Consider the following 103,512-nt stretch of genomic DNA (forward strand, 5'->3'; position numbering starts at 1 on the left):
CGCGCCCAAGCTATTGTAGAATAATAAGATTATCGTCGGTGGAGGAGGATACATCTTGTCGATTTATGTTGAGATAGAGCCGGAAGATTTCCTCGGTCACATGTTCAACGCCTGTTCGATCGACCAGGTGAGCGAATTTCGCCCCGAAAAGCGCGGTTTTCGCATCTATGGCCACAGCACCACGATTCGCCTCGAGCGTGTTTTCTGGACGGTGCTGGAAGACATGTCGGACCGGATGGGCGTGACCCTTCCGCAACTGATCTGCCGCATCCACGATCAATGCCTGGTGGCGAACGACAAGAACATCGCCTCCTGCCTGCGCGTCATCTGCATGAAATACATGAACATCTACGCGCTCTGATCGCCGCCAAGCCCCGGTGTCAGCAGCGGGCGCAAAAGCGCGATCGGGTGCGCGCGCAGGCTCAGCCGCATCGAAACGTAATCCTCCACCACCGCCTCCCCGAGGCTCATCTCGGGCAGTGATACCGGCGGCTCGGCAATTCCTTCCCCGTCGATATCACGGGCAAACAGCGGCAGCGGTGCCGCGTCGCTGATCGCGCGGGCCTGCCAGAGCGCTTCGCGCCGGTCGAGGCCAAGTGCTGCGAAGGCGTCGGCCTCGGCCAGCCGGGCGAGCAGCCGGGGCGGTGTGCCCGCGCGGCGCCAGACATCGTCCACCGCGAGATAGCCGTTGCCGCGCGCCGCGGTGATCCAGCGCGCCTCCTCCTCCGCCATGCCGCGGATCTGGCGAAACCCGAGCCGCAGCGCGAGCCCGCCCTTGCCATCGGGTTCCATCACGTTGTCCCACCAGGAGGCGTTGACGCAGACCGGCCGCACTTCCACCCCGTGCTCGCGCGCATCGCGCACGATCTGGGCGGGGGCATAGAAGCCCATCGGCTGGCTGTTGAGCAGCGCGCAGGCATAAATCCCCGGATGCCGCCGCTTGAGCCAGGCCGAGGCATAGACCAGCAGCGCGAAGCTCGCCGCGTGGCTCTCGGGAAAGCCGTAGGAGCCGAAGCCCTCGATCTGGGAAAAACAGCGCTGGGCGAAATCCTCGTCATAGCCGTTCGCCCGCATCCCGCGCAGGAAGCGTTCGCGAAACTCGCTGACGTGACCGAGCTTCTTGAAGGTGGCGAGTGCCCGGCGCAGCCGGTCGGCCTCGTCGGGGGAGAATCCTGCGCCGATGATGGCGATCTGCATCGCCTGTTCCTGGAACAGCGGCACCCCCAGCGTCTTGCCCAGCACCGCGCCGAGCGCGTCGGAGGGAAAGCTCACCGCCTCCTCGCCGTTGCGCCGCCTGATGAAGGGATGAACCATGTCGCCCTGGATCGGGCCGGGGCGGATGATCGCCACCTGGATCACCAGATCGTAGAACGAGCGTGGCTTCATCCGGGGCAGGAAGTTCATCTGGGCGCGGCTTTCCACCTGGAACACCCCCACGCTGTCGGCCCGGCAGAGCATGTCATACACCGCCGGGTCTTCCGGCGGCAGGCTCGCCAGCGTGTAATCGGTGTGATGATGGGTCGAGATCAGGTCGAAGGCCTTGCGGATGCAGGTGAGCATGCCGAGCGCAAGCACATCCACCTTGAGGATACCGAGCGCATCGATATCGTCCTTGTCCCACGAAATCACCGTGCGGTCTTCCATCGTGGCGTTTTCCACCGGCACCAGCTCGTCGAGCCGCCCTTCGGTGATGATGAAACCGCCCACGTGCTGCGAAAGGTGGCGCGGAAAGCCCCGGATCTCGTCCACCAGGCTCATCACCAGCGCGAGCTGCGGGTCGCGCGGATCGAGCCCGATCTCGCGCAGCCGGTCGTCGCGCAACCCGCCGCCGCCCCAGCCCCAGACCTGGCTCGACATCGCCGCGATCGTGTCTTCCGAAAGCCCCATCGCGCGCCCCACCTCGCGGATTGCCCGCTTGCCGCGGTAATGGATCACCGTGGCGCAAAGCCCGGCGCGGTGGCGGCCGTATTTTTCGTAGATGTGCTGGATCACCTCCTCGCGCCGCTCGTGCTCGAAATCGACGTCGATATCCGGCGGCTCGTCGCGCGCCTCGCTCACGAAGCGCTCGAACACCATGGTGCCGATCTCGGGCGAAACGGAGGTGACCCCCAGCGCATAGCACACCACCGAGTTTGCCGCCGACCCCCGCCCCTGGCACAGGATGCCGCGCGAGCGGGCGAAGGCGACGATATCGTTCACGGTGAGGAAATAGGGCTCGTATTTAAGCTTGGCGATCAGCGCGAGTTCATGCTCCAGCATTCCCAGAACCCGCTCCGGTGCGCCGCCCGGGTAGCGCGCACGCAGCCCGGCCCGGGCCAGCCGTTCGAGCCGCGCCGCTGGCGTCTCGCCTTCCGCGATCTCCGACGGATATTCATAACGCAGTTCGTCGAGGCTGAAGGTGCAGCGCGCCGCGATCTCGCCGGCCCGGTGCACCGCTTGCTCATGGCCGCGAAACAGCCGCAGCATTTCCGCCTCCGACCGCAACCGCTTTTCGGCGTTGGGCTGGGCGAGCAGCCCGAGCGCATCGACCCGCCGCCCGGTGCGGATCGCGCTGAGCACGTCCACCAGCTTGCGGCGGCGGGCGTGGTGCATGATCGGCCCGGCGCTGGCCACGATGGGCAGGCCAAGCGCCTTGGCCAGATCGCCCAGCCGGGCAAACCGCGCGGTGTCTTCGCCGTCGTAGCGCGGCACCATTGCCAGCGTCATCTGCCCTGCGAAGGCGCGGATCAGCCGTGCCACCTGTCCGCGCCAGCCCTCCGGCACCGGCTCGGGCACATGCAGCAGCATTTCCAGCCCCGCGCCGAACTCCAGCACGTCGCCCACCCGGATCAGCGCTTCCCCCTTCGGCGCGCGCCTGCGCCCCAGCGTGATCAACCGGGTGAGCCGTCCCCACGCCGTCCGATCACGCGGCAGAACGGTGAGCGCCACGCCTTCTTCCGTCAGGATCCGCGCGGCCGGGATCAGCCGGGGCACGCAGTAGATATCCGCCGAGAGCGGGCGCGGGCATCCTTCCGGCGTGGGCGGCCCGATCGGCCCATTCGCCGCATCGAAGGCCTGTCGCTCGGCCACCCGTCGCCCGATCTCGCGCGCCGCCACATGCGCGCGCACGATCCCCGCCACCGAGTTTTCATCGGCGATGGCGAGCGCGGGCATCCCCATCAACCCCGCCCGCTCGACGTAGTCCTCCGGGTGCGAACCCCCGGTGAGAAACGTGAAATTCGAGGTGATCGACAGTTCGGCAAACATGATGGGGGTGAGTATATTCACCTTTTGTTCTCATGTGGAGTCCCCGTCCCCGGAAGGCTGCTACAACCTGTCTTCGAACTTTGCGATCACCTCGCGGTAGATGTCGCGTTTGAACGGCACGATCTTCTCGACAAGGACGCGCGGGTCCAGCCATGTCCACCGGCTGAACTCGGGATGCGCGGTCTCGATCACGATCTGGTTGTCGGCGCCATGAAAGCGCATCAGGTACCAGCGTTGCTTCTGCCCCCGAAAGCGCCCCTTCCAGATCCGGGGCACGACCTCGGCGGGCAGATCGTAGGTCAGCCAGCCCGGATACTCCGCCTCGACGGTCACCAGGTCGCGGCCGATCCCGGTTTCCTCCTCCAGCTCGCGCAAGGCCGCTTCCAGCGGGTCTTCGCCCTCGTCGATCCCGCCCTGCGGTGCCTGCCATGCGGTTTCGCCGGTGCCCAGCTTTGCCGCGTCAAGCCGCTGGCCCGCAAAGAGCAGACCCTTCGGATTGGCCAGCATGACGCCCACGTTGGGGCGGTAGGGCAGGGTCGAAATCTCGTCAGGTGTCATCTGCGTCTCCAGTTCCGGGCCGACACTACTCCCGCCGGACAGGAAAAGAAAAGGCCACCCCGGAAGGGATGGCCTTTTGATTGTTCAGGCAAAGCCGGTCTCAGCGGTTGGAATCCATCGCCACGGTGGCGAGGCCCTTGAGCAGATCGAGCGCGTAGGAAAGCTGGAAATCCTGATCACGCAGCTCGGCGGCTGCTTCCGCGGCTTCAAGCTCCTCCTCGATCAGCTTGATCTCGTCTTCGCTCAGGCTGTCGTTGTTCAACCGCCCGCGCAGATCGGCTTCCGAGCGGGAGGGCCGGTTTTCCTCTTCTTCGGCACCTTCCTCAGCCGGTGCGCGCGGCGGCTGTTGCACCACGATGTCGGGGCTGACGCCCAGCGCCTGGATCGACCGGCCCGACGGCGTGTAGTAGCGCGCGGTCGTCAGCCGCATCGCGCCGTCACCCCTGAGCGGCATGACGGTTTGCACCGAGCCCTTGCCGAAGCTCTTGGTGCCGACGATGAGCGCGCGGTGATGGTCCTGCAACGCGCCGGCGACGATCTCCGAGGCCGAGGCCGAGCCGCCGTTGATCAGAACCACCATCGGTTTGCCTTCGGTGATGTCGCCCGGTTCGGCGTTCACCCGCTCGGTATCTTCGGGGTTGCGGCCCCGGGTCGAGACGATCTCGCCGGAGTCGAGGAAGGCGTCGGAGATCGAGATCGCCTGGTTCAGCAATCCACCCGGGTTGTTGCGCAGGTCGAGAACCACACCGGCCAGTTCGTCCATCCCGCCAAGGTCCTCGATCACCGTATCGAGGCCGTCGCGCACGTTCGAATAGGACTGATCGTTGAAGGTGGTCACCCGGATCACCGCAATATCGCCTTCGGTGCGCACCGTGGCGGCGGTGAGCTTGATCGTGTCGCGGATGATCGAGACGTCGAACGGCTCTTCCACACCTTCACGCACCACGGTGATAATGATCTCCGAACCCACCGGCCCGCGCATCATGTCCACCGCTTCGTCGAGGGTCAGGCCAAGCAACGACTCGTTGTCGACATGGGTAATGAAATCGCCCGCTTCGATTCCCGCGGCATCGGCCGGGGTTCCGTCCATCGGCGAGATGACCTTCACGAACCCCTCTTCCTGGCTGACTTCGATGCCAAGGCCGCCAAAGGAGCCCCGCGTCTGCACCTGCATGTCGGCCGCGTCATCCGGCGCGAGATAGCCCGAATGCGGGTCGAGCGAGGTCAGCATCCCGTTGATCGCCGCCTCGATCAATTCTGACGGTTCCACGTCCTCGACGTATTGCGAGCGGATGCGTTCGAACACGTCACCGAACAGGTCGAGCTGCTGGTAGACGCTCGAGCTTCGCGCGGCCTCCTGTGCGATGATGGGGCCAGCGACCTGCGTGGTCAGAAGTGCCCCGGCGAGCGTGCCGCCCAGCGCGGCCATCAGGAATTTCTTCATGTCTGCTCCGGATCTTTCAGTTTTCGGGGCCCGCGAACCAGGTGCCCGGGTCCTGCGGTGTTCCGTCTCTTCTTATCTCTATATAAAGCGACTCCGTCGCTTGTGCGCCACCTCCTTGCGCCGAAGTTATCAAAAAGGCTTGATCCTCATCCCTTTGAGCGCCACCCATCAGCCCTACAGGCGCGCCTTTCGGCAAGACCTCGCCGACCGTGCCAAATAACTGGCCGAGGCCGGCAAGCACGAGGAAATAGCCCTCACCCGGTTCGAGGATCGCAACTTCGCCGTAGTCGAGCAGCGGCCCGAGATACCGAATCGTTGCGGGCCAGGGCGTGGTCACCAGCGTGAGCGGCCGGGTGGCGACCACCCAGCCGGGGCGTTTCACGCCCGCCGCGTCGGCCTCCTCGAAGCGCCGGATCACACGACCGAGCACCGGCATGTCGAGCACACCTTGTGCTTCGGAAAAGTCCGGCTGCGCGATCGAAACGCCGGTTTCTTCCACCGTCGCGCTCATCAGCCCGCTGGCAAAACTCTCCAGCGTGTCGGCGGAGTTGATCAGGTTCTCCATTGCCTCCTCGTCGGCGACGAGTCGACGCGGCAGATCGGTTCGATTGGCAACCGCTTTCGACAATTCGATACGCGCGGCCTGCACGCCCTGCAGTCCTTCCTCCAAGGTGCTCACCGCCGCTTCCTGAAGGGCGCGCAGCATCGCCACCTCCTGCAAGGCCTCTCGCAAGGCCATGGCCTCCCGGGAGAGGGCGGGGGTTACGTCCGAAAGGATCATGCCCGAGCGTGCCGTGCCGAGCGGCCCGGACGGATGCAGCAGGAGGTGCGACTCCGGCGCTGCCTCGATGGATTGCAGAACCCCGAGCAACTGCGCCAGCCGTTCGCTTTCGGCCGAGAAAACTCCGTGGATCGCGCTTTCCCGCATCGTCGCCTGCCGCAGCCCCTCGCGCAGCGCGGCGAGCCCCTTTTCGTAGGCCTGAACTGTCTGGGTGAGCGCCGCCACCCGGTCTCGGGCACCGTCCGCGGCTTCGAGCGCTTCACCGGCGGCCTGCAATTCCTCCATCGCCGCCTGTGCGCTCAGCGTCGGATCGGTCTGTGCCGCAGCCGGAAAGGGCGCAAACGCAAGCGAAAGCGCGAGGAGAAGCGCGCGGTGCCTCACCGGACGATCAGGCTCTGGCCGGTCATTTCGCTGGGTTGTTCGAGGCCCATCAGCTCAAGCAGGGTCGGGGCAAGATCGCAAAGCTTGCCACCCTCGCGCAACGCAATGCCCTCCGGCCCGCCCACCAGCACCACCGGCACCGGATTGGTGGTATGTGCGGTGTGCGGCCCGCCGGTTTCGGGATCGACCATGGTTTCGCAGTTGCCGTGGTCGGCGGTCACGATCATCGCGCCGCCCGCCGCCTCCAGCGCCGCCAGAACCTCGCCAAGCGCGGCATCCACGGTTTCCACCGCCTTGATCGCAGCTTGCAGATCGCCGCTGTGGCCCACCATGTCGGGGTTGGCGTAATTCGTCACGATCAGATCATAGCCCTTCCCGATCGCATCCACGAAATGCTCCGTGACTTCGCCTGCGCTCATCTCCGGCTGGAGATCGTAGGTTGCCACCTTCGGGCTCGGTGCCATGTAGCGGTCTTCGCCTTCCTCCGGCTCTTCCTTGCCGCCGTTCAGGAAGAAGGTGACATGCGGGTATTTCTCGGTTTCCGCCAGCCGGAATTGCCGCAAGCCATGTTGGGCCACCCATGACCCGAGCGTGTTGACGATATCGCGCGGCGGAAAAACCGTCGTCATGTAGTCGTTGTGGCGGCTGGAATATTCCACAAGTCCGAGCCGTGCGGCCAGTTTCGGCCTTGTGCCGACGTCGAACTCGGCAAAGCCCGGCTCCCCGATCGCGCGCAGAATCTCGCGCGCCCGGTCGGCCCGGAAATTCATGCAGAACACGCCGTCACCATCCTTGATCCCGGCATGGCCCGCGATCACCGTGGGCTTGATGAATTCGTCGGTCTCGCCGCGGTCATAGGCGGCCGCGATCGCGGCGTCGGCGCTCGCCGCCACCGCGCCCATCGCCTTCACCATTGCATCATAGGCCAGCGTTACCCGCTCCCAGCGGTTGTCACGGTCCATCGCGTAATAGCGGCCCGAAACACTCGCCACCCGGGCCCCCTCGGGCAGATCGGCCTCGAAGGCCGCCACCTGCTCACGCGCCGATTTCGGGGCCACGTCGCGGCCGTCGGTGATGACATGCAACGCTACCGGCACCCCCGCCGAAGCAATCTCCCGCGCCGCGGCAACGATATGGTCCTGGTGCGCGTGCACCCCGCCCGGACTGGTCAGGCCGAACAGATGTGCGGTGCCACCCGATGTTTTCATCGCGCGGATGAAATCCAGAAGCGCGGGCATCTTGCCGAACTCGCCGTCTTCGATTGCCAAGCCGATCATTCCGAGGTCCATCGCTACCACCCGGCCCGCGCCGATATTGGTGTGTCCGACTTCTGAATTGCCCATCTGCCCATCGGGAAGGCCCACCGCCCGGCCATCGGTTTTCAACGCGCCATGCGGGCAGGTTTGCCAGATCCGGTCGAAATTCGGTGTGCTCGCGAGTTTCACGGCATTGTTCTCGCGTTCCTCGCGCAGGCCGAAACCGTCGAGAATGCATAGAACGACGGGCTTGGGAGTGGTCATCTGGAGCCTCGCTTTCTGTTGCCCCCTATCTAGCCTCCGGCCCGGGTGCAGACAATGGCCTCGCCCGGCACCGCGGGAATTGCCTTGCGGCCGCGCCAATGGCGGTTAACCTGCGCGCATATCACAAACCGTATCACCATGACTCCCAAGCTGCTCACCACGCTCAGGGCCTATTCGTGGCCCCTGTTCCAGGCCGATCTTCTGGCCGGGATCACGGTCGGCCTCGTCGCCTTGCCGCTGTCGCTGGCCATTGCCATCGCCTCCGGTGCCACGCCCGCGCAGGGGCTGATCACCGCCATTGTCGGTGGCCTGCTCGTCTCGCTGCTCGGTGGCAGCCGGGTGCAGATCGGCGGCCCGACCGGGGCCTTCATCGTCGTGGTCTACGGGGTGATCGCGGAGCACGGCATGGAGGGGCTCATCCTTGCCACGCTCATGGCCGGGGCGATCCTGCTGATCGCGGGCTTCCTTCATGCCGGCAAGCTGGTTGCCCAGGTTCCGGAACCGGTGATCAACGGTTTCACCCTCGGCATCGCGGTGATCATCGCCACCAGCCAGCTTGCCGACGCGCTGGGCCTCACCGTCGAGGCGATGCCCGCCGAGTTTGTCGGCAAGGTCGAGGCGCTATGGGCCGCCCGCGCCACGCTGCACTGGCCCGCGCTCGCGCTCACCCTTGCCACCGCCGCCCTGATCGTCGCGATGCGCGCCAAGCTGCCGCCGAAGGTGCCCGGCCTGATCATCGCCGTAGCGGTGGGGTCGGCGCTCGCCGCTTTTCCCGGTAGCGGGATCGACACCGTCGGCGGTCGCTTCGGGGCTCTGCCAAGCCAGTTGCCCGCCCCGCGTCTGCCCGCGCCGAACTTCGAGATGATCCGCGAACTCCTGCCGTCCGCGCTTGTCATCGCCTTCCTCGCCGGGGTCGAGTCGCTGCTTTCTGCCGTGGTGGCCGACAGGATGTCGGGAGGACGCCATCGCCCCCGCGCCGAACTTATTGCCCAAGGTGTGGCCAATCTCGGCTCTGGCCTGTTCGGTGGCCTGCCGGTCACCGGAGCCATCGCCCGCACCGCCACCAACGTGAAGGCGGGCGGGCGCACGCCGGTGGCCGGGCTGGTCCATGCGCTCACCATCCTCGCGGTGATGCTTCTGGCCGCCCCGCTCGCGGGCTTCCTCGCGATGCCCGCCATGGCCGCGCTGCTGATCCTGACGGCCTGGAACATGTCCGAACCGGACAAGTGGCGGGGCTACGTCACCGGCCCGAAACAGGACGCCTTCCTGATCTTCCTCACCATGGCGCTGACCGTGCTGGTCGATCTCACGGTGGCCATCGGTGTCGGGGTGGCGCTTGGTTTTGCGCTGCGCCGGGCCGGTCGTGAGGGGCCCGCCACCAGGTGGACGCCGCGCAGGAAATGAACGCGGCGTGCCCTGCGCCCGCGCTCAGAGCACGATCAGGTTGAGCATCCAGAAGATCCCGCCCGAAAGCAATGCGGCGGCGGGAACCGTGATCACCCAGGCCGCGACGATGGTCATGAAATGCGACCGGCGCACGAGCTTGCGGCGGCGCAGTTCCTCGGCGGGCAGGCGGCGCATGTCGGGCAGTTTGAGGTTGTTGGTGCGGCGGCGCTGCATCGTGTGCCATTCGCGGTAGAAACCCACGCCGAAGATCCCGCCGACGGCGATATGGGTGGACGACACCGGCAGGCCAAGCCAGCTCGCCACGATCACGGTAATCGCGGCCGAAAGCGCCACGCAATAGGCCCGCATCGGGTTGAGCTTGGTAATCTGGCTGCCGACCATCCGGATCAGTTTCGGCCCGAACAGCATCAGCCCGAAGGAAATGCCGAACGCACCGATGATCATCACCCAGTTCGGGATCGCCACCTCCCCGATCACCTCCCCGACGCTTTCGGCATGCACGATGGCCGCGAGCGGACCAACCGCGTTGGCCACGTCGTTGGCGCCATGGGCAAAGCTCAGGAGCGCCGCCGACATCACCAGCGGCAGGCCGAACAGCGCCTTGAGCGACTTGTTGCGGTTTTCCATGCCTTCGCTCTGCATCCGGATCAGCGGCGCCGCGATCACGTAAGAGATCGCCCCTATGCCAACGCCGACGAGCAGCGCGGTGCCGATGTCGATCTTCACCACCCGGCTCAGCCCCTTGAGCGCGAGATAGGCGGCAAAGGTGCCCGCCATGATCGCGATCAGCACCGGCACCCAGCGCCGCGCGGCGGCGATCTTGTCATCGACGTAGATGATGTTCTTCTTGATGAAGGCGAGGAAGCCGGCAGCGATCAATCCGCCCAGCACCGGCGAGATCACCCAGCTTGCTGCGATCGCGCTCATCGAGGGCCAGTTCACCGCGCTCAATCCCGCCGCCGCGATGCCCGCGCCCATCACTCCGCCGACGACCGAATGCGTGGTCGAAACCGGCGCGCCCACCCATGTCGCGAGGTTGATCCAGAGCGCCGAAGAGATCAGCGCCGCCATCATCGCCCAGATGAACACCCGGCTGTCGTCGACCGCTTCCTGGTTGATGATCCCCTTGGAGATCGTCGACACCACGTCGCCCCCGGCCAGCAGCGCCCCCGCGCTTTCGAACAGCGCAGCGATCACGATGGCACCGCCCATGGTGAGCGCGTTGGCCCCCACCGCGGGGGCCATGTTGTTGGCCACGTCGTTGGCGCCGATGTTGAGCGCCATGTAGGCACCGAAGGCCGCCGCTGCGACGATGACGTAGTTGGTTGTTTGCTGGCCAAAGAACACCGCCGCGCTGAGCGCCGCGATGGCGATGAACGCCAGCGCGATCCCGGTGCCCACCATCGGCCGCGACACGTAGAGCGCGGCGCGTTCAAGCTGGCCGATACGGCCGAGATCCTTGTCGAGCGTCGTCCATTGCCGGGATCTCTTGTCGTCTGCCATCACCGCTCGCCCTGTTACGATTCTGTCATGAAATCGTTACGTTCGGAGCGAGCTACCCCAGCGATCAGATCGACGCAACCGTTTCTGCCGCTGCCGGGCAGCGGGTCAGGGTTTCAGGACTACGCAGAAAACTCAGAACGACCGCAGCAGCGCGCTCAGGCCCTCTTCCTCGACCATGTCGGCCGCCACCTCGGGCGTCACCCACTTGCGCTTGCGCTGGCCGGCTTCAGGAAAGTCGTCGGCCATCTTGGCGACCTTGATCGCGTAGACGGTCGCCGAGCAGGGTTCGCTGAAGCCGTCATCGTGGTGCTTGGTGTAGTCGAACTCTCCCACCGGGGCGCGCCGCACGCTGGCGGATTTCACACCCGCCTCTTCCCAGGCCTCGATCCGGGCCGCCTCGGCAGCGGATTTGCCGTCCATTGGCCAGCCCTTGGGCAACATCCAGCGCCCGGTCCCCCGGGTGGTGATGAGCAACACCTCTTTTTGCCCCTTGGTCTTGCGATAGCACAGCGCCGCAACCTGAAACCGGTTGGGACGGTACAACATCGGACGAACAACCTCGTCCCAGGCTCTGGTGATAATCGACGACATGAAACCCGCTCTATAATTTTTTTAATTATGATCAACATAGGTCAAGAAAAGGTAAACTTCAATTCAACTCGCCTGAATCCCGTGGATTGCCCCTTGTTTCATGCGCCGCGCGGGCGCGCGCGCAGGGTCGGGTTGGCCACGGTCGGATCCTCCGGCCACGGGTGTTTGGGGTAACGCCCGCGCATGTCCTTGCGCACGTCGCCGTAGCTCGTCGACCAGAACGCAGGCAGATCGGCGGTGGTCTGCACCGGCCGGCCGGCGGGCGACAACAAGATCACCCGCAGCGGAGTCGTGCCAACCACGGGATGGCGGGTGACGCCGAACATCTCCTGAAGCCGCACCGCGATCTCCGGTGCGTCGCCGGCGTAGTCGATCGCCACCTTGCGCCCGAGCGGGGTGATGAAATGCGCGGGCGCGGCGGCATCGAGCCGCTGCATCTGGCCCCAGTCAAGCCGGCCGCGCAGCGCGTCGAGAATGTCGAACCGCTTCCAGTCCTCCGCCGAACGCACCCCCGCGAGGTGCGGCAGCAACCAGTCTTCGAGGCTGTCCATCAACGCCGCCTCGGTCATCCCGGGCAGGTCGGGGTCGGTGGCGCGCACCAGTTCCACCCGCGCCATGAAGCGGCGCGCCGCCTCGGAGGGGGCAAGCCCGATCTGGCGCACCCCGTCGAGCATGGCGCGCGCCACCGCTTGCGGGTCGGCGCCTTTCCAGTTGCGCTCGGTCAGCACGAGCGCGCCAAAGCGTTCTTCCTCGCGCGCCAGCACCCGCCCTTCGCGCCGCGACCACGCGCAAACCTGCACCCAACCGATCATGTCACCTTGCACTGCGCGCAGCTCTGCCTCGCTGATCGCCGTGGCCATGCGCACGCGCGCCTCGCGCGGGTGGCCATCGGTGTCGGACACCACGATCAGCCGCTGGCCCGCGAGCGGATCGGCCTCGTCGATCACTGCGCCCTTGCCACCCGAGAGCACGAAACGCGGGGCATCGCCCTTGCGCCGCAGGCCCACCCGGTCGGGATAGGCGAGGGCGGCCGTCTGCGCGGCGCTCAGCCCGGGGCCGTCCTCGACGAGCCGGGCCAGCCGCTTCGCCTCGGTTCGGATGCGCGCGAGCGTCGCGCGGTTCGGCTCGATGCCGTGCTCGGCGCGAAACCGGCCCGGATCTGCCACCGCCGCCAGCCGCAGTGCGAGTTCCACCGCCGCGCCGCGCGGCAGCGGGTCGCGCTCCTCGATCAGCGCGGCGAGCGGGGCGGCCGCGCGCCCTGCCGTCACCAGCATGTGCCCCAGCCTCGGGTGCAACGGCAGCCGGGCGAGCCGCTTGCCATGGTCGGTGATCCGCCCGCCCGCGTCGAGCGCACCCAGCGCTTCGAGCAGGCCGCGCGCTTCGGCAAGCACCCCGGGGTTGGGCGGCGTGAGAAAGGCCAGCCCTTCGCCGTCGCCCGCGCCCCAAAGCGCCAGTTCCAGCGCCAGCGGTGCAAGGTCGGCCACCTCAATCTCGGCGGGCGGATAGGCCGCCAGCGCCCCTTCCTCGCCCTTCGTCCACATCCGGTAGCAGGTGCCTTCGGCCACGCGCCCGGCACGGCCCCGTCGCTGCGCCGCCTCAGCCTTCGAAACCCGCTCCGTCACCAGCCGGCTCATCCCCGACCCGGGATCGACCCGCGCCCGCCGCGCCCGGCCGCCATCGACGACCACGCGGATATCCTCGATCGTCAGCGATGTTTCCGCGATCGCCGTGGCCAGCACCACCTTGCGGCCCTCCGGCTCGGGCCGGATCGCCGCGCGCTGCGCCGCCATGTCGAGCGCGCCGAACAGCGGACGTATGCGGCAATCCGGCGGCAGCCGGCCGGACAGCGCCGCCTCCACCCGCCGAATTTCACCCTCACCGGGCAGGAACACCAGCACGCCGCCGTTCGTTTCAGCCACCGCACGCAGCACCAGGTCGGCCACCGGCGCCTCGAACCGCGCCGTCGCGGGCAGCGGCGCGTCGAGCCAGCGGGTTTCCACCGGAAAGGCCCGGCCCTCGCTCACCACGACCGGGGCACCGCCCAGCAATTCCGCCACCGGCTCGGCGTCGAGCGTGGCCGACATCACCACCAGCACGAGATCGTCGCGCAGCGCCTCGCGCGCCTCCCAGGCCAGCGCCAGCCCGAGATCGGCGTTGAGGGAGCGTTCGTGGAACTCGTCGAAGATCACCGCGCCGATCCCCTGCAAGGCCGGGTCGGATTGCAGCATCCGCGTGAGGATGCCCTCGGTGACAACCTCGACACGCGTGCTCTTCGAGACCTTCGCCTCGCCCCGGATGCGGTATCCCACCGTCTGCCCGACCGGCTCGCCCAGGGTTTCCGCCATCCGCTCAGCCGCAGCCCGCGCCGCGAGCCGACGCGGCTCCAGCATCACGATCCGCCCCTCGACCCGGTCGAGCAATGCCAGCGGCACCCGGGTTGTCTTGCCCGCGCCGGGGGGTGCCACCAGCACCGCGCGGCCCGCCTCGGCGAGCGCGGCGCGCAGATCGGGCAGAACATGATCTATCGGAAGCGGTGTCATGGCCGCTTTATCGCGCTAACGGCGCAGCAGCGCCACCTTGCCGTGAATCGTGTCGATATCGGCGCGCATCGCCACCAGTTTCTCGCCCGTCCGCTCGAAGTGGATCGAGAACGGAAAGGTCACCGCCTCGGCCATCTCGGCATCGGTATAGCCCGAAAGCCGGGTCAACTTCCCGGTGCAGGTGAGGGAATTCTCGGGGCTGCCCGCGGCCGGGCGGATGCGCACCCGCATCGCCCGCTTGCCGTCGAAGGTCTGGCCCTCGAAGGCGCAACCGGTCCCGGCATCTCGGTCGATCAACGCGGCAATCAGCCCGGTGAGCGGGTCGATCCGGCTGTCGCTCGGCGCAAAACGCACCTGGACCGCCGAGGCGCGATAGCCGGTATCGACGTCTTCGACATAGCCGCGCGGCCTCAGCTCGGGCATCGTGCCGATGCCATGCGCGCTCATGGTAAACCGCACCCGGGCGAGCAGGCCGACAAGCCCTGTCGTCCGAAACTCGCCTTTTGCCGCATAGGCCGTTCCATCGGCATTCTTGGCGAGGATCATCTGACCGACCGGCACACCGAACAGCCGCACCCCGAAGTCGGCTCGGGTGTTTTCGCTCATGGCGGGTGCCGCGAGCAGCAACCCCAGAGCCATCACCAGACCGAGGGATTTGCGCATCTCGCATTCTCCAGCCGAATCAGGGTTCAAAGCTGGCTACATGCTACCACGCCGCTCCGTATCGTCCCACCCGGGCGGCTGGACAAGACAGCGCAGGGAAGGCAAGACGGGAGCCGCAGCGGAGGGCACTGGCATGGATATCGACGATCTCGCCAAACGGGTCATCGCCGGGGAGCGCCGGGCACTGGCGCGCGCGATCACGCTGGTCGAAAGTGGCCGGGCCGATCATCGTGCCGAGGCTGCCCGGCTGATCGAAACGGCGAAGCGCACGGGCCGCGAAGCGCTGCGGATCGGGCTTTCGGGCACGCCGGGGGTGGGCAAATCCACCTTCATCGAAGCCTTCGGGATGTTCCTGATCGGGCAGGGGCTGAAGGTGGCGGTGCTTGCCGTCGATCCTTCCTCGGCGCGCTCCGGCGGTTCGATCCTCGGCGACAAGACCCGGATGGAACGCCTTGCCCGCGAGAAAGACGCCTTCATCCGTCCCTCGCCCGCGCAAAGCCAGCTTGGCGGCGTGGCACGGCGCTCGCGCGAGGCGGTGGCGCTCTGCGAGGCGGCGGGCTTCGACGTGGTGCTGATCGAAACCGTGGGCGTCGGCCAGTCCGAAACCATGGTGGCCGGAATGGCCGATCTGTTTCTCCTGCTGATCGCGCCCGCCGGCGGCGACGAGTTGCAGGGCGTCAAGCGCGGGATCATGGAGATCGCCGATATCATCCTCGTCAACAAGGCCGACGGCGCTCTCAAGGACACCGCCACGCGCACCTGCGCCGATTATGCCGGGGCGCTGAGGCTCCTGCGCAAGCGCCCCCAAGACCCGGACGGCTACCCGAAAGCCATGCTGGTTTCGGCCCTCACCCAGGCTGGGCTGCCGGAAGCCTGGGAGGCAATGCAGGCGCTGGCCGACTGGCGCCGGAGCACCGGGCACTGGGACCGAAACCGCGCCGAGCAGGCGCGCCACTGGTTCGAGGAGGAGTTGCGCGCGGGCCTTCTTGCCCGACTGGAAAAGGATCCCTCGCTCCGCGACATGATCGCCCGCCTCGGCGAAGCGGTGGCGCTGGGCGAAACCTCGCCCACGGCCGCCGCCGGTTCGGTGCTCGCCTCGCTCGACACCTGATCGCACGACCCGGCGGCGATGGGCTCCCGTGCCCCGGGTTTTTCCATCTGGACAAATCGCGTGACACCCGCTGCCCGCGGGCTTATCACAGCCGGGCAACACGGTGGCGGCAAGGGCGAACACGGTCGGAACACCGGCTGGAAGCCCTGCCGGTTTCCTGCGCGTTGCCCGCTCATCCATTTTCACCCCGCTGCCTGGGTTCCAGCCATGTTCCGACTGTTTCGCTTTTTTGAAAACCTCGTCGATCCTTTCGCGCCGCACGACCCGGCAACGCCGCCGGCCACGGTCTGGGCCTACCTGCGCAGCCAATACGGCAATTTCCGCCGCTGGATGGTCTGGATGGCGATCACCGGCGTGATCGTCGCGCTGATCGAAACCGGGCTGATCTTCTATACCGGCCGGGTGATCGACCTGATGGACGGTGCCGAACCGGTCGACTTCTGGGCCAGCCACGGCTTCGAACTGGCCCTCGCGGCGTTCTTCGTCATCGCGCTGCGCCCCTTCGCCATCGTGCTCAACCACTTCTTCCTAGAGCAGACCCTTGCGAGCAACATGCAGGACCAGGTCCGCTGGCGCGCGCACCGGCACATGCTCGGCCAGTCATCGGGCTTCTTCCAGAACGATTTCGCCGGGCGGCTTTCGAACCGGGTGATGCAGCTTGGCCCGGCGGTGGAAGACAGCACCTACATGGCCTTCGAGGGCATCTGGTATGCGCTGACCTACGTGATCGCCGCCACCATCCTGCTCGGTCAGGTCACCCCGTGGCTGGCGCTGCCGTTGCTGATCTGGCTCGCGCTCTACATCGCCTATACCCGCTGGGTCGCGATCCGGGTGGCGGAAGCCTCGGAAAAATGGTCGGACGCGCGCTCGCTGGTTACCGGCCGGGTGGTCGATGCCTATGCCAATATCGAGAGCGTGAAACTGTTCAGTCAGGGCGCGCGTGAGGAGGATTACGTCCGCTCCGCGATGCGCCGCCACCGTTTGCGGTTCCAGCGCTTCCTGCGGCTGATGACCGAGCTGAGCTTCGGCCAGAACGTGCTGAACGGGCTGCTCATCGTCGGCGTGCTCGCGCCCGCGCTCTGGCTCTGGACGCTGGGCCGGGTGAGCGTGGGCGAAGTCGCCGCCGCCTCGGCGCTCACGATCCGGCTCAACGGCATGTCGGGCTGGATCATGTGGGTGACGATCCGGCTGTTCGAGCATGCCGGGGTGATCCGCGAAGGCCTGCGCTCGCTCTCGGTGCCGCACGAGATCACCGACAAGCCGGGCGCGCCCGGACTTCAAATCGGGCGTGGCGAGATCACCTTCGACGACGTGAGCCACCACTACGGCAAGGGCGTAGGCGGGCTCGACCACGTCACGCTCACCATCCCGCCGGGCCAGAAGGTCGGGCTCGTGGGCCGCTCCGGCGCGGGCAAGTCGTCACTGGTGAACCTGCTTCTGCGCTTTCGCGATGCCGAGGCGGGGCGCATCCTGATCGACGGCCAGAACGTCGCCGAGGTGACGCAGGACAGCTTGCGCGCCGCCATCGGCATGGTCAGCCAGGACAGCTCGCTCCTGCACCGCTCGGTGCGCGCCAACATCCTCTACGGCCGCCCCGATGCGAGCGAGGAAGACATGATCGCCGCCGCCCGCCGCGCCGAGGCGCATGACTTCATCCTCGGGCTGGAAGACCCGCGCGGCCGGCGCGGTTACGAGGCCCACGTCGGCGAGCGCGGGGTGAAGCTCTCGGGCGGCCAGCGCCAGCGCGTCGCCATCGCCCGGGTGATGCTGAAGGACGCCCCGATCCTCGTCCTCGACGAAGCCACCAGCGCGCTCGACAGCGAGGTGGAAGCGGCGATCCAGAACACGCTCTACGGCATGATGGAGGGCAAGACCGTGATCGCCATCGCCCACCGCCTCTCCACCATCGCCCGGATGGACCGGATCGTGGTGCTCGACGAAGGCCGCGTGGTGGAAGACGGCCACCACGACACGCTGATCGCGCAAGGCGGACTCTACGCCGGCCTCTGGGCGCGCCAGTCGGGTGGGTTCCTGGGGGAGGTGTGAGGGTGGGGGTAGGGCTTTTCGGTCGTTCGCCGGATCAGCACCAACAGGGGAGTGGCCCGTACCGGACATTCGTGCGTAGTGTGGGTAATGTCGGAACTCAGACCAAAGTTACCGAACCCTAGCCAAATCAGCTTGAAACTGTCACAGTGAAGTACGTCTCTCTTGACAGGAACAAAGAAAGAACAATAAGGGGTGCAATGTTTGAACAGGTAAAAGCGGAACTATGAGGGCGGTAAGTTATGTGGCCTGCATCATCGGGGGTGCGGTTCTCTGCTATCTGCTCTTGTCGCTTGGTGTCGTTGACGTAGTCGACGGAGTGCCCGGCACAATGCAAGAACCGGCAATCGCACTGCCCACATATCTTGGATTTATTTCTGCGATGATGACAGCGGTAACCGCTGTGTTGGCTGCGGTCGCAATCGGGATCGGCGTTGTTGCCTTCTTCACTTTTGGCGGGATCAAGAACGAAGCGCGGAAGATCGCCAGTGAGAGGGTGAACGAACTGGTCAACGAGAAACTGTCGGACGAAGCGATTAAGGCACGCATTGACGAGATCGCTTTTGGACAAGGGCCGCGTGGTGAACTGGATGAAGACTTTGATCCAGACGACAAGGGCAACCGCTAGGAGGGAGAATCCATGACTTCACGTGAGTACAAGCGAATTGAAGGACCCACCAAGGAAATCCTTGACCGGTATCTTACAGAATATCCGGTAAAGCTGGGGCTACTTGCAAAAGACCTAGGCGTTTCCATCAAGGTTTCCAGCATGGGCACCGGCATTTCTGGTCAGATCATGAACGAAGACGGTCACTACACCATTCGTGTGAACCGGCATGAGGCGCGAGAGCGCCAAAGGTTCACAATCGCGCATGAGCTTTCCCATTTCTTCCTGCACAAGGCTGTCATTGACAGCTCGCCGGATGGGATCAAGGACAACGTCCTGTATCGCTCTGGGGAGCCTGAGCGTATTGAGTATGAGGCCAATCGTCTGGCGGCGGACATCGTTATGCCGATGCCGCTTGTCGAACAAGTACTGCGCGACGAGTTCAACGGCGTAGTCACAGAGGCCACGATAGAAAGCCTTGCAGCGCGGTTCCAAGTATCCAAAGCTGCCATGGAAATTCGACTATCGACTTTCGCAGAAGCATGAGTGAGTGAACCATGGTCCTAGAGAACAAGAGCTACGTTCCAACTTTGGCAATCCGCGCCAGCGAAATGAACGGGCTTGAGTTCTTGCCAGGTGCGACGAAGGACAGGATGACGCCCTGTATCCTGCTCGCCCCTTGGGCCAACTCCCTCACCTTGGACCGGGCGATTGACCGTGTTGAGCGGGCATTCCCTAATCGCAACTACTTCCTAGATATTGACCGCGACTACCAGTTCACGAACCTTGAGAGCGGACCGCAGCAGGAACTTGCGCGGTTGATGGAGCCGGACAATGCCTACGCGAACTGGGTCGAATTCGTGGGGCGGCATGAAAGTGTATGGCCCTGTATTCAGTCTAGGGGGCAGAGTGAAGCTGACCTAAGACGACAAATCGAGGCCATTCAGGTCCTGGGCCGTCCGTACTGCATGAGAATCGTGCGCGACAGATTCCCAAGCAACATCCAAGAAATCGTTGCCGCCTTCGCCGCTGGGGGCGCGGCGGACTTTGCCATCATCCTAGAGGGCGGTTGGACCCGCGATCCGTTGACGCTATCGGTGTGGTTTGAGGGTGTGATTGCCGAAAGCCTGCAAGACATAGATGCTGCCGTGCCAGTGGTGCTTTCCTGCACTTCCATTCCTAAGATGTTCTCTTCGTTCAGCGGTATCACGCAGGTTCCATTCAGCAACCGCCAGCTAATCGACCAAATCTCGCGCAGGTCCAACCGTGCGCGCGTAATCTATGGTGACTGGGGGAGCACACGCCCGCGCGAAGAGGGTGGTTTTGCAAGCCGCCCATTGGACCGCATCGATTACCCAACGGACGGCGCTTGGTACATCGTCCGGAACAAGGACGAAGAGTGGGACTTTGAAGCGGCCGCTCAAGAACTGATTGAGAATAGTGACGTCTGGGTCGGTGACCTTAATGTCTGGGGTGAAGAGATGATCTACCAGACCACCATCAACGAAGAAATCGGCATTGATACGCCGCAGAAAAACGTGGCGGCGCGGGTGAACATCCACCTTCACCGGCAGGCATTCCATGGGGCCGGTGACATTGGTGGAATGAACCTTGACGAAGATTGGGAAGACTAGGTTCAGGACCTATTGATTTTGGCTTGGGGGCAAAGTTCAATGGTCTTGTACGAAAGATGTCATGTCTGCTTTTTGGCGCATTGTGGTCATACTTCAGTTGTGCAGTGAACGACCGCTTCCCTCCTTAATGTCGAATGTTTCGCCCCAACCCCGAGGTCAGAACCCTCCCCCCTCAACAAATCCGAGGCAGTTGCTCGCCCACCAGCATGTCGACGATGCGTGACCCGCCGAACAGCGTGCGCATGGTGACTTGCCCCGCCGGGCCCTCGGTGGCGCGGCCGATGACGGTGGCGTCAGCCCCGGTGTCGACCGCGCGCATCGCCGCCAGCGTCGCTTGCGCCTCCGCCTCGGGCACGAAGACCACCAGCCTTCCCTCGTTGGCGAGGTAGAGCGGATCGAGCCCGAGCAGCTCGCAGGTGCCTTTCACCTCGGCGCGCAGCGGCAGCGCGGTTTCCTCGATCTCGATCCCCACGCCCGCGGCTTCGGCCATCTCGTTGAGCGCCGAGGCCAGCCCGCCCCGGGTGCAGTCGCGCGCGGCGCGGGCGTTGGGCGCGGCGGCGAGGATCGCGTCCATCAGGTGGCCAAGCCCCGCGCAATCGCTCTGCAGATCGGACGAGAGCGCCAGGTCGCCGCGCGCGGCAAGGATGCAGGCCCCGTGATCGCCCAGCACGCCGTTGACGATGGCCACATCGCCGGGCCGGATATGCACGGCGGCGATGTCGCGCCCCGGCGGGATCACCCCGACCCCGGAGGTGGTGACGAAAACCCGGTCAGCCGCACCGCGCCCCACCACCTTGGTGTCGCCGGTCACGATCCGCACCCCGGCCCGCTCGGCCTCGCGCTTCATGCTCGCCACGATCCGGCGCAGGAGCGCGATCTCGCAGCCCTCCTCGATGATGAAGGCCGCCGACAGCCAGAGCGGCGTGGCGCCGCCCACGGCCAGATCGTTCACCGTACCGTTTACCGCCAGTGTGCCGATATCGCCGCCGGGAAATTCCACCGGGCTGACCACGAAACTGTCGGTGGTGAAGGCAAGCCGCGCCCCGGGCTCAGCCAGCGCGCCCGCTTCGAGCCGGGCCTGGTCTTCCATGCCGTCAGGCTCGAAGGCGCCGGTGAACACTTCCTCGATGAGGTCGCGCATCGCGCTGCCGCCGCCGCCGTGGGCCAGCGTCACCCTGTCACCGCGTAATGCCATTTCATCTTTCTCCAAATATCCCGGGGGGAGGCCGCTTGCGGCCGGGGGGCAGAGCCCCCCAACCTATAATGGTCCGATCCGCCAGCGGATCGGACGGGGGGTAGCGCCCCCTATTCCGCCGCCTCCGGGCTGCGTCGCCCACCGTATTGCCAATAGGCCGCGCAGGCCCCCTCGGAGGACACCATGAGCGCGCCGAGCGGGGTTTCGGGCGTGCATTGGGTGCCGAACATCCCACACCCCGTGGGCTTGATCCGCCCGGTCATCACCGCAGCACAGCGGGTGCCCTCGGGCTCGGCCACCTCGCGGGCGCGCCGCGCGCCGTAGCCGATGCCGAACTTCGCCTCCGCGTCCCAGCCCGCGTAACCCGGGCGGATGCGCAGCCCGCTGGCGTCGATCTCGCCAAGCCCGCGCCACGCGAAGGACGGGCGCGGCTCGTAGACATCGGCCATCGCCGCAAGGCTCACCGGGTTGCCATGTTCGGGCACCACCCGGCCATACTGGTTTTCCACCTCGGCCCGGCGATCGCGGATTTGTTCCAGCACCATCAGCACAGATTGCAGCAGATCGAGCGGCTCGAACCCCGCCACCACGATGGGCTTGCCGTAGTCGCGGGCGATGAAGTCATAGGGATGCGTGCCGATCACCATGCTCACATGGCCGGGGCCAACGAAACCGTCGAGCAGCATGTGCGGGTCGTCGAGCAGCACCTTGATCGGCTGCGGCACGGTGATGTGATTGCAGAACACGGTGAAATTGCCGATCTCCTCGCGCGCCGCCTGCTGGATGGTGAGCGCGGTGGAGGGTGTCGTGGTCTCGAACCCCAGCCCGAAGAACACCACCTCGCGGTCGGGGTGTCGGCGGGCCAGTTCCAGCGCGTCGAGCGGGGAGTAGACGGTGCGGATATCGGCCCCTTCGGCCTTGGCCTGCAACAGAGATTTCTTCGTACCCGGCACCCGCATCGCATCGCCGAAACTGGTAAAGATAACCCCCGGACGCTCGGCGATCTCCACCGCCTCGTCGACCCGTGCCATCGGCAGCACGCAGACCGGGCAGCCGGGACCGTGGATGAACTCGATGCCCTCGTGCACCAGCCGGTCGAGCCCGTAGCGGAAGATCGCATGGGTATGCCCGCCGCAGATCTCCATGATCCGCACCGGCTGTTCCCGGGTTGCGCCGATCGCCTCGGCGACCTCGCCAATCCGGGCAATCAGCGCCTTGGCCGCGCCGGGATCGCGGAATTCCTCTACATATCTCATGACAGCGCCCGCGCCCCCTCGGCAATCTGTTCAAGCGTTTCCTGCGCCTCGCCCAGATGTCTGAGCGCCTCCAGCGTGGCCGCCGCCTCGGCCTCGTCGATCAGCGCCATGGCGAAGCCCACATGGATCAGCGCCCATCGCCCGACCAGCGCGGCCGGGTCGCCCTCGGCGACACAGGCGATGTTGACCTCGCGTTTCACGCCGGAAACATCGGCCATCGCCGCCATCCGGCCCGCGTCGGTGATCTCCACGATCCGACCGGGAATTCCGAGACACATGACACCCTCCTGTCGCGCTTGCCGGTTTGTTCTAGCACGCAAGCGCGGCCGGCGGAATTGCTCTGTGTCAAACCGTGCAGCTCAGGTGGCGGACGCGATCCAGCCCATCCCGTCGGCGGTGCGGCCCGCCGGGTTGTATTCGCCGGAGACCCAGCCTTCATACCCCTCGGCATCGAGCCGGGCGAAGAAGGCGGGGTAATCGACCTCGCCCGCCTTGGGTTCTTGCCGCCCCGGCACCCCGCCCACCTGGATGTGGTGGGCGCGGTGGCCATGGGCCTCCCACACCGCCATGCCGTCGCCGGTGATCATCGCCGCGTGATACATGTCGAACTGGAGTCCGAGATTGGGGGCATCCACCTCGTCGAGGATCTCCGCCGCCATGTCGAAATCGTTCAGGAAGTAGCCCGGCATGTCGGTCGGGTTGATCGGCTCGATGGTAAGGCTCATCGCCGGTGCCTGCGCGGCCGCCCAGGCGAGGTTGTCGGTAAAGGTGCGGCGCGCGACGACCCCCTGCGCCTTGCCCGCCATGAGGTGCAGATGCTGCGCGCCCAGCGCCTCGGCAAAGCGCATCGCCCGGCGAAAATCGTGGCGGAACCGTTCGCTGCCGCCCGGCACGGCGGCAAAGCCGCGCGCGCCGCCCGCCCAGTTCGGTGGCGGCGCGTTGATCAGCACCATGGCAAGGCCGTTGGCGCTGAGCCGCCGGGTGATCTCGCCCGCCGCGTCATCGTAGGGAAACAACACCTCGACACCCGAAAACCCCGCTTCCGCCGCCGCCTCGAAACGGTCGAGAAACGGCAGTTCGCGGAACAGGAAGGTGAGGTTGGCGGCAAAATTCGGCATGGCTCCTCCGTGGCGGGAGGTAAGCAGGAAGCCGGGTGCCGCGCAACCTGTGTCGGCGCGGCGCTGCGCGTTGTCTGGGCAGGGGCCGCTTCGTTTCACGCTCGATGCGAAGGACGACTTCCCGCAAGGACCGAGACGACACCGCAGAGCTGTGCCGCATGCCGTGGGGCGAAATCGCGCCACGGTCTCTTCCGCCCACGTGTCCCCGCCACGCAGGTCCCGGCCCGGCGACCGCTGTGCCCCGGGCAGGGCGGGCAATCGTTGGAGATGGGCCGGACCTGCGTTTCAAGCGACGATCCATCATTGATCTGTCCGGGCCCCACACGGCCGCCCGCAGCGGCGATCCGCGCGGGCGGGCCATATCCCCCGGCACGAGGCCTCAGGGATCAGGCGTGGCTGTCGGACGCCTCGAAGAGGATCAGTTCGACCCGCTCGTCGCCCGCGACCCAAGCGTCATGGCCTGGCGGTATCTCGAAGAAATCGCCCCTGGCGATCTGCGTCTCCTGTCCGCTGTCCACCATCCGAACGACCAGCTTGCCCGAGAGGCAATAGCCGGTGTGGTGCATCGGACAGGTCTCGGGGGAGCCGAGAAGTGGTTTTTCGTCCGCCTCCCAGGTCCAGCCGGGTTCGAACACGGCGTGCATTCCGGTCGAGCCCTGCGCTGTCTTGACGATGTCAATGCCGCCGCGGGCCTTCATGTCGAGCCGGTCGTCGGGGCTCTCGAAGCGGCGGATTTCAATGGTGGTTGTCATGCTGTGCCTGCCTTTCCAGTAGCCGGTTCGGGGACCGGCCCGCTCATACATGCGTGATTTCGGGTTTCAGGGACCGGAGGATTTCCCCGACCTCGGCGCGGGTCTCCGCGTCGTAGTTCAGGGCCTTCATCGCGTTCAGGATGTCGTCCGAAGCGGCGTTGTATTCCGCGCCGTCGATTGCCATGCCGCGATGCGCCTCGGTCATGCTCCGCCCCTTGTAGTCGGCCGGGCCGCCGCTGCCGGCTGCGAAGAAATCGCAGGTGTGCCGCTTGATCTCCTCAACCCTTTCCGGTTGGTTCGCATAGGGCTGGAAACGGTGACCGATCAGGGGGTTCTCCATGTGCGCCGCAACGGCCCCGTCGACGATCCGGCGGATGCCGGTGGCACCTCCGAGGCGCTCGTAGAGCGACACGCTGTTCAGCGCGTTCAGTTCCTTGGACAATGTCCGGGACATGTCTGCTCCTTTCTCGTGTCGGTGTTCTGGAAGGGTCTCGGACGTGTTTCAGGCAATTTCGGATTGTGCCTTCCTGACATCGGCGGCTGTCATCGGATTGCCGCCGATGGCCCATTCGCCGCTGGCGATTTCCTTCACCCGAACCCAGGTGACGCCGCGCAGCGCCTCGCCCTCGATGGCGACCATCGCTTCGGTCACGTCCCGGATCATCCGCTGTTTCTGGGTGTCGTCGAAGACACCTTCGATCAGTTCGATATCGACGAGTGGCATGGGATTCCTCCTGTGATTTCTCAGGGTTCGTCAGCGCCACGGTTCGCGTGGCGTATGTGCACGGTGGCATCCTTGGCCCTTGCCCCGCCAGTTCACGAACTGAACCCGCCCCGATACAGGATCTGAACTGGCCGGATGCGGGGTCGATGTGCCACTTTGGGCACCCAAGGAGAACAGGAGGCCCGACGATGACCAATGCGAGCTACAAGCAGTTCTGCCCCGTCGCCATGGCGGCGGAGCTCCTTTGCACCCGCTGGACCGTGATCCTTCTGCGCGAACTGGTTGCCGGATCCAGCCGCTTCAACGAGCTGCGCAGGGGCGTGCCGCGAATGTCGCCGGCATTGCTGTCGAAGCGTCTGAGCGAACTGGAAACGGCCGGCGTCGTGAGGCGCGAGAGACTGTCCGAAGCGCCCGGGATCGACGCCTACCGCCTGACCGAAGCCGGGCATGATCTTCAGCCGGTAATCGAGGCCATCGGCACGTGGGGCCAGAAGTGGGTGGAGACCGAGCCGTCGCTCGAAAACCTCGACCCGGAGCTTCTGATGTGGGACATGCGCCGCAATCTCGACACGGACCCTGTTCCGGACCGGCGCGTGGTGATCGAGTTCACCTACCCCGAGTTGCCCGAGGCTCAGCGCAGGTGGTGGCTGATCGTGGAGCCGGATCGTACCGTGGATCTCTGCCACATCGACCCCGGCTTCGACGTGGATCTCTATGCGAGGGTCGATCTGCGGACGATGACGGAAATCTGGATGGGCCTGAGGTCTGTCGCAGATGCCGTCGATCGCGAGGCGCTGCTGCTGGTGGGATCGACGTCGCTGACCCGCACCATGCAGACCTGGCTTGGCCTCAGCCCCTTTGCACGGCAGGCAAAACTGGCGAGATAGGCGCAAGTTGCACGCACCTCCGGTCATCCTGCCAAGCGAGATTCTGTACGAAGCACCAAGGACCGTCGTGCGAAAGCCGCAGCGCGGCATCGGGTCGACTGATGAAGGGCAGCTTTGGGGCCGATCGCGTCAAGGCGCATCAAGGTGCCCCCGGACTTTGCGCCACCCGCTCCCGGCGCCCCGCCACCTTCCGCCCCCCTCAAGCCCGGTGATATGGCACGCCTGCCAGGATCGTTGCAGCCCGGTAGAGCTGTTCGGTGAGCATCACCCGCACCAGCATGTGCGGCCAGACCATCTTGCCGAAACTCAGGGCGAAATCGGCCCGGGCCCTCAGTGCCGGGTCGATCCCGTCGGCACCGCCGATCACGAAGCTCACGTCGCCGCGCCCCTCGTCGCGCCATGCCGCGAGCCGGTTGGCGAAGTCGGGCGAGGTCATGTCCTGCCCGCGCTCATCCATGATGCACAGCAGCGCACCCGCAGGGATCGCCTTTTCGAGCAGTTGCGCCTCGGCGACCATCCCGCCACCCTTGCGGTCGTCGACCTCGATCACCCTTGCGGGCCCAAGCCCGAGCGCCCGTCCGCCACGCTCGAAACGCGTGAGATAATCGTCAACCAGCACCCGCTCCGGCCCCGACCGGAGACGGCCCACCGCGACGATCTGCACCCGCATCAGGCGGTGTGGGGCGATGGCGCGCCGGGCGTCATCCACATTTTTTCGAGCTGGTAGAAATCGCGCACCTCGGGCCGGAAGACGTGCACGATCACATCGCCCGCGTCGATCAGAACCCAGTCGCCCTGATCCTTGCCCTCGGTCTTGCACAGGATGCCGAGATCCTGCTTCAGCCGGTCGGTGAGGTTTTCCGAGATCGCTGCCACCTGCCGCGAAGACCGCCCCGAGCAGACCACCATGTGATCGGCCATGGAAGACTTTCCCTTGAGCGGGATCGGCACGATGTCTTCGGCCTTGTCGTCTTCGAGTGAAGCGATGATTCGATCGAGCAAGGTTTCGCTCGTTGCGGGCATCGGCGTGGCTTTCACGCGTGCCCCCGATGCGGCCACATGATTGGCCGCGTCTGCTGGATGAGACAGGACATAGTCCTCCTTCGTTGCGCGCCGCATGCACCCCGGCGCCGGGATACCTGCAAGATAGCAATTCCGTTTGCCATTCTCAACATTCCGCCTTCCCATCGCCAAGCAAGCGCACTTCGCGTTGCGGGAAAGGGATGTCGATCCCGTTTTCCCGGAAGGCATCCCAGAGCGCGAGATAGACGTTGCCGCGAATGTTGGTGAGCCCGCCGGTGGGATCCTCGATCCAGAACCGCAACAGATAATCCACCGACGAATCGCCGAAGCCGGTGATATGACAAACCGGCGGGCGGAAGCTCAGCACCCTGTCGACCGATTTCGCCGCCTCGATCGCCACCTTGCGAACCTGGTGCGGATCGTTGTGGTAGGCGGTGCCGAAGACGATATCGAGCCGCACGAAGGCGTTGGTGTGCGACCAGTTCACCACCTGCCCAGTGATCAGGTCTTCGTTCGGGATCAGGTATTCCCGCCCGTCGCGGGTCACGACCGAAACGTAACGCGCGCCCATCTGCTCGATCCAGCCGAAGGTCTCGCCAAGCGAGATCACGTCGCCCGGCTTGATCGACTTGTCGAGCAGCAGGATGAAGCCGGAGACGAGGTTCGAGACGACCTTCTGCAAGCCGAAGCCGAGGCCAACGCCGATCGCGCCCGAGAGCACCGCGAGCCCGGTCAGGTCGACCCCGACAACCTTCAGCCCGATGAAGAAGGCGGCGCTGTAGAGCACCACCTGCAGAACCTTGATGGTCAGAACCTGGATCGACGGGCTGATATCGGTCTTCTTGCGAATCCGACGCGCCGAATTGGCCGCGAGAAAACGCGCCGCTACAATCAGCGCGCCGATGATCACCACCGCCTGCACGACCATCCAGAGCGAAAGCCGTGTCTCACCGAGGCTGAGCGCGATCCCGTCCATCAGCGCCACCACGTCGTCGGTGAGCCCGAGAATCGAAACCGTCACCCAGGCCCAACCGCCGGTGCGCACGAGCGATCGCAGCGTGGCGTTGCCGATGAACCGTGTCGCCAGCGCGATCACCAGCCAGGCAAAGGCGATCTGGCCGATGACCGCGAGCAGGTAGGAGCGCGAGGGCCAGGTGAATTCGCGCATCCCCCAGATCACCGGCCAGATGATTGCCACGAACACGATCAGGCTCATCCGCCGGTGGACCAGCACACCGAAGCGCATCCGCCATGTCGGCCAACCCTCACGGGTGCGCAGCCAGGCTTCCCATTTCGGCGCGAGGACGCGCGCGGCGATGTGCGCCACCACGAAGATCGCGAGCGCGATCAGCACCTGGTAGGCATTCCAGGGCCGGATCAGCCCTTCAACGAATCGGACTCCCGTTTCCCAAAGGCCGATCGCAACCTCATCCGGCGTCGGTGCGACGATTTCGGGTTCGGTGACTTCGGTTTCTTCTTCCATCGGCGCCTGTCCTTTGGGGCAAGGTTGTCATCAACCTTTGCGCAGGTCCAGCAGCAAGGCTTGCGAGACTCGCCGCTCGCCTGTATCTGGCAAGCATGAAACGGATCTTCGACATGGACGACCGCGCGCGCCTGCCCTGGCGCTTCCATGGGGCGACGCTGAGCGTGCTGGCGCGACTTTGATCGCGGCCATGCTGCAACCACGTTCGTTTCACTTCAATTCCCACGGGAGAACACCGCATGTCCGGGAAGACACTCTACGACAAGATCTGGGATGCCCACGTCGCGCATGAAGCCGAAGACGGCACCTGCCTGCTCTACATTGATCGCCACCTCGTGCACGAGGTCACCAGCCCGCAAGCCTTCGAGGGGCTGCGCATGGCCGGCCGCAAGGTGCACGCGCCCGACAAGACGATTGCCGTGCCCGATCACAACGTGCCCACCACGCTCGACCGCGAAAAGGGCATCGAGAACGAGGAAAGCCGCATCCAGGTCGAGGCGCTCGACAGCAACGCGCGCGAGACCGGCATTCACTACTATCCGGTGAACGATGTCCGGCAGGGGATCGTGCACATCGTCGGCCCCGAACAGGGCTGGACGCTGCCGGGGATGACGGTGGTTTGCGGCGACAGCCACACCGCCACGCACGGCGCTTTCGGCGCGCTGGCGCATGGCATCGGCACATCCGAGGTCGAGCATGTGCTCGCCACGCAGACGCTGATCCAGCAGAAATCGAAGAACATGAAGGTGGAGATCACCGGCAAGCTCAATCCGGGGGTCACCGCCAAGGACATTACCCTTGCGGTGATCGGCAAGACCGGCACCGCCGGCGGCACCGGCTACGTGATCGAGTATTGCGGCGAGGCGATCCGTTCGCTCTCGATGGAAGGCCGGATGACCGTGTGCAACATGGCGATCGAGGGCGGTGCGCGCGCTGGCCTGATCGCGCCGGACGAGACCACCTTCGCCTATGTGAAGGGCCGCCCGCACGCGCCGAAGGGTGCCCAGTGGGAGGCCGCGCTGGCCTGGTGGAAGACCCTCTACTCCGACGACGATGCGCATTGGGACAAGGTCATCACCATCGCCGCCGAAGAGATCGAGCCGGTGGTTACCTGGGGCACCTCGCCCGAGGATGTGCTGCCGATCTCGGCCAAGGTGCCCGCGCCCGAGGATTTCACTGGCGGCAAGGTCGAGGCCGCGAAGCGCGCGCTCGACTACATGGGGCTGAAGCCCGGCACGCCGCTCAACGAGATCAAGGTCGATGCCGTGTTCATCGGTTCCTGCACCAATGGCCGGATCGAGGATCTGCGCGAGGTCGCCAAGATCCTGAAAGGCAAGAAGGTGGCCGAGGGCGTCCGGGTGATGATCGTGCCCGGATCCGGTCTGGTGCGCGAACAGGCCGAGCAGGAAGGGCTGGCCGAGATCTTCGAGCAGGCCGGGGCCGAATGGCGCCTCGCCGGTTGCTCGATGTGCCTGGCGATGAACCCCGATCAGCTCGCCCCCGGCGAACGCTGTGCCTCCACCTCGAATCGCAACTTCGAGGGGCGGCAGGGCTACAAGGGCCGCACCCACCTGATGAGCCCGGCAATGGCGGCGGCGGCGGCGGTGACGGGTCACCTCACCGACGTGCGCGAACTGGCTTGACCGTGAACGGGACCAGCGCAGAAGGCGGCGCGGAAATGAGGCGCAGCGGCATGGGCAGATTGATGTGCCATACGTTTTGCCGACGTTTTGCCGACGCTTCGGAAAAAGCCCTCCTGCGGTCGTCCCCACAAGATATGGTAGACTGAATATGGAAAAATTCGAAAAACTCACCGGGATCGCGGCACCTATGCCGCTGGTCAATATCGACACCGACATGATCATCCCGAAGGTGTTTCTGAAAACGATCAAGCGGTCGGGCCTCGGGGTGAACCTTTTCGACGAGATGCGCTATGACCGCGAGGGCAACGAGATCCCCGATTTCGTGCTGAACAAGCCGCAATACCGCGCCGCCGAAATTCTCGTGGCGGGCGACAATTTCGGTTGCGGCTCCTCGCGCGAGCATGCGCCCTGGGCGCTGAGGGATTTCGGCATCAAGGCGGTGATCTCCACCTCCTTCGCCGACATCTTCTTCAACAACTGCTTCAAGAACGGCATCCTGCCCATCGTTCTGCCGCAGGAACAGGTCGATCTGTTGATGGCCGACGCCGAGAAAGGTGCCAATGCGCGGATGACCGTCGATCTCGAAAACCAGTGCATCACCACCTCCGATGGCATCGAGATCCCCTTCAACGTTGACCCGTTCCGCAAGCATTGCCTGATGAACGGACTCGACGATATCGGCCTCACCTTCGAGAAGAAGGCCGCGATCGATGCCTTCGAGCAGAAGGCCGCGCAGGAGCGCCCCTGGGTCTGAATCCATATCTTGATAGGCATTTTCGCCTTTCCACCACATCAAGGGCCGCCCCCCAAGGCGGCCCTATTTTCGTTCCAAAAATGATGCACAATCGCACCAGTTCTACCCAAATGCTGCCCGGAATTTTCTGATTTAAGAAGACGTTGCTTGAAGAGGTCACCGATGTGGGCAAGAGTATGGCAATAATGAGGCAGCCTGCCACAATCGGCGGGATCAGGTTGGAACAAGGGTTGCGGCACCGTATCGCGCCCGTCCAGTTTGAGGATATGGGCAGTGTTTGATCGACTCCCCGGAGCAATTGCGCGTGCATTCCTGATGGCAATGCTGGTTGCCACGCCTGCGCTGATGCTGCCGGACGTCGGGTCCGACGCGATCCAGGTCGTCGTTCTGGTGGCGATCTTCGCCGCTGCACTCACCCTGTTCGAATACGCTTCCAGCTATCCCGGTCTGGTCGAGTTTCGCGATGCGCCGCCGTTCAACCGAATCCGGTTTGCCAGCCTTTTTGCTACGGTTTTCCTGATCTCGCTGGTGGTGCGGGGCAGCACCGACCACTCGACCGCAACCCATTTCGTCGAGGCCATCGGCACACTGATCGGAAAGTCTATCGATTTTCCTTACAGCCCGGTCCGCCTGATCGTGCTGATGTTGCCTGAGAACGCGACGGCACATGACATCATCACCCTGCGCACCGCGGCGGGCATGGCTTACCTCATCTCGCTTCTCTCGCTCGCGGTGTTTCTCATCGTGCTGCGTGCGTTCAACTGGCCGAACAGCCACGACAAATTCAATGTCTGGATCAATCTCCCGACCTTCGACCCCACCACCGGCGGCGACGTGGTGGCGCGACTGGAGCGCGATGCCCGGTTCAACGTGGCGCTGGGCTTCCTGCTGCCGTTCATCACACCGGTGCTCGTCAAGGCCGCGGCCGGTGCTCTCGGTTCGGTCTCGCTCGCCAACGAACAAACGATAATCTGGACGATCAGTGCCTGGGCCTTTCTGCCCGCCAGCCTTTTCATGCGTGGCATCGCCATGCAAAGGGTTGCCGGGATGATCGCCGATCAGCGCCAGAGGCAGGGGGCGGGCGAAGCCGAACAGGCTCTGCAACCCGTCTGATGCCGCGTCGTCTGCTGATCGCGGCGACAGCGCTTTCCTTTGCCGCTGCGAGCGTTGCGCTTGGTGATACTCTGCGGGTTGCCACTTTTGATGTCGAGTTGCAGCGGCGTGGCCCCGGCCTTTTGCTCTCCGATATTCTCTCAGGCGAAGATCAGGTTGTTGCCGTGGTCAGGGTTGTCGCGGCGGTCGCACCGGATGTGCTGCTCCTGACCGGGTTCGACCATGATCACGAAGGCCATGCGCTCGCCGCCTTTGCCGATCGCCTCGGCGCCGCTGGCCACGTGATGCCCCATGTCTTTGCGGCGCGCCCGAACGCCGGCCTGCCGTCGGGTCTTGATCTCGATGGCAACGGTCGGCTTGGCGAAGCCCGCGACGCGCAGGGCTACGGCGCTTTCACCGGGCAAGGCGGCATGGCCGTGCTGTCGCGCTACCCGATCGGTGACGTGCGCGATTTCAGCGCCTTCCCTTGGGCCGACCTGCCGGGCGCGATCCCGCCCACGGTTGATGGCCGCCCCTTTCCCTCCCCCGAGGTTCAGGCTGCGCAAAGGCTCTCGTCGGTCGCGCATTGGGATGTGCCAGTGATCACGCCGGATGGCCCGCTGCATCTCCTCGCCTTCAATGCGACAACCCCGGTCTTCGATGGCCCCGAAGACCTGAACGGGCGGCGGAACCACGACGAAATCCTGTTCTGGAAACGCCTGCTCGACGGTGCGCTGCCCTTCGATCCGCCCGCCGAGCCGGTGGTTGTGCTCGGCAATGCCAATCTCGATCCCGTCGATGGCGACGGGCGGCGCGAGGCGATCCGTGCGCTGCTTGACGATCCACGCCTGCAAGACGCGCGACCAGCGAGCAGCGGCGGCACACTTGCGGCCAATCCCGAGCACCGCGCCGACCCGGCGCTCGACACCGCGGACTGGTCAGACCCGAGGCCGGGCAATCTGAGGGTGGATTACGTGCTGCCCGATGCCCGCCTCGAAGTGTCCGGCGCAGGCGTGTTCTGGCCTGCGTCGGATGATCCGCTTGCCGAGGTGGTGGAAACGGCAAGCCGACATCGGCTGGTCTGGGTCGATCTGGAGTTCAACTGAACGCTTCACCGGGGCGCGACTGATGCGCGAGGGCCGCGCTCAGCGCATCTTCGATTTTTGTCGGCTTGAAATCCGGCAACAGCGCCGCGAGCCGCTGGCCGTCGAGTTCATGCGGGAGAGACCACAGATAGCGCATCTCGAACAACCCGCCGATGACCGGCACGAAAGGCCGCAGGAGCCGCATCAGGCCCCAGTTGAACGGTCGCGTGGTGACCTTGATCCCGAGGGCGCGCGAAATGGCGGCGGCGAGGTCTTCGCCCGAGAGCGTGTAGCCGGAAAAGGGCACGTCCTCGAACCTGTTGAGCCGGTCACGCTGCTCGCAGAGCGCCACGGCGGCGCGGGCGGCATCGGGCAGGTAGGCCCAGGAATGAGGCACGGTCGGGTCGCCGGGATAGCGGATGAAGCCCTTGTGGGCCGACTTGGCAATGTGGCTCTCGAACCAGTTGCCGCTGTTCTCGCCGTCGATGAAATCGCCGCAGCGGAGGATGATGGTTCGGGTGCCGGCGGTTCGGTAGGCATCTTCCGCCGCGATCCGGAGCCTTCCGAGCGGGTTGCGCGCGAGATGCGGCGTTTCCGCACCCCAGGGCGAGGGCGCATCGGGCCCGAAGGTGTAGACATTGCCGGGCAGGAGCACCGTGGCCCCGGCCTTCCGCGCAGCCTCGGCAACCTGCGTGTGCAGGGCGACGAGCTGCCGTTCCCAGAGGTGGTAGCCGGGCGGGTTCCACCCCATCACCACCACGTTGGCGCCCTGCATGGCGACTTCGAGATCGTCTTGGTTGCGATTGAACTGGCGGACATGCCAACCGGCCGCTTCAAACGCTTGCGTCGCGTGGCGGCCAAACCGGCCCGAGCCGCCAAGAACGAGAACTCTCTTGGTCATGGGAATCTCCTTGTTTTGCGGGGACTCTATCCATTCCTCTTAGAATGAGAATTGCCAAAAATCGGATAAGTGATATTCAGTATTGAATGACTGTTGATCTTCTCAAACTGGATTGGTCGCTGGTTCAGGCCTTTCTGGCGGTTGCCGAGACGGGGTCGCTTTCGGGTGCGGCAAAAGCCCTTGGCTCAAGCCAGCCCACCCTCGGGCGGCAGGTGCGCGCGGTGGAAACCGCCCTCGGCACCGAGCTGTTCCGCCGTCACGCCAAGGGCCTCGCGTTGACCGAGACCGGTCGCGCAATGCTCCCCGCCGCGCAGGCGATGCGCGAAGCGGCGGCGCGCATGGCTCTGATTGCGGCGGGCGACGACAAGGGTTTGGAAGGGACCGTACGGATTACCGCGTCGGTGGTCGTTTCGCATTTCCTGCTTCCGCCGATCGTCGCGCGATTGCGGCAGGAGGCACCCGGGATCCGGATCGACCTTGTCGCGTCGGATTCTTCTGAGAATCTCCTGTTTCGAGAGGCCGATATCGCGGTTCGGATGTATCATCCCGAACAGCTCGACATGGTGACGCGCCATGTCTGTGATCTGCCGCTCGGTGTCTATGCAACGAGCGCCTACCTCGACCGGGTCGGGCGGCCGGAAACGCCCGAAGCGGCTCTTGCGCTGGATTGGGTGGGCTATGACCGCAACGAGTTGATGATCCGGGGGATGCAAGGCGCGGGCTTCCCGGTTTCGCGTGACTTCTTTGCGCTGCGCACCGACGACCAGGCCGCCCATTGGCACCTCGTGCGCGCGGGCGGCGGGCTTGGAGTCTTGCAACGGGCGATCGGGGAACGCGAACCACTGGTCGAACGGGTTCTGCCCGACCTCGCGCTGCCAAGCCTGCCGGTCTGGCTGACTGCCCACGAGGCGCTGCGGCAGGTGCCTCGGGTGGCGCGGGTATGGGAGGCGTTGACCACGGCACTCGCTGCCCTTTCTTGACGCTCGCCGCGCTTCCCGCTACGCCAGCCCGGACGCAATCCAGCCCAAGGAATTCGCCATGAACACAGGCTCCATTCTCATCCTCCCCGGCGACGGGATCGGCCCTGAAGTCATGGCCGAGGTGCGCCGGATCATCGACTGGTATGGCGACAAGCGCGGCCTGTCGTTCGAGGTGAGCGAAGACCTCGTGGGCGGCGCGGCTTATGACGTGCATGGCAAGCCGCTGGCCGACGAGACGATGGAGAAGGCGCAAGGCGTCGATGCCGTTCTGCTCGGTGCCGTGGGCGGGCCGAAATACGACGATCTCGATTTTTCCGTGAAGCCCGAGCGCGGCCTGTTGCGGCTGCGCAAGGAGATGGACCTCTTCGCCAACCTCCGCCCCGCCCAGTGCTTCGACGCGCTGGCGGATTTCTCGTCGCTGAAGCGCGAGGTGGTGGCCGGGCTCGACATCATGATCGTGCGCGAGTTGACCAGCGGCGTCTACTTCGGCGAGCCGCGTGGGATCTTCGAGGAAAACGGCGAACGGGTGGGGATCAACACCCAACGCTACACCGAGAGCGAGATCGCCCGGGTCGCGCGCTCGGCCTTCGAACTGGCGCGCAAGCGGGGGAACAAGGTCTGCTCGATGGAGAAGGCCAACGTGATGGAATCCGGTATCCTCTGGCGCGAGGTCGTTCAGAAGGTGCACGACGCGGAATACCCCGATGTCGAGCTTTCCCACATGTATGCCGACGCGGGCGGGATGCAGCTCACCCGCTGGCCCAAGCAGTTCGACGTGATCGTGACCGACAACCTGTTTGGCGATCTGCTTTCTGACGTGGCGGCGATGCTGACTGGCTCGCTCGGGATGTTGCCCTCGGCCTCGCTTGGCGCGCCGATGGAAAATGGCCGCCCGAAGGCGCTTTACGAGCCGGTCCATGGTTCGGCGCCCGATATCACCGGCCAGGGCAAGGCCAACCCGATCGCCTGCATCCTCTCCTTCGCCATGGCGCTGCGCTACTCCTTCGACCAGGGTGGTGAAGCCGATCGGCTGGAGGCCGCGGTGGAGAAGGTTCTGGCCGACGGCCTGCGCACCGCCGACCTGCTCGGCGAAGACGGGGTGCAACCGGTCTCGACCTCTGAAATGGGCACCGCGATCCTCGCCGCGCTCGACGCCTCGCTTTGAGGCCAAGCGCGCGGTTGCGGGGGCAAGCCGCCTGATCATGCCTGACAGTTGGCGGCGCAATTCCTGTCAGGCAAGCCGACCCCACTCGGGGCCAGCCAGATCACCGGAGATCTGCCGGGTCGCTGAGACGGAACACGTCGATCGCCGTGCCCTGCGCGATCGCGCGGGCCTCGTCGTCACCGAGCCCGTCGAGGATCTGCCGCGTCACCGCGAGCCAGTCGCCAAACCCGCTGCCCATGTTGACGACCGGCCAGTCGCTGCCCCAGATCATGCGTTTGGGCCCGAAAACCTCCAGCACATGGTCGACGTAGGGTTTGACCGCCTCGTAGCTCGCTTCGCCCGGCGCGCAATAGGCCATGATCCCGGATAGTTTGCAGATCACGTTCGGCCGCGCGGCGAGGTCGGTCATGCGCGCGCGCCACGGGTCGAGCCCACCGCCCGCGATATCGGGAACGCCGCAATGGTCGAGCACCAGCCGGGTTTGGTCACAGGCATCGGCGAGTTCGGTGGCGAGCGGCAGTTGCCGGGCGAGGAAACACATGTCGAAGGTCATGTCCGCCGCGCCGATCCGGCGGATATTGGCGCGGAAGGTTTCAGTGGTCGACATTTCGTCATCGACCACGTGAAGGATCCGGCGAAAGCCAACCGCCCCCATGCCGCGCGCCGTCTCGATCCAGGCCTCGAACCCCTCGTCGGTTTCCGGCCGCGCTGTGGCGATCAAACCCTCGATGCCATTCGCCGGATCACTTGCCAGCCCGGCCACGTGCTCGGTTTCGGCGCGGATATCGCCCTCGTCCACGGCTGTTTCCATGAACAGCGTGCCGGCGATCCCGGCACCCTCGCTGACCGCCTTGTAATCGTCGAGACGGAAAGCCTGGCCTTCCAGCGCCGGAATACCCTTGGTCCAGCCGTAGCCCGCCACCTCGGGGTAGATCAGGTGCTGGTGGGTGTCGATCAGTCCGATCATGTCTGTCCTCCTTCAGGGTCGGCGATGGCCTCTTGGCGCTGGGTGCCAAGGCCCTCGATGCCAAGCTCGACCTCGTCGCCGGGGCGCAGGTAGCGCGGCGGTTTCATCCCCATGCCGACGCCCGGAGGCGTGCCGGTGGAGATCACGTCGCCGGGATGCAGCGACATGAACTGGCTGAGGTGGCTGACCAGTCGGGCAACGCCGAAAACCATCGTGCGGGTCGAGCCGTCCTGCATCGTCTCGCCGTTCAGCTTGAGCCACATCGCCAGATCCTGCGGGTCGGCCACCTCGTCGCGAGTGACGAGCCACGGCCCGATCTGGCCGAAGTTGTCGCAGCTCTTGCCCTTGGTCCACTGGCCGGAGCGCTCGATCTGGAAGGCGCGTTCGGAGACGTCGTTGGTGACGGCGTAGCCGGCCACGTAGTCGAGCGCCTCGTCCTCGCTCACGTATTTTGCCCGGCGGCCGATGATCACCGCCAGTTCCACCTCCCAGTCGGTCTTCTCCGAGCCGCGCGGGATGATGATCGGATCGTTCGGACCGCAGATCGCGCTTGTGGCCTTGTGAAAGATGATTGGCTCCTCGGGCACCTGCATCCCGGCCTCGGCGGCGTGGTCTGAGTAGTTGAGCCCGATGCAGATGAACTTTCCGGTGCCGCCGACGCAAGCGCCCAGCCGCGCATCCGCGGACACCTCCGGCAGGCTTGCGGGATCGACCGCGCGGATCTTCGCAAGCCCCTCGTCGGAGAGCACCGCCCCGGCGATGTCGGGCACGATGGCCGACAGGTCGCGGGCGATGCCGCCTTCATCGATCAGGCCGGGTTTTTCTTCGCCGGGGTTGCCAAAGCGGATGAGTTTCATGGGTTTTCCTCGTTCAGATGTTCGACCAGCCGCCATCGATGACGTGCGCGACCCCGGTTGTATAGGAGGAGTCATCGCTCGCAAGATAGACCACCAGCGCCGCGATTTCCTCGGCGGTGGCGATCCGCCCCATCGGCTGGCGCGAGGTGAAGGCGGCGCGGGCGGCCTCGTAATCGCCGGTGGCCCTGAGCCGCTCCTCGAGCGAGGGCGATTCCACCGTGCCGGGGCAGACCGCGTTGCAGCGGATGCCCTGCGAGATGAAATCGGCCGCCACCGCCTTGGTGAGCCCGATTACCGCCGCCTTGGTGGCACCGTAGACGAAGCGGTTGGGCGCGGCGATCACCGAGGAGGCAACCGACGACATGTTGATGATCGACCCGCCGCCTTGCGCGACCATGCCGGGCAGGAACGCGCGGATCATCCGATACATCGCCTTCACGTTGAGATCGAAGGAGAAATCCCATTCCTTCTCGTCACAATCGAGGATCGTGCCGTTTGCGACGAAGCCGGCGCAGTTGAACAGCACGTCGGGCGTGCCGATCTCCTCGGCCAGCGCGGTGATTGCATCGCCGTCGAGCACGTCGAGGCGGCGGGTTTCCACCCCCGACAATTCACCCAGCGCCGCCTCGTTGATGTCGGTTGCGATCACCCGTGCGCCTTCGGCGGCCATCGCCAGTGCCGTGGCCCGGCCAATGCCCTGTCCCGCCGCGGTGACGAGGCAGGTCTTTCCCTTCAGTCGTTCCATGTCATGTCCTTTCTCGTTCACACCGGCAGGCACGCAGGCCCGATCGGCTCGAAGCTCTTGTAGGTGAGGATGAACTCGGTGTGGCCGAGGTCTTCCGATTTTGTCCGTTCGCCCGAAGCCACGCGCGCGACGAGATCGAGGATTTCGTCGCCGACATCCTCGACACTCGCCCCCTCGTTGAGGATGCGCCCGGCGTTGATGTCCATGTCGTCGCGCATGCGCTCGTACATGTGCGGGTTGGCGGCGATCTTGATTACCGGCGCGAGCGCCGAGCCGACCACCGAGCCGCGCCCGGTGACGAACAGCGTCATGTGGGCACCCGACGCCATCATCTCGACGATTTCGGCGTTGTCGGAGATATTGGGAAATCCGTAGCGCACCTCGCCATCTGGCACCACGTCCATCAGGTAGAGCCCGCCGCGCGGGGGAATGTCGCCGGGCTTGATCAGGCCGGAGATCGGCGATTGCCCGGACTTGGCATAGGCACCAAGCGATTTTTCCTCGATCGTGGTCAGCCCGCCCTCGGCATTGCCGGCAGCGAAACTGCCGAAGCCGAGCGTGGCGTAATAGGCCGCCGCCTTGTCGACGGAGGCACGGATTTCGGCGGCGAGATCCGGCGTTGTGGCGCGCGCGGCCATGATCCCCTCGCAGCCGATCAACTCGCCGGTTTCCTCGAAGATGCAGGTCGCCCCGGCCTCGACCAGACTGTCGAAGCATCGCCCGACGGCCGGGTTGCCCGAGATGCCGCTGGTCCCGTCGGAGCCGCCGCAGACGGTGCCGACGACGAGCTCGGAGATTTCCATCGGCACCAACGGCGCGTCGGCGATCTCGCCCGCGATCCGCGCCACCGCGGCGCGCCCTGCCTCGATCGTCGCCCGCGTGCCGCCCTCGCGCTGGATCACCAGCACCTCCACCGGCCTCCCCGTGGCGCGGATCGTTTCGGCCAGTGCGTTGCGGTCGAAGCTTTCGCAGCCGAGCGAAACAAGCACGACGCCGCCGACGTTGGGATGGGTGCAGAGCCGCTCCATCATCTGCTGGGCATAGGCGTTGGGAAAGCAACCGGGAAAACCGATGAGATGCGCCGCGTCGCGGTGCGGGGCGACGATCTCGCGCGCGACGTGATGGGCGCATTCCACGAGGTAGGCCACCGCCACGACATTGCGAATGCCCTTGCGCCCGTCGGACCTGATGTATCCTTTCATCGTGGCACCTCCTCGGATGTTTCGGCCAGCGCATAGGTTGGCGTGTGGTCGCTCCTGACGTTGTGAACATGCACATGCGCACCCGGCGCGATCTCGGCCGTGGCGGTGCCGATGGGGGCGCCGTACTTGACGATCTTCTCGCCCGGCGCAATCGCGCGGCGGGCGATCTTGTGGCCCATGCCGAGCCGCGTGGGCACCGTCGCCGTGCCAGTTTCCAGCGCCACCGTCTCGCCCGCTTCGATAGCGCCGCGCAGAACCAAGACGTTGTCGCCGGGCGACAGCAGGAGCAGGCGTGGATCAGTCATCGCTCACACCTTTGCAATTGTTGCGTTGTCGATCATGTCCCAGTCGAGCCGTGCACCGAGGCCGGGGGTATCCGGCAGGTGCGCGATGCCGTCGCGAATGGGCAAGGCGCGGTCGAGACCGAAGGCGAAGGTGTCGATCGGCCAGAGCACTTCGAAATAGCTGCAATTGCGGATCGCACCGGCAAGGTGGAGGTTCACCATTTCGAGCGGGTGGAAGATCGTGGTGTGCAATTCGCAGTTCACGTGGAAGGCTTCGGCCAGCCGCGCCGTCTTGAGCGTGCCGGTGACGCCGCCGGTCCAGCTCGGGTCGGCGCGCACGGCATCGACGACGCGGCTCGCGATGCATTCGGCCACCGAGTAGGGATGCTTGGCGAGCACTTCGGTGCCCACCACCGGAATGTCGAGCGCCCGGGTCAATTCGCGCAGCGCGCTGAAGGCTTCGTCGGGCAGCGGTTCTTCGAGCCAGAGGAAACCGAGGCGTTCCAGTTCGCGCCCAAGGCGCAGGGCCTCGTCGTAGGTATAGGGCTGGACCGGGTCCGACATCAGCGCGAAATCGTCGCCCACCGCCGCGCGCACGGCGCGGTGAATCTCGATATCCTCGGCAAGCGACCGGCCCGGCGGGTGGATCTTGTAGGCTTTCATCCCGGCAGCGCGCACCGCGACGGCCTCGGCCGCATAGGCCTCGGCGTCGGCCAGCACCAGCGAGGAGGCATAGGTGGGCACCTCTGCCCGCGCCCCGCCGATGAAACGCCAAAGCGGTTCGCCCGCGGCCTCGGCGGCCAGAAGCCAGAGGCAGCAATCGACCGGGCCGAAGCTGTAGATCGGCAGATGATGCCACCAGCGATCGGCGGTGCGCCAGTCGTGCCAGATCGCTTCACGGTCGCGCGCGTCGCGGCCAAGGAGAAACGGGCGCAGTGAGGCCGCCGCCTGATGCGCCGCGCCAAGCGCCGAGCGTCCGGCAAAGCCGAACATCGAGGCGCTTTGCCCGTCTTCAGTGCGCAGCGTGTAGACAACAAATTCCAGCCCCTCGCGCGCCTGACCATCGCGCATCGCGGCACCGGGGATCGTGGCGTCGTCGTGGCGGCAGGCGCGGATGTCGAGGGCAGCGATCTTCATGGCTCAGAACTTGCCCCACTGGAGATAGGCTTCCTGCGGGTCCATCCCTTCGAGGATCGCCTTGCGCACCTTGCTTTCGGTGTTCATCGCGGTCACGGCGGCGGGGATCACCTCGTCGAGCACGGCGGCAGGAATGCGCACCATGCCGTCGCGGTCACCGTGCAGCCAGTCGCCCGGGGCGATGGCGACCTCGCCGATCATGATCTCCACATCCGTGGCCGTGGGCAGCCATAGCCCGACCACGTCGCGCGGGGTGTGGAAGTTGCCCCAGCAGGGAAAACCGAGCCGCAGGAGGAAGTTGGTATCGCGCAGGCCACCGTCGACGACGCAGCCGAGCACGCCTTTGCGGTGCAGCGTTTCGGCCGAAAGCTCGCCCATCTGGGCGACCACCGAGTTGTGCGGCTGGGCGGTCCAGATATGCCCGGCCGGTGCCTTCGACAGAAGCCCGGTCCAGGCCAGCAGCGTCTCGTGCGGATCGGCGGTTTCGTCGATCCGCCCCTCCACCGTCCAGGCCGGGCCGGTAAGCGTCATCTCCGGCTGCAGCGGGCGCAGGGCAGGGGGCAGGGTGAAGTTGCGCAAACCCCTCGCGCGCAGCACGTCATGCACCACCGAGGTGTAGCATTCTTTCAACTGGGTGATCCGGTCTGCATCAGTCATGGTGAAATACCTCCTCCATCATCGCCCACCATTCACCCTCCTTGCGGGTGTCGAGCGGCTCCTGGCAGGGCATGCAGACATCCCACCATTCCTGTGTTTTCGGGTCGGCGGCCATCTTCGCTGCATCGGCCTCGAAATCCTCGCCGGTGTATTCCCAGTAGCCGAACAGCAGGTTTTCCGGCTCCTTGAGGAAGATCGAGTAGTTGGTGATGTTGCACGTCGAGATCATGTCGAGGATCTCGGGCCAGGCGTTCGCGTGCAGCCGCTTGTATTCCTCGACCTTCTCAGGCTTCAGCCCGATGACCATGGCCATGCGTTGCATGTGTTCCTCCTTCGCCAAATTCGTGATGCGTGCCGGGCACGATCCGGGCCCGGATCCCGCTCCAGTCCCACGCGATGCCGAGGCCGGGGGCCTCGGGCGGATGCGCGCAGCCGTCGCGGATATCGAGCCGAGAGGTTGTGATCGCGTCGAGTTGCGGGATGTATTCCAGCAGCGGCGCGTTCGGCACGGCGCAGACGAGACTCACGTGCAATTCCATCAGGAAGTGCGGGCAGATCGCCACGTTGAACCCTTCGGCCATGTGCGCAACCTTGAGCCAGGGGGTGATCCCGCCGATCCGGGCGACATCGGTCTGGACGATGCTGGCCGCGCCCTGTTCGAGATAATCCTTGAACTGGGCCTGCGAATACATGCTTTCGCCCACCGCGATCGGCACACGCGAATGCCGGGCGAGCCGGGCATGGGCACCGACGTTGTCGGCGGGCATCGGTTCCTCGAACCAGTCCACCCGCGCCTCGGCCAGCATGTCGGCCCGGCGCATCGCCTCGGCGAGATCGAAGGCCTGGTTGGCATCGACCATGAGGCGGAAATTCTCGCCCACCGCCGCACGCACCTCGGCGAGCCGGGCGCGGTCTTCGGAAAGCGACGGTTTGCCGATCTTGAGCTTGGCCCCGGAAAAGCCGCGCGCCTTCATCTCGGCGGCATCCTCGGCCAGCGCCTCGGCAGGCAGGTGCAGCCAGCCGCCCTCGGTGGTGTAGAGCGGCACCGAGGGTTGCGCCCCGCCCGCCATGCGCCAAAGCGGCAGCCCGGCACGACGGCAGCGCAGATCCCAGAGCGCGGTGTCGATCGCGGCGAGCGCGAGCGAGGTGATCGCGCCCACGGCGGTGGCATGGGTGGCGAACAGAAGGTCGCGCCAGATCGCCTCGATTTCCTCGGCTTCACGGCCGATCAGGCGCGGTGCGAGCGTGCGTTCGAGCAGGCTGATGATCGCCGGCCCGCCGGTGCCGATGGTATAGGCATAGCCCACGCCCTCGGCCCCGTCGCTGTCGGTGATCCGCACGATCGGGGTTTCCTGGCTCACGAAGGACTGGATCGCGTCGACCCGCTCGACCGCCGGCGGCAGGTCGACCATCAGGATCTCGACATGTTCGATCCGGGCCATCAGTGCGCCCTCACCGACTGCAGGCTCGCCGCGTCGAAAATATGCGCCTTGTCGAGCGAAAGCCGGAAGGTCAACCGCTCGCCCGGGGCAAGATCGCGCGGATCGAACATCTTGCACTGCACTTCCTGCCCCGCGATCCGGGAGTAGATCAGCGTCTCGCTGCCGAGAAGCTCGGCGAGATCGACCTCAAGCTCGATCTCGGTGGTTTCGCGCGCCTCGTGAATGCCGTGGCCGATCGGGGTGATGTCGTCCGCCCGGATGCCGAAGACAACGTCCTGGCCCTCGCGGACAAGCTCCTTGAGCCGGCTTGGCACGGGCAGGGTGGTGCCGTCGGACAACTGCACCGCGCCGCCGACGATTTTGGCCGGGATCAGGTTCATCGGCGGCGAGCCGATGAAGCTGGCAACGAAGGTGTTGACCGGGTGGTTGAACACGTCCATCGGGGTGCCGATCTGCTCGATGTAGCCGTCCTTCATCACCACGATCCGGTCGGCGAGCGTCATCGCCTCAACCTGGTCATGGGTGACGTAAACCACCGTGGTGGCAACCTTCGTGTGCAGCTTCTTGATCTCGGCCCGCATCTGCACCCTGAGCTTGGCGTCGAGGTTCGAGAGCGGCTCGTCGAACAGGAAGGCGTCGGGGTGGCGGACGATGGCGCGGCCCATGGCAACGCGCTGGCGCTGGCCACCGGAGAGTTCCGCCGGGATCCTGTCGAGCAGATCCGATAGCCCGAGAATGTCGGCCGCTTCCGCCACCCGTTCTTCGAGCACCGCCGCCGGATGGCCTGCGATCTTGAGGCCGAAGCCGAGATTGTCGCGCACGTTCATGTGCGGATAGAGCGCGTAGTTCTGGAACACCATAGAGATGTTGCGCTTGCGCGGCGGCAAATCGTTCACCACGCGATCCCCGATCCGCACCTCACCGCCGGTGATATCCTCGAGCCCGGCGATCATCCGCAGCGTGGTTGACTTGCCGCAGCCCGAAGGCCCGACCAGAACCACGAATTCGTTGTGCGCGATCTCGAGATCTATCCCGTGGACGACCTCGAGCTTGCCGTAGGCCTTGGTGACGTTTTCGAGTGTGATGCCTGCCATGGTCAGCCCTTAACTCCGCCGAAGGTGAGCCCGGCGATCAGATGTTTTTGCACGATGAAGGTGAGGATCAACGCGGGCACGATGATGACGACCGCCATTGCGCTCATCCCGGCCCAGTCGATGGTGAACTGCGAGGTGAAATCCATCAGCCCGACCGGAAGCGTTTTTGAATCGGTCGAGCGGGTGAGTTGGCTCGCGAGCGCGAATTCGTTCCAGCTTGTCAGGAAGGCGAACACCCCTGCCGCCGCGATGCCCGAGCGCGCCAGCGGAAACTCGATCCGCCAGAATGCCTGCCAACGGGTGCAGCCATCGACCTGCGCGGCCTCCGACAATGAACCTGGGATCTGGCGGAAGAAGCCGTCGATCAGCCAGATCGTGAAGGGCACGTTGAGCGAGACATAAACGATGATGAGGCCGAGCTTGGTGTCGATGATCCCGAGCCGCGACCACAGCATGAAAACCGGCAGCGACAGCGCGATCCCCGGCACGGTCCGAAACAGCATCAACCCGAGGAACCAGGTGTTCTTGAAGCGGAAGCGGAAGCGCGCGAAGGCGTAGCCGCCGGCCATGCCGATGATCAGCGCAATCACCGTGGAGGTGCCCGCGATCACCAGCGAATTGCGGAAATACTCAAGCACCGGAATCGCCACCTGGTCCTGGCCGAAACCGAAGATCTTGGCAAAATTGTTGAGCGTGAGCTTTTCGGGGATCCAGACCGGCGGCTTGGCAAGGATCTCGCGGTTGGGCCGGAATCCCGACAGCACCACCCAGAGCCCCGGCACCGAGATCACGACCATGAGCAGGAAGGTGGCAAACCACAGCCCCGCCGCGCGAAGCTTGTTTTTCAGTGCACGGCTCATTCCGCGCCTCCCATGTAGCGGCGCGCGGCCACGAGCTTGGTGAAGAAGAAATAGGTGAAGGCGATCGACAGGATCGTCGAGATATAGGCCATCGCGTTGGCCTCCCCCATGCGGGAGTTCTCGTAGCCGGTCCGCGCGATCAGGGTCCACAACAGTTCGGTGCGCCCCGCGGGGCCGCCACCGGTCATCACCGATACGATGTCGTAGGCGCGTGCCACGTCGAGCGAGCGGATCGTCATCGCGATGAAGGCGAAGGGCATGATGAAGGGCAGCGTGATATGACGGAACACCTGCCACGAGTTGCAACCGTCGACCTTCGCCGCCTCCAGCGGATCGCGCGGCATGGCGAAAAGACCGGCGAGCAGCAGGATCGCGAAAACGGACGTGCTCATCCAGACCTCGGCGAAGATGATCGAGAACATCGCCAGCTTGCCGTCCACCAGCCAGGGAATCGCCTGGTCGGTGATGCCGAGGCTTTGCAGGGCGTTGTTCAGGATGCCGATATTGTCGTTGAAGATGAACTTGAACTGGAAGCCCACGAGGATGGGCGAGAACATCATCGGAAACATCATGATGGTGCGCAGCGTGCGCTGGCCCCAGGTGATGCGGTTGATCAGAAGCGCGATGCCGAGGCCGAGCAGAAACTCGACGTTGAGCGCGATCGCGAGAAACAGGATGGTCCGGCCAAAGGCGCTCCAGAAATCCGGATCGGAGAACAGCCGGATGTAGTTCCGCAGCCCGATGAAGGTCTCGATCGTTTCCGGGCGGGTGAGCCGGTAGGGCGTGAGTGACGTGTAGAGAGAGAACAGGAGCGGAAGGGCCACCACGAATAGCATCGTGAACAGTGCCGGCGAAAGCAGCAGGATCGGCGTGAGTTTTGCCTGCCGGGTGCGGAGATATCGAAGCAAGGGCCCTGTCCTTATTCACGGGGGAGAGGCGCGGCGATCCCGATCGGCCGCCGCGCCTCGGTCATGATCACCGGTAACCGGCGTCTTCCATGATGATGAGCGCATCGCGGGCCGCTTCGTCGAGCGCTTCCTGCGAGGTCATGTCGCCGAGCATCGCCGCCTGGATCCGCGGCCAGAGCTCGTTCGACACCTCGATCCACTCGGGGATCAGCGGCGGCGTGAAGGCATCTTCCGACATCGAGGCCGAGAAGGTGTCGAACACCTCGACCATGAAATCGCGCCCATCGGCGGCGAATTCGGCCTTGGCGTCGTCCCAGACACTTGTGCGGGTGGGAAGAAGCCCGGTGCGCGCCTCGATCATCTGGCGTTCGTGATCGGTGAGGAAGGTCACGAAGGAGGCCGCCGCTTCCTTGTTTTCGCAGGCCTCGGTGATCGAGAAGCTGTGCGTGCCCGACCAGCCGGTGCGCTTGCCCGAGGAGCCCTTCGGGGCGCGCACAAGGCCAACATCGCCCGCAACTTTCGAGTTCTCGGGATCGTTGAAGAAGGCCGACCAGCCTGCCCAGTCGAGGTTCAGCGCCACGGTGCCGCTGGCAAAGCCGAGGCCGGTATCGTCCCACAGGTAGTTGGGCACGCCGCGCGGCACGGCATTGGCGTTGTAGAGATCAACGAACCAGTTGAGCGCGCGAAGGCCGGCCTCGGAGTTGAACGCCGGCTCCCAGTCGTCGGTGAAGAGCTGGCCGCCCTCGGCCACCAGCAATTCGTAGAACCGGCCGACCACAGCCTCGTCCTTGCCGACGAATTGCGTGCCGTAGAAGTCGGGCGGATTGGCAAAGAACTTGGCCTGATCCGAAACTTGCGCCCAGGTTTCCGGCGGCGCGAGATCATAGCCGTACTCTTCCTTGAACGCGGCCTTGTTCTCCTCGTCCTCGAAGAGCGACTTGACGTAGAACATGTTCGACACGTCGGAATGGCGCGGCAGTTGCACCAGGCGACCATCGACGGTCGAGTGTTCGAGCACCAGCGGCACGAAGGCGTCGAGGGTGTCGGCGTCGATCAACTCGTTGAGATCGGCGTAGATGTTGCCGTATTGCGGGGCGAAGCTGGTGTGGTTCGAGCCGACGCACCAGTCGAGCGTGCGCGCCGCGATATCCTGCTTGATCTCGCGGTCAAGCTCGAAGTGGTTCTTGCGGCTGAGGATCTCGACGGTTGCGCCGGTCAATTCCTCCCACTCGGAGATCTCGGCATAGAGCGGCTCGTATTGCGCGCCGCCGATGAGCTTCACCCGCAGGGTTTCGCCCTCGAAGTTGCCATAATCCTGTGCCGCGGCCGGGGCCGCGAAGAGCGGCACGAGCGCGGTGGCTATTAGTGCTTTCGCTGTCAGTCTGGACATGTGGTCCTCCCTTTGATCATGCCGGATTAGGCCCCTTTGCGGGGTTTGTTATCTGTTCCGCTTTCCGCCGGCACGAGATCGGAAAGCAGATCGTTGATAATGGCCGCTCGGTCGGCACCCAGCACCGGTGCGGCGCGGGCGCTTTTCAGCACCTGGCCGTCGAGCCGGATCGGACCGCGCAGCGCATGAAGCTCGGTGGTGCCGTTGCGCCGGATCACCTGTTCGAGATCGAGGTTTCGCCAGGCATCCGAAGCGAGCACCGCGGGCCAGTCGAGCACCTCCGAGCACCAGATATCGGCGGGTTGAAGCACCGCGAGCCACTCGGCCGTCGTGCGCTGCACCGCTGCCTCTGCAATAACCGCCTTGATCGTGTCGCGCTCGCGCATCATCGCGGCGTCATCGCCGTAATAGTGCTCAAGCCCCTTGATTTCCATCAACTCGGCAAGCCGTTCGAGCGAGGGCGTCATCGCCAGCGCGAGGTGGCCATCGGCGGTGCGATAGACCCCGTAGGGCGCGCCAAGGTAGGTATGCGCCCCGTTCACCGCGCTACGTTCGGGCGGCCGGCGGCCATCGTTGAGGTGGGTGGTGAGCACCTCGAACTGGAAGTCGATCATCGCCTCGAACAGGCTGGTCTGCACATGCGCCCCGCGGCCATGGATGCCGCGCCCGACAAGGGCGGCCAGAATGCCCTGCGCCAGCGCCGCCCCGGCAAACATGTCGGCGACCGCGAGTCCCATCGGCATCGGCGGATCGTCGCGCGAGCCGGTGAGCCACAACAGCCCCGAGCGCGCCTGAGCGAGCAGATCCTGCCCCGGCAGATCGCGCCACGGGCCATCTTCGCCGAAGCCGGAAATCGAGCCGTAGACGATGCGCGGGTTGATCTCGCGCACCGCGTCGTAGCCAAACCCCTGCCGCTCGATCACGCCGGGGCGGAAATTCTGGATCATCACGTCGGCACGCGCGATAAGCCGGCGCAGAAGCGCCCGGTCGTCGTCGTCGCGCAGATCGGCGGTGAGGCTTTCCTTGTTGCGGTTGATCGCGTGAAACAGCGAATTATCACCGTCGATATCGGTATCGGAGAGGTAGAGGTAGCGGCTCAGGTCGCCCACGCCGGGCCGCTCCACCTTGATCACCCGCGCGCCGAGATCGGCGAGCCGGAGCGAGGCATAGGGGCCCGACAGGAACTGGCTGAAATCCAGCACCACGAGGCCGTCAAGCGGGCGGTTTTCGCTTGGCATCACCTTCATGCCCGGCTCTCCTCGTAGGCGGCTTGCAGCGCGTCGAGCGTGGCCGACGCGCTCGTATCGCCGCGCAGGAAGGCATGGACGATGTCGCCGCCCCGATCCTGAAACCCCATGTAGCCATCGTAGCGCGGGCGCAGCCACGCGGTGTCGAGGGTGCGGCGGGTGGCGCGAAAGAAGTCACGGGTGGCCGCGTTGCAGCCTTCGTCTTCCCAGGCCACGGCGTTGCCGGGCTGACCGCCGGCCTCGAAGAACATCCCTTTCTGGCAGTCTGCTCCCGCGATCCAGAAGGCGTAATCGGCGGCGATCTCGCGATGCACGGAGGCGGCGCTCACGGCGATGCCGGTGCCGCCCAGCACAGTGCCCGAGGGGTCATCCCCATGCACGCCGGGCGCATCGGTGAAATTCAGCGGAAAGCGGCAATAGCCGCTGCGGCTGTAGTTGGTGTAGCCGTAGCCAAAGGGCGAATAGGCCGGGGCTTCGGCGGTGCGGCCCATCCACTCGTAGATCCCGATCGGATCGAGCGTGAGGCAGCGCGGGTCCATCAGCGCCACGACATCGCCGATCAGGCCGAGCACTTCGGCCCCCGCCGCGCGGTCGATGAAATCCGCAGATTCGGCGACGGTCGCGCCGATATTGCGGGCAAGCCCCATGAAGGTCATCAACGCGTTGATCGGGATCAGCGCAAAGGCCACCTTGCCCGCGCGCGCCAGTTCCATCACGCCCGACCAGTCGTGCGGGGCCCCGGCGATGAGATCGGGCCGGAACGCTGCCACCGGCGTTGCCGCGTCGACGGCGAGCGCCCATTGCCGCCCGCCGAACTCGTAACTCGGATGAGAAAGCCCCACCGATTGCGCCGCAAGCGTGGCAAGATCACCGTCGCGCCCGATTCCGTCGAAGGCCATCAGCAGGCCGGAACCGGCCACCTCGCCGACATGCGGGTGGTCGATCACCATGAGGTCATACCGGTCGGCCATCTCCTCGATCGGCCGGTCGGCAAAGGCCTGCAACGAGCGCTTCTCCCAGCGAATCGTCACGCCCGGATGCGCCTTGGCCCAGGCCTCGGAGGTGGCGACCATCGGATCGAATCCGCGTGAATGATCCCACGTCATGCCGAGGAGTTCAGGCATTCTTCCTCGCCTCCCGCTTCGCCGTGAGGGCGGCGTCCGCCTCGGCCCGGAAGGGCCCGGGATCTCGGTAGAGCGCGGTCATCAGGTGTTCGCAATAGAGCACCTGTTCACCCTCGCCCTTGAACACCGAGTAGCTTACCCGGACCTTTCCGAAGCGGTGGTCCTTCACCTCTTTCGAGAGGTTCTCGCGGATCGTGTAGATCGTGTCTCCGATGAAGACCGGCGCGATGAAGCGCAAGCGGTCGTAGCCGTAGGAGAAGGAATTGAGGCAATTGGTGGCGGCAAGCCCGAGCCCGTAGGAAAACACCATCGCCCCGGCCACGAGCCGACGGCCGAACACCCCTTCCTCGGCGGCGAAACGTTCGTCGCTCACGTAGGGATGATGGTCCATCACCAGCGAGTTGAACAGCATCGACTCGCCTTCCGAGATCGTCCGGCGGATCGAGCGGATTTTGTCGCCCGGGGTGAAATCCTCGAAATACCAGTCTTCCGCATTCCAGACCGGGATCGCGGCGTGGCTTTCCGGCAAGCCGGGCAATGCGCGCGCATGAACGCCGATCTCGGCCATCTGATCCTCCCTGATCGCTCCCCCGCTTTCTTGCGGGTGTTGGCAGCATCCTCACCGAACTCTTTTCATATGTCAAATAGTTTTGTATATGTGAAACACGTTGACGAGCACGCTGCCACGAAATTCCAAGGAGGACGCATGGAACAGGAACAGTACTTCGAGGATTACGAGCCCGGTGCGGCGCGCCAGACTCTCGCGCGCACGATCACCGAGGCCGATATCGTCTTTCATGCCGGCCATTCCGGAGATTTCTTCCCGCACCACATGGACGAGGAATGGTGCAAGACCCAGCCTTTCGGCGCCCGCATCGCCCATGGCACGATGACCTTCGCGATCGGGATCGGCTTGACCGCGACGGTGATCAACCCGCGCGCCTTCACTTATGGCTATGAGCGGCTGCGCTTTCCCAACCCGGTCTATGCCGGCGACACGATCCGCACCACGGTGACCATTGGCGCGCTCGACGACGACCCCAAGCGGCCGGCCTTCGGCCGTGTTACCGAGATCTGCGAGACGACGAATCAGGACGGAAAGACCGTGATGTATTGCGAGCATATCCTGCTCGCCGAACGCAAGGAGGCCGCGCAATGACCCTTGATCTCACCCAGAGCTGGCCCGCACCGGCCAACCCGAAGCCGATCGTCATCGTCGGGGCCGGCGGCATCATCCGAGACGCCCACATGCCGGCCTATGCCAAGGCCGGGCTCACGGTGTCCGGGGTTACCGATGTCGACGCCGCGCGTGCGAAGGCGCTGGCGAAGGATTTCAACCTGCCCAACCACTACCCCGACCTTGCCGCCGCCGTGGCTGATCAGGGCACCGGCGTTGTTTACGATATCGCCACGCCGCCGCATGTGCTGCCCGAGATCCTGCCACATCTGCCCGATGGCGCGGCGGTCCTGATGCAAAAGCCGATGGGCGCCGATCAGGACCAGGCCGGCGCGATTCGCGCGATCTGCCGTGAAAAGCGGCTGAAGGCGGCGGTGAATTTCCAGCTTCGGTTCTCGCCGATGATGATGGCGGTGCAGGACGCGGTGCGCCGTGGGCTACTGGGCGATCTGCTGGAGATCGAGGTGCATGTGAACATCTTCACGCCGTGGACGCTGTTTCCTTTCCTGATCCCGATGGAACGCGTCGAGATCGCGGTGCACTCGATCCACTACCTCGATGCGATCCGCGCGGTGGCAGGCAACCCCGAGGGCGTGTTTGCCCGCAGCCTGCACGACCCGCGCGCGAACGATTTCAAGCAGACCCGCACCTCGGTGATCCTCGATTACGGCGACAAGCTGCGCGGGCTGATGTCGATCAATCACAATCACCAGTGCGGGCGAAAGTTCCAGTCGGCCTGGTTCCGTTTCGAAGGCACCGAGGGGGCGATGATGGTCAAGCTCGGGGTCAATTACGATTACCCCAACGGCGAACCCGATGAGCTCTGGTTCTGCCGCAATGGCGGTGATTGGGAACAGGTCGCGCTCGAAGGATCGTGGTTCATAGATGCCTTCATGGGGCCGATGCGCAACGTCCAGCGGTTCGACGCGGGCGAGGATGATCGGCTGCATTCGGGCGTCGACGATGCCTATCAGACCATGGCGCTTGTCGAGGCCTGTTTCAACGCGATCAAGCTGCCGCCGGTGCCGCTCAGGATCGACTAGGCACGACCGCGGCGTCGTAGGGCGGCACGGTCGGGCCGCCGAGCGAGTGGCTGAGCGCGTTCGCCGCGTCGATCACCTGGCGCGCGCAGGTCTGAAAGGTCACCGGATCGTCGAAACGCTCAAGATGCGGAACCGTGAGTGCCGCGATCGAGTGGCCGGTGTGATCGAACACCGGCGCGGCGATGTTGACGATGCCGCGGGCGGTGAAACTGTCGGTAACTTCGTGGCCCCGCCTGCGGATCTCGGCCAGTTCCGCCCGCAACTGGGCTTCGGTCTTGCCCTCCGGCAGCGGCACCCGGGCAAAGAGCTCGTCGAGGCGTTCCTCGTCGGTGAAAGCGAGGATCACCCGCCCCGACGACGCGCGCCAAAGCTCGATCCGCGCGCCGAGGCGGATGCTCATCACATGATGGCCGGGCGGGTCTACCTGCCCGACGATGAGAACGGCGTCGTCGCTGATGATCCCGAGATGCGCAGACTGGTTGATCTGCGCCGTGAGCTTGCGCATCAGCGGCCCCGCAAGCGCCGTCAACCGCTTGATGAGCGGGGTCTGGTGCGCCACCGCGAAGAGCTTGGTGGTGAGGGTGTAGCGGTCGGTGTCCGGGTCCTGCGCAACGTAGCCGCGCTTGATGAGCACGGCGAGCATTCGGAAGATCTCGCCAACCGAGCGATTCATCGCCCGTGCAATCTCGGATTGGCTCAGCCCGCGTTCCTCCAGGGCGAGCAACTCGATGATATCGAGTCCCTTTTCGAGCGCGGGGGCCGAGTAGCGTGCCGATTTTCCCTCGGGGTCCAGGGTGTTCATGGGTGACTTCATGTTTCTATGGCACGACACGACCGCCAGGGCAGGATTTGTTCCGAATGATTACCCACCTCCTTGTTCGTCGTTGGGACGAGCAATTCGCTTGCGTACCTCCACTCTAGTCTGCGATGTGCCATAGCCGCAAGCGTCGGCTTCCGCGGAGAACGTGGATCATCGCGGCACTCGAATCCCTCCATGGCTCCGGGGCAGCCCGGCCAAACCACCTCTTTTCCCCTGCGCGCAGCTATGATCAGATATCGCCATCAAGGGAGCTTTGTTCATGAACCTCACCGGCCCGTTCTATGCCTTGGTCGCGTTCGCGATCTTTGCCACGCATGACGTGGTGATCAAGGTTCTGGGGGCAAGCTACTCACCCTTCCAGATCATCTTTTTCTCGACCATCTTTTCCTTTCCCCTGATCACATTCATGCTGATGCGCGACCCCACCGAGGGCAATCTTCGGCCGGTGCACCCGTGGTGGACGCTGACGCGAACCGGCTCGGCTGTGATCGCCGGGTTCTCGGCCTTCTATGCCTTCTCGGTCCTGCCGCTGGCGCAGGTCTACGTGATGATCTTCGCTTCGCCGCTGCTGATCACCCTGATGGCGATCCCCATTCTCGGCGAGAGGGTGGGCGTGCATCGGCTGCTCGCCGTGCTTGTCGGGTTGATCGGTGTGTTCGTGGTGCTGCGCCCCGGCTCGGCCGAGCTTGGGCTTGCACATCTGGCGGCGCTGGGCACCGCGGTGTTCGGCGCGCTGGCCTCGGTGATCGTGCGCAAGATCGGGCGCGAGGAGCGCACGGCTGTGCTGATGCTCTACCCGATGGCGGCGAACTTCGTCGTGATGGGGGCGCTGCTCGGCTTCGTCTACGAGCCGATGCCGGTGGCCCACCTTGGAGGGATGGGGCTGATCTCGGTGCTCGCGTTCGTCGCGGGGCTCCTGTTGATCGCGGCCTACCGGGACGGTGACGCGGCGATCGTGGCGCCGATGCAGTATTCGCAGATCGTCTGGGCGACGATTTTCGGCTACGTCCTGTTTGGCGAAACGGTGGATCTGGCCACCGTGATCGGGACCGGGATCATCATTGCCAGCGGGATCTACATCGTTGTGCGGGAGCGTCGGCTCGGGGCTTTGTCGAACACGCCGGTCTTGCGCACAAGGTCGCGCGGCGCGACGGCAGCGAGTTTCCGGATTTCACCCCTGCTCAGAAGGATGCGGCAGCGCCGATAGGCCCTTGCCAAGCCCTGCAAGCTGGGCTATCCCGCGCGCCACGGTCGGAGTGTAGCTCAGCCTGGTAGAGCACTGTCTTCGGGAGGCAGGGGTCGGAGGTTCGAATCCTCTCACTCCGACCAGTTTTCAAGGATTTCCCCGCAATCCAGGTGGCACCGGATGGTCCTTTTCCGGTTAACTTGCTGTCAACCCGGTGGGCCTCAGAAGTCGATCGCGAGGCCCTTCTTTTCCCAATCTCCATAACGAACCGGCTCGGGCCCATCGCGCCCGCCGTATTCCTTTGGCAAGGCGGCAGCCTTGGCGGCTTTGCGGCGCTCCTCGGCCTCGGCCAGGGCGCGCACCGCTTCGGGTGGCAATTTGCGCTCGTCGGTCTTGCTCATCACGCTCTTCCTTGTGCTCCCGGCATGATATAGGCCCGGGCGCGAAGAATGGCAAAGGAGTGCCGATGGTGAGCGATGCGATCCGGCCGCGCAAGGTGGCGCTTGATCTGATGTGCGATGTGCTCGACGAGCACAGGCTTATGTCGGAAGTGCTTGCACGCCGCGTTGCCGAGCTTCCGGCGCCCGACCGGGCCCGGGCCCAGCGGCTCGTCACCACCGCGCTGCGCGTGCTCGACCGCGCCGATCGGATGCTCGGACCGCACCTGAAAAAGCGCCCGCCCGCCCGGGTGCTAAACCTGTTGCGGCTTGGCGTGGCGGAAATCTGCGAGGAAGGTGCCGCGCCCCACGGCGTGGTGAACGCCTGCGTGGAAATCGCCCGCGCCGGGCGCAATACCACCAGCATGGCCGGGTTGGTCAACGCGGTGCTGCGCAAGGTCGCGGACGACGCCGGAAAGTGGCCGGCGCTACCTGTGCCGCGCCTGCCGAAATGGCTGCGAAAGCCGCTGATCGACGACTACGGCAAACCTGCCGTCGAAGCGATGGAGGCGGCGCACAATGCTGGTGCACCGCTTGACCTGACCGCCAAGGCGGATGCCGAAGCACTGGCCGCGCGCCTTGGAGGTATCCTGTTGCCAACCGGATCGGTGCGACTGGAGGGGCAAAGCCAGGTTTCGGCGCTGCCCGGATTTGACGAAGGCGACTGGTGGGTGCAGGACGCCGCCGCCGCGATCCCGGCGCAGGTGCTCGATCCAAGGCCGGGCGAGCGGGTGCTCGACCTCTGCGCCGCCCCGGGCGGCAAGACCATGCAGCTCGCCGCCGCCGGGGCCAAGGTAACCGCGGTCGATATCTCTGCCCCGCGAATGGCACGGGTCGAGGAAAACCTTGCCCGCGTCGGGCTTGCGGCCGAGGTGGTTGCCGCCGATGCGCTGACCTACGAAGGCGGCCCGTTCGATGCGGTTCTGCTCGACGCTCCGTGCTCGGCGACCGGCACGATCCGAAGGCACCCCGATCTGCCATATGCCAAGGATGGCGGCGGCTTTCCGGCCCTTTTCGAACTCCAGGCCCGGTTGATCGACCGCGCCCTCGCCTTGCTCAAGCCCGGCGGGCGGTTGGTCTATTGCACCTGTTCGCTGCTGATCGACGAGGGCGAGGAACAGCTACGCGACGCACTCGACCGGCACCCCGGGCTCACCGTCGACCGCGCGGCGCTGGCCCGCCCGGGGATCGAGCCGGACTGGATCGGCCCCGAAGGCGGGTTGCGGCTACGCCCGGATTTCTGGGGCGACCGGGGCGGGATGGATGGCTTCTTCATCGCCAGCCTTTTCAAGCCGCAATAGGCGATGACTTGAGCCGCCCCCGCGGTTATGATGCGGGCCAAGACCCCGCCAAGGGGCGGAAGGAAACCGAGCCGAGGCAGTTCTGTGCCGCACCGAGAATCATGGCCCGTGCGAAAGACGCGCTGGATGAACCGCTGGCACGCCCGCCGCGCGGCCCGCGCCCGGACTCCAACCGGCTTTGTCTCGCAGCCCGAACCGCGCTCGATCGGCAGTTTTGCCAAGGGCAAACAGCTGGTTGCGGGAAACCTGCTGTTTGCCGGGCACCTCCTGGAAGCGAAGAAGGGATCGGTCTGGGCGCTGGAGCCGCCTGGAGCCGCCTTTGCCGAGGTGCTGCACGGGTTTGGCTGGCTCGACGATCTTGCAGCCCTTGGCGATCATGCCGCCCGGGGCAAGGCACAGGACTGGACCTTCGACTGGATCGAACGATTCGGCGGAGGCAAGGGTCCGGGATGGACCCCCGACCTTACCGGACGACGTCTCATTCGCTGGATCAATCACGCCCTTTTGCTGCTCTCGGGGCAGGAAAGCGAAGCGCACGAGGCGTTCTATCGCTCGCTTGGGCAACAGACGCTGTTTCTGGCCCGCCGCTGGCCCGCCGCTTCGCCCGGCTTGCCCCGCTTCGAAGCACTGACCGGCCTGATCTATTCCGGGCTTTCGCTCACCGGCATGGAAGCACACGTAGAGGCCGCGACGCGCGGACTGGCGCGGGAATGCCGGGACCAGATCGACGCGGAGGGGGGTATCCCGACGCGTAACCCCGAGGAACTGCTGGAGATTTTCACATTGCTCAACTGGGCCGCGCTGGCGCTTGCGGAAAGCGGGCGGATGGCCCGGCCCGAGCATATCGCGGCAATCGAGCGCATCGCCCCGACGTTGCGCGCCCTGCGCCACGCCGATGGCGGGCTTGCCCGGTTTCACGGTGGTGGACGCGGCACCGAGGGGCGGCTTGATCAGGCGTTGGCCACCTCCGGTGTGCGCGCCAGCACGAATGCCGGGCTCGCCATGGGGTTTGCCCGGCTGCACGGCGGGCGCACCACGCTGATCATGGACGCCGCCGCGCCGCCACGGGGCGACGCCTCCGCCAACGGGCACGCCTCGACGCTGGCCATCGAGATCACCTCCGGACGCCGGCCGTTGATCGTGAGTTGCGGCTCGGGGGCGGAATTTGGCGAGGCGTGGCGCAAGGCTGGCCGGGCCACGCCCTCGCACTCGGTGCTTGGCATCGACGGCGTGTCCTCGTCGCGGCTTGCCTCGCCGCAACGTAGCGGCGGGGGTGAGCGTGCGCTTCTGGAGCGGGGGCCGAGCGCAGTGCGCGTTCAGGAAATCGAGGGCGAAGGCGTTTTCGGGATCGTGGCGGGGCATGATGGCTACGTTGCCAGCCACGGGCTGGAATACACGCGGCGGCTGGAACTGACCGTCGATGGCCGCATGCTGCTTGGCGAGGAAACCCTTTCCGCCGTTTCCGATGCGGAGCAGGAGATCTTTCGTGCCGCGCTCGACAGAACCGGGCTTGTCGGCATCCGCTTCGCCCTGCGCTTCCATCTTCACCCCGACGTGGACGCGGCGATCGACCTTGGCGGCACCGCCATTTCGATGGCCCTCAAATCTGGTGAAATCTGGGTGATGCGCTACGAAGGTGCCGCCAATCTTTCGCTCGAACCCGGCGTTTTCCTCGAAAAAGGTCGCCTGAAGCCGCGTGCGGCAAAACAGGTGGTTCTCTCCGGCGTCGCTTTAGACTATGCGACGCGCATCCGCTGGTCGCTCGCCAAGGCGCAGGACACCCCGGTTGGGTTGCGTGATCTGGTGCGGGACGAGCCGAGCGGGCTGCCAGAAGACACCTGAGGGATCTTACATGACCGACCAGACTCGCGTGCGACGTGCGCTGATTTCCGTTTCCGACAAAACCGGGCTTGCCGATCTGGGTCAGTCGCTGGAGGCGCGTGGGGTCGAGATCCTCTCCACCGGTGGCACCGCCAAGGCCCTGCGCGACGCAGGTGTGACCGTGCGCGACGTGGCAGACGTGACGGGCTTTCCCGAGATGATGGACGGGCGGGTGAAAACGCTGCACCCGATGGTGCATGGCGGGCTCCTGGCGCTGCGCGACAACGCCGAGCATGTCGCCGCGATGGAAGCGCACGGGATCGGTGCGATCGACCTCCTCGTGGTGAACCTCTACCCGTTCGAGGCGGCGCTCGCACGCGGGGCGGATTACGACGAGATGATCGAGAACATCGACATCGGCGGCCCGGCGATGATCCGCGCGGCGGCCAAGAACCATGCCTTCGTCACCACCATCGTCGACGTCGAGGATTACGGCAAACTGCTCGGAGACATGGACCAGCACGACGGCGCAACCTGCCCGCGGTTTCGCAGGAAGATGGCGCAGGTCGCCTTTGCCCGCACCGGGGCCTATGACGCAGCCGTGTCGAACTGGCTGGCCGACGCACTCGAGATTGCCGCGCCGCGCCGCCGGGTGGTGGCTGGCAAACTCGCGCAAACCCTGCGCTACGGCGAGAACCCGCACCAGCAGGCGGCCTTCTATACCGATGGCAGCGGGCGCCCCGGCGTGGCGACCGCCGTGCAGCACCAGGGCAAGGAATTGTCCTACAACAACATCAACGACACCGACGCGGCTTTCGAGCTGGTGGCCGAGTTCGACCCCGCCGATGGCCCCGCCGTTGCGATCATCAAGCACGCCAACCCTTCCGGCGTGGCGCGCGGAGCGACCTTGCTCGAAGCCTACCGGAAGGCCTTCGACTGTGACCGCACGTCGGCTTTCGGCGGCATCGTGGCCCTGAACCAGCCGCTTGACGGCGAAACCGCGCGGGCGATTGCCGAGATCTTCACCGAGGTGGTGATCGCGCCCGGTGCGAGCGCCGAGGCGATGGAAGTGTTCGCCGCGAAGAAGAACCTGCGCCTGCTCACCACCGAAGCCCTGCCCGATCCGCGCGTGGGCGGGATGACGGTGCGGCAGGTGTCTGGCGGGCAGCTTTTCCAGAACAAGGACAACGGCTTCATCGGCCGTGACGATCTGAAGGTCGTCACGAAAATAGCGCCGACGGAAGCGCAACTGGACGATCTGTTGTTTGCCTGGAAAGTGGCCAAGCACGTGAAGTCGAACGCCATCGTCTACGTCAAGGGCCTCGCCACCGTGGGCGTTGGCGCGGGCCAGATGAGCCGGCTGGATTCGGCCAATATCGCCGCGATCAAGGCCGGTCGGATGGCAACCGAACTGGGGTTGGATGAAAGCCCGGCGATCGGCTCGGCGGTGGCCTCGGATGCATTCTTCCCTTTCCCCGACGGGCTGATGGAAGCGGCGGCGGCAGGTGCCTCCTGCGTGATCCAGCCCGGCGGTTCGATGCGGGATGACGAGGTGATCGCGGCAGCCGACGAAGCCGGTCTGGCCATGGTCTTCACCGGCATGCGGCATTTCCGACACTGATATGCGCTGGATGATCACCACCGCGGCGACCATCATCGCTCTCGACCAGATCAGCAAGGTCTGGATCGTGCATTTGCTCGACCTGAAGTCGCGGTTGCAGATCGACGTTCTGCCGCCCTACCTCACCTTCCGCATGGCATGGAACCGCGGCGTGAACTTCGGCCTCGGGGCCTCCGACAGCGACGTGATGCGCTGGGTTCTCATCGCCGTGGCGCTGGCGATCTCCGCCTGGGTCGTCTGGTGGGTGCGCAAGGAGGCCATGGGTCGGCTCGGGCAGGTTTTTGCCGGCCTCCTCCTTGGCGGGGCGATCGGCAACGTGATCGACCGGTTGATTTACGGCGCGGTCGCGGATTTTCTCAACATGTCATGCTGTGGCTTCCACAATCCATGGTCATTCAACATCGCGGATGCGGCGATCTTCGCGGGCGCGATCGGCCTCGTGTTGTTCGCGGGCGAAAAAACCGACCCAAAGACCCCGTGACGCGCCGAATCTTATGCGGTAAAGAGGAGGCGAAGCTCGGGTGAAGGAGACGTCCATGCGGGGCACGTTCGGCAAAACTGTCTTGGCGATTGCCGGGCTGGCGGTGCTGGTTGCCTGCGAGAGCGACCAGCCGGAGTTGATGAATATCAAGTCCGATACGCCCGATGAATTTCGCATCCTGCCGACCAAGCCGCTGGAAGCCCCCGAGGATTATGCCGCGCTGCCAGAACCGACGCCGGGCGGCACGAACCTTGTTGACCCCAACCCACGTGCCGATGCGGTGGCCGCGCTCGGCGGCAACCCCGACCGATTGGATCGCGGGCAGATCTTCGCCGGCGAGCAGGCGCTGATATCGCATGCCGGGCGTTACGGCGTTTCGGCCAACATTCGCGAGACGCTGGCCGAGGAAGACCTCGCCTGGCGGCGCGACAATAACGGCCGCATCCTCGAGCGGCTGTTCAACGTGAACGTCTATTATTCGAGCTACAAGCCGATGTCGCTCGATCAGCACGTCGAACTTGACCGGCTGCGCAGCGCCGGGGTCTGGACCCCGTCGGCCCCGCCCGATCCCCAGATCAAGGTCGAATAACGCGGGCCTCCACTCCGTTCACTTCCCCGCGTGGGGGCCTTGCCCCGGCACGGGGAACGTCTAGCTTGCCTCTTGATCGGAGGACAAACCATGCGCGCCTTGCTCGTTGCCATTCTTGCCCTGTTCCTGGCTCTTCCCGCGCAGGCGGCGGAGCAGGTGACGGGTTTCACCCTCGACAACGGCATGGAGGTGGTGGTGATCGAGGATCACCGCGCGCCGGTTGTCGTGCACATGGTCTGGTACCGCATCGGCGCGGCGGATGAGCCGCCCGGCAAATCGGGCATCGCGCATTTTCTCGAACACCTGATGTTCAAAGGCACCGAGAGCCGCGCATCGGGGGAGTTCTCGCGGGTGGTCGAGGCCAATGGCGGCTCCGACAATGCCTTCACCTCCTACGATTACACCGCCTACTTCCAGCGCGTTGCCGCCGACCGGCTCGGGCTGATGATGGAGATGGAAGCCGACCGGATGCGCAACCTCGTGCTTGCGCCCGAGGCGGTGGATACCGAGCGCGAAGTGATCCTCGAAGAGCGCGCCTCGCGGATCGATAATGACCCCTCTGCGCTGTTCCGTGAAGAATTGCGCGCGACGCAGTATCGCAACCATCCTTACGGCATTCCGATCATCGGCTGGCGACACGAGATGGAAGCGCTTTCGCGCGAGGATGCGCTGGCTGCCTATGATCGCTTCTACGCACCCAACAACGCGATCCTGATCGTCGCGGGCGACGTGACGCCGGACGAGGTGCGCAAGCTGGCCAAACAGCATTACGGCCCCCTTGCGCCTTCTGACGGGATCGCCCCCCGGGATCGCCCGCAGGAACCCCCGTCGCGGGGCGAGCGGCGTCTGGAAATGAGCGATCCGCGCGTGGCCCAACCCTCGCTTGTGCGCACCTACCTCGCGCCCGCGCGCCGCTCCGGGGCGCAGGAAGAGGCGGCAGCACTGACATTTCTCGCGCAGTTGCTTGGTGGGTCGGGAGCCACTTCCGTCCTCGGAAATGCGCTCGAATTCGAAAACAATACAGCGGTCTACACGAGCGCGGGCTATGGTGCGACGTCGCTCGATGACAGCACGTTTTCCTTCGTCGTGGTGCCTGCCGAGGGCGTGAGCCTCGAACAGGCGGAGGCCGCGCTCGACGCGGCGCTTGAGGACTTCATGGAAACCGGGCCGGACCCCGACAGGTTCGAGCGGATCAAGATGCAGGTCCGGGCGTCCGAGATCTATGCGCTGGACGATGTGGGCAACCTCGCCAACCGCTACGGCCGCGCGCTGACGAGCGGGTTGACCATTGCCGATGTGCAGGCTTGGCCCGAGGTGTTGCAGGCCGTCACGCCCGAAGACGTGATGGAAGCCGCCGCGAAGGTGCTCGACAGGCCCAGCGCGGTGACAGGTTGGCTGTCGCCGGATGTTGAGGAGGACGCGCAATGAAACGCCTTGCCGCCTCGTTCGTTCTTCTGCTCCTCGTCGCTCTGCCCTTGCGCGCGGAGATCGACATTGCCGAGATCACCACGCCCGGCGGATTGAAAGCCTGGCACGTTGAAGAGACCTCGATTCCCTTCGTCGCGCTGGAACTGAGGTTTCGTGGCGGTGCTTCGCTCGATGCGCCGGGCAAGCGCGGGGCGATCAACCTGATGACGGCGTTGCTGGAAGAGGGGGCAGGCGATCTTGATGCCCGCGGCTTTGCCGAGGCACGCGAGGCGCTGGCGGCGAGCTACCGTTTCAGCACGGGCGACGACGGCCTCTCGATTTCGGCCCAGTTCCTCAACGAGAACCGGGATCAGGCGGTTGCGCTCCTGCGCAAGGCGCTGCTGGAGCCACGTTTCGATGAAGACGCGATCGAGCGGGTGCGTGCGCAGATTCTGGCCGGGCTGAAGCGCCGCGAAACCGACCCCGACACGATCGCGGGCGCGGCTTTCGATGAACTCGCCTACGACGATCACCCCTATGGCAGCTACTACGGCGGCACGGTCGAAAGCGTCACGTCCCTCACCCGGGCCGATATTCTCGATGCCTTCACCCGCGCCATTGCACGCGACCGGCTCTATATCGCGGCCGTGGGCGACATCTCGGCGGAGGAACTTGGCGCGCTGCTCGACGGGTTGCTTGGCGACCTGCCCAAGGAAGGCGCGCCTATGCCTGAGAACGTGGCTTTCGGGGCAACCGGAGGGATCACCGTGCTGCCCTTCGACACGCCGCAATCGGTGGCGCGGTTCGGTCACGCCGGGGTCGAGGTCGGCACGCCCGAGTTCTTCCCTGCGTTCATCCTCAACACCATCATGGGTGGCGGCGGGTTCAACAGCCGGTTGATGACGGAAGTGCGCGAAAAGCGTGGGCTGACCTATGGCATCCGGACCTACCTGATCGATTCCGAATTCAGCGAATCCCTTATCGGGTCGGTATCGACGGTGAATGCGCGGATGGCGGAGACCATAGACGTGGTGCGCGGCGAGTGGGAGCGGATGGCGCGCGAAGGCGTGACCGCAGAAGAACTGGAGACCGCGAAGATCTATCTCACCGGGGCCTACCCGCTGCGGTTTGACGGCAACGCCCCGATTGCGCGGATTCTCGTCAACATGCAGATGCAGGGCTACCCGACGAGCTACGTGAAAACCCGCAACGCGATGATCGAGGCGGTGACGCTGGAGGAAATCAACCGTGTGGCCGCCCGGCTGTACAGGTCCGATGATCTGCGTTTCGTGATCGTGGGCGCGCCCGAAGAGCTCGAAAGCGACGAGTGAGGCGATTCGGAGGCGTCCGCGGCGAACCTTGCGGCGCGCGGCGGGTCAGAGGCCCAGCACGTCCATCATGTCGTAGCTGCCGGGTTTGCGCCCGATCCCCCAGAGCGCGGCCTTGAGCGCGCCGCGGGCAAAGATCGCGCGGTCGGTGGCGACGTGGCGCAGGATCACCCTCTCGCCGGCACCGGCAAAAATCACATCGTGTTCGCCCACGATGTCACCGCCACGGATCGCCGAAAACCCGATATGGCCATCGACGCGCGCACCGGTGATGCCGTCGCGACCACGGTCGGCCACGCGGTCGAGCTTCACGCCCCGGCCCTCGGCCGCCGCCTCGCCCAGCATCAGCGCGGTGCCGGACGGCGCGTCGACCTTGTGGCGGTGGTGCGCCTCGACGATCTCGATATCGAAAGCCTCATCGAGCGCTTCGGCCACCTTGCGCGTGAGTTGCACGAGAAGGTTGACGCCAAGGCTCATGTTGCCCGCGCGGATGATCGTGGCATGGCGGGCTGCCGCCGCAAGGCGGGTCAGGTCGTCATCCCTCAGCCCGGTGGTGCCGATCACATGCACGGCGCGCGCCTGAGCAGCGATATCGGCAAGCGCCACGGTGGCGGCGGGGGCGGTGAAATCGACCACCGCCTGCGCCTTCGCCATGGCTTCGAGCGGATCGTCGGTTACCGGCACGCCGAGCGCGGCACCGCCCATCGCTTCGCCGATGTCCTGCCCGATCCAGTCGTGCCCGGGGCGCTCCAAAGCGCTCACGAGCCGCGCGGCGGGGCTCTCGCTCACCAGCTTGACGAGCATCCGGCCCATCCGGCCCGACGCTCCGTTTACTACGATCCCCGGAAGTTCGCTCATCATCGCCTCCTGTTTGCCCCGTCCTAAGCCCTGTTGCGCGGGCAATCAATCGGGCATACATGGGCGCTCATGGCAAAGAACCGCTCTCATACCGGCGAAGGTCCGTCGCAGCGTCAGCTTCGCGTGGGCGAGTTGATCCGGCGTCGGCTGTCGGACGTGCTCATGCACGGTGATGTGCATGATCCCGATCTCAACCGTCTTTCGATTACCGTGGGCGAGGTGCGTTGCACGCCCGATCTGCGGATCGCCACGGTCTACGTGATGCCGCTCGGCGGCAAGCTCCGCGACGAGGCGATCGCGGCACTGGCTCGCAACAAGGGCGAGTTGAAGCGTCATATCGGCAAGGCGACGGCGCTCAAGTTCACCCCCGATCTGCGCTTCGTGATCGACGAGACTTTCGACCAGATGGATGAAACCCGCCGGTTGTTCTCCGACGAGACGGTGCGGCGTGACGTGGAACACGACGAGGACGAGTAATGGCGCGCAGGAAGACGGGGCGCGATGTGCACGGCTGGCTGGTCGTGGACAAGCCCGCAGGCATCACTTCGAACGCGGTGGTCAACAAGGTGCGCTGGGCCTTCGGCGCAAAGAAGGCGGGGCACGCGGGCACGCTCGACCCGGAAGCCACCGGCGTGCTCGCCGTTGCGCTGGGCGAGGCAACGAAAACGGTGCCCTACATCACCGACGCGTTCAAAGCCTACCGCTTCACCGTGAAGCTGGGCGAGGCGACCAACACCGACGACGCCGAGGGCGAGGTCATCGCGACCTCCGATCTGCGCCCGGATGATGCCGAAATCGCAGCGGCTCTTGGCGGGTTTACCGGCGAGATCATGCAGGTGCCGCCGAAGTTTTCCGCCGTGAAGATCGACGGCGAGCGGGCCTACAAGCTGGCCCGCGATGACGAGGAGTTCGAGATCGCGGCCCGGCCGCTCTGGGTCGAAAGCCTCGAGATGGTGGCGCGCCCCGATGCCGACCACGTGACGCTCGAAATGGTCTGTGGCAAAGGCGGCTACGTGCGCGCCATCGCCCGCGATCTGGGCGCGACGCTGGGATGCCTGGGCCACGTCGTCGAGTTGCGCCGCACATGGTCGGGCCCGTTCGACGCCGAGGATGGCGTGACCATGGATCTGATCGAAGAACTGGCAAAGTCGCCGGACCTCGACGACTACCTGCGCCCGCTCGAAGACGGGCTTGAGGATCTGCCCGAACTGAAGGCCACCGCCGAGGGGGCGAACCGGCTTCGGCATGGCAACCAAGGCATGGTGATCGCCTCCGACGTCGAATATGGCGATGAAGCCTGGGCCAGTTACGAGGGCAAAGCGGTGGCCGTGGGCATCTACAAGGCGGGCGAGTTGCACCCGAGCCGGGTGTTCAACCTTTAGCGCGGGGCCAGGAGCCTTGGTGGCACTCAGTCGATGATTCTGAGCACGGGGGCCGGCACCTCCGGAACTTCTCCGATCCGGTAAGCCGACAGAACCTGTTGTTCCGCTGCGTCGGCCTGTGCGTCACTGTCGGCATGGATGCGGCAGAGCGGCGTGCCTTTGTCCACCTTCACACCAAGATCAACCAATCCTGTCAGCCCGACCGCGGGATTGATGGTGTCATCGGCCCGTCGGCGCCCGCCGCCAAGCTCCACCACGGCCAGCCCGATGGCGCGGGTATCAATCGCGGCGACATCGCCCGAGGCCGGTGCGAGAACATCGCGCGTCATCTTTGCCGCTGCGAGGTATTTGCCGGGGGCACCGATGAAGTCCGCAGGCCCTCCGAGCGCCGAGACCATCCGCCCGAACGCTTCCGCCGCCTTGCCCTCATCGAGCGCCGTCCGTGCCATTGCTTTGCCCGTGACCCGATCCTCGGCAAGCCCGGTGAGGGCCAGCATTTCGCCCGCGAGCGCCAGCGTGACCGCTTCGAGACGGGGATCGCGATGCGCGCCGGTGAGGAAATCGACGGCATTGGCGACTTCGAGCGCGTTGCCGGCGGCAGAGGCCAGCGGCTGGTTCATGTCGGTGATCAGGGCGTGGCAGGGCAGGCCCGCTTCGCGCGCCACGCCGGTGATGCTCCGGGCGAGATCCATCGCGCCCTCGAAGCTGTTCATGAAGGCACCGTTGCCGGATTTGACATCCATCACCAGACCGCCAAGCCCGGCGGCCAGCTTCTTCGACAGGATCGAGGCGGTGATCAGCGGCACGCTTTCCACCGTCGCGGTGACGTCGCGGGTGGCGTAGAAGCGCTTGTCGGCAGGGGCGAGGGCCGAGGTCTGCCCGATGATGGCGCAGCCCACCTCGCTGACCACCCGCCGCAGAAGGGTGTTGTCGGGCTGGCTGGTGTAGCCCGGGATGGCATCCATCTTGTCGAGCGTGCCGCCGGTATGGCCAAGGCCGCGGCCCGAGATCATCGGAACGTAGCCCCCGCAAGCGGCCACGATCGGTGCGAGCATGAGCGAGACGTTGTCGCCCACCCCCCCGGTGGAATGCTTGTCGACCACCGGGCCAGGCAGATCCCATTCGAACACGTCGCCCGAATCGCGCATCGCCAACGTCAGCGCCGCGGCTTCCGCGTGGGTCATGCCCTGGAAGAACACTGCCATGGCGAAGGCGGCAACCTGCCCCTCGCTGGCCTCGCCCGAGGCGATACCCGCCACCATTGCGGCAATCTCGTCGGGGCCGAGCTCCGCACCGTCGCGCTTGTGGCGGATGATTTCCTGAAACAGCATATAGTCCTCCCGTTCCCGGACACTTTGACCCTTCGGACAATATTCGCAAGGGGTGTGCGCTTGCCTTCGGCGGCGCGACCGGCCACAAACTGCCCATGATCATCCGTGAGCATATCAAGGACGATGCGCCCTCCGTCGCCGTCTATTCCGACTGCGAGCGTTACCGGTATCTGCTCACACGCACATGGCAACCGCAAGGCCGCAAGGCGCTGTTCGTCATGCTCAACCCCTCTACCGCAACCGAGGTGCAGAATGACCCCACCGTGGAGCGGTGCGAGCGGCGGGTACGGGCGCTGGGCTTCGGGGCGTTTCGGGTGACCAACATCTTCGCCTGGCGCGACACCGACCCGCGCAGGATGCGCGCGGCCGCCGACCCGGTTGGCCCTGGCAACGATGCGGCAATTCGCGAAAGCGCAGGTTGGGCCGACCAGATCGTTTGTGCCTGGGGCACCCATGGTGCCCACCTTGCGCGCGGAGATGCCGTGGAATCCTTGCTCAGGCAAACCGGCCTGCCGCTGTTTCACCTTGGCCTCACCAAGGCCGGGCACCCCAGGCACCCGCTCTACATCGCCTACGAAAAACAGCCTGAACCCTGGACCTGATTGTCAGGGCACAAAGATGTTGTTGACGACTTCAACGTAGACATCCGCGGCCGTTGCGCCCGGCGTGCCTTGAAGGACCGCCACCATTTCGCCGTTCACGCGCACGATTCCGTCGGTCCCGTCGTCCGAGGGGCCAACATCCACCTGCATGTCGCCGTGGTTGATCGTCGGATTCAGCGTGACCCGCAGGAAATCTTCGCCAATTGCGAAGTCGGCGATATGGGCCGCGCCCTCGCCCGAGGCACCATCGAAATAGACCCAGAAGACATCCGAGCCTTGGCCGCCCGTCGCAGTATCGGCTCGGTCCATGATCAGCGTGTCGTCGCCCTCGCCGCCATCGAGCAGGTCGGCGTCATTGTCGATATGCCAGGAGAAGTCGTGCCGTTCCCAATGGATTTCTTCTTCGAGGCGGCCAAGGTGATTGATCACGTCGTCGCCCTCGCCGCCGTTCAGGGTGTCGGCTCCGTATCCGCCGGCGATCCGGTCGTCGCCCGTGCCACCTTCGATCAGGTCGTCGTCGCCCGTGCCATCGGCGGAATGGGTGCCACCGAAAAGACTGTCGTCGTCGCCGGTGCCAGTGATCGTATCGTGGCCGACACCGCCATCGACCCAGATGCCGAGACCGGTTTGCTGGCCTTCGATCATGTCATCGCCCTCGCCGCCGAATAGCGCCGCCACGCCCTCACCGGCGCTCAGCGTATCGTTGCCCTCGCCGCCGAAGGCATAGCTCGCGCCATCGCCAAGCGCGATTTCGTCGTCGCCTTCGCCGCCATCAACCACGGCGACGGCGTTTTCGTCGGACAGGATCGGGGTGCCGTCCCAATCGGTCAGCATGCCGCTGCCGGTGCCGGGCGTTCCATCATCTTCCGCCGAGAAAATGTTGTCGTCGGGGCCCAGCGACAATTCCCCGGTTTCCCCGATCCGCTCGCCAAGCATCTCTGTTCCGGTGGCGAAGTCCGATTCATTGGCCATGAGGTCCTGCAGGGTCGAGCCCGCACCGGAAAAACCTTCGCCGGGCTCGACGATCGGGGAAAGAACGTCATCGGGGTCAATCTCGGAACCTTCGATGGGTTCGTCGTCTTCCTCGATCGGGGCCAGAACGTCGTCCGGGTCGATGTCGGCGCCCTGGAACGGGGTATCGTCGTCAGAGACCGGATCAAGCGGATCGGGTTCTGTGTCGCCTCCCGTCAGCCCGGCGATGGAGGAGGTTGTTTCCTCGGTTTCAGAGAAGAAATCGCCATCCACCCCGGTGGCTGGCGGTTCGTTCATGTCGTTGGCCGCGTCTTCGGTTCCGTCGTCGGACCCGGATTGGGCATCGAACAGAAACATGACGGGGAAAAGCCCGAGCAGAATAAGCAGAATTTCCATGGTACCACCCCTGATACAGGGTTTCGCATACCATGAGCCCTTGGGATCAGGAAAAGAATAGTCCTGAAAATTGGACGGAATTCGAGAGGGTTGAAGGCCGCCACTTCGCTTTTTTGGCACCACACGATAGGGTGGTCGCAGGCAAAGGGAGGGAATGGCGTGCAGGACAAGGGCGAACCCGACGAGAGCCTCGTGGACGAAGTTCGCGCCGTGCGCGACGAGGTTCGGCGGCTGAACGAAAAACGGTTCTTCCGAATCGAAAACTCGCTGTTACGGATGGTTTCATGGAGTCTCGCGCGCGGGCTTGCCTTTGGCCTCGGCTCGGTGCTCGGCGCGACGATCCTGCTGTCGGTGCTGGTCACGATCCTGGCGTCGATCGACTTCATCCCGGTGCTGGGCGATCTGGCGCAGCGTCTGATCGAGGAGATCCAGACCGGCACCCCGCCAGAATAGGCTTTTCTTTCGGATGGGAATCTCCTATACGCCCGCATCCGCCGAAAGCGGACCTCCACGGGCCTGAGCTGGACGACATCCCGGCCTGCGCCATCACCTTGAACCCGTAAAGGAGACCCCGATGTCGATTACGCCTGACGAAAAGACCCGTCTGATGAAGGAATTCGCCACCAAGGAAGGCGACACCGGCTCGCCGGAAGTCCAGGTGGCCATCCTCACCTCGCGCATCTCCACGCTCACCGAGCACTTCAAGACCCACAAGAAGGACAACCACTCGCGTCGTGGCCTTCTGATGATGGTCGCCCAGCGCCGCAAGCTGCTGGACTACGTGAAGGGCAAGGATGAGGCCCGCTACCAGGACCTCATCAAGCGTCTGGGCATCCGTCGCTGAGGCTTGCCTGAAAGGTTTGGAATTCGGGAACGCCCGTGCTGAGAAGCGCGGGCGTTCTTTTCTTTTCATTAGCTCTTCATTCTCGCTTCAAGATTTCGATTAGTTCGTTTGTGTTTAGCTCTCGGTGAATCAGTTTTTGGCGGATGTACGAGAAGACTCCGTGCATTGTCAGGTATCGTTGAACGGTCGGCATGTGCGAGTTCATGGAACGCCCTTTGAATCGCTCAAATCGACCGAGTTTGTTCACCAAGAACTGTGCGATTCCCATGTGTTCAACTTCGTGATTCCCGTCGAATCCGAAGAACTTTGGGTCCCTGCCAGTGGGACCCACGGCTTCTTCGATGGTCTGTTTGTCCTCGGCATCTAGCTTTTCGAAGGCGCGTTCGATGAAGTTCCACATGTCGAGTACATCAACCACTTCAGCAAGGGCCTGTTTGCTGTCAACATGGTCATGCAAAATGCCATTCAGTTCCCAATTCAACGCCCAGTAGTGACCACCGTAGATGGATTCTTGAACTAGGTCGGCTGTCTTTCCTTCGTCGGTTGCGTTCTTTAGCAGCTCCGCAAGCATCCAGAGCGTGACTTTCTCAACGCTGGATGGCCGAAAGTCGGTTTCGCTTTGGGCCAAGCCCATTTCCACTAGACGGCGCACTGCTTCGGCCCGAGACGGTTGATCTCGCTGCCCATCGCTCCATCGGTCGATCCTTTCGAGAAGATCAACGTCGAGTCTCATCTCGAAGCGCTCGCTTTTCGGTACCATTTCCCGCCTCCGTAACTTTTCCGGTTATTACGTACAATAATACGGAATTAACGTACAGGCCTCCGGACGTCAATGGGCTTGTCGGCATTAAGTGGCGCCAAGACCCAACCCCCTTCCCCCACGCCCACTTTTCCTGTATGGCCCCCACATCTGAGACGCAGCGCCTCGACCCCGGCGCTCGAACAGGATGATAGGGGTCGGCGGCAATGGGGCCGCCATTTCAATGGGAGACCCGCAGGGGCGGGAGTGCTCCCTTACAGGAAACGCTACATGTTCAATATTACTCGCAAATCCATGCAATGGGGTGAGGAAACGCTTACCCTCGAGACGGGCAAGGTGGCCCGTCAGGCCGACGGGTCGGTGATCGCCACGCTGGGCGAAACCTCCGTCATGGCCAACGTGACCTTCGCAAAGCAGCCGAAACCCGGTTTCGATTTCTTTCCGCTCACGGTCCACTACCAGGAAAAATACTATGCCGCGGGCAAGGTGCCCGGCGGCTTCTTCAAGCGCGAGGCGCGGCCGACCGAGAAGGAAACGCTGACCGCCCGCCTGATCGACCGTCCGATCCGCCCGCTCTTCGTCCCCGGCTTCAAGAACGAAGTGCTGGTGATGTGCACGGTGCTCAGCCATGACCTGGTGAACGATCCCGACATGGTGGCGATGATCGCCACCTCGGCGGCGCTCACCATTTCCGGCGCGCCCTTCATGGGCCCGATCGCAGGTTGCCGCGTTGGCTACGAGGATGGCGAATACATCCTCAACCCGACGATCGACGACATGCACCAGCTTCGCAGCAATTCCGAGCAGCGCCTCGATCTGGTCGTGGCCGGCACCAAGGACGCGGTGATGATGGTGGAATCGGAAGCCTATGAGCTGTCCGAAGCCGAGATGCTGGGCGCGGTCAACTTCGCGCATGAGCAGATCCAGCCGGTGATCGACCTGATCATCGACCTGGCCGAAGACGCGGCCAAAGAGCCCTTCGAGTTCACCCCGCCGGATTACTCCGATCTCTATGCGGCGGTGAAAGCTGCCGGGGAAGAGAAGATCCGTGCCGCCTACGCGATCCGCGACAAGCAGGAGCGCACCACGGCGATCAGCGAAGCCAAGCAGGCGATCATCGAGGCGCTCACCGAGGAGCAGCAAGAAGACGCCAACCTCGGCTCGGCGCTGAAAAAGCTCGAATCCGCCGTGCTGCGCGGGGACGTGGTGAAAAACGGAACCCGCATCGATGGCCGCGCTCTCGACGAGATCCGCGATATCGTTTCGGAAGTCGGCCTGCTGCCGCGCACCCATGGTTCGGCGCTGTTCACCCGCGGCGAAACCCAGGCGCTGGTGGTGACCACGCTGGGCACCGGCGACGACGAGCAGATGATCGACGCGCTCACCGGCACCTACAAGTCGCCCTTCCTGCTGCACTACAACTTCCCGCCCTACTCGGTCGGTGAAGCGGGGCGCGTTGGCCCTCCGGGTCGTCGTGAGATCGGCCACGGCAAGCTCGCCTGGCGCGCGCTTCAGGCCGTGCTCCCGGCGGCGACCGACTTTCCCTACACCATCCGTCTCGTGTCCGAGATCACCGAGTCGAACGGCTCGTCGTCGATGGCGACGGTCTGCGGCTCGTCGCTCTCGATGATGGACGCGGGCGTGCCGCTGAAAGCGCCGGTTGCGGGCGTGGCCATGGGCCTCGTGCTGGAAGATGATGGTGCCTATGCCGTGTTGTCCGACATTCTTGGCGACGAGGACCACCTCGGCGACATGGATTTCAAGGTCGCCGGCACCGAGAAGGGCATCACCTCGCTGCAGATGGACATCAAGGTTGCCGGCATCACGCCGGAAATCATGGAAAAGGCGCTGGCCCAGGCCAAGGCCGGGCGTCTGCACATCCTCGGCGAGATGTCGAAGGCACTGACCGAGGGTCGCACCGAGTTTTCCGAACACGCGCCGCGCATCGAGACGATGACCGTGCCGACCGACAAGATCCGTGAAGTGATCGGCTCGGGCGGCAAGGTGATCCGCGAGATCGTGGAAGTGTCGGGTGCCAAGGTCGATATCAACGACGACGGCGTGATCAAGATCGCCAGCCCGAACGCGGAAGCGATCAAGAAGGCACATGACATGATCCACGCGATCGTGGCCGAGCCCGAGGAAGGCGCGATCTACAAGGGCACCGTCGTCAAGATCGTCGATTTCGGTGCCTTCGTGAACTTCTTCGGCAAGCGCGACGGCCTCGTGCACGTCAGCCAGATCGAGAACCGCCGCCTCAACCATCCCTCGGATGTGCTGAAGGAAGGCCAGGAAGTCTGGGTCAAGCTACTCGGCTTCGACGATCGCGGCAAGGTGCGCCTCGCCATGAAGATGGTCGACCAGGAAACCGGCGAGGAACTGCCGGAGGAGCCGAAGAAGAAAAAGGGTGACGACGGCGACGAATGATCGCCTGACCACCTGCTGAAACGCGAAAGCCCCGGTGGAAACGCCGGGGCTTTTTCCTGCGTCCCGGTCGCCCGGAAGGCAACCTTGGGCTCAATGGTTGCGCTATTCCGGCACAACCTTGACCCGCCCCGCCTCCGTCAGCGCCCAAACGTCGCGCCCTTCGATCACCACCGGCACCAGCGGTCTGCCGTAGCCCGCGCCGGTGTCGATATTCACACGGTTGCCGTGGTGTTCGACAACCTCCACCGGGGTATGGCCGTGCACGATCAGCGGTCCATGGTCGACGCGGCTCGTCAGAAACTCGTCGCGGATCCAGCAAAGATCGTCCTCGGTCTGCTGATCGAGGGGCACACCGGGGCGGATGCCGGCGTGGCAGAAGAAAAGATCACCCACGCGATACGATGTCGGCAGGGAATCGAGAAAGGCCTGGTGTGCGTCGGGCACCTTGTCGCGCGCCTCGCGGTGGATCGTATCGGCATCGGCGGTGATATCGACCCCGTAGGACGCCAGCGCATCGCTGCCGCCGAGCCGGGAATGAAGCCAGTGGAGATCGCTGCGCAAGTTTTCGTCGTGCCGCTTGGGCCATTCGAGAAACCGCGCCATCATTCTGTCGTGGTTGCCTTTGAGCACAACCCAGGGCTCGGCTGCCTTTATCCCGGCCAACAGGAAGTCGATCACGCCCCTGGTGTCGGGTCCGCGGTCGCAAAGATCGCCGATGTGGATCACCGGCGCCGAGCTGTCGCCGGTGTCTGCGCGGTCTTGCGCGACCAACTCGTGGGCCCGTTTCAGCTCGCCGAGATAGCCGTGAATGTCTCCGATGGCATAGGTTCGCATGGGGTCTCCTTTCAGGCGCAGCATAGAAAAAAGCCCCGGCGTTTCCACCGGGGCTTTGGTTTTATTGGGCCCGACCTCAAACCTCGAATTCGAGCGGCGCGACCATCTGGAACAGTTCGGTCGAGCGCAATTCTTCCAGAACGGGCGCGGGCACCGGGGCGTCAACGTAGAGCAGCGCGATCGCATCGCCCCCCGAAACGGTGCGCCCGAGCGTGAAGTTGGCGATGTTCACACCGTGGCCACCCATCGTTGCCCCGAGCGCGCCGATGATGCCGGGCACGTCCTTGTTGGTGGTATAGAGCATGTGCTGGCCGATCTCGGCGTCGATGGTGATGCCCTTGATCTGGATGAAGCGCGGCTTGCCGTCGGAAAACACCGTGCCGGCGATCGAGCGCTGGCGGGTGGGGGTTTTCACCGTGAGCTTGATGAAACCGTCGAACACGCCCGACTTGTCCTGCGTGGTGATCGAGGTCTGGATGCCGCGGTCGGCGGCGATCACCGGGGCCGACACCATGTTGACCTCGGAGATCACCGGCTTGAGCAGCCCCGCGATCACCGCGCAGTCGAGCGCCTTGAGGTTCATCTCGGCAACGACGCCGTCGAACAGGATGTTGACCTCCTCGATCGGCTCGTCGGTCAACTGGCCGACGAAGGCACCGAGATGCCCGGCAAGCTTGATCCACGGCCCCATCACCTTGGCCTCCTCGGCGGTGACCGAGGGCATGTTGAGCGCGTTGGTCACGGCGCCCGTGAGCAGGTAGTCGGCAATCTGCTCGGCCACCTGAAGCGCCACGTTCTCCTGCGCTTCGGTGGTCGAGGCCCCGAGGTGCGGCGTGCAGACAACGTTGGCCAGCCCGAACAGCGGGCTGTCTTTCGCGGGTTCGACCTCGAAGACGTCGAAGCCCGCGCCCGCGACGTGGCCCGACTTGATGGCTTCGGCCAGCGCGGCCTCGTCCACAAGTCCGCCGCGGGCGCAGTTGATGATCCGAACGCCCTTCTTCGTCCTGGCGATGTTCTCGGCAGAAAGGATGTTGCGGGTCTTGTCGGTGAGCGGCACGTGCAGGGTGATGAAATCGGCGCGCTTCAGAAGCTCGTCGAGGTCTACCTTCTCGACGCCGAGCTTGTCGGCGCGCTCTTCGCTCAGGAACGGATCATAGGCGATCACCTTCATCTTGAGGCCGCGGGCGCGGTCGCAGACAATGCCGCCGATATTGCCTGCGCCGATCACGCCCAGCGTCTTGCCGGTGACCTCGACGCCCATGAACTTCGATTTCTCCCACTTGCCGCCTTGCGTCGAGGTGTCGGCCTCGGGGATCTGACGTGCCACCGCCATCATCATCGCGATCGCATGTTCGGCGGTGGTGATCGAGTTGCCGAACGGCGTGTTCATCACGATCACGCCCTTCTTGGACGCGGCCGGGATATCGACGTTGTCGACACCGATGCCCGCGCGCCCGATCACCTTGAGATTGGTCGCGGCGTCGAGCACGTCGGCCGTGACCTTGGTGGCGGAACGGATCGCGAGCCCGTCATACTTGCCGATTTCGGCGAGGAGTTTGTCCTTGTCCTTGCCGAGGTCGGGCAGGAAGTCGACGTCGATGCCGCGATCGCGGAAGATCTGCACGGCGGTTTCGGAAAGCTTGTCGGAAACGAGAACCTTGGGGGCCATGATGGGCTCCTTTGCTGAGGGCGGGTGCCGGACTGAAGCCGGGCCTGCATTTGGAAGGTTCGAGTGGGAGCAGTCCCCCACCCGGGGACTATTGCGCGTCGATCTCGGCGTTGAACGCCCAGTCGAGCCAGGGCAGCAAGGCCTGCACGTCGGCGGTTTCCACCGTGCCGCCGCACCAGATCCTGAGGCCCGGGGGGGCATCGCGGTAGGCACCGATATCGAATGCCACGCCCTCGGTTTCGAGCCGCTTGGCCACCGCCTTGGCGAAGGCGGCCCCGTCCTTGATCCGGTCGTCGGTGAACTTGACGCAAACCGAGGTGTTGGAGCGCGTCGCCGGGTCTTCGGCAAGGTTGGCGATCCAGGGCTTTGCATCGCAGAAATCGAACACGGCCTGCGCGTTGGTGTCGGCCCGGGCGACGAGGCCCTGAAGCCCGCCCACCGAGCGCGCCCAGTCGAGCGCGACGAGGTAATCCTCGACCGCGAGCATCGACGGCGTGTTGATCGTCTCGCCCTTGAAGATGCCCTCGATCAGCTTGCCGCCCTTGGTCATGCGGAAGATCTTCGGGAGCGGCCAGGCCGGTGTGTAGCTCTCAAGCCGTTCCACCGCGCGGGGGCTGAGGATCAGCATCCCGTGCGCCGCCTCGCCGCCGAGCACCTTCTGCCAGGAGAAAGTGGTGACATCGAGCTTGTCCCACGGCAGGTCCATCGCGAAGGCGGCGGAGGTGGCGTCGCAGATCGTCAGCCCCTCGCGGTCGGCGGCGATCCAGTCGCCGTTCGGCACGCGCACGCCGGAGGTGGTGCCGTTCCAGGTGAACACCACGTCATTGGCGAAATCGATTGAGGCGAGATCGGGAAGTTGGCCGTAATCGGCGGTTTTCACCACCGCGTCGAGCTTGAGTTGCTTGGCAACGTCGGTCACCCATCCGGCGCCGAAGCTTTCCCACGCCAGCATCTCGACGCCGCGCGCGCCGAGCATCGACCACATCGCCATTTCGACCGCGCCGGTATCGGAAGCGGGCACGATGCCGATGCGGTAGTCGGCTGGAATGCCGAGGATCTCGCGGGTGCCCTCGATCGCGGCGAGGAGCTTGGCCTTGCCGACAGCGGCACGGTGCGAGCGGCCAAGCGGGGCATCTGCGAGTTTGTCGAGAGAGAAAGTCGGGTTCTTGGCGCAGGGGCCGGACGAAAAGCGCGGATTGGCCGGGCGCGCTGCCGGTTGATCGATGACCATCAAAGGTATCCTTCCAGATATTCGCCCCTCGTTGGGGAGGGGTGTCCCGCCGTCGCAGATACGGGCAATGCTTGGGCTTCACAACAGGGAAAATCGCCGGGATGCGTCGGTTTGGGGAATGGATGCGACACCTCGTGGAGTGGATCGGAAACTTCGGTTCGACCGCAAGCGCCGGGGGGCTGTCTGCCCCCCGGACCCCCCGAAGGTATTTCGGGACCCAAGAAGCACGATGCGTCAGGCTGGTGTTTGCAGGTGCGATCGGCTAGAGCCCGCGCGCAGGCAACTGGAGATCGCCCATGTTCATCGCCACGCTCATCGCCGCGCCGGGAGGGCTCGACGCTTCTCTCGTCGAGAACCTGCGCAATGCCTGGGGGGGCGGGGATGCCACCTGGCTGGCACCGGGGGAGGCGGCCGAGTTTGCCGTGAACGCGATCCCCGGCAACCTCTGGGAGGTCTGGGACGATGTGCAGAATCTCGGCGTCGATCTGGCGCTGCAACCCGCCGAGGGACGGCGCAAACGGTTGCTGATCGCCGACATGGATTCGACGATGATCCGGCAGGAATGCATCGACGAGCTGGCCGACGAGGCCGGGGTGGGCGCGCATGTGGCCGAGATCACCGCGCGGGCGATGAATGGTGAGCTGGATTTCGAGGGTGCCTTGCGCGAACGGGTCGGGCTGCTCGCAGGGCTCGACGCGGACGTGATCGGCAAGGTCCTGGCGGAACGGATCACCTATATGCCGGGTGGCCGCGACCTGGTGGCGACGATGCGCGCGAACGGCGGGTATGCGCTCCTGGTGTCGGGCGGGTTCACCGCTTTCGCTGCCCGCGTGGCCGAGGTTCTGGGCTTCGACGAGGCGCGTGCGAACGAGCTCGAGATTGAGGCGGGGAGACTGACCGGGCGGGTGGTGGAGCCGATCCTCGGGCGTGCGGCGAAGGTCGCGGCGCTCGAGGAGGTGGCGGCGCGGCTCGGGATCACGCCATTGGAGGCGATCGCGGTGGGCGACGGTGCCAACGATCTGGGGATGCTCGGCCTCGCCGGCACCGGCGTGGCGCTGCACGCCAAGCCTTCGGTGGCGGCCGAGTGCGATATCCGGGTGAATCACGGCGACTTGACGGCGCTGCTCTTCCTTCAAGGCTACGCGCGGGCGGAATTCGCCGGTTGAAGCCGTGGAATGCGGTCGACGCTCGGAGGGCGGTGCTTCCTTCATCGAGCGGATGTTAACCGTAGTGCCTTCGGTTCTATGGCCCGGCAATCCCGCACTTCGCGAGCGCCCACGCCTACTGGCAGAATCGCCCGCTTGCGTGCTAGTTCTTGTGGCATGACTGATGCCATCCGCAATATGAGCGTTTCCCGCCCGGTGATCCGCCAACTCGAAGATGCCGTGATCAACCGGATCGCGGCGGGCGAGGTGGTGGAGCGGCCGGCCGCGGCGGTCAAGGAACTGGTGGAAAACGCCATTGATGCGGGTGCCCGGCGGATCGAGGTGGCTTATGCCGATGGTGGCAAGACGCTGATCCGCGTGACCGACGATGGAACGGGCATGGCCCCCGAAGACCTCGCGCTTGCCCTCGCGCGGCACGCCACCTCCAAAATCGACGGCTCCGACCTGCTCGACATTCACACCTTCGGCTTTCGCGGCGAGGCGCTGCCTTCGCTCGGCGCAGTGGGGCGCCTTGCGATCACCTCGCGCGCGGCGGGTCACGAGGCGGCGACGATCCGCGTGGCGGGCGGCGAGATCGCCCCGGTGCGGCCTGCCGCCCTGTCCGCCGGCACCGTGGTGGAGTTGCGCGATTTGTTCTATGCCACGCCCGCGCGGCTCAAGTTCCTGCGCTCGGACCGGGCCGAGGCGCAGGCGATCGGCGATGTGGTCAAGCGGCTGGCGATGGCCGAGCCGCAGATCGGGTTTGCGCTGCGCGACGTCTCGGGCGGTGGCGAGGGGCGGATACTGTTCCAGGCGGCGGCGGAAACGGGCGACATGTTCGATGCGCTGGCCGGGCGGCTCGCCCGGGTGCTGGGGCGCGATTTTGCCGAGAACGCGCTGAGGATCGACGCCGAGCGCGAGGGGCTCAGGCTCACCGGCTATGCCGCGCTGCCGACCTATTCACGCGGCGCGGCGGTGGCGCAGTTCCTCTTCGTCAATGGTCGGCCGGTACGCGACAAGCTCCTCGTCGGCGCGCTGCGGGCGGCTTATTTCGATTTCCTGAGCCGCGACCGGCACCCGGCGGCGGCGCTGTTCCTTTCCTGCGATCCGCATCTGGTTGACGTGAACGTGCACCCGGCCAAGTCGGAAGTGCGGTTTCGCGAACCGGGGGTGGCGCGGGGGCTGATCGTTTCGGCTTTGCGCCATGCGCTGGCCGAAGCCGGGCACCGCGCGTCGAGCACGGTGGCAGGCGCAACGCTGGGCGCGATGCGTCCTGAAACGACCGGGCCGCGCCTTTACCAGATGGACAGGCCGGGGCCGGGGCTCGCGCGGATGGCCTATGAGATGCAGGCGCCGGAGGTTCAGCCGGGGTTTGCCGAAGCGGCCACGCCCTCGGCGCGCTGGGATGCGCCGGAGGAGAGCGAGGTTGACCGCCGGGCGGATGAGAAGCGTCCGCTAGGGGCAGCGCGGGCGCAGGTGCACGAAAACTACATCATCGCGCAAACCGAGGATGGCGTGGTGATCGTCGACGGCCACGCGGCACATGAACGGCTGACTTATGAGAAGTTGAAGCGCCAGATGGAGGAGACCGGCGTGCCAAGTCAGGCGCTGCTCGTGCCCGAGATTGTCGAGCTTTCGGAGAGCGAGGCGCAAACGCTTCTCGCGATGGCGGAGGATCTTGCCCGGCTCGGTCTCGGGATAGAACCATTTGGTGGCGGCGCGGTCGCGGTGCGCGAAACACCTGCGATCCTCGGCACGGTGGATGCCGGGGCGCTGATCCGCGACATCCTCGATGAACTCGCAGACCTTGGAAGCACCAACACGCTTCAGGCCCGGATCGAGGCGATCTTGTCGACCACGGCCTGCCACGGCTCGGTGCGCAGCGGGCGGCGGATGCGGCCCGAAGAGATGAACGCGCTTCTGCGCGAGATGGAGGCAACGCCGCATTCCGGCCAGTGCAACCACGGGCGGCCTACCTACGTGGAACTCAAGCTGGCCGATATCGAAAGGCTGTTTGGCCGGACATGACCGAAACTGTCTCTTCCCTGGATCTCTCCGATCCCCTGGTTCTGGCCGCGCTCGTCGCGGCCGGGGCGCTACTTCTGATCGTGATCCTGTTGATCGTTGCGGTTGCCCGCGCCGGGCGCTCGGCGCGGATGGCCAATGACCTTTCGCGCCAGATCGGCGGGCTCGGCCACGCGGTGCAGGTGCTCGGGCAGGGGCAGGACCAGCTTACCGGCGGTTTGCGCAGCGTGTCGGACGCACAGGCCAATGCCCAGACCCAGGTGATCCAGACGATGGAGGCGCGGCTGGCAGAGGTGCAGCGGCAGATGCAGGAGCGGTTGCACGACAACGCGATGCGCGCGGCGCGGTCGCTCTCCGAGATGCAGGAGCGCATGAGCGAGTCGTTGCAAGGCTCGACGGTAAAGACGACGCAATCGCTCACCCAGTTGCAGGAGCGCCTCGCCACCATCGACAAGGCGCAGGAAAACATCACGCGGCTTTCGGGCGATGTGCTGTCGTTGCAGGATATCCTGTCCAACAAGCAGACGCGCGGGGCGTTTGGCGAGATCCAGCTCACCGATATCGTCTCGAAGGCGCTGCCGTCCGACAGCTACAGCCTTCAGGCCACCCTGACGAACGGCAAGCGCGCCGATTGCCTGATTCATCTGCCCAACCCGCCGGGGCCGATCGTGATCGATTCCAAGTTTCCACTGGAGGCCTACGAGGCGTTGCGCAAGGCGGATACGCAATGGGAGGTGAACGAGGCGGCAAAGGCGATGCGCGTCGCCGTGCGGGCCCATATCAAGGCGATCAGCGAGAAATACATCATCGAGGGCGAAACCGCCGACGGCGCGCTGATGTTCCTGCCCTCCGAGGCGGTCTATGCCGAGTTGCACGCGAATTACCCCGAAGTCGTGCGCGAGGGTTTCGAGAAGCGGGTCTGGATCGTGTCGCCGACCACCTGCATGGCCACGCTCAACACCATGCGCGCGATCCTGAAGGATGCCCGGATGCGTGAGCAGGCCGGGGCGATTCGCAAGACCCTGCGTCAGTTGCACCGCGATGTGGAACTGGTGGTGGAGCGGGTCGACAAGCTGAACTCCCATTTCGGCCAGGCCCGGGCTGATCTCGAAGGCATCGGAATCGCGGCGGAACGGGCCGGCAAACGGGCGGCCAAGCTCGACAATTTCGATTTCGAAGAGATCGCGCCGGAGGATGCCGAGGACAGCGTGATGCCGCTTCCGAAAGGGTGAGTGCCCTTGTCGGGGAGGCAGGCTTCGCGCTATAGCGGCATGAGATCACGACAGGAGCCGACATGATCGAAATCAGCCCCTCTAAGGTAGCCCGGATCATCATCCGTGCCCGTACCCTCGACGCCAAGACCGGCCGCTGGGATACGCCCATGGACGACGCCGAGGCCGATTCGATCCTGGAATCCCGGCCATCGGACGCCACCGAAGACGAGTTGCGCAGCTATATCTCGGATCTGAACTCCGACGAGCAGGCGAGCCTCGTGGCGATCATGTGGATCGGGCGCGAAACCTACACCGCCGACGATCTCGATGAGGCGATCGAAACCGCCAAGGCGGAAGCCACGGCACCGACCGAGGATTACCTGCTCGGAATTCCAATGCTTTCGGATTACCTCTCCGCGGGGCTCGACGAACTGGGCTACGACACCGAAGAACTGATCGACGACCACCTGAAATAGGGGCGCGACGGGCGATTCCCGGTTGAAGGAACCGCCCCGATCACTTCAGGCGAGGTGATCCACAAGCTGCATGTGCTGGGCCTGGGTGTCGATCGCGTCAAGCCAGCGCCGCACCAGCCGTTCATCCGAAGGCGCGGCCGAGACCCCGGGGCCGATCTCGCGGTCGAGCACCGAGGCGACGGCGAGCGCGACGGTGACCGACACCAGCCGCGCCATGGCCGTGCCGCGGTCGTCGCCGTGGGCGTCGAGTGTCCAGGTCTTGTGGTAGACCTCGTTGCCATCCCGTGCGGCGCTGAGCCCGACGCAGAGCACCACCCTGTCGGGCTCGCCCTCGTCATAGGCGTTCTCGGCCCAGAACTGATCCGACATTTCCTTGAGGCGGGCGTCACCGGCCGCGCCTTCCAGCGTTTCGATCTCGCGGAAGACGTCGGCCCATGCCTCCGACCAGCCGCCCAGCCGCAGCGTGCCGCGCACGAAATCCTTCACCGGCCAAGCCTCGTCGAAGCCATATTGCGCCATGAAGGGCAGCGAATCCCGGTTGGGGTAGACCTCGAAGGTTTCTGGCGTGGGGAGCGGGGCGTCGTAGCTCGATAGCGCATCCCAAGGCCGGGCCACTTCCAGCACCGAATGCGCCTTGATCGAGCGCGAGGGCGAGCGCAGGGCCTTCAGCACCCCGAGCGGCGACCATGAAAACTTGTAGCGGAAGGCGTTGGTGTATTTCGGCACGCCGCCACAATAGGAGATGAAACTGATGGTGTTTTTCAGATCGTATGCGGGGGATTTGCGGTAATCCTCAACCAGCCAATGCGCCATCAGGTGGTCGATCCCCGGATCAAGGCCGACTTCGTTGACCAGCGCAACGCCCGCCGCCTTCGCCTTCTCGTCCAGCGCCCGCATTTCCGGCGCGATGTAGGACGACGAGACGAAATGCGCGCCCTTCTCGATGCAAAGCTCGGCCAGCGGCAGGTGCCAGTCGGCGGGCAGCATCGAAACCACCACGTCGCCGGGGGCGAGCGCCGCGCCGAGCGTTTCGGGATCGAAGGCTCGGATATCGTCGGTGAGGTGCCCGACCGCCTCTTGCGCCTTGTCGACCGTCCGGTTCCAGACCACGAGATTGCGGCCTTCTTCGATTAACCGCTTGAGGCCGGGAATCGCCGAAAGGCCGGTGCCGCACCAATGAATCGTCATCTCAGATCCCTTTCATCTTTTCATCGAACGTGGCTTTCGCGCGGCCCCAGACACCAGCGTCGAGATTGCCGAGCGTCAGCAGTGCAGGCAGAAGCTGGGCCGCGTAATCTTCCGAGCTTTCCACCGGCAGCAACGACGGCAGGTTGTCGATCGCCATCACGTCGAGCGGCGGATGGTCGGCGACGCGCACCACCGGTGCCTGCCAGTCGGTCGCCGCATCGTAGATCGGCACCGGGTTGTAATCGCTGTCGGGGTCGCAAGCGACATCGCCGATCACGCTGAGGCGTCGGGGCTGGTCGAGCGCCTCGCGGCCCACGAACACGGGAGTGCCGGGCCGGGCGAAGATGCAGTTGAGGAAGATGTCGTGGTCGAGGATGTCCGGGAACGGGCCACCTTGCGCGGTTTCGGCCATGTCCCAACGGGTCACGTCCATGCCAAGCTCGGCGCAGAGATCGCCGGCACCGCTGCCGACCCTGCCGAGCGCGCCGATCACGATGGCGCGGGGCAGAGGCCGCGCGGTGGCGGCCAATTCGGCGCGCAACTCCTCCACCAGCGTGGCCTTGTCCGGGTAGGTGGTGACCGGGTTGCAGATCCCGCCTGCCTCCTGTGCCGCCCAGGCCTTGACCGAAACCGCGGCCCCGGCGAAGCCCGCCCAGTAGCCGAAGGCGGCGATGCGGCGGCCCGTCTCGTCGACGAGGTATTCCAGATCGAAGAGCGTGCCGCCCCCTGCCTTGAAACGCGCGAGCAGGCGGCGGCCGGAGTGCTGGCCCTTGAAGGCATGGCCGAACATGATGTGGGCATGACCCAGCGGCGTGTCGTCGTCGGGCAATTCTTTCAGCCCGAAGATGATCGCGTCGCGCGGCGCTTCGGGCCAGGCGTTCTCTGCGACGATCTCGCAACCTGCATCGCGGTAACCTTCGATCGGGATCTTGCGCTGCGCGCTTTGCTCGACGCTCACCCGGATCCCTGCCGCGATCAGCGCCCGCGCGCCCTCGGGGGTCAACCCGACCCGTTCCTCGTTTGGCCGCTGCTCGGCCCGGACCCAGAGATGCGTCATCCCGCCCTCCTCAGATATAGGTGCGCGCGTGGTGCCTGTCGGGTCGGGCGAGGTGCGGCACGGCGTTGAACTGCGTCAGCGTGAGGCCCGATCCGACCGGGTGCAACTGGTGCACCGAGGTGTTCATGATGGTGAGCGCGAGCCGGGCGAAGGCCCCAAGCTCGAGTCCCATGGCAACCCGCACCGCCATGGCGATGAGCCCGCCCGAGGTGACCACCAGGGCGCGGCCCTTGCCCGCGGCGATCTCGTGTAAGGCGTCGGAAACCCGGGACTGGAAGGCAAGGAAACTCTCGCCCGCACCCTCGATCTTGCCATCCTGCCAAGCGGTGAACACCAACGGCAGATGATCAATGAACTCGTCGCGATTCGTCGGCATCGGGATGCCGTATTGCGCGTGCATCCTCGCCGACAGGTCGAAATAGGCGACCTCGTTCAGCCTTGGATCGGCCTCGACCTCGCCGAATCGCGTGGCCTGCATCGCGCCCGCTGTCTCGACATGGCGGATCAGCGTGCCGGAATAGATCCGGTCGAAGCCCTCGCCCGCGTCGTGCCAGTAACCCCCAAGCCAACCGGCCTGCTGGTGGCCAAGCGGCGAGAGCGAGTCATAGCCGGTTTCATCCTGCGCAGCGGAATTGGCCTGGCCGTGGCGTATGAGGGTGATCTGTGACATGGGGCATGGCTACCGCGCGGACGCGTCGGGGGAAAGGGGGAGTTGGCCGAAACGAGGGTGCAATTCTCCCCAAAACGCGAAAGGCCGTCAGGTTTCCCCGACGGCCATTCAGAACAGCTCGTTGCGAAGCTCAGCCCTGGCGGGCTTTGAACCGGCGCTGCGTCTTGTTGATGACGTAGACGCGGCCCTTGCGGCGCACGACACGGCAGTCGCGGTGCCGAGACTTCAGCGAGCGGAGCGAATTGCGGACTTTCATGGCCCTTCTCCTCTTGTCGCGGCGCCGGGAGCGCCAGTTGAATTTCTTGCCCTTTCGGGCGGCGATGGTGGGCGATACTGGGATCGAACCAGTGACCCCTTCGATGTCAACGAAGTGCTCTACCGCTGAGCTAATCGCCCCTTGAGATCTTTGCCCGAGCGCCCCGACCGGGACATTCAAACACACAGACGCGGGGATCCCCGCGCCAGTTCGCGTGTCTATAGAAGGTTGCCGACGGCTGCGCAAGGGGCTTTTGGCGGACGCAAAAATCCTCCTATAGTGCCGGTCAGGAGGTGCGCGCGATGCCCCAGGCCTACGAGATCTTTCAGCCGATCCGGCGCAGCACGAGCGTGGTTTTTGCCTCGCCCCATTCAGGTCGGGTCTACGACCAAAGTTTCCTGCGCCGGTCCGTGCTTGATGAGCGCACCATCCGGTCGTCGGAAGATGCCTTTGTCGATCTGTTGTTTTCCGCGGCGCCCGCGCATGGTGCGCCCCTGATCGCGGCCAATGCCCCGCGCGCTTTTGTCGACCTCAACCGCGGTGCCGAAGAGCTCGATCCGGCATTGATCCGGGGGGTGAAGCGGGGCGGGCACAATCCGCGCGTCAGTGCGGGGTTGGGGGTGATTCCCCGCGTCGTGGCCGGCGGACGCGAGATCTATCGAGGCAAGCTCTCGCCGGTGGAGGTCGAAATGCGGCTTGCCGCGCATTGGCACCCGTACCATGCGGGGCTTCAGGGCCTGCTCGACGAATCGCACGCGCTGTTTGGCGAGGCGATCCTGATTGATTGCCACTCGATGCCGCACGAGGCGATCGAGAGTCTGTGCCGCGCGCAGGACGGCAATCCCGAGATCGTCGTCGGTGACCGCTTCGGCGCCTCCGCCGACGGGGCGATCGTGGCGCGGATCGAGGCGGCGTTTCGGGCCGCCGGATTCCGCGTCGCGCGCAACGTGCCCTTTGCCGGTGCCTATACCGCACAACACTACGGGCGGCCGTCGCGGCGTCAGCACGTGGTCCAGATCGAGATCGACCGCTCGCTCTACATGGATGAGGCGCGGCTATGCCCGAACAAGGGGTTTGACGCTATCCGCAAGGTTCTGGACCGGATCATCGGTGAGATCGCAATGATCGGCCGTCCCGCCGAAAACCTGCCGCTGGCTGCGGAGTAGGCGAAAGACCTCAGCGGATCGCGCGGCCCTTGAGGATTGCGCCCTCGCCGAATCGGGCGCGGATCGCATCGGTCGCGCGTTCGGCGGCCCGGCGCTTTTCGGCCTGCGGGTCGAGCAGATCTCCGAGCCGGTCCGCGCCTTCGGCGGAAGTCAGATCGGAAATGCCGACGCCGATCAGCCGGAACGGAGCTTCGGCGAGGGCGGTGTCGAGCAGCGGGCGGGCGCTGCGATAGATCCGGTCGGCCGACTGGGTGGAGTCGGGCAGCGACAGGCGCCGGGTGAGGCCGCGAAAATCGGCGCGCTTGAGCTTGAGGGTCACCACCCGGCCCGCGATGCCCTTGGCCTTGGCGCGGTCGGCCACCTTTTCGGCAAGCCGCCAGAGGTGGCCGTCGAGCAGGTCGGGATCGCCGGTGTCCTCGAAGAAGGTCGTTTCGTTCGAGATGGATTTCACCGCTTGATGCGCCGAGATGCGACGATTGTCCTGTCCGCGTGCAAGGTGCCAGAGCCGGTCGCCCATTGCACCGAATCGGGCGTGGAGGTCTGGTTTGTCCCAGCGCAGGAGGTCGGCGAAGGTGCGGATACCGGCCCGCTCAAGGCTTGCCCGGGTGGCCCCGCCGACGCCCCAGATCAGGCTCACCGGCTTGTCACGCAGGAACGCCGCCGTCTCGGCCATCCCGATCACCGAAAAACCGCGCGGCTTGTCGAGATCGGAGGCGACCTTGGCGAGAAACTTGTTGTGGCTGAGGCCGATAGAACCGGAGAGGCCCAGCTCGTCTTCCATCCGTTTCACCAACCGCGCCAGCATCACCGCGGGCGGCGCACCGTGCAGCCGGGCGGTGCCGGTCATGTCGAGAAAGGCCTCGTCGAGCGAGAGCGGTTCGATGGCGGGGGTCAGTTCCTCCATCAGCGCGCGGATCTGGCGCGAGACGGCGGCGTAATGCGCGCCGCGCGGGCGGATCACCACGGCGTCGGGGCAGAGTTTCAGCGCCTGGAACATCGGCATAGCCGAGCGCACCCCGCGAATGCGGGCGATGTAACAGGCGGTCGAAACGACCCCACGCTTGCCGCCGCCGATGATCACCGGCTTGTCGGCAAGGGTGGGCTCGTCGCGCTTCTCGACCGAGGCATAGAAGGCGTCGCAATCCATGTGGGCGATGGAAAGTTCGAACAATTCGGGGTGCGACAGCACGCGCGGCGACCGGCAGGCGGGGCAGCGCGCGCCGGTGTCGAAGGTGGTCAGGCAGTCGCGGCAAAGAGCGGGCATGACCCATCATAGCAGGGCCGCGCGAAGGCGGACAGAGTATCACCCCTGGTTCGCGGGAACTTCAACGATCAGGCCCGCCAGTGCGTCGGTCAGGGTGATCTGGCAAGCAAGGCGGGAGCGCGCGGCATCGGGTTGCCAGACGAAATCGAGCAGGTCGGCCTCCATCTCGTCGGCATCATCGAGCTTGGGCAACCAGTTCGGATCGACATAGACATGACAGGTCGAACAGGCGCAGGCCCCGCCGCATTCAGCGAGGATCCCGGGAACATTCGCCGTGCGGGCGGCCTCCATCACCGTGGTTCCGGCCCGCGCCAGGGTTTCCACGCGGTTGCCGTCGTGGGTCACGAAAGTCAGGGCAATCATGGCTGCTCCGTCAATAGGGCATCTGCCGTTGGCAGGGACTTGAGTGGCACCGCCGGGTTTGCGACGGCGGAAGGCATTGGAGACTGCCCGGCCTCGATCATGCGTTTGGCGGTCATGTAGGCGCGGGGGTCGTTCATCGCGTCGACGGCCAGAAGGCGCGGTCCCGCGAAATACCAGTGCGAAACGCTGCCGGGCTTGTCGCCCGGCCGCACGATCACCGCGTCATGGCCAGAGTTCAGCCCGGCGATTTGCAGTTTCACGTCGTATTGGTCCGACCAGAACCATGGCCGCGCGACATAAGCCGCCCCGACGCCCATGATCGTCGCGGCAACAGCTTCGGCCTGCTCGATGGCGTTGGGCACGGATTCCAGCCGGATGCGTCCGCCGTTCCACGGGAAAGAGGCGCAATCGCCCGCCGCGAATATGCCCGGCTCGGAGGTCCGGCCAAACGCGTCGACCCGGATTCCGTTCTCTATGGCAAGCCCGGCGGCCTCGGCGAGCGCGGTTTCCGGCCGCACACCGATGCCGACCACGACGAGATCGACCGGAAGTTCGGTGCCGTCGCTCAGGATCGCGGATCGAACCGTGCCATCGCCCACCAGCGCGCGAAGCCCGACGCCCTCGCGAATCTCGACACCATGGCTTTCGTGCAGCGCCTTGAACCAGGCCGCGGTCTCGGCACAGGCGACGCGGGCGAGGATGCGCGGCGCCATCTCGACCAGCGTGACCTCAAGCCCCCGGCTCGCGGCGACGGCCGCCGCCTCAAGCCCGATATACCCTCCTCCGACGATCAGGACACGCGCCCCGGCGCGAAACGCTGGCACCAGTGCGTCGGCATCGGACAGGCTGCGCATCGTGAAGACACCGCCGAGCGTGCCGCCGACCGCTTCCGGCAACCGGATCGGCTCCGCCCCCGTGCAGAGGGCGATCGCCGAACAGGCGATCGAGGCACCATCCTCGAACGCCACGGCAAGGGTGTTGGCATCCAGCGCCTTCACCCGCGTATCGGTGACCAGTTCGATCCCGGCATCCTCATAGAAACTCTCGGGCCGCAGGTAGAGCCTCTCGCGCTCGACCTCGCCCAGAAGGTATTTCTTCGAGAGCGGCGGGCGTTGGTAGGGCGGCACCGGCTCGGCACCGACGAGCCTGATCGGGGCTTCGCTGCCAAGCGCGCGCAGTTTCGCGGCGAGCGCGGACCCGGCCTGGCCCGCGCCGACGATGACGATGGGTTTCATGGAAAACCTTTCCGGGGGGAGCGGGTCGCCCCGCCCCGGCCCGTTTCAGTACATCTTGTAGCCAAGGAACTTGCCGTCGAGCACGATCTTGACGCGATCCCCTGCCGGGTTCGCCTCGCGCGAGATGTCCATGGTGAAGTCGATCGCCGACATGATGCCATCGCCGAACTCTTCTTCGATCAGCGCCTTCATTGTCGTTCCGTAGACATTCACCATCTCGTAGAGTCGGTAGATCAGTGGATCGGTCGGCACCGCGCTGGGCAGCGAGCCGCGGTAGGGCACGGTCATGAGGAGCGCGATCTCTTCCTCGGAAAAATTCAGGCCGAGCGCGTTTCCGGCCTTTTCGGCCTGCTCCTTCGACAGCGAGATCTGTCCCATCAAGGCGGCGGTCACCCATTCCTTCGACTGGCCGACCGAAGCGGCGACATCGGCCCACTTGATGCCGTTGTAGGTTTTGTGCGCAACGATCTTCTCGGTGAGTTCTGCACGGGTGGTCATCTGTTGTCTCCGTTCTGTGAGAAATTGCGTCGGGTCCGGGAGTGAACCCCGGACCGGGGGGTCGTGGGCAGCAGACAAGTGCCCACGGCAAGGTTCAGGCGGCCTCGAATTCTGCGATCAATTTGCGCAGGTGCTTCGTGGCCGGGGTTACGATGCCGATGAAATAGGCCTCGCGCAGGCGGCGTTGAGCTGCGCCATGGGTCACGTATCCCCGGGCACCGGTGTGCAATTGTGCCCAGTGAGCGGCCTTCATCGCCAGTTCGCCGCCATCGAGGCGCGCTTTCAGGACCCGGAGGTAGAAGGCATCCGAGGTGTCGTAAGGCGTCTTGGCCATGTTGAGAACATCGCTGACCACGGCGTTGTATTCGGCCTCCAGATCGCCGGCCTGTACCTCGAGATACCGGTTCACGTGGCCAAGCGGTGCCTCGACCTGCTTGATCAGGTCGATGCAGTTCTTGATGATGCCAGCGGCCATCCCGCATTGCAGCAGGGTAAAGCCGGAGCGAATCCGGGTGATGAAATCGTCGGCCGGATCACCGAGGATGTACGCGTCCGGCAGAAAGACGTCGCGCATCTGCACGTTGCAGGTGGCGGTGCCGCCCATCGCGACGAAGTCGTGGTCGAGCTTGAGTTTCACGCCGTCCCATGCGGCATGGAAGATCGCCATCACCCGCTTGGGCGTGTCGGAGCCCTCGACATCGACATGGAACATCGAGCCGAAATAGCCGTCTTCGACGAGGTTGGAGACCCAGGGCAACATGCCCTTGACCTTGTAACCGCCCTCGACGCGCTCACCCTTCAGGCGCATCGGCTCGATCTCGCCCATCGCCTTCATCGGGTTCGACATGCCGGTGCCGCCGAAGGACTGGCCCTTGGCCACTTTCGGCAACACCTCCGACTTGAGGAAATCATTGTCGGAAGATGCGATATACCAGGCCAGCGTATCCTGGCACCAGACGCAGAAACCCGTCGAGAGGCAGGCTTCCGATGCGGTCGCCATGGTCAGGATCGCATTGCTCAGATCGGTCGGGGCGTCGATGCCGCCGATATGGGTGCCGTAGACACCGGCCTTGCCATAGGCGCGGATGATCGCTTCTGGGTAGCTGCGCTCGTCGTCGATCTTGCGAACGATCGGGAAAAGCTCTTCGGCGGTGATGCGGGCGACCTCGTCGGCGTTGAGGGCGGTGGGTGTTGCAGCGATGTTCATCTTGGGCTCCGTGGAAACAAATTGGGGGAGGAGGCCCGCCCGCGTCGCGCATCGCGGGCGGAAACCGGGGTCAGACGCTTTCGGCGATCATGTTCACCGGACGCGAGAAGGTGTTGAACACCGGCGACCATTGCGTGACGTGCTCGATCAGCGCGTCGATCTCCGATTGCGGGCAATCCGCTTCCATATCGACCTTGATGCGCACATCGGTGAACCCGACGGGCTTTTCCGACACGTCGCCGGTGCCCCAGACGGCAGTGATGTTGAGATCGCCCTCAAGTGAGAGTTCAAGCTTCTGGATGGTGATGCCGCGTGCCACGGCATTGGCGTGCAGACCCACGGCGACGCAGGAGCCAAGGGCGGCCAGAGAGGCTTCCGACGGGTTCGGCGCGGTGTCGTCGCCCAGCAGCGCGGGCGGCTCATCGACGATGTAGGGCGCGAGATCGCGGATGTAGTTGGCGTGACGGAAGCGGCCTTCGGCAACGGTCTTGCACGTCAGGGTCTTGATCGCCTGCGGGTTTTCCTTGCCCTTCGCAATCAGGCCGTCAAGGCCGGTCTTGTCGATCGGGGCGAGGCAGCTGGTAACGGCAGTTGCAGGTTCAGCCATGGGAGTCTCCTTTGTTGTCCATGTCTTGGTCAGGGGTCAGTCCGCGCTGCGGACCCAGTTGAAGTGCTTGATGGCAAGCATGAAGAGGTAGTCGAGGGTGAAGCCGATGATCCCGATCACCACCACCACGGCGGCGAGGCGGGAATAGTCCAGCGTGTCGCGCGCATCGTTGATCGAGTAGCCGAGGCCGGAGGTGACACCGAGATATTCGGCCGGCACCAGAACCACCCAGGCCACGCCGAGCGCGAGCCTCAGGCCAGTCAGGATATCGACCGCGATCGCCGGAAGGATCACCGTGAACAGCATATGCACGACGTTGGCACCGAGATTGCGCGCCACCTTGAGCCAGGCCGGGTCGATCCGGCGCACACCCGCCGCGGTGGAAAACAGCACCGGCCAGACCGCGGCGGCGGCGATCAGGAAGACGATGGCCCCGTCCCAGGTCGCGAAGACCATGACGGCAATGGGCATCCACGACAGCGGCGAGATCATCCGCAGGAACTGGAACGGCACGTTGGTGATCTCGCGCAAGATCGCGACCCGGCCGATCAGGATCCCCATCGGAACGCCGAACGCGACCGCGATCAGCATGCCGGCACCCACCCGGTAGAGCGATGGCCAGGCCATCCCGACCACCTCGCCGGAGCCGACCATGTCGCGGAGCGCCGACAGGGTGGGGCCGGGGGCAAAATCGGCAAAGGCATACATGTTCGGGTTGTTGGCCACCGCCACGCCGCCCAGCCACCACAGGCCGACCAGCACGGCGATGCCGATGACTGCGTTGGCGACGCCCCGGAACCATGCCAGTTTGGGCAAGGCCAGGGCGGCGCGGCCACGATATGTATCGGCGCCGAGGCTCACAGCTTCAGAACCTCTTCGCGGTTGAACGGATCGCCGGCATTGACGGACGGGTCGTTCTTCCAGTTCGGATACTTGTCGAGCGCGGCCTTGACGAACTCGTAGTTCACCAGGTCGTCGGCGACGAAATCCGGGTCGAGACCGGCAAGGAACGTCGTGTCCCCCGAAACCACCGTCTGGTTCATTTCCTCGACGATCAGTTTCGTGGCCGACGGGTAGGGCCAGGGCTGGAAGTCGATACGACCGTTCTGCCACTCGGCGGCGTTCTGGTTCGCCCCGAGGGTGGTGTAGTCCTCGTCGTCATAATAGGTCATCGCGCGGGTCACGACCTCGGCGGGTGCCGGCAGGTAGCCCCAGCCATCCTTCGAGAGCAGCCCGGCGACCTCGGCCTTGTTTTCGCTCGAATAGATCGCACCGCGCACGACCGCGTTCATCACCTTCTGGGTCCAGGCCGCCTTTTTTTCGGTGACCTCCTCGTGCATGCAGACGACGCAGCAGGGGTGGTTCTTCCAGATGTCGCCGGTGAAGCGCAGCATCCGGGCACCGGCCTTGAGTTCGCCCAGCGCGTTGAAAGGTTCGGCAACGATGTAGGCGTCGATCTTCCTTGCGGCCAGCGCCGGGGGCATGTCGGGGGGTGGCAGAACCTGGAGGTTGCACTCGTCCGGTGCCAGCGGTTCGCCCTGCGCCTTGATTACCGGCTTCACGCCCGACTGACGCAGCGCATATTGCAGCACGATGTTGTGCATCGAGTACCAGAACGGCACCGCGACCTGCTTGCCGCCAAGCTGGCTGAAATCGGTGATCCCGGTGTGTTGGCCAACGACGAGACCAGAGCCGTTGGTATGCGCCCATGACATGACCTTGACCGGGAAGTTGTTGTTGTAACGCATCCAGACCGGGATCGGCTTGAGGAAGTGCACGAGATTGAACTTGTTGGCCGCGAAGCCCTCGATCAGCGGCGACCAGCCACGGATCAGCGTCGGCGCGGCGGCCTCGAGCCCTTCGTCTTCGAAATAGCCCATCCCGTGGGCAACGAGCAGCGCCGTGGCATCGGTGATCGGCAGATAGCCGATCCGCACCACTTCGTCGTCCTGCGCGTAGGACATTGACGGCATGCCGCCGAGCATCGCGGTGAGCGATGCGAACAAACCGCCCTTGGCCATCATGTCGAGCGTCTGGCGGCGGGTGAAATCTCCGGCGAAATACTCGTCGTCGTCCCAGGAATTGTCCGTCTCTTTGGTCATGCGATGGTCCTTTCTGTTCGGGGCGTCAGGAGAGGGGAGCGGCGGCATCGCCATGGGCGACATCGGTGTAGATCTGCATCAGCCGGGCCTGTTCGGACTGGAACCGTTCGGCGCTGGCGTTGCGCTCGTCGTTTTCGAGCGAAATCGTGGTATCGTCGGCGATGCGCCCGGGGTTGGCGTCGAGCACCAGCACCCGGTCGGCCATGATCACCGCTTCGGAAACGTCGTGGGTGACGATCACCAGCGTCAGGCCAAGATCCTTGGCGATCCGGCGCACATCCTGCTGGAGCGATCGCCGGGTGAAGGCATCAAGCGCAGAGAACGGCTCGTCGAGCAGCAGCATTTCCGGGCTTGGTGCCAGCGACCGCGCCAGCGCCACGCGCTGTTGCTGGCCGCCCGACAATTCCTGCGCGTTCCGGTCGGCGAATGGGCCAAGGTCAACCAGGTCGAGGATCTCGGGGATACGCTTGGCGATCTCGCCGGTCCGGCGGTTGAATTTCAGTCCGAGGGCCGCGTTCTTCGCCACGCTCATCCAGGGAAACAGCGACGGTGCCTGAAACATCATGACCCATTTTGGCGAGGGCCCGCGAACGACGTTGCCATTGATGATCACTTCCCCCTCGGTCGGGTGTGTCAAACCGGCCAGCATGTGAAGTAGCGAAGACTTGCCACAACCGGACCGGCCAAGTAGCGCGACAACAGCGCCGGGCTGGATCTCGAAATCGAGTGCATCGAGCACCCGGCCGTCGGCCTTGCGATAGGTGTGACTGAGGTTGCGAACCGCGATATGCGCCCCGCCGGGGACAGGTCTGAGAACCGGTTTCGTGGTCGTCTCGATCCTGGTTTCGTCCTTCAATCGCGTCACCATCATCTCTTTTCAGCTTTCTGTCGGCCATGAATGAACAAACCGTTCTGTCTTATCGAGACGGGTAATCTGGCGCAGGTCAACGACAGGGGCAGGAATTGGCCCCGCATTCGGATCGCGTTCACTTATTAAGCAAAAATCTAGGTAGACTGCCCGCATCGGAGCGAGAAATCCCCGATCAACGCTTGGTTCAGTGGCAAGTGCCAGAGAATCGGTTGCCGGAAAGACCGGACAAATCTGTCTTGTTTTTTCCGGCCTGAGGTGAAAAGCTCCCGGAACCGGATTGCCGCCTGCAACGCAGGCCCGCGCGGACGCGCAAGACCGTCAAGGGGAGGACATTGCTTTGGGCTATGACGTGCAGGAGTATTGCCCGATGGAAACGGCAGGCTGGAGTTTCGCGGCAATCCCGCCAAAGACCGCGCGCGACAAGATCATGTCCGCCGCGTCCTACCTGTTCTGCAACCATGGCTTCTCGGCGACCGGCATCGACGCGATTCTCGACCGCGCGGGCACGGCGAAGGCGACGCTCTACCACCACTTCAGATCGAAGGAAGAGTTGATCGCCGCGGTCCTTGAGGCCGAGGGCGAAACCTGGCGGGCGTGGTTCTTCGGCCAACTTGCGGCGCGTGGCGGGCCCGAGCGAACCCGGATGCTGGCGGTCTTCGATGTTCTGGAAGACTGGTTTTCAGACCCGGGCTTCTACGGTTGTCCCTTCATCAACGCGGTTGCCGAGTTCGACACCGGCAATGACGCCGTGCGCCAAGCCGCCGAACGACACAAGGACCACCTGCTGACCTGGCTGAAGGGGCAGGCGGTTGCGCTTGGCGTTCCCGATGTGGCCGAGACTGCGCGCAGCTTCGCCGTTCTGATCGACGGAGCGATCGTGGCGGCGCAACACACCCGCGATCCGAGCTTTGCGAGAACCGCGCGGAGGATGGCCGAGATCCACCTCGATGATGTGCTCAAGCACCGATTGCGTGCCTGAGCCGCGCCCGGCGCAGAACCGGACAGGCTTTGCTTGCGCGCGTCTTGCCGAAACGATCGGTCAGCGCCTTGCCGGGTCGCGCTGCTCGGGCCTTGGCTGGATCTCGATGAGCGGCACGGCGTCGTCGCCATCGACTTCGGTGCCAGATGCATCGACAAGATCGAGATCGGCGTCGTTCCAACCCTTGATGCCCAGCTTGACCGAACGAACATCGGTGAAACCCATTTGCAGGAGGGTTTCGGCCGCAAAAGCCGACCGGTTTCCGGAGCGGCAGATGATCACCACCGGTTTGTCGCGGGCGGTCACGAGCGCAGGTTCGGTCTCGGCATAATCCCACTCGGCGGCGCTTTCGAGGATGCCGCGGGGCACGTTGAGGGAACCGGCAACATGGGCGCGCGCGAACTCGTCGCGCTCGCGGATGTCGAGCAGCAGGGCGTCGGGGTGGGCGGCGAGGAAGTCGGGCACATCCCAGGGCATGATCTCCTCGATCCGTTCGGCGGCTTCCTGGGCAAGTTGACTGTAGGTTTTCCGGGTCATGGCATGGTCCTCTCGGGTTTGGCAGCAGATAGGCAGCCCCCGGCGGGGCCTCAAGGCCGCAAACCCCAAGGGTGCCGGATTGCCGCGCCACGCCCTCATTGACCGGACGGTGCCTGTTGGCGCTTGAAGCGTGACAGGGCCCGGCCCATAGTGGCCGGCAAATTGTCTGTAAAACATTTGGAGCAGGTCATGTCGGGCGAAGACGTACTGGGACAGGTTGGTGGGTCCAACCTCGTGTTGCTGCTGCTTGCGGCATTCATCATCATCGCGATCTTCCTTGGGGTGCGGATCGTGCCGCAGAGCGAGAAATACGTGGTCGAGCGGTTCGGGCGGCTGCAATCCGTGCTCGGGCCGGGGATCAACTTCATCATCCCCTTTCTCGATCGGGTCGCGCACCGGATTTCGATCCTCGAACGCCAGTTGCCCAACGCCACGCAGGACGCCATCACCAAGGACAACGTGCTGGTGCAGATCGACACCAGCGTATTCTACCGCATCCTCGAGCCGGAGAAGACCGTCTACCGGATCCGCGACGTGGACGCCGCCATCGCCACGACCGTGGCCGGGATCGTGCGTGCCGAGATCGGCAAGATGGACCTTGACGAGGTGCAATCGAACCGGTCGCAGCTGATCGCGCATATCAAGTCGAGCGTGGAAGACGCGGTGAACGACTGGGGCATCGAGGTGACCCGGGCCGAGATCCTCGACGTGAACCTCGACCAGGCCACCCGCGACGCGATGCTGCAACAGCTCAACGCCGAACGCGCCCGGCGCGCGCAGGTGACCGAGGCCGAGGGCACGAAACGGGCCGTCGAACTCAATGCCGACGCCGAGCTCTACGCCGCCGAACAGGCGGCCAAGGCGCGGCGTATCCAGGCCGACGCCGAGGCCTATGCGACCGAAGTGGTGGCGCGGGCGATTGCCGACAACGGGCTGGAGGCCGCGCAATACCAGGTGGCGCTCAAGCAGGTCGAAGCCTTGACCCGGCTGGGCAACGGTGCCGGAAGCCAGACCGTGGTTCTGCCCGCCAACGCGCTTGACGCCTTCGCCGATGCCTTCTCGATGCTCAAAGGCAAGCCGAAATGATCTGGGAAATCTGGTGGGTCTGGGTGGCTGCGGGGATCGGGCTTGCGATCCTCGAACTCTTTGCCCCGGGGTTCATCTTCGTGGGGTTCGCCATCGGTGCGGTCGTGGTCGGCATCCTGGTGGCGTTCGGGGTGGTGCTCACTCTGCCCTGGGCGCTGTTCACCTTCGCCGCGATCTCGGTAATCACATGGGTTGTTCTGCGTCAGACCTTCGGGGTGCGCAAAGGTCAGCGCAAGGTGTTCCGCCGCGACATCAACGAGGACTGATCTGTTGCCATGCGGTGCGCCTGCGGCGCGCAGGTTGGTTTGATTGGGGGTTTCACCCCCAAACCCCCAAGGTATTTCAGGACCCAAGAAGTCCGGTGTGCCGTTTCAGGGCAACTCGGCGAGCACCGCCCGGGCGGCGGCGCGCGGATCTTCGGCGCGGATGATCGGACGGCCGACCACGATATGATCGGCACCGGCTCGGATCGCGTCACCCGGGGTCATCACGCGTTTCTGGTCGCCCAGATCGGTGCCCGCCGGACGCACGCCGGGCGTGACGATGAGGCGGCCCTCGGCTTCGGGCAGGGCGCGGATCAGGGCCGCTTCCTGCGGGCTCGCGATCACGCCGTCGGCACCCGCTTCGAAAGCGCGGCGCGCGCGTTCCACCACGAGGTCCTGCACCGCACCGGGAAGGATCAGGGCGGCGTCGAGATCGACGCGATCGAGCGAGGTGAGGATCGTGACGGCGAGGATCTTCAGCTCGGAGCCGCCCTTGCCCTCGGCGGCGGCGCGCACGACATGGGGGTCGCCATGGACAGTCAGGAAATCAAGTCCGTACTGCGCCAGCCCGCGGACCGCGGCCTCGACGGTGTTGCCGATGTCGAAGAGCTTCATATCGAGGAAAATGCGCTTGTCCATTTCGTCGATCAACTCGCGCGCAAGCGCGAGTCCGCCGCCGGTGAGCATGCCAAGGCCGATCTTGTAGAACTGGCAGGCGTCGCCCAGCGTTTGCGCCATTTGCAGCCCTTCGAGGGCGTTGGGCACGTCGAGGGCGACGATCAGGCGGTCATCTGTCATGGGGTGATCCTCGTTTGGTCTGGCCATTGATAGGCGCAGCATGCGGGCGCGGCAAGGTGGGCATTGCTGACCCCGGATTGCACCGGAGCCTTGAGGATTCTTGCCGCGGCGGATCTTGCGAAACTGTTTTTCTGCGCCCATTTGAATGCGGAGGCCCAGGGATGATGTGCCGCCGGGCGGGCATCGCGGGATTGGGCGCTTTGAAAAGGAGAGAGAGATGAACTTGGAGAAGTTCACCGAGCGGTCGCGCGGTTTTGTGCAGGCTGCCCAGACGATCGCAATGCGTGAGAACCATCAGAGCCTCGCGCCCGAGCATTTGCTCAAAGCCCTCATGGATGACGAAGAAGGCATGGCGGCGAACCTCATTCGCAGGGCCGGCGGTGAGCCGCACCGTGTGCGCGAGGCGGTCGATGCCGCGCTTGGCCGGATTCCGAAGGTGACCGGCGATGCCGGGCAGATCTATCTTGCCAGCGAAACCGGGCGTGTGCTGGACGAGGCCGAGAAGCTCGCCAAGAAGGCGGGCGACAGTTTCGTGCCCGTCGAACGGCTTCTGACCGCGCTTGCGCTGGTCAAGTCGAAGGCGAAGGAGGCGCTCGAAGCGGGCGCTGTCAGCGCGCAGAACCTCAACACCGCGATCAACGACGTGCGCAAGGGCCGCACGGCGGATTCGGCCAGTGCCGAGGACAGCTACGAGGCCCTCAAGAAATACGCGCGCGATCTCACCCAGGCCGCAGAGGAAGGCAAGATCGACCCGATCATCGGCCGCGACGAGGAAATCCGGCGCACCATGCAGGTGCTTTCGCGGCGCACCAAGAACAACCCTGTTCTGATCGGCGAGCCGGGCACCGGCAAGACCGCGATCGCGGAAGGGCTCGCGCTGCGCATCATCAACGGCGACGTGCCCGAGAGCCTCAAGAACAAGAAGCTGCTGGCGCTCGACATGGGCGCGCTCATCGCCGGCGCGAAATATCGTGGCGAGTTCGAGGAGCGGCTGAAGGCGGTGTTGAACGAGATCACCGCCGCTGCGGGCGAAATCGTGCTCTTCATCGACGAGATGCACACGCTGGTGGGGGCGGGCAAGGCCGATGGCGCGATGGACGCGGCCAACCTGATCAAGCCGGCGCTGGCGCGTGGCGAACTGCACTGCGTGGGCGCCACCACGCTCGATGAATACCGCAAGTATGTCGAGAAGGATGCGGCCCTGGCGCGGCGGTTCCAGCCGGTGCTGGTGGAAGAGCCGACGGAGGAAGACACCATCTCGATCCTGCGCGGCATCAAGGAGAAATACGAGTTGCACCACGGTGTGCGGATCTCCGACTCGGCGCTGGTGGCGGCGGCGACGCTGTCGCACCGCTATATCACCGACCGTTTCCTGCCCGACAAGGCGATCGACCTTGTCGACGAGGCCGCGAGCCGCCTGCGGATGGAGGTGGATTCGAAGCCCGAGGAGCTTGACCAGCTCGACCGGCAGATCCTGCAGATGCAGATCGAGGCCGAGGCATTGAAGAAGGAAGACGACAAGGCGTCGAAAGACCGGCTGGCAAAGCTTGAGGAAGAGCTTGCCGGGCTGCAGGAGAAATCCGACGCGATGACGACGAAGTGGCAGGCCGAGCGCGACAAGCTCGAAGGTGCGCGCGACCTCAAGGAGAAGCTCGACCGCGCGCGCGCCGATCTGGATGCCGCCAAGCGCGAGGGCAATCTCGCGCGCGCCGGGGAACTTTCCTACGGGATCATCCCCGAACTGGAGCGCAAGCTTGGCGAGGCTGAAAGCCGCGACGACGACGTGATGGTCGAAGAGGCGGTGCGGCCCGAGCAGATCGCGGCGGTGGTCGAGCGCTGGACCGGGATTCCGACCTCGAAGATGCTGGAAGGCGAGCGCGACAAGCTGCTCCGGATGGAAGACGGGTTGCACAAGCGGGTCATCGGTCAGAATAACGCGGTGAGGGCTGTTGCAAATGCCGTGCGCCGGGCGCGCGCGGGGCTCAACGACGAGAACCGGCCGCTGGGCTCGTTCCTCTTTCTCGGCCCCACCGGCGTTGGCAAGACCGAGTTGACCAAGGCGGTCGCCGAGTTCCTGTTCGACGACGACAGCGCGATGGTGCGTATCGACATGTCGGAATTCATGGAGAAGCACTCGGTCGCCCGGCTGATCGGCGCGCCTCCGGGCTATGTCGGTTACGACGAGGGCGGCGTGCTCACCGAGGCGGTGCGGCGCAGGCCCTACCAGGTGGTGCTGTTCGACGAGGTGGAAAAGGCGCACCCGGACGTGTTCAACGTGCTCCTTCAGGTGCTCGACGACGGGGTTCTGACCGATGGTCACGGCCGCAGGGTCGATTTCAAGCAGACGCTGATCGTGCTGACCTCGAACCTCGGCAGCCAGGCGTTGAGCCAGTTGCCCGAGGATGCCGATGGGTCGCTCGCCAAACGCGACGTGATGGATGCCGTGCGGGCACATTTCCGCCCCGAGTTCCTCAACCGGCTCGACGAGACGATCATCTTCGATCGGCTGACGCGGGCGAACATGGACGGGATCGTGGATATCCAGCTCGGGCTGCTTGCCCGGCGGCTGGCGAAACGGAACGTCACGCTTGCACTCGATGCGGATGCCAAGACCTGGCTCGCCGATCAGGGCTACGACCCGGTGTATGGTGCCCGCCCGCTCAAACGGGTGATCCAGCGCGCCTTGCAGGACCCGCTCGCCGAGCGGCTGCTTTCGGGCGACATTGTCGACGGCGACGTGGTGCCGGTGAGCGCCGGGGCAGACGGTTTGATCATCGGCAACAAGACCGGTGCCTCGAACCGGCCCAAACCGGACGATGCCGTGCTGCACTGAACGGGCCGACGCAAACAAGGCAGGGCGGGGCAAACCCCCGCCCTTCCTTTTCGTGGACCAATCCTCTCTCGTTGCCCGCTTTCTCTTTCGGCGTGGGCCGATTTGCCTATGATCTGTCGCAAACCGGGGGGGACCATGGGAACGACTGTCTGGATTTTTGAGCTGTTTGCGCTCCTGTTCGTTTTGTTGATCGGTTTCGGGCTGGCGGCGACGCTGCTGATGTATGTCATCGACCGCACCCAGACCGCCGATGCGGTGCGGCGCAATTATCCGGTGATCGGGCGTTTTCGGCGCTTGTTCACCGAACTGGGCGAGTTTTTCCGGCAGTATTTTTTCGCGATGGACCGCGAGGAGATGCCGTTCAACCGGGCGCAGCGCGACTGGATCTACCGGGCTGCCGAGGGCACGGACAACACCGTGGCCTTCGGCTCGACCCGCAACATCTCGCTCCCCGGCACGCCGATCTTCATGAACGCGGCCTTTCCCCCGCTGGGCGATCAATACGCCCGAACCGAGCCGATGCTGATCGGGCCGACCGCGCGCGAACCCTATGCCGCACCCTCGTTCTTCAACATATCGGGCATGAGCTATGGTGCGCTGTCGCGACCGGCGGTGCGGGCGCTGTCGATGGGGGCGAAGAAGGCCAATATCTGGCTCAACACCGGCGAGGGTGGGCTTGCGCCGTTTCATCTCGAGGGCGGGGCCGACATCGTCTACCAGATCGGCACGGCAAAATACGGCGTGCGCGGGCCGGACGGCAGGCTTTCAGACGAAAAACTGCGCGAGGTGGCGGCCTATCCGCAGGTGAAGATGTTCGAGTTGAAGCTTGCGCAGGGGGCCAAGCCGGGCAAGGGGGGCATCCTGCCGGGCGCCAAGGTGGACGCGGAGATCGCGGCGATCCGTGGTATCCCGGTAGGGTTGCCGAGTGAAAGTCCGAACCGGCACGAGGAGATCGACGATTGGGGCGATCTGCTCGACATGATCGGCCATATTCGCGAGGTGACCGGCAAGCCGGTGGGGATCAAGACGGTGGTGGGCCGCGTCGATCCCTTCGCGGAGTTCTTCGACCTGATCCTGCATCGTGGCCCCGACAGCGCACCCGATTTCATCACCATCGACGGTGGCGAAGGCGGCACCGGCGCGGCACCGATGCCGCTGATCGACCTTGTCGGAATGCCGATCCGCGAGGCCTTGCCACGCATCACCGATCTGCGCGACCAGCGCGGGCTGCACAAACGCATCCGGCTGGTGGCGAGCGGCAAGCTGGTAAATCCCGGCGACGTGGCATGGGCAATCTGCGCGGGGGCGGATTTCGTTGTCACCGCACGCGGCTTCATGTTCTCGCTCGGCTGTATCCAGGCATTGAAGTGTAACCGCAACACCTGCCCCACCGGGGTGACCACGCATGACCCGAGGCTGCAAAAGGGCCTCGTGCCCCGGATCAAGGCCGACAAGGTGGCGCATTTCGCCGCCAGCGTGATCGGTGAGGTGGAGACCATCGCGCATTCCGTCGGTGTGGCCGAACCGCGCCTGATGCGCCGGCGGCATGTGCGGATCGTGCAGAACGATGGCCGGTCGATTCCGATGAACGAAATCTACCCGAGTTACAGCACACAAGCGGTAATTTGATCGAACGTGTTTTGGCGCACGTAGTAAGGTCAGCTAGGAGGGACACAAACGGAGAAAGGTGCAAGATGGCCTACAAGCGCAAACTGACCTGGTCCGACGTGACCCCAAAGGCCGACTGGTTGAACCGCCGGCAGATCATGGCCGGCGCATCCGGGCTCGGGCTGGGGGCAATCGCCGGTCCGATCGCGGCCGCCGTCCCGATCGAGCGCGATCAGACGGCATACGAAGATATCACCAGCTACAACAATTTCTACGAGTTCGGCACCGGCAAGGAAGACCCTGCCAGATATTCCGGTGCAATGACGACCGACCCGTGGAGTGTGCAGATCGACGGGTTGGTGGAACGGCCGGGCAACTACGATCTGGCCGACGTGCTCAAGGGGATGGACATCGAGGAGCGGATCTATCGCTTCCGCTGTGTCGAGGCGTGGTCGATGGTGATCCCGTGGAACGGCTTCGAGTTGCGTGCGCTGCTTGAGAAGGTGGGTGTGCAACCTTCGGCGAAATACGTCGGCTTCGAAACACTCTACCGCCCGGAAGAAATGCGCGGCACCCGCTCGCCGGTGCTCGACTGGCCCTATGTCGAGGGGCTTCGTCTCGACGAGGCGATGCACCCGCTCACCATGATCGCCACCGGGATTTATGGCGAGAGCCTGCTCAATCAGAACGGCGCGCCGCTCCGGCTCGTGGTGCCGTGGAAGTATGGCTTCAAGTCGATCAAGTCGATCGTGCGGATCACGTTGACCGATAGCGAGCCGCCGACGAGCTGGAACAAGGCCAACGCCCGAGAATATGGCTTCTATAGTAATGTGAACCCGGAGGTGGATCACCCGCGCTGGAGCCAGGCGACCGAGCGGGTGATCGGCGGCGGGTTTTTTGCGCCGCGGATTGATACGCTGATGTTCAACGGCTACGCCGAAGAAGTCGCGGACCTGTATGCCGGCATGGATCTCACGCGGTTCTTCTGATGCCGGTGATCGAAGCGGTGAACGCGGGCCTGCGGCGGGTTCCGACATGGCCGGTCTATGTCGTCGGGGCGCTGCCGCCGGTCTGGTATTTCTACCTCGGCCTCACCGGCGGGCTCGGGGCCGAGCCGATCTCGGAGATGGAGCACAGGCTGGGGCTGCTTGGCCTCCAGTTCCTTCTCCTCGGTCTGGCGATAACGCCGCTGCGCCGTTTCGCCGGGATCAACCTCATCCGGTTTCGCCGCGCGATCGGGCTTCTGGCCTTCTACTATATATCCACCCACCTCCTGACATGGCTGCTGCTCGACATCCGCGACCCGGCCCGGATCTGGGCCGACATCGTGAAGCGGCCCTACATCACCATAGGGATGGCGGGATTCCTCCTGCTCGTGCCGTTGGCAGCAACCTCGAGCAATGCCGCGGTGCGCAGGCTCGGCAAACGATGGCGGCAATTGCACTGGCTGGTCTACCCGGCGGTTCTGCTCGGGGCGGTGCATTTCGTGATGCTGCGCAAGGGCTGGCAGATTGAACCGCTGGTCTATCTGGCCATTGCGGTGATT

At 65.0% G+C, this 103,512-nt stretch carries 102 protein-coding genes and 2 tRNA genes (1 of these 104 cut by a window edge); 43 read left to right on the forward strand and 61 right to left on the reverse strand.

Translation table 11 applies throughout. The features are described 5' to 3' along the window. The first annotated feature begins 55 nt into the window (after positions 1-55). Positions 56-361 (forward strand): ribbon-helix-helix domain-containing protein, encoded by a 306-nt coding sequence (locus B9Y97_RS08075; protein ID WP_139828257.1) that lies wholly within the window; start codon positions 56-58, stop codon positions 359-361. Here the strand turns inward: B9Y97_RS08075 and B9Y97_RS08080 are convergent. The 5 genes from B9Y97_RS08080 to gpmI all read right to left on the reverse strand — a co-directional run bounded on the left by B9Y97_RS08080 (position 349) and on the right by gpmI (position 7,930). Further along, positions 349-3,246, reverse strand: coding sequence for an error-prone DNA polymerase (locus B9Y97_RS08080; protein WP_085526263.1), 2,898 nt, complete (start codon positions 3,244-3,246; stop codon positions 349-351). The two genes, B9Y97_RS08075 and B9Y97_RS08080, sit on opposite strands and share 13 nt — an antisense overlap. 60 nt (positions 3,247-3,306) lie before the next feature. Then, on the reverse strand, positions 3,307-3,804 hold the full coding sequence (locus B9Y97_RS08085) for an RNA pyrophosphohydrolase (RefSeq protein WP_085526264.1): 498 nt from the start codon (positions 3,802-3,804) through the stop codon (positions 3,307-3,309). Between the two features lie 100 nt (positions 3,805-3,904). Continuing rightward, positions 3,905-5,248 (reverse strand): S41 family peptidase, encoded by a 1,344-nt coding sequence (locus B9Y97_RS08090; protein ID WP_085526265.1) that lies wholly within the window; start codon positions 5,246-5,248, stop codon positions 3,905-3,907. A gap of 16 nt (positions 5,249-5,264) precedes the next feature. Next, positions 5,265-6,410: a murein hydrolase activator EnvC family protein gene (locus tag B9Y97_RS08095; RefSeq protein WP_085526266.1), complete on the reverse strand. Its 1,146-nt coding sequence runs from the start codon at positions 6,408-6,410 to the stop codon at positions 5,265-5,267. After that, positions 6,407-7,930, reverse strand: coding sequence for a 2,3-bisphosphoglycerate-independent phosphoglycerate mutase (gene gpmI, locus B9Y97_RS08100; RefSeq protein WP_085526267.1), 1,524 nt, complete (start codon positions 7,928-7,930; stop codon positions 6,407-6,409). The genes B9Y97_RS08095 and gpmI overlap by 4 nt, the downstream gene beginning before the upstream one ends. A 138-nt stretch (positions 7,931-8,068) precedes the next feature. Here gpmI and B9Y97_RS08105 point away from each other — a divergent pair, with 138 nt between their 5' ends. Further along, positions 8,069-9,334, forward strand: coding sequence for a SulP family inorganic anion transporter (locus tag B9Y97_RS08105; RefSeq protein ID WP_085526268.1), 1,266 nt, complete (start codon positions 8,069-8,071; stop codon positions 9,332-9,334). Positions 9,335-9,358: 24 nt separating this feature from the next. On the opposite strand, the gene B9Y97_RS08110 is transcribed toward B9Y97_RS08105, so the two are convergent. The 4 genes from B9Y97_RS08110 to B9Y97_RS08125 form a co-directional block, all read right to left on the reverse strand. Next, entirely contained in the window at positions 9,359-10,840 is a 1,482-nt protein-coding gene (locus B9Y97_RS08110) for an inorganic phosphate transporter (RefSeq protein ID WP_085526269.1), read from the reverse strand. A gap of 132 nt (positions 10,841-10,972) precedes the next feature. Continuing rightward, complete coding sequence (locus B9Y97_RS08115; protein WP_254900877.1) at positions 10,973-11,386, reverse strand: NUDIX hydrolase; 414 nt, start codon at positions 11,384-11,386, stop codon at positions 10,973-10,975. A 143-nt stretch (positions 11,387-11,529) separates the two neighbouring features. Continuing rightward, the gene (hrpB, locus tag B9Y97_RS08120; protein ID WP_085526271.1) at positions 11,530-13,971 is read right to left on the reverse strand and encodes an ATP-dependent helicase HrpB; all 2,442 of its coding nucleotides are present in this window, start codon (positions 13,969-13,971) and stop codon (positions 11,530-11,532) included. Between the two features lie 15 nt (positions 13,972-13,986). After that, the gene (locus B9Y97_RS08125) at positions 13,987-14,634 is read right to left on the reverse strand and encodes a DUF3108 domain-containing protein (RefSeq protein WP_085526272.1); all 648 of its coding nucleotides are present in this window, start codon (positions 14,632-14,634) and stop codon (positions 13,987-13,989) included. Positions 14,635-14,767: 133 nt separating this feature from the next. Here B9Y97_RS08125 and meaB point away from each other — a divergent pair, with 133 nt between their 5' ends. From meaB to B9Y97_RS08150, 5 genes are all read left to right on the forward strand, one after another. Further along, positions 14,768-15,745 carry a methylmalonyl Co-A mutase-associated GTPase MeaB gene (gene meaB / locus B9Y97_RS08130; RefSeq protein ID WP_085526273.1) on the forward strand — a complete coding sequence of 326 codons (978 nt, stop codon included), beginning with the start codon at positions 14,768-14,770 and terminating at the stop codon, positions 15,743-15,745. Positions 15,746-15,961: 216 nt separating this feature from the next. Then, positions 15,962-17,791: an ABC transporter ATP-binding protein gene (locus B9Y97_RS08135; protein ID WP_085528170.1), complete on the forward strand. Its 1,830-nt coding sequence runs from the start codon at positions 15,962-15,964 to the stop codon at positions 17,789-17,791. Between the two features lie 328 nt (positions 17,792-18,119). After that, positions 18,120-18,416 (forward strand): hypothetical protein, encoded by a 297-nt coding sequence (locus B9Y97_RS08140; protein ID WP_139828258.1) that lies wholly within the window; start codon positions 18,120-18,122, stop codon positions 18,414-18,416. Between the two features lie 12 nt (positions 18,417-18,428). Beyond that, complete coding sequence (locus tag B9Y97_RS08145) at positions 18,429-18,941, forward strand: ImmA/IrrE family metallo-endopeptidase (RefSeq protein ID WP_085526275.1); 513 nt, start codon at positions 18,429-18,431, stop codon at positions 18,939-18,941. Positions 18,942-18,952: 11 nt separating this feature from the next. After that, positions 18,953-20,029 carry a beta family protein gene (locus B9Y97_RS08150; protein WP_085526276.1) on the forward strand — a complete coding sequence of 359 codons (1,077 nt, stop codon included), beginning with the start codon at positions 18,953-18,955 and terminating at the stop codon, positions 20,027-20,029. Between the two features lie 172 nt (positions 20,030-20,201). On the opposite strand, the gene hypE is transcribed toward B9Y97_RS08150, so the two are convergent. The 7 genes from hypE to B9Y97_RS08185 all read right to left on the reverse strand — a co-directional run bounded on the left by hypE (position 20,202) and on the right by B9Y97_RS08185 (position 25,074). Further along, positions 20,202-21,224, reverse strand: a complete 1,023-nt coding sequence (hypE, locus tag B9Y97_RS08155; protein ID WP_085526277.1) for a hydrogenase expression/formation protein HypE — start codon at positions 21,222-21,224, stop codon at positions 20,202-20,204. 110 nt (positions 21,225-21,334) lie between these two features. Continuing rightward, positions 21,335-22,480, reverse strand: coding sequence for a hydrogenase formation protein HypD (gene hypD, locus B9Y97_RS08160; RefSeq protein ID WP_085526278.1), 1,146 nt, complete (start codon positions 22,478-22,480; stop codon positions 21,335-21,337). Continuing rightward, positions 22,477-22,758: a HypC/HybG/HupF family hydrogenase formation chaperone gene (gene hypC / locus B9Y97_RS08165; RefSeq protein ID WP_085526279.1), complete on the reverse strand. Its 282-nt coding sequence runs from the start codon at positions 22,756-22,758 to the stop codon at positions 22,477-22,479. The genes hypD and hypC overlap by 4 nt, the downstream gene beginning before the upstream one ends. A gap of 81 nt (positions 22,759-22,839) precedes the next feature. Then, positions 22,840-23,598 (reverse strand): hydroxypyruvate isomerase family protein, encoded by a 759-nt coding sequence (locus B9Y97_RS08170; protein ID WP_085526280.1) that lies wholly within the window; start codon positions 23,596-23,598, stop codon positions 22,840-22,842. A gap of 386 nt (positions 23,599-23,984) precedes the next feature. Further along, positions 23,985-24,350: a cupin domain-containing protein gene (locus tag B9Y97_RS08175; protein WP_085528171.1), complete on the reverse strand. Its 366-nt coding sequence runs from the start codon at positions 24,348-24,350 to the stop codon at positions 23,985-23,987. A gap of 43 nt (positions 24,351-24,393) precedes the next feature. Further along, a complete protein-coding gene (locus B9Y97_RS08180) occupies positions 24,394-24,804 on the reverse strand; it encodes a group I truncated hemoglobin (RefSeq protein WP_085526281.1) in 411 nt (136 codons plus the stop codon). A gap of 48 nt (positions 24,805-24,852) precedes the next feature. Then, positions 24,853-25,074 (reverse strand): tautomerase family protein, encoded by a 222-nt coding sequence (locus B9Y97_RS08185; protein ID WP_085526282.1) that lies wholly within the window; start codon positions 25,072-25,074, stop codon positions 24,853-24,855. A 188-nt stretch (positions 25,075-25,262) separates the two neighbouring features. Between B9Y97_RS08185 and B9Y97_RS08190 the strand changes: the two genes are divergently transcribed. Further along, entirely contained in the window at positions 25,263-25,961 is a 699-nt protein-coding gene (locus B9Y97_RS08190; RefSeq protein ID WP_085526283.1) for a winged helix-turn-helix transcriptional regulator, read from the forward strand. A gap of 199 nt (positions 25,962-26,160) precedes the next feature. On the opposite strand, the gene rlmH is transcribed toward B9Y97_RS08190, so the two are convergent. The 3 genes from rlmH to B9Y97_RS08205 all read right to left on the reverse strand — a co-directional run bounded on the left by rlmH (position 26,161) and on the right by B9Y97_RS08205 (position 28,467). Continuing rightward, complete coding sequence (gene rlmH, locus B9Y97_RS08195; RefSeq protein WP_085528172.1) at positions 26,161-26,631, reverse strand: 23S rRNA (pseudouridine(1915)-N(3))-methyltransferase RlmH; 471 nt, start codon at positions 26,629-26,631, stop codon at positions 26,161-26,163. After that, positions 26,631-26,984 (reverse strand): ribosome silencing factor, encoded by a 354-nt coding sequence (gene rsfS, locus B9Y97_RS08200; RefSeq protein ID WP_254900878.1) that lies wholly within the window; start codon positions 26,982-26,984, stop codon positions 26,631-26,633. The genes rlmH and rsfS overlap by 1 nt, the downstream gene beginning before the upstream one ends. Positions 26,985-27,129: 145 nt before the next feature. After that, a complete protein-coding gene (locus B9Y97_RS08205; protein WP_085526285.1) occupies positions 27,130-28,467 on the reverse strand; it encodes a mechanosensitive ion channel family protein in 1,338 nt (445 codons plus the stop codon). A gap of 239 nt (positions 28,468-28,706) precedes the next feature. Between B9Y97_RS08205 and leuC the strand changes: the two genes are divergently transcribed. The 4 genes from leuC to B9Y97_RS08225 all read left to right on the forward strand — a co-directional run bounded on the left by leuC (position 28,707) and on the right by B9Y97_RS08225 (position 33,062). Continuing rightward, complete coding sequence (gene leuC, locus B9Y97_RS08210; protein WP_085526286.1) at positions 28,707-30,110, forward strand: 3-isopropylmalate dehydratase large subunit; 1,404 nt, start codon at positions 28,707-28,709, stop codon at positions 30,108-30,110. A 148-nt stretch (positions 30,111-30,258) separates the two neighbouring features. Then, the gene (gene leuD / locus B9Y97_RS08215) at positions 30,259-30,864 is read left to right on the forward strand and encodes a 3-isopropylmalate dehydratase small subunit (RefSeq protein ID WP_085526287.1); all 606 of its coding nucleotides are present in this window, start codon (positions 30,259-30,261) and stop codon (positions 30,862-30,864) included. Positions 30,865-31,179: 315 nt separating this feature from the next. Further along, positions 31,180-31,977, forward strand: coding sequence for a hypothetical protein (locus B9Y97_RS08220; RefSeq protein ID WP_085526288.1), 798 nt, complete (start codon positions 31,180-31,182; stop codon positions 31,975-31,977). Further along, entirely contained in the window at positions 31,977-33,062 is a 1,086-nt protein-coding gene (locus B9Y97_RS08225; protein WP_085526289.1) for an endonuclease/exonuclease/phosphatase family protein, read from the forward strand. Before B9Y97_RS08220 ends, B9Y97_RS08225 begins: the two co-directional genes overlap by 1 nt. Here B9Y97_RS08225 and B9Y97_RS08230 read toward each other — a convergent pair. Continuing rightward, positions 33,055-33,942 carry an NAD-dependent epimerase/dehydratase family protein gene (locus B9Y97_RS08230; protein WP_085526290.1) on the reverse strand — a complete coding sequence of 296 codons (888 nt, stop codon included), beginning with the start codon at positions 33,940-33,942 and terminating at the stop codon, positions 33,055-33,057. The two genes, B9Y97_RS08225 and B9Y97_RS08230, sit on opposite strands and share 8 nt — an antisense overlap. Positions 33,943-34,028: 86 nt before the next feature. Here B9Y97_RS08230 and B9Y97_RS08235 point away from each other — a divergent pair, with 86 nt between their 5' ends. Then, positions 34,029-34,922, forward strand: a complete 894-nt coding sequence (locus B9Y97_RS08235) for a LysR family transcriptional regulator (RefSeq protein WP_085526291.1) — start codon at positions 34,029-34,031, stop codon at positions 34,920-34,922. A 58-nt stretch (positions 34,923-34,980) separates the two neighbouring features. Further along, a complete protein-coding gene (gene leuB / locus B9Y97_RS08240) occupies positions 34,981-36,087 on the forward strand; it encodes a 3-isopropylmalate dehydrogenase (protein WP_085526292.1) in 1,107 nt (368 codons plus the stop codon). Positions 36,088-36,187: 100 nt separating this feature from the next. Here the strand turns inward: leuB and B9Y97_RS08245 are convergent, their stop codons facing one another. The 16 genes from B9Y97_RS08245 to B9Y97_RS08320 all read right to left on the reverse strand — a co-directional run bounded on the left by B9Y97_RS08245 (position 36,188) and on the right by B9Y97_RS08320 (position 50,569). After that, the gene (locus B9Y97_RS08245) at positions 36,188-37,054 is read right to left on the reverse strand and encodes an amidohydrolase family protein (protein ID WP_139828260.1); all 867 of its coding nucleotides are present in this window, start codon (positions 37,052-37,054) and stop codon (positions 36,188-36,190) included. Beyond that, on the reverse strand, positions 37,051-37,911 hold the full coding sequence (locus tag B9Y97_RS08250; RefSeq protein ID WP_085526293.1) for a fumarylacetoacetate hydrolase family protein: 861 nt from the start codon (positions 37,909-37,911) through the stop codon (positions 37,051-37,053). The genes B9Y97_RS08245 and B9Y97_RS08250 overlap by 4 nt, the downstream gene beginning before the upstream one ends. A gap of 13 nt (positions 37,912-37,924) precedes the next feature. Next, positions 37,925-38,656, reverse strand: a complete 732-nt coding sequence (locus B9Y97_RS08255) for an SDR family oxidoreductase (protein ID WP_085526294.1) — start codon at positions 38,654-38,656, stop codon at positions 37,925-37,927. 17 nt (positions 38,657-38,673) lie between these two features. Further along, complete coding sequence (locus tag B9Y97_RS08260; RefSeq protein WP_085526295.1) at positions 38,674-39,858, reverse strand: UxaA family hydrolase; 1,185 nt, start codon at positions 39,856-39,858, stop codon at positions 38,674-38,676. Further along, on the reverse strand, positions 39,855-40,163 hold the full coding sequence (locus B9Y97_RS08265) for a UxaA family hydrolase (protein ID WP_085526296.1): 309 nt from the start codon (positions 40,161-40,163) through the stop codon (positions 39,855-39,857). The genes B9Y97_RS08260 and B9Y97_RS08265 overlap by 4 nt, the downstream gene beginning before the upstream one ends. Positions 40,164-40,166: 3 nt before the next feature. Then, positions 40,167-41,279 (reverse strand): enolase C-terminal domain-like protein, encoded by a 1,113-nt coding sequence (locus tag B9Y97_RS08270; RefSeq protein WP_085526297.1) that lies wholly within the window; start codon positions 41,277-41,279, stop codon positions 40,167-40,169. A gap of 3 nt (positions 41,280-41,282) precedes the next feature. Then, positions 41,283-41,936: an RraA family protein gene (locus B9Y97_RS08275; RefSeq protein WP_085526298.1), complete on the reverse strand. Its 654-nt coding sequence runs from the start codon at positions 41,934-41,936 to the stop codon at positions 41,283-41,285. Further along, the gene (locus B9Y97_RS08280) at positions 41,929-42,258 is read right to left on the reverse strand and encodes an L-rhamnose mutarotase (protein WP_085526299.1); all 330 of its coding nucleotides are present in this window, start codon (positions 42,256-42,258) and stop codon (positions 41,929-41,931) included. Before B9Y97_RS08280 ends, B9Y97_RS08275 begins: the two co-directional genes overlap by 8 nt. Beyond that, positions 42,221-43,378 (reverse strand): mandelate racemase/muconate lactonizing enzyme family protein, encoded by a 1,158-nt coding sequence (locus B9Y97_RS08285; protein WP_085526300.1) that lies wholly within the window; start codon positions 43,376-43,378, stop codon positions 42,221-42,223. Before B9Y97_RS08285 ends, B9Y97_RS08280 begins: the two co-directional genes overlap by 38 nt. Then, positions 43,378-44,472 carry an ABC transporter ATP-binding protein gene (locus tag B9Y97_RS08290; RefSeq protein ID WP_085526301.1) on the reverse strand — a complete coding sequence of 365 codons (1,095 nt, stop codon included), beginning with the start codon at positions 44,470-44,472 and terminating at the stop codon, positions 43,378-43,380. Before B9Y97_RS08290 ends, B9Y97_RS08285 begins: the two co-directional genes overlap by 1 nt. 2 nt (positions 44,473-44,474) lie before the next feature. After that, the gene (locus B9Y97_RS08295) at positions 44,475-45,332 is read right to left on the reverse strand and encodes a carbohydrate ABC transporter permease (protein ID WP_085526302.1); all 858 of its coding nucleotides are present in this window, start codon (positions 45,330-45,332) and stop codon (positions 44,475-44,477) included. Further along, the gene (locus B9Y97_RS08300; protein ID WP_254900879.1) at positions 45,329-46,240 is read right to left on the reverse strand and encodes a carbohydrate ABC transporter permease; all 912 of its coding nucleotides are present in this window, start codon (positions 46,238-46,240) and stop codon (positions 45,329-45,331) included. The genes B9Y97_RS08295 and B9Y97_RS08300 overlap by 4 nt, the downstream gene beginning before the upstream one ends. Before the next feature lie 67 nt (positions 46,241-46,307). Continuing rightward, positions 46,308-47,630 carry an ABC transporter substrate-binding protein gene (locus B9Y97_RS08305; protein WP_085526303.1) on the reverse strand — a complete coding sequence of 441 codons (1,323 nt, stop codon included), beginning with the start codon at positions 47,628-47,630 and terminating at the stop codon, positions 46,308-46,310. 26 nt (positions 47,631-47,656) lie between these two features. After that, positions 47,657-48,877: a CaiB/BaiF CoA transferase family protein gene (locus B9Y97_RS08310; RefSeq protein ID WP_217809444.1), complete on the reverse strand. Its 1,221-nt coding sequence runs from the start codon at positions 48,875-48,877 to the stop codon at positions 47,657-47,659. Beyond that, complete coding sequence (locus B9Y97_RS08315) at positions 48,874-50,001, reverse strand: type 2 periplasmic-binding domain-containing protein (RefSeq protein WP_139828261.1); 1,128 nt, start codon at positions 49,999-50,001, stop codon at positions 48,874-48,876. Before B9Y97_RS08315 ends, B9Y97_RS08310 begins: the two co-directional genes overlap by 4 nt. Then, a complete protein-coding gene (locus B9Y97_RS08320) occupies positions 49,994-50,569 on the reverse strand; it encodes a MaoC family dehydratase (protein ID WP_085526305.1) in 576 nt (191 codons plus the stop codon). Before B9Y97_RS08320 ends, B9Y97_RS08315 begins: the two co-directional genes overlap by 8 nt. Positions 50,570-50,707: 138 nt before the next feature. Here B9Y97_RS08320 and B9Y97_RS08325 point away from each other — a divergent pair, with 138 nt between their 5' ends. Further along, positions 50,708-51,160 carry a MaoC family dehydratase gene (locus B9Y97_RS08325; protein ID WP_085526306.1) on the forward strand — a complete coding sequence of 151 codons (453 nt, stop codon included), beginning with the start codon at positions 50,708-50,710 and terminating at the stop codon, positions 51,158-51,160. Next, positions 51,157-52,221 carry a Gfo/Idh/MocA family protein gene (locus tag B9Y97_RS08330; protein WP_085526307.1) on the forward strand — a complete coding sequence of 355 codons (1,065 nt, stop codon included), beginning with the start codon at positions 51,157-51,159 and terminating at the stop codon, positions 52,219-52,221. Before B9Y97_RS08325 ends, B9Y97_RS08330 begins: the two co-directional genes overlap by 4 nt. Here B9Y97_RS08330 and B9Y97_RS08335 read toward each other — a convergent pair. Next, positions 52,208-53,023, reverse strand: coding sequence for an IclR family transcriptional regulator (locus tag B9Y97_RS08335; RefSeq protein WP_176224327.1), 816 nt, complete (start codon positions 53,021-53,023; stop codon positions 52,208-52,210). The two genes, B9Y97_RS08330 and B9Y97_RS08335, sit on opposite strands and share 14 nt — an antisense overlap. A 277-nt stretch (positions 53,024-53,300) precedes the next feature. Between B9Y97_RS08335 and B9Y97_RS08340 the strand changes: the two genes are divergently transcribed. Next, positions 53,301-54,248 carry a DMT family transporter gene (locus tag B9Y97_RS08340; RefSeq protein ID WP_085526309.1) on the forward strand — a complete coding sequence of 316 codons (948 nt, stop codon included), beginning with the start codon at positions 53,301-53,303 and terminating at the stop codon, positions 54,246-54,248. A gap of 45 nt (positions 54,249-54,293) precedes the next feature. Then, positions 54,294-54,370, forward strand: a tRNA-Pro gene (locus tag B9Y97_RS08345). Positions 54,371-54,448: 78 nt separating this feature from the next. Here the strand turns inward: B9Y97_RS08345 and B9Y97_RS08350 are convergent. Then, entirely contained in the window at positions 54,449-54,628 is a 180-nt protein-coding gene (locus tag B9Y97_RS08350) for a DUF1674 domain-containing protein (RefSeq protein WP_085526310.1), read from the reverse strand. Between the two features lie 65 nt (positions 54,629-54,693). On the opposite strand from B9Y97_RS08350, the gene B9Y97_RS08355 reads away from it, so the two are divergent. The 7 genes from B9Y97_RS08355 to B9Y97_RS08385 all read left to right on the forward strand — a co-directional run bounded on the left by B9Y97_RS08355 (position 54,694) and on the right by B9Y97_RS08385 (position 63,215). After that, a complete protein-coding gene (locus tag B9Y97_RS08355) occupies positions 54,694-55,965 on the forward strand; it encodes an RsmB/NOP family class I SAM-dependent RNA methyltransferase (RefSeq protein ID WP_085526311.1) in 1,272 nt (423 codons plus the stop codon). Positions 55,966-56,091: 126 nt separating this feature from the next. Then, on the forward strand, positions 56,092-57,807 hold the full coding sequence (locus tag B9Y97_RS08360) for a heparinase II/III family protein (protein ID WP_085526312.1): 1,716 nt from the start codon (positions 56,092-56,094) through the stop codon (positions 57,805-57,807). A 10-nt stretch (positions 57,808-57,817) separates the two neighbouring features. Continuing rightward, a complete protein-coding gene (gene purH, locus B9Y97_RS08365) occupies positions 57,818-59,407 on the forward strand; it encodes a bifunctional phosphoribosylaminoimidazolecarboxamide formyltransferase/IMP cyclohydrolase (protein ID WP_085526313.1) in 1,590 nt (529 codons plus the stop codon). Between the two features lies 1 nt (position 59,408). Then, complete coding sequence (lspA, locus tag B9Y97_RS08370) at positions 59,409-59,888, forward strand: signal peptidase II (protein WP_085526314.1); 480 nt, start codon at positions 59,409-59,411, stop codon at positions 59,886-59,888. A 139-nt stretch (positions 59,889-60,027) separates the two neighbouring features. After that, entirely contained in the window at positions 60,028-60,477 is a 450-nt protein-coding gene (locus B9Y97_RS08375) for a DUF3035 domain-containing protein (RefSeq protein ID WP_254900971.1), read from the forward strand. Positions 60,478-60,567: 90 nt separating this feature from the next. Beyond that, complete coding sequence (locus tag B9Y97_RS08380; RefSeq protein ID WP_085526315.1) at positions 60,568-61,905, forward strand: M16 family metallopeptidase; 1,338 nt, start codon at positions 60,568-60,570, stop codon at positions 61,903-61,905. Beyond that, the gene (locus tag B9Y97_RS08385) at positions 61,902-63,215 is read left to right on the forward strand and encodes a M16 family metallopeptidase (protein ID WP_085526316.1); all 1,314 of its coding nucleotides are present in this window, start codon (positions 61,902-61,904) and stop codon (positions 63,213-63,215) included. Before B9Y97_RS08380 ends, B9Y97_RS08385 begins: the two co-directional genes overlap by 4 nt. Positions 63,216-63,260: 45 nt before the next feature. Here B9Y97_RS08385 and dapB read toward each other — a convergent pair whose 3' ends face one another. Then, positions 63,261-64,070 carry a 4-hydroxy-tetrahydrodipicolinate reductase gene (gene dapB, locus B9Y97_RS08390; protein WP_085526317.1) on the reverse strand — a complete coding sequence of 270 codons (810 nt, stop codon included), beginning with the start codon at positions 64,068-64,070 and terminating at the stop codon, positions 63,261-63,263. A 69-nt stretch (positions 64,071-64,139) separates the two neighbouring features. On the opposite strand from dapB, the gene rbfA reads away from it, so the two are divergent. Both rbfA and truB read left to right on the forward strand, forming a co-directional pair. Continuing rightward, positions 64,140-64,547, forward strand: a complete 408-nt coding sequence (rbfA, locus tag B9Y97_RS08395; protein WP_085526318.1) for a 30S ribosome-binding factor RbfA — start codon at positions 64,140-64,142, stop codon at positions 64,545-64,547. Continuing rightward, positions 64,547-65,452, forward strand: coding sequence for a tRNA pseudouridine(55) synthase TruB (gene truB, locus B9Y97_RS08400; RefSeq protein ID WP_085526319.1), 906 nt, complete (start codon positions 64,547-64,549; stop codon positions 65,450-65,452). Before rbfA ends, truB begins: the two co-directional genes overlap by 1 nt. 26 nt (positions 65,453-65,478) lie before the next feature. Here the strand turns inward: truB and deoA are convergent, their stop codons facing one another. Next, positions 65,479-66,783 carry a thymidine phosphorylase gene (gene deoA / locus B9Y97_RS08405; RefSeq protein ID WP_085526320.1) on the reverse strand — a complete coding sequence of 435 codons (1,305 nt, stop codon included), beginning with the start codon at positions 66,781-66,783 and terminating at the stop codon, positions 65,479-65,481. Positions 66,784-66,878: 95 nt separating this feature from the next. On the opposite strand from deoA, the gene B9Y97_RS08410 reads away from it, so the two are divergent. Further along, positions 66,879-67,385 (forward strand): DUF1643 domain-containing protein, encoded by a 507-nt coding sequence (locus tag B9Y97_RS08410; protein ID WP_085526321.1) that lies wholly within the window; start codon positions 66,879-66,881, stop codon positions 67,383-67,385. 3 nt (positions 67,386-67,388) lie between these two features. On the opposite strand, the gene B9Y97_RS08415 is transcribed toward B9Y97_RS08410, so the two are convergent. Beyond that, positions 67,389-68,753 carry a calcium-binding protein gene (locus B9Y97_RS08415; RefSeq protein WP_085526322.1) on the reverse strand — a complete coding sequence of 455 codons (1,365 nt, stop codon included), beginning with the start codon at positions 68,751-68,753 and terminating at the stop codon, positions 67,389-67,391. A gap of 159 nt (positions 68,754-68,912) precedes the next feature. Between B9Y97_RS08415 and B9Y97_RS08420 the strand changes: the two genes are divergently transcribed. Together B9Y97_RS08420 and rpsO are read left to right on the forward strand one after the other, a co-directional pair. Beyond that, entirely contained in the window at positions 68,913-69,206 is a 294-nt protein-coding gene (locus B9Y97_RS08420) for a DUF5665 domain-containing protein (RefSeq protein ID WP_085526323.1), read from the forward strand. 121 nt (positions 69,207-69,327) lie between these two features. Continuing rightward, positions 69,328-69,597, forward strand: coding sequence for a 30S ribosomal protein S15 (gene rpsO / locus B9Y97_RS08425; RefSeq protein WP_085526324.1), 270 nt, complete (start codon positions 69,328-69,330; stop codon positions 69,595-69,597). A 76-nt stretch (positions 69,598-69,673) separates the two neighbouring features. Here the strand turns inward: rpsO and B9Y97_RS08430 are convergent, their stop codons facing one another. Continuing rightward, the gene (locus B9Y97_RS08430) at positions 69,674-70,357 is read right to left on the reverse strand and encodes a YfbU family protein (protein ID WP_085526325.1); all 684 of its coding nucleotides are present in this window, start codon (positions 70,355-70,357) and stop codon (positions 69,674-69,676) included. A gap of 270 nt (positions 70,358-70,627) precedes the next feature. Between B9Y97_RS08430 and pnp the strand changes: the two genes are divergently transcribed. After that, positions 70,628-72,784 (forward strand): polyribonucleotide nucleotidyltransferase, encoded by a 2,157-nt coding sequence (pnp, locus tag B9Y97_RS08435; RefSeq protein ID WP_085528177.1) that lies wholly within the window; start codon positions 70,628-70,630, stop codon positions 72,782-72,784. 102 nt (positions 72,785-72,886) lie between these two features. On the opposite strand, the gene B9Y97_RS08440 is transcribed toward pnp, so the two are convergent. The 3 genes from B9Y97_RS08440 to B9Y97_RS08450 form a co-directional block, all read right to left on the reverse strand. Beyond that, on the reverse strand, positions 72,887-73,618 hold the full coding sequence (locus B9Y97_RS08440; RefSeq protein ID WP_085528178.1) for a metallophosphoesterase family protein: 732 nt from the start codon (positions 73,616-73,618) through the stop codon (positions 72,887-72,889). Positions 73,619-73,694: 76 nt separating this feature from the next. Continuing rightward, complete coding sequence (gene serA / locus B9Y97_RS08445; RefSeq protein ID WP_085526326.1) at positions 73,695-75,287, reverse strand: phosphoglycerate dehydrogenase; 1,593 nt, start codon at positions 75,285-75,287, stop codon at positions 73,695-73,697. Positions 75,288-75,375: 88 nt separating this feature from the next. Further along, positions 75,376-76,518 carry a phosphoserine transaminase gene (locus B9Y97_RS08450; protein WP_085526327.1) on the reverse strand — a complete coding sequence of 381 codons (1,143 nt, stop codon included), beginning with the start codon at positions 76,516-76,518 and terminating at the stop codon, positions 75,376-75,378. A gap of 296 nt (positions 76,519-76,814) precedes the next feature. Here B9Y97_RS08450 and serB point away from each other — a divergent pair, with 296 nt between their 5' ends. From serB to B9Y97_RS08470, 4 genes are all read left to right on the forward strand, one after another. Beyond that, entirely contained in the window at positions 76,815-77,684 is an 870-nt protein-coding gene (serB, locus tag B9Y97_RS08455; RefSeq protein WP_085526328.1) for a phosphoserine phosphatase SerB, read from the forward strand. Between the two features lie 156 nt (positions 77,685-77,840). Further along, positions 77,841-79,691, forward strand: coding sequence for a DNA mismatch repair endonuclease MutL (gene mutL, locus B9Y97_RS08460; RefSeq protein WP_085526329.1), 1,851 nt, complete (start codon positions 77,841-77,843; stop codon positions 79,689-79,691). Continuing rightward, the gene (locus B9Y97_RS08465; protein ID WP_085526330.1) at positions 79,688-80,920 is read left to right on the forward strand and encodes a DNA recombination protein RmuC; all 1,233 of its coding nucleotides are present in this window, start codon (positions 79,688-79,690) and stop codon (positions 80,918-80,920) included. The genes mutL and B9Y97_RS08465 overlap by 4 nt, the downstream gene beginning before the upstream one ends. 62 nt (positions 80,921-80,982) lie before the next feature. Next, positions 80,983-81,378, forward strand: coding sequence for a DUF3775 domain-containing protein (locus B9Y97_RS08470; RefSeq protein ID WP_085526331.1), 396 nt, complete (start codon positions 80,983-80,985; stop codon positions 81,376-81,378). A gap of 45 nt (positions 81,379-81,423) precedes the next feature. On the opposite strand, the gene B9Y97_RS08475 is transcribed toward B9Y97_RS08470, so the two are convergent. The 5 genes from B9Y97_RS08475 to B9Y97_RS08495 form a co-directional block, all read right to left on the reverse strand. Next, positions 81,424-82,566, reverse strand: coding sequence for a saccharopine dehydrogenase C-terminal domain-containing protein (locus B9Y97_RS08475; RefSeq protein ID WP_085526332.1), 1,143 nt, complete (start codon positions 82,564-82,566; stop codon positions 81,424-81,426). A gap of 1 nt (position 82,567) precedes the next feature. After that, positions 82,568-83,623: a saccharopine dehydrogenase gene (locus B9Y97_RS08480; protein WP_085526333.1), complete on the reverse strand. Its 1,056-nt coding sequence runs from the start codon at positions 83,621-83,623 to the stop codon at positions 82,568-82,570. Positions 83,624-83,633: 10 nt separating this feature from the next. After that, on the reverse strand, positions 83,634-84,293 hold the full coding sequence (locus tag B9Y97_RS08485) for a histidine phosphatase family protein (RefSeq protein ID WP_085526334.1): 660 nt from the start codon (positions 84,291-84,293) through the stop codon (positions 83,634-83,636). 130 nt (positions 84,294-84,423) lie between these two features. Further along, a complete protein-coding gene (gene ykgO / locus B9Y97_RS08490) occupies positions 84,424-84,549 on the reverse strand; it encodes a type B 50S ribosomal protein L36 (protein ID WP_028287243.1) in 126 nt (41 codons plus the stop codon). 65 nt (positions 84,550-84,614) lie between these two features. Beyond that, positions 84,615-84,689 (reverse strand) — tRNA-Val (locus B9Y97_RS08495). Between the two features lie 162 nt (positions 84,690-84,851). Between B9Y97_RS08495 and B9Y97_RS08500 the strand changes: the two genes are divergently transcribed. Continuing rightward, positions 84,852-85,715: an N-formylglutamate amidohydrolase gene (locus B9Y97_RS08500; RefSeq protein WP_085526335.1), complete on the forward strand. Its 864-nt coding sequence runs from the start codon at positions 84,852-84,854 to the stop codon at positions 85,713-85,715. A 10-nt stretch (positions 85,716-85,725) separates the two neighbouring features. Here B9Y97_RS08500 and B9Y97_RS08505 read toward each other — a convergent pair whose 3' ends face one another. The 9 genes from B9Y97_RS08505 to B9Y97_RS08545 all read right to left on the reverse strand — a co-directional run bounded on the left by B9Y97_RS08505 (position 85,726) and on the right by B9Y97_RS08545 (position 93,856). Further along, positions 85,726-86,979 (reverse strand): DNA polymerase IV, encoded by a 1,254-nt coding sequence (locus B9Y97_RS08505; protein WP_085526336.1) that lies wholly within the window; start codon positions 86,977-86,979, stop codon positions 85,726-85,728. Positions 86,980-87,018: 39 nt separating this feature from the next. Then, positions 87,019-87,342, reverse strand: a complete 324-nt coding sequence (locus B9Y97_RS08510; RefSeq protein WP_085526337.1) for a 2Fe-2S iron-sulfur cluster-binding protein — start codon at positions 87,340-87,342, stop codon at positions 87,019-87,021. Continuing rightward, positions 87,339-88,577 (reverse strand): NAD(P)/FAD-dependent oxidoreductase, encoded by a 1,239-nt coding sequence (locus tag B9Y97_RS08515; protein ID WP_085526338.1) that lies wholly within the window; start codon positions 88,575-88,577, stop codon positions 87,339-87,341. Before B9Y97_RS08515 ends, B9Y97_RS08510 begins: the two co-directional genes overlap by 4 nt. A 45-nt stretch (positions 88,578-88,622) precedes the next feature. After that, a complete protein-coding gene (gene cynS, locus B9Y97_RS08520; RefSeq protein WP_085526339.1) occupies positions 88,623-89,075 on the reverse strand; it encodes a cyanase in 453 nt (150 codons plus the stop codon). 94 nt (positions 89,076-89,169) lie between these two features. Then, positions 89,170-90,282, reverse strand: a complete 1,113-nt coding sequence (locus B9Y97_RS08525) for an acyl-CoA dehydrogenase family protein (protein ID WP_085526340.1) — start codon at positions 90,280-90,282, stop codon at positions 89,170-89,172. 70 nt (positions 90,283-90,352) lie between these two features. Beyond that, positions 90,353-90,889 (reverse strand): OsmC family protein, encoded by a 537-nt coding sequence (locus B9Y97_RS08530; RefSeq protein ID WP_085526341.1) that lies wholly within the window; start codon positions 90,887-90,889, stop codon positions 90,353-90,355. A gap of 36 nt (positions 90,890-90,925) precedes the next feature. Beyond that, positions 90,926-91,750 (reverse strand): ABC transporter permease, encoded by an 825-nt coding sequence (locus tag B9Y97_RS08535; protein WP_254900880.1) that lies wholly within the window; start codon positions 91,748-91,750, stop codon positions 90,926-90,928. Then, the gene (locus B9Y97_RS08540; protein WP_139828262.1) at positions 91,747-92,991 is read right to left on the reverse strand and encodes an ABC transporter substrate-binding protein; all 1,245 of its coding nucleotides are present in this window, start codon (positions 92,989-92,991) and stop codon (positions 91,747-91,749) included. The genes B9Y97_RS08535 and B9Y97_RS08540 overlap by 4 nt, the downstream gene beginning before the upstream one ends. 25 nt (positions 92,992-93,016) lie before the next feature. After that, a complete protein-coding gene (locus B9Y97_RS08545; RefSeq protein WP_254900881.1) occupies positions 93,017-93,856 on the reverse strand; it encodes an ABC transporter ATP-binding protein in 840 nt (279 codons plus the stop codon). Between the two features lie 343 nt (positions 93,857-94,199). Here B9Y97_RS08545 and B9Y97_RS08550 point away from each other — a divergent pair, with 343 nt between their 5' ends. After that, positions 94,200-94,841, forward strand: coding sequence for a TetR/AcrR family transcriptional regulator (locus B9Y97_RS08550; protein WP_139828263.1), 642 nt, complete (start codon positions 94,200-94,202; stop codon positions 94,839-94,841). 60 nt (positions 94,842-94,901) lie between these two features. Here B9Y97_RS08550 and B9Y97_RS08555 read toward each other — a convergent pair whose 3' ends face one another. After that, positions 94,902-95,378, reverse strand: coding sequence for a rhodanese-like domain-containing protein (locus B9Y97_RS08555; protein ID WP_085526343.1), 477 nt, complete (start codon positions 95,376-95,378; stop codon positions 94,902-94,904). Between the two features lie 189 nt (positions 95,379-95,567). Here B9Y97_RS08555 and B9Y97_RS08560 point away from each other — a divergent pair, with 189 nt between their 5' ends. Together B9Y97_RS08560 and B9Y97_RS08565 are read left to right on the forward strand one after the other, a co-directional pair. Next, on the forward strand, positions 95,568-96,464 hold the full coding sequence (locus tag B9Y97_RS08560; protein ID WP_085526344.1) for an SPFH domain-containing protein: 897 nt from the start codon (positions 95,568-95,570) through the stop codon (positions 96,462-96,464). Further along, positions 96,461-96,730: an NfeD family protein gene (locus tag B9Y97_RS08565; RefSeq protein ID WP_085526345.1), complete on the forward strand. Its 270-nt coding sequence runs from the start codon at positions 96,461-96,463 to the stop codon at positions 96,728-96,730. The genes B9Y97_RS08560 and B9Y97_RS08565 overlap by 4 nt, the downstream gene beginning before the upstream one ends. Positions 96,731-96,835: 105 nt before the next feature. Here the strand turns inward: B9Y97_RS08565 and pyrF are convergent, their stop codons facing one another. Next, positions 96,836-97,525 (reverse strand): orotidine-5'-phosphate decarboxylase, encoded by a 690-nt coding sequence (pyrF, locus tag B9Y97_RS08570; RefSeq protein ID WP_085526346.1) that lies wholly within the window; start codon positions 97,523-97,525, stop codon positions 96,836-96,838. Positions 97,526-97,742: 217 nt separating this feature from the next. Between pyrF and clpB the strand changes: the two genes are divergently transcribed. From clpB to msrQ, 4 genes are all read left to right on the forward strand, one after another. Then, on the forward strand, positions 97,743-100,358 hold the full coding sequence (clpB, locus tag B9Y97_RS08575; RefSeq protein WP_085526347.1) for an ATP-dependent chaperone ClpB: 2,616 nt from the start codon (positions 97,743-97,745) through the stop codon (positions 100,356-100,358). Between the two features lie 135 nt (positions 100,359-100,493). After that, complete coding sequence (locus B9Y97_RS08580; RefSeq protein WP_085526348.1) at positions 100,494-101,987, forward strand: FMN-binding glutamate synthase family protein; 1,494 nt, start codon at positions 100,494-100,496, stop codon at positions 101,985-101,987. 65 nt (positions 101,988-102,052) lie between these two features. Then, positions 102,053-102,955 carry a protein-methionine-sulfoxide reductase catalytic subunit MsrP gene (msrP, locus tag B9Y97_RS08585; RefSeq protein ID WP_085526349.1) on the forward strand — a complete coding sequence of 301 codons (903 nt, stop codon included), beginning with the start codon at positions 102,053-102,055 and terminating at the stop codon, positions 102,953-102,955. Beyond that, positions 102,955-103,512, forward strand: partial view of a protein-methionine-sulfoxide reductase heme-binding subunit MsrQ gene (msrQ, locus tag B9Y97_RS08590; RefSeq protein WP_085526350.1) — the 5' portion only. The gene runs 66 nt beyond the window's last position; 558 of the gene's 624 nt are visible here — the first part of the coding sequence; it begins with the start codon at positions 102,955-102,957; its stop codon lies off the right edge, out of view. The genes msrP and msrQ overlap by 1 nt, the downstream gene beginning before the upstream one ends.

The sequence above is a fragment of the Maritimibacter sp. HL-12 genome, from assembly GCF_900177545.1.
Classification (GTDB): Bacteria; Pseudomonadota; Alphaproteobacteria; order Rhodobacterales; family Rhodobacteraceae; genus Sinisalibacter.

Excerpts from the sequence above, each read along its gene's own strand:
- B9Y97_RS08150 (WP_085526276.1), top strand. The coding sequence starts at position 18,953 with ATGGTCCTAGAGAACAAGAGCTACGTTCCAACTTTGGCAATCCGCGCC.
- gpmI (WP_085526267.1), bottom strand. The coding sequence starts at position 7,930 with ATGACCACTCCCAAGCCCGTCGTTCTATGCATTCTCGACGGTTTCGGC.
- B9Y97_RS08530 (WP_085526341.1), bottom strand. The coding sequence starts at position 90,889 with ATGGCTGAACCTGCAACTGCCGTTACCAGCTGCCTCGCCCCGATCGAC.
- pyrF (WP_085526346.1), bottom strand. The coding sequence starts at position 97,525 with ATGACAGATGACCGCCTGATCGTCGCCCTCGACGTGCCCAACGCCCTC.
- B9Y97_RS08305 (WP_085526303.1), bottom strand. The coding sequence starts at position 47,630 with ATGTCCAGACTGACAGCGAAAGCACTAATAGCCACCGCGCTCGTGCCG.
- B9Y97_RS08315 (WP_139828261.1), bottom strand. The coding sequence starts at position 50,001 with ATGCCTGAACTCCTCGGCATGACGTGGGATCATTCACGCGGATTCGAT.
- B9Y97_RS08560 (WP_085526344.1), top strand. The coding sequence starts at position 95,568 with ATGTCGGGCGAAGACGTACTGGGACAGGTTGGTGGGTCCAACCTCGTG.
- B9Y97_RS08580 (WP_085526348.1), top strand. The coding sequence starts at position 100,494 with ATGGGAACGACTGTCTGGATTTTTGAGCTGTTTGCGCTCCTGTTCGTT.
- B9Y97_RS08415 (WP_085526322.1), bottom strand. The coding sequence starts at position 68,753 with ATGGAAATTCTGCTTATTCTGCTCGGGCTTTTCCCCGTCATGTTTCTG.
- B9Y97_RS08220 (WP_085526288.1), top strand. The coding sequence starts at position 31,180 with ATGGCAATGCTGGTTGCCACGCCTGCGCTGATGCTGCCGGACGTCGGG.
- cynS (WP_085526339.1), bottom strand. The coding sequence starts at position 89,075 with ATGACCACCCGTGCAGAACTCACCGAGAAGATCGTTGCGCACAAAACC.
- B9Y97_RS08340 (WP_085526309.1), top strand. The coding sequence starts at position 53,301 with ATGAACCTCACCGGCCCGTTCTATGCCTTGGTCGCGTTCGCGATCTTT.
- serA (WP_085526326.1), bottom strand. The coding sequence starts at position 75,287 with ATGGCCCCCAAGGTTCTCGTTTCCGACAAGCTTTCCGAAACCGCCGTG.
- rsfS (WP_254900878.1), bottom strand. The coding sequence starts at position 26,984 with ATGCCCGCAACGAGCGAAACCTTGCTCGATCGAATCATCGCTTCACTC.
- B9Y97_RS08510 (WP_085526337.1), bottom strand. The coding sequence starts at position 87,342 with ATGATTGCCCTGACTTTCGTGACCCACGACGGCAACCGCGTGGAAACC.
- B9Y97_RS08175 (WP_085528171.1), bottom strand. The coding sequence starts at position 24,350 with ATGACAACCACCATTGAAATCCGCCGCTTCGAGAGCCCCGACGACCGG.
- B9Y97_RS08105 (WP_085526268.1), top strand. The coding sequence starts at position 8,069 with ATGACTCCCAAGCTGCTCACCACGCTCAGGGCCTATTCGTGGCCCCTG.
- msrP (WP_085526349.1), top strand. The coding sequence starts at position 102,053 with ATGGCCTACAAGCGCAAACTGACCTGGTCCGACGTGACCCCAAAGGCC.
- pnp (WP_085528177.1), top strand. The coding sequence starts at position 70,628 with ATGTTCAATATTACTCGCAAATCCATGCAATGGGGTGAGGAAACGCTT.
- B9Y97_RS08525 (WP_085526340.1), bottom strand. The coding sequence starts at position 90,282 with ATGAACATCGCTGCAACACCCACCGCCCTCAACGCCGACGAGGTCGCC.
- B9Y97_RS08555 (WP_085526343.1), bottom strand. The coding sequence starts at position 95,378 with ATGACCCGGAAAACCTACAGTCAACTTGCCCAGGAAGCCGCCGAACGG.
- B9Y97_RS08440 (WP_085528178.1), bottom strand. The coding sequence starts at position 73,618 with ATGCGAACCTATGCCATCGGAGACATTCACGGCTATCTCGGCGAGCTG.
- B9Y97_RS08320 (WP_085526305.1), bottom strand. The coding sequence starts at position 50,569 with ATGGCCGAGATCGGCGTTCATGCGCGCGCATTGCCCGGCTTGCCGGAA.
- B9Y97_RS08380 (WP_085526315.1), top strand. The coding sequence starts at position 60,568 with ATGCGCGCCTTGCTCGTTGCCATTCTTGCCCTGTTCCTGGCTCTTCCC.
- leuB (WP_085526292.1), top strand. The coding sequence starts at position 34,981 with ATGAACACAGGCTCCATTCTCATCCTCCCCGGCGACGGGATCGGCCCT.
- lspA (WP_085526314.1), top strand. The coding sequence starts at position 59,409 with ATGCGCTGGATGATCACCACCGCGGCGACCATCATCGCTCTCGACCAG.
- B9Y97_RS08235 (WP_085526291.1), top strand. The coding sequence starts at position 34,029 with ATGACTGTTGATCTTCTCAAACTGGATTGGTCGCTGGTTCAGGCCTTT.
- B9Y97_RS08230 (WP_085526290.1), bottom strand. The coding sequence starts at position 33,942 with ATGACCAAGAGAGTTCTCGTTCTTGGCGGCTCGGGCCGGTTTGGCCGC.
- B9Y97_RS08355 (WP_085526311.1), top strand. The coding sequence starts at position 54,694 with ATGGTGAGCGATGCGATCCGGCCGCGCAAGGTGGCGCTTGATCTGATG.
- B9Y97_RS08080 (WP_085526263.1), bottom strand. The coding sequence starts at position 3,246 with ATGTTTGCCGAACTGTCGATCACCTCGAATTTCACGTTTCTCACCGGG.
- B9Y97_RS08330 (WP_085526307.1), top strand. The coding sequence starts at position 51,157 with ATGACCCTTGATCTCACCCAGAGCTGGCCCGCACCGGCCAACCCGAAG.
- meaB (WP_085526273.1), top strand. The coding sequence starts at position 14,768 with ATGGATATCGACGATCTCGCCAAACGGGTCATCGCCGGGGAGCGCCGG.
- B9Y97_RS08190 (WP_085526283.1), top strand. The coding sequence starts at position 25,263 with ATGACCAATGCGAGCTACAAGCAGTTCTGCCCCGTCGCCATGGCGGCG.
- B9Y97_RS08475 (WP_085526332.1), bottom strand. The coding sequence starts at position 82,566 with ATGACGATTCATTGGTGCGGCACCGGCCTTTCGGCGATTCCCGGCCTC.
- leuC (WP_085526286.1), top strand. The coding sequence starts at position 28,707 with ATGTCCGGGAAGACACTCTACGACAAGATCTGGGATGCCCACGTCGCG.
- B9Y97_RS08145 (WP_085526275.1), top strand. The coding sequence starts at position 18,429 with ATGACTTCACGTGAGTACAAGCGAATTGAAGGACCCACCAAGGAAATC.
- B9Y97_RS08335 (WP_176224327.1), bottom strand. The coding sequence starts at position 53,023 with ATGAACACCCTGGACCCCGAGGGAAAATCGGCACGCTACTCGGCCCCC.
- B9Y97_RS08090 (WP_085526265.1), bottom strand. The coding sequence starts at position 5,248 with ATGAAGAAATTCCTGATGGCCGCGCTGGGCGGCACGCTCGCCGGGGCA.
- B9Y97_RS08450 (WP_085526327.1), bottom strand. The coding sequence starts at position 76,518 with ATGGTCATCGATCAACCGGCAGCGCGCCCGGCCAATCCGCGCTTTTCG.
- B9Y97_RS08310 (WP_217809444.1), bottom strand. The coding sequence starts at position 48,877 with ATGAAGGTGATGCCAAGCGAAAACCGCCCGCTTGACGGCCTCGTGGTG.
- ykgO (WP_028287243.1), bottom strand. The coding sequence starts at position 84,549 with ATGAAAGTCCGCAATTCGCTCCGCTCGCTGAAGTCTCGGCACCGCGAC.
- B9Y97_RS08295 (WP_085526302.1), bottom strand. The coding sequence starts at position 45,332 with ATGAGCCGTGCACTGAAAAACAAGCTTCGCGCGGCGGGGCTGTGGTTT.
- B9Y97_RS08430 (WP_085526325.1), bottom strand. The coding sequence starts at position 70,357 with ATGGTACCGAAAAGCGAGCGCTTCGAGATGAGACTCGACGTTGATCTT.
- B9Y97_RS08280 (WP_085526299.1), bottom strand. The coding sequence starts at position 42,258 with ATGCAACGCATGGCCATGGTCATCGGGCTGAAGCCTGAGAAGGTCGAG.
- rbfA (WP_085526318.1), top strand. The coding sequence starts at position 64,140 with ATGGCAAAGAACCGCTCTCATACCGGCGAAGGTCCGTCGCAGCGTCAG.
- dapB (WP_085526317.1), bottom strand. The coding sequence starts at position 64,070 with ATGAGCGAACTTCCGGGGATCGTAGTAAACGGAGCGTCGGGCCGGATG.
- B9Y97_RS08480 (WP_085526333.1), bottom strand. The coding sequence starts at position 83,623 with ATGACGCATCTCTGGGTCCGGGCCGAGCAGCGGCCAAACGAGGAACGG.
- B9Y97_RS08255 (WP_085526294.1), bottom strand. The coding sequence starts at position 38,656 with ATGGAACGACTGAAGGGAAAGACCTGCCTCGTCACCGCGGCGGGACAG.
- B9Y97_RS08540 (WP_139828262.1), bottom strand. The coding sequence starts at position 92,991 with ATGACCAAAGAGACGGACAATTCCTGGGACGACGACGAGTATTTCGCC.
- B9Y97_RS08180 (WP_085526281.1), bottom strand. The coding sequence starts at position 24,804 with ATGTCCCGGACATTGTCCAAGGAACTGAACGCGCTGAACAGCGTGTCG.
- B9Y97_RS08140 (WP_139828258.1), top strand. The coding sequence starts at position 18,120 with ATGCAAGAACCGGCAATCGCACTGCCCACATATCTTGGATTTATTTCT.
- B9Y97_RS08410 (WP_085526321.1), top strand. The coding sequence starts at position 66,879 with ATGATCATCCGTGAGCATATCAAGGACGATGCGCCCTCCGTCGCCGTC.
- hypC (WP_085526279.1), bottom strand. The coding sequence starts at position 22,758 with ATGTGTCTCGGAATTCCCGGTCGGATCGTGGAGATCACCGACGCGGGC.
- B9Y97_RS08115 (WP_254900877.1), bottom strand. The coding sequence starts at position 11,386 with ATGTTGTACCGTCCCAACCGGTTTCAGGTTGCGGCGCTGTGCTATCGC.
- B9Y97_RS08185 (WP_085526282.1), bottom strand. The coding sequence starts at position 25,074 with ATGCCACTCGTCGATATCGAACTGATCGAAGGTGTCTTCGACGACACC.
- B9Y97_RS08265 (WP_085526296.1), bottom strand. The coding sequence starts at position 40,163 with ATGACTGATCCACGCCTGCTCCTGCTGTCGCCCGGCGACAACGTCTTG.
- B9Y97_RS08285 (WP_085526300.1), bottom strand. The coding sequence starts at position 43,378 with ATGGCCCGGATCGAACATGTCGAGATCCTGATGGTCGACCTGCCGCCG.
- B9Y97_RS08290 (WP_085526301.1), bottom strand. The coding sequence starts at position 44,472 with ATGGCAGGCATCACACTCGAAAACGTCACCAAGGCCTACGGCAAGCTC.
- B9Y97_RS08470 (WP_085526331.1), top strand. The coding sequence starts at position 80,983 with ATGATCGAAATCAGCCCCTCTAAGGTAGCCCGGATCATCATCCGTGCC.
- B9Y97_RS08360 (WP_085526312.1), top strand. The coding sequence starts at position 56,092 with ATGAACCGCTGGCACGCCCGCCGCGCGGCCCGCGCCCGGACTCCAACC.
- hypD (WP_085526278.1), bottom strand. The coding sequence starts at position 22,480 with ATGAGATATGTAGAGGAATTCCGCGATCCCGGCGCGGCCAAGGCGCTG.
- B9Y97_RS08375 (WP_254900971.1), top strand. The coding sequence starts at position 60,028 with ATGAATATCAAGTCCGATACGCCCGATGAATTTCGCATCCTGCCGACC.
- rpsO (WP_085526324.1), top strand. The coding sequence starts at position 69,328 with ATGTCGATTACGCCTGACGAAAAGACCCGTCTGATGAAGGAATTCGCC.
- B9Y97_RS08350 (WP_085526310.1), bottom strand. The coding sequence starts at position 54,628 with ATGAGCAAGACCGACGAGCGCAAATTGCCACCCGAAGCGGTGCGCGCC.
- B9Y97_RS08170 (WP_085526280.1), bottom strand. The coding sequence starts at position 23,598 with ATGCCGAATTTTGCCGCCAACCTCACCTTCCTGTTCCGCGAACTGCCG.
- purH (WP_085526313.1), top strand. The coding sequence starts at position 57,818 with ATGACCGACCAGACTCGCGTGCGACGTGCGCTGATTTCCGTTTCCGAC.
- B9Y97_RS08260 (WP_085526295.1), bottom strand. The coding sequence starts at position 39,858 with ATGAAAGGATACATCAGGTCCGACGGGCGCAAGGGCATTCGCAATGTC.
- hrpB (WP_085526271.1), bottom strand. The coding sequence starts at position 13,971 with ATGACACCGCTTCCGATAGATCATGTTCTGCCCGATCTGCGCGCCGCG.
- B9Y97_RS08565 (WP_085526345.1), top strand. The coding sequence starts at position 96,461 with ATGATCTGGGAAATCTGGTGGGTCTGGGTGGCTGCGGGGATCGGGCTT.
- B9Y97_RS08245 (WP_139828260.1), bottom strand. The coding sequence starts at position 37,054 with ATGATCGGACTGATCGACACCCACCAGCACCTGATCTACCCCGAGGTG.
- deoA (WP_085526320.1), bottom strand. The coding sequence starts at position 66,783 with ATGCTGTTTCAGGAAATCATCCGCCACAAGCGCGACGGTGCGGAGCTC.
- B9Y97_RS08465 (WP_085526330.1), top strand. The coding sequence starts at position 79,688 with ATGACCGAAACTGTCTCTTCCCTGGATCTCTCCGATCCCCTGGTTCTG.
- B9Y97_RS08385 (WP_085526316.1), top strand. The coding sequence starts at position 61,902 with ATGAAACGCCTTGCCGCCTCGTTCGTTCTTCTGCTCCTCGTCGCTCTG.
- B9Y97_RS08325 (WP_085526306.1), top strand. The coding sequence starts at position 50,708 with ATGGAACAGGAACAGTACTTCGAGGATTACGAGCCCGGTGCGGCGCGC.
- clpB (WP_085526347.1), top strand. The coding sequence starts at position 97,743 with ATGAACTTGGAGAAGTTCACCGAGCGGTCGCGCGGTTTTGTGCAGGCT.
- B9Y97_RS08270 (WP_085526297.1), bottom strand. The coding sequence starts at position 41,279 with ATGAAGATCGCTGCCCTCGACATCCGCGCCTGCCGCCACGACGACGCC.
- B9Y97_RS08225 (WP_085526289.1), top strand. The coding sequence starts at position 31,977 with ATGCCGCGTCGTCTGCTGATCGCGGCGACAGCGCTTTCCTTTGCCGCT.
- B9Y97_RS08250 (WP_085526293.1), bottom strand. The coding sequence starts at position 37,911 with ATGAAACTCATCCGCTTTGGCAACCCCGGCGAAGAAAAACCCGGCCTG.
- mutL (WP_085526329.1), top strand. The coding sequence starts at position 77,841 with ATGACTGATGCCATCCGCAATATGAGCGTTTCCCGCCCGGTGATCCGC.
- B9Y97_RS08125 (WP_085526272.1), bottom strand. The coding sequence starts at position 14,634 with ATGCGCAAATCCCTCGGTCTGGTGATGGCTCTGGGGTTGCTGCTCGCG.
- B9Y97_RS08085 (WP_085526264.1), bottom strand. The coding sequence starts at position 3,804 with ATGACACCTGACGAGATTTCGACCCTGCCCTACCGCCCCAACGTGGGC.
- hypE (WP_085526277.1), bottom strand. The coding sequence starts at position 21,224 with ATGGCATTACGCGGTGACAGGGTGACGCTGGCCCACGGCGGCGGCGGC.
- B9Y97_RS08275 (WP_085526298.1), bottom strand. The coding sequence starts at position 41,936 with ATGACTGATGCAGACCGGATCACCCAGTTGAAAGAATGCTACACCTCG.
- B9Y97_RS08515 (WP_085526338.1), bottom strand. The coding sequence starts at position 88,577 with ATGAAACCCATCGTCATCGTCGGCGCGGGCCAGGCCGGGTCCGCGCTC.
- rlmH (WP_085528172.1), bottom strand. The coding sequence starts at position 26,631 with ATGCGGGTGCAGATCGTCGCGGTGGGCCGTCTCCGGTCGGGGCCGGAG.
- B9Y97_RS08500 (WP_085526335.1), top strand. The coding sequence starts at position 84,852 with ATGCCCCAGGCCTACGAGATCTTTCAGCCGATCCGGCGCAGCACGAGC.
- B9Y97_RS08485 (WP_085526334.1), bottom strand. The coding sequence starts at position 84,293 with ATGTCACAGATCACCCTCATACGCCACGGCCAGGCCAATTCCGCTGCG.
- truB (WP_085526319.1), top strand. The coding sequence starts at position 64,547 with ATGGCGCGCAGGAAGACGGGGCGCGATGTGCACGGCTGGCTGGTCGTG.
- B9Y97_RS08205 (WP_085526285.1), bottom strand. The coding sequence starts at position 28,467 with ATGGAAGAAGAAACCGAAGTCACCGAACCCGAAATCGTCGCACCGACG.
- serB (WP_085526328.1), top strand. The coding sequence starts at position 76,815 with ATGTTCATCGCCACGCTCATCGCCGCGCCGGGAGGGCTCGACGCTTCT.
- B9Y97_RS08110 (WP_085526269.1), bottom strand. The coding sequence starts at position 10,840 with ATGGCAGACGACAAGAGATCCCGGCAATGGACGACGCTCGACAAGGAT.
- B9Y97_RS08505 (WP_085526336.1), bottom strand. The coding sequence starts at position 86,979 with ATGCCCGCTCTTTGCCGCGACTGCCTGACCACCTTCGACACCGGCGCG.
- leuD (WP_085526287.1), top strand. The coding sequence starts at position 30,259 with ATGGAAAAATTCGAAAAACTCACCGGGATCGCGGCACCTATGCCGCTG.